This window comes from Paenibacillus sp. MZ03-122A (assembly GCF_024213325.1).
GTDB lineage: Bacteria > Bacillota > Bacilli > Paenibacillales > Paenibacillaceae > Paenibacillus > Paenibacillus polymyxa_B.
Map to the genome: position 1 here is coordinate 403700 of NZ_JANAVI010000003.1, position 115343 is coordinate 519042.

Annotated in this window: 100 protein-coding genes, 1 pseudogene and 1 riboswitch (2 of these 102 running past the window's edge); of the genes and pseudogenes, 81 read left to right on the plus strand and 20 right to left on the minus strand. The window is 44.7% G+C overall.

Going from position 1 to position 115343, the window contains the following annotated elements:
* The 5 genes from thiO to NLX74_RS09090 all read left to right on the plus strand — a co-directional run.
* Positions 1–285 carry the 3' portion of a glycine oxidase ThiO gene (gene thiO / locus NLX74_RS09070; RefSeq protein WP_254328491.1) on the plus strand. 864 nt of this gene lie to the left of the window's left edge, so 285 of the gene's 1149 nt are visible here — the last part of the coding sequence; its start codon lies beyond the left edge, outside the window; it ends in the stop codon at positions 283–285.
* Positions 282–485 carry a sulfur carrier protein ThiS gene (gene thiS / locus NLX74_RS09075; RefSeq protein ID WP_061831499.1) on the plus strand — a complete coding sequence of 68 codons (204 nt, stop codon included), beginning with the start codon at positions 282–284 and terminating at the stop codon, positions 483–485. Before thiO ends, thiS begins: the two co-directional genes overlap by 4 nt.
* A 2-nt stretch (positions 486–487) precedes the next feature.
* Positions 488–1255: a thiazole synthase gene (locus NLX74_RS09080; protein ID WP_254328492.1), complete on the plus strand. Its 768-nt coding sequence runs from the start codon at positions 488–490 to the stop codon at positions 1253–1255.
* Positions 1252–2313 (plus strand): ThiF family adenylyltransferase, encoded by a 1062-nt coding sequence (locus NLX74_RS09085; RefSeq protein WP_254328493.1) that lies wholly within the window; start codon positions 1252–1254, stop codon positions 2311–2313. The genes NLX74_RS09080 and NLX74_RS09085 overlap by 4 nt, the downstream gene beginning before the upstream one ends.
* Before the next feature lie 140 nt (positions 2314–2453).
* Entirely contained in the window at positions 2454–3146 is a 693-nt protein-coding gene (locus tag NLX74_RS09090) for a response regulator transcription factor (RefSeq protein WP_254328494.1), read from the plus strand.
* A 65-nt stretch (positions 3147–3211) separates the two neighbouring features.
* Here the strand turns inward: NLX74_RS09090 and NLX74_RS09095 are convergent, their stop codons facing one another.
* Both NLX74_RS09095 and NLX74_RS09100 read right to left on the minus strand, forming a co-directional pair.
* Positions 3212–3709, minus strand: a complete 498-nt coding sequence (locus NLX74_RS09095) for a C40 family peptidase (RefSeq protein ID WP_069011717.1) — start codon at positions 3707–3709, stop codon at positions 3212–3214.
* Between the two features lie 280 nt (positions 3710–3989).
* Positions 3990–4631 (minus strand): thiamine diphosphokinase, encoded by a 642-nt coding sequence (locus NLX74_RS09100; RefSeq protein ID WP_103049145.1) that lies wholly within the window; start codon positions 4629–4631, stop codon positions 3990–3992.
* A 149-nt stretch (positions 4632–4780) separates the two neighbouring features.
* Here NLX74_RS09100 and NLX74_RS09105 point away from each other — a divergent pair, with 149 nt between their 5' ends.
* Positions 4781–5245 carry a low molecular weight protein-tyrosine-phosphatase gene (locus NLX74_RS09105; RefSeq protein WP_254328495.1) on the plus strand — a complete coding sequence of 155 codons (465 nt, stop codon included), beginning with the start codon at positions 4781–4783 and terminating at the stop codon, positions 5243–5245.
* A 139-nt stretch (positions 5246–5384) separates the two neighbouring features.
* On the opposite strand, the gene NLX74_RS09110 is transcribed toward NLX74_RS09105, so the two are convergent.
* On the minus strand, positions 5385–6119 hold the full coding sequence (locus NLX74_RS09110; RefSeq protein WP_254328496.1) for an alpha/beta hydrolase: 735 nt from the start codon (positions 6117–6119) through the stop codon (positions 5385–5387).
* 255 nt (positions 6120–6374) lie between these two features.
* Here NLX74_RS09110 and pdhA point away from each other — a divergent pair, with 255 nt between their 5' ends.
* The 8 genes from pdhA to NLX74_RS09155 all read left to right on the plus strand — a co-directional run bounded on the left by pdhA (position 6375) and on the right by NLX74_RS09155 (position 17761).
* A complete protein-coding gene (gene pdhA, locus NLX74_RS09115; RefSeq protein WP_254328497.1) occupies positions 6375–7442 on the plus strand; it encodes a pyruvate dehydrogenase (acetyl-transferring) E1 component subunit alpha in 1068 nt (355 codons plus the stop codon).
* 100 nt (positions 7443–7542) lie between these two features.
* Positions 7543–8523 (plus strand): alpha-ketoacid dehydrogenase subunit beta, encoded by a 981-nt coding sequence (locus NLX74_RS09120; RefSeq protein WP_039271308.1) that lies wholly within the window; start codon positions 7543–7545, stop codon positions 8521–8523.
* Between the two features lie 34 nt (positions 8524–8557).
* The gene (locus tag NLX74_RS09130) at positions 8558–10171 is read left to right on the plus strand and encodes a 2-oxo acid dehydrogenase subunit E2 (RefSeq protein WP_367997026.1); all 1614 of its coding nucleotides are present in this window, start codon (positions 8558–8560) and stop codon (positions 10169–10171) included.
* Between the two features lie 3 nt (positions 10172–10174).
* Positions 10175–11596, plus strand: a complete 1422-nt coding sequence (gene lpdA, locus NLX74_RS09135; protein WP_061831492.1) for a dihydrolipoyl dehydrogenase — start codon at positions 10175–10177, stop codon at positions 11594–11596.
* A 254-nt stretch (positions 11597–11850) separates the two neighbouring features.
* Entirely contained in the window at positions 11851–12645 is a 795-nt protein-coding gene (gene thyA / locus NLX74_RS09140; protein WP_013310507.1) for a thymidylate synthase, read from the plus strand.
* 17 nt (positions 12646–12662) lie between these two features.
* Positions 12663–13151, plus strand: coding sequence for a dihydrofolate reductase (locus tag NLX74_RS09145; protein WP_254328498.1), 489 nt, complete (start codon positions 12663–12665; stop codon positions 13149–13151).
* Between the two features lie 236 nt (positions 13152–13387).
* Positions 13388–14875, plus strand: coding sequence for a glutamate synthase subunit beta (locus NLX74_RS09150; RefSeq protein WP_061831490.1), 1488 nt, complete (start codon positions 13388–13390; stop codon positions 14873–14875).
* Between the two features lie 528 nt (positions 14876–15403).
* Complete coding sequence (locus NLX74_RS09155; RefSeq protein ID WP_254328499.1) at positions 15404–17761, plus strand: type IA DNA topoisomerase; 2358 nt, start codon at positions 15404–15406, stop codon at positions 17759–17761.
* Between the two features lie 69 nt (positions 17762–17830).
* On the opposite strand, the gene NLX74_RS09160 is transcribed toward NLX74_RS09155, so the two are convergent.
* A complete protein-coding gene (locus tag NLX74_RS09160; RefSeq protein WP_254328500.1) occupies positions 17831–18595 on the minus strand; it encodes an HAD family hydrolase in 765 nt (254 codons plus the stop codon).
* Between the two features lie 66 nt (positions 18596–18661).
* Positions 18662–19579, minus strand: a complete 918-nt coding sequence (locus NLX74_RS09165; protein ID WP_061828235.1) for a hypothetical protein — start codon at positions 19577–19579, stop codon at positions 18662–18664.
* A gap of 436 nt (positions 19580–20015) precedes the next feature.
* Here NLX74_RS09165 and NLX74_RS09170 point away from each other — a divergent pair, with 436 nt between their 5' ends.
* From NLX74_RS09170 to NLX74_RS09190, 5 genes are all read left to right on the plus strand, one after another.
* Positions 20016–21173, plus strand: a complete 1158-nt coding sequence (locus tag NLX74_RS09170; RefSeq protein ID WP_254328501.1) for an MFS transporter — start codon at positions 20016–20018, stop codon at positions 21171–21173.
* Between the two features lie 82 nt (positions 21174–21255).
* Positions 21256–21981, plus strand: coding sequence for a phosphonate ABC transporter ATP-binding protein (locus tag NLX74_RS09175; RefSeq protein WP_235309689.1), 726 nt, complete (start codon positions 21256–21258; stop codon positions 21979–21981).
* Positions 21978–23312, plus strand: a complete 1335-nt coding sequence (locus NLX74_RS09180; RefSeq protein WP_322160862.1) for a hypothetical protein — start codon at positions 21978–21980, stop codon at positions 23310–23312. Before NLX74_RS09175 ends, NLX74_RS09180 begins: the two co-directional genes overlap by 4 nt.
* Position 23313: 1 nt before the next feature.
* Positions 23314–24012: a response regulator transcription factor gene (locus NLX74_RS09185; protein ID WP_023988960.1), complete on the plus strand. Its 699-nt coding sequence runs from the start codon at positions 23314–23316 to the stop codon at positions 24010–24012.
* The gene (locus tag NLX74_RS09190; protein ID WP_061828239.1) at positions 24009–25439 is read left to right on the plus strand and encodes a sensor histidine kinase; all 1431 of its coding nucleotides are present in this window, start codon (positions 24009–24011) and stop codon (positions 25437–25439) included. The genes NLX74_RS09185 and NLX74_RS09190 overlap by 4 nt, the downstream gene beginning before the upstream one ends.
* An 80-nt stretch (positions 25440–25519) precedes the next feature.
* On the opposite strand, the gene NLX74_RS09195 is transcribed toward NLX74_RS09190, so the two are convergent.
* Complete coding sequence (locus tag NLX74_RS09195) at positions 25520–26746, minus strand: glucose-1-phosphate adenylyltransferase (protein WP_254328502.1); 1227 nt, start codon at positions 26744–26746, stop codon at positions 25520–25522.
* 236 nt (positions 26747–26982) lie between these two features.
* Between NLX74_RS09195 and glgB the strand changes: the two genes are divergently transcribed.
* Together glgB and glgA are read left to right on the plus strand one after the other, a co-directional pair.
* The gene (glgB, locus tag NLX74_RS09200; protein ID WP_254328503.1) at positions 26983–28905 is read left to right on the plus strand and encodes a 1,4-alpha-glucan branching protein GlgB; all 1923 of its coding nucleotides are present in this window, start codon (positions 26983–26985) and stop codon (positions 28903–28905) included.
* Between the two features lie 21 nt (positions 28906–28926).
* Positions 28927–30369, plus strand: a complete 1443-nt coding sequence (gene glgA / locus NLX74_RS09205; RefSeq protein WP_254328504.1) for a glycogen synthase GlgA — start codon at positions 28927–28929, stop codon at positions 30367–30369.
* A gap of 86 nt (positions 30370–30455) precedes the next feature.
* Here glgA and NLX74_RS09210 read toward each other — a convergent pair whose 3' ends face one another.
* Together NLX74_RS09210 and NLX74_RS09215 are read right to left on the minus strand one after the other, a co-directional pair.
* The gene (locus NLX74_RS09210) at positions 30456–31526 is read right to left on the minus strand and encodes a glycine-rich domain-containing protein (RefSeq protein ID WP_254328505.1); all 1071 of its coding nucleotides are present in this window, start codon (positions 31524–31526) and stop codon (positions 30456–30458) included.
* 42 nt (positions 31527–31568) lie between these two features.
* A complete protein-coding gene (locus NLX74_RS09215) occupies positions 31569–32747 on the minus strand; it encodes a M20 family metallopeptidase (RefSeq protein ID WP_254328506.1) in 1179 nt (392 codons plus the stop codon).
* Between the two features lie 148 nt (positions 32748–32895).
* Here NLX74_RS09215 and NLX74_RS09220 point away from each other — a divergent pair, with 148 nt between their 5' ends.
* The 3 genes from NLX74_RS09220 to NLX74_RS09230 all read left to right on the plus strand — a co-directional run bounded on the left by NLX74_RS09220 (position 32896) and on the right by NLX74_RS09230 (position 36146).
* Positions 32896–34359 carry an ABC transporter substrate-binding protein/permease gene (locus tag NLX74_RS09220; protein WP_254328507.1) on the plus strand — a complete coding sequence of 488 codons (1464 nt, stop codon included), beginning with the start codon at positions 32896–32898 and terminating at the stop codon, positions 34357–34359.
* Positions 34346–35068: an amino acid ABC transporter ATP-binding protein gene (locus tag NLX74_RS09225; RefSeq protein ID WP_061828246.1), complete on the plus strand. Its 723-nt coding sequence runs from the start codon at positions 34346–34348 to the stop codon at positions 35066–35068. Before NLX74_RS09220 ends, NLX74_RS09225 begins: the two co-directional genes overlap by 14 nt.
* Positions 35069–35302: 234 nt before the next feature.
* Positions 35303–35471, plus strand: a riboswitch (cyclic di-AMP (ydaO/yuaA leader).
* Positions 35472–35477: 6 nt separating this feature from the next.
* Positions 35478–36146, plus strand: coding sequence for a 3D domain-containing protein (locus NLX74_RS09230; RefSeq protein ID WP_254328508.1), 669 nt, complete (start codon positions 35478–35480; stop codon positions 36144–36146).
* A gap of 199 nt (positions 36147–36345) precedes the next feature.
* Here the strand turns inward: NLX74_RS09230 and NLX74_RS09235 are convergent, their stop codons facing one another.
* A complete protein-coding gene (locus NLX74_RS09235; protein ID WP_254328509.1) occupies positions 36346–37152 on the minus strand; it encodes a polysaccharide deacetylase family protein in 807 nt (268 codons plus the stop codon).
* Between the two features lie 306 nt (positions 37153–37458).
* Here NLX74_RS09235 and NLX74_RS09240 point away from each other — a divergent pair, with 306 nt between their 5' ends.
* The 11 genes from NLX74_RS09240 to mobB all read left to right on the plus strand — a co-directional run bounded on the left by NLX74_RS09240 (position 37459) and on the right by mobB (position 45400).
* Positions 37459–38481 carry an NADH:flavin oxidoreductase/NADH oxidase gene (locus tag NLX74_RS09240; protein ID WP_235309882.1) on the plus strand — a complete coding sequence of 341 codons (1023 nt, stop codon included), beginning with the start codon at positions 37459–37461 and terminating at the stop codon, positions 38479–38481.
* 87 nt (positions 38482–38568) lie between these two features.
* A complete protein-coding gene (locus NLX74_RS09245) occupies positions 38569–39237 on the plus strand; it encodes a PspA/IM30 family protein (protein ID WP_254328510.1) in 669 nt (222 codons plus the stop codon).
* A gap of 127 nt (positions 39238–39364) precedes the next feature.
* Positions 39365–39772: a DUF350 domain-containing protein gene (locus tag NLX74_RS09250; protein WP_254328511.1), complete on the plus strand. Its 408-nt coding sequence runs from the start codon at positions 39365–39367 to the stop codon at positions 39770–39772.
* Between the two features lie 24 nt (positions 39773–39796).
* Positions 39797–40303, plus strand: a complete 507-nt coding sequence (locus NLX74_RS09255; RefSeq protein WP_007432513.1) for a DUF4178 domain-containing protein — start codon at positions 39797–39799, stop codon at positions 40301–40303.
* 13 nt (positions 40304–40316) lie between these two features.
* Positions 40317–41072, plus strand: coding sequence for a DUF4247 domain-containing protein (locus NLX74_RS09260; RefSeq protein ID WP_069289667.1), 756 nt, complete (start codon positions 40317–40319; stop codon positions 41070–41072).
* A 221-nt stretch (positions 41073–41293) separates the two neighbouring features.
* Positions 41294–41746, plus strand: a complete 453-nt coding sequence (locus NLX74_RS09265) for an SRPBCC family protein (RefSeq protein WP_254328512.1) — start codon at positions 41294–41296, stop codon at positions 41744–41746.
* 192 nt (positions 41747–41938) lie between these two features.
* The gene (locus NLX74_RS09270) at positions 41939–42652 is read left to right on the plus strand and encodes a hypothetical protein (protein WP_069289665.1); all 714 of its coding nucleotides are present in this window, start codon (positions 41939–41941) and stop codon (positions 42650–42652) included.
* A complete protein-coding gene (locus tag NLX74_RS09275) occupies positions 42603–43151 on the plus strand; it encodes an accessory gene regulator ArgB-like protein (protein WP_172828245.1) in 549 nt (182 codons plus the stop codon). The genes NLX74_RS09270 and NLX74_RS09275 overlap by 50 nt, the downstream gene beginning before the upstream one ends.
* Complete coding sequence (locus NLX74_RS25630; RefSeq protein ID WP_257785361.1) at positions 43124–43255, plus strand: hypothetical protein; 132 nt, start codon at positions 43124–43126, stop codon at positions 43253–43255. Before NLX74_RS09275 ends, NLX74_RS25630 begins: the two co-directional genes overlap by 28 nt.
* Positions 43256–43577: 322 nt before the next feature.
* Positions 43578–44855: a molybdopterin molybdotransferase MoeA gene (locus tag NLX74_RS09280; protein WP_254328513.1), complete on the plus strand. Its 1278-nt coding sequence runs from the start codon at positions 43578–43580 to the stop codon at positions 44853–44855.
* Entirely contained in the window at positions 44852–45400 is a 549-nt protein-coding gene (gene mobB / locus NLX74_RS09285) for a molybdopterin-guanine dinucleotide biosynthesis protein B (protein WP_254328514.1), read from the plus strand. The genes NLX74_RS09280 and mobB overlap by 4 nt, the downstream gene beginning before the upstream one ends.
* 4 nt (positions 45401–45404) lie before the next feature.
* On the opposite strand, the gene xerS is transcribed toward mobB, so the two are convergent.
* Positions 45405–46505, minus strand: a complete 1101-nt coding sequence (xerS, locus tag NLX74_RS09290) for a tyrosine recombinase XerS (protein ID WP_069289662.1) — start codon at positions 46503–46505, stop codon at positions 45405–45407.
* Between the two features lie 116 nt (positions 46506–46621).
* On the opposite strand from xerS, the gene NLX74_RS09295 reads away from it, so the two are divergent.
* From NLX74_RS09295 to NLX74_RS09315, 5 genes are all read left to right on the plus strand, one after another.
* Positions 46622–47131 carry a GNAT family N-acetyltransferase gene (locus NLX74_RS09295; RefSeq protein WP_254328515.1) on the plus strand — a complete coding sequence of 170 codons (510 nt, stop codon included), beginning with the start codon at positions 46622–46624 and terminating at the stop codon, positions 47129–47131.
* 270 nt (positions 47132–47401) lie between these two features.
* Positions 47402–47629 carry an ABC transporter ATP-binding protein gene (locus NLX74_RS09300; RefSeq protein WP_254328516.1) on the plus strand — a complete coding sequence of 76 codons (228 nt, stop codon included), beginning with the start codon at positions 47402–47404 and terminating at the stop codon, positions 47627–47629.
* A gap of 95 nt (positions 47630–47724) precedes the next feature.
* A complete protein-coding gene (locus NLX74_RS09305; protein ID WP_235309705.1) occupies positions 47725–48006 on the plus strand; it encodes an oligopeptide/dipeptide ABC transporter ATP-binding protein in 282 nt (93 codons plus the stop codon).
* 114 nt (positions 48007–48120) lie between these two features.
* A complete protein-coding gene (locus NLX74_RS09310) occupies positions 48121–49293 on the plus strand; it encodes a M20 metallopeptidase family protein (protein WP_254328517.1) in 1173 nt (390 codons plus the stop codon).
* A 479-nt stretch (positions 49294–49772) separates the two neighbouring features.
* Entirely contained in the window at positions 49773–52844 is a 3072-nt protein-coding gene (locus NLX74_RS09315) for a cellulose binding domain-containing protein (RefSeq protein WP_235309706.1), read from the plus strand.
* 343 nt (positions 52845–53187) lie between these two features.
* Here the strand turns inward: NLX74_RS09315 and NLX74_RS09320 are convergent, their stop codons facing one another.
* Entirely contained in the window at positions 53188–54105 is a 918-nt protein-coding gene (locus NLX74_RS09320) for an AEC family transporter (RefSeq protein ID WP_254328518.1), read from the minus strand.
* 251 nt (positions 54106–54356) lie between these two features.
* Here NLX74_RS09320 and NLX74_RS09325 point away from each other — a divergent pair, with 251 nt between their 5' ends.
* Positions 54357–55361 carry a copper amine oxidase N-terminal domain-containing protein gene (locus tag NLX74_RS09325; protein ID WP_250261233.1) on the plus strand — a complete coding sequence of 335 codons (1005 nt, stop codon included), beginning with the start codon at positions 54357–54359 and terminating at the stop codon, positions 55359–55361.
* Positions 55362–55538: 177 nt separating this feature from the next.
* Entirely contained in the window at positions 55539–56327 is a 789-nt protein-coding gene (locus NLX74_RS09330; RefSeq protein WP_235309710.1) for an SDR family oxidoreductase, read from the plus strand.
* A gap of 78 nt (positions 56328–56405) precedes the next feature.
* On the opposite strand, the gene NLX74_RS09335 is transcribed toward NLX74_RS09330, so the two are convergent.
* Positions 56406–57131: a DsbA family oxidoreductase gene (locus NLX74_RS09335; protein ID WP_254328519.1), complete on the minus strand. Its 726-nt coding sequence runs from the start codon at positions 57129–57131 to the stop codon at positions 56406–56408.
* A 212-nt stretch (positions 57132–57343) separates the two neighbouring features.
* On the opposite strand from NLX74_RS09335, the gene NLX74_RS09340 reads away from it, so the two are divergent.
* The 11 genes from NLX74_RS09340 to NLX74_RS09390 all read left to right on the plus strand — a co-directional run bounded on the left by NLX74_RS09340 (position 57344) and on the right by NLX74_RS09390 (position 69461).
* Positions 57344–58372: a LacI family DNA-binding transcriptional regulator gene (locus NLX74_RS09340; protein ID WP_254328520.1), complete on the plus strand. Its 1029-nt coding sequence runs from the start codon at positions 57344–57346 to the stop codon at positions 58370–58372.
* On the plus strand, positions 58365–59243 hold the full coding sequence (rbsK, locus tag NLX74_RS09345; protein WP_254328521.1) for a ribokinase: 879 nt from the start codon (positions 58365–58367) through the stop codon (positions 59241–59243). Before NLX74_RS09340 ends, rbsK begins: the two co-directional genes overlap by 8 nt.
* A gap of 1 nt (position 59244) precedes the next feature.
* Complete coding sequence (rbsD, locus tag NLX74_RS09350; protein ID WP_254328522.1) at positions 59245–59679, plus strand: D-ribose pyranase; 435 nt, start codon at positions 59245–59247, stop codon at positions 59677–59679.
* A gap of 30 nt (positions 59680–59709) precedes the next feature.
* A complete protein-coding gene (locus tag NLX74_RS09355; protein WP_029517485.1) occupies positions 59710–61191 on the plus strand; it encodes a sugar ABC transporter ATP-binding protein in 1482 nt (493 codons plus the stop codon).
* A 1-nt stretch (position 61192) separates the two neighbouring features.
* Positions 61193–62161, plus strand: a complete 969-nt coding sequence (locus NLX74_RS09360; RefSeq protein WP_013310465.1) for an ABC transporter permease subunit — start codon at positions 61193–61195, stop codon at positions 62159–62161.
* A gap of 34 nt (positions 62162–62195) precedes the next feature.
* Positions 62196–63116: a ribose ABC transporter substrate-binding protein RbsB gene (gene rbsB / locus NLX74_RS09365; RefSeq protein WP_025720638.1), complete on the plus strand. Its 921-nt coding sequence runs from the start codon at positions 62196–62198 to the stop codon at positions 63114–63116.
* 220 nt (positions 63117–63336) lie between these two features.
* Complete coding sequence (locus NLX74_RS09370; RefSeq protein WP_235309714.1) at positions 63337–64344, plus strand: ABC transporter substrate-binding protein; 1008 nt, start codon at positions 63337–63339, stop codon at positions 64342–64344.
* 37 nt (positions 64345–64381) lie between these two features.
* Positions 64382–66097, plus strand: a complete 1716-nt coding sequence (locus NLX74_RS09375; RefSeq protein WP_254328523.1) for an ABC transporter ATP-binding protein — start codon at positions 64382–64384, stop codon at positions 66095–66097.
* Between the two features lie 56 nt (positions 66098–66153).
* Complete coding sequence (locus NLX74_RS09380) at positions 66154–67116, plus strand: ABC transporter substrate-binding protein (protein WP_254328604.1); 963 nt, start codon at positions 66154–66156, stop codon at positions 67114–67116.
* A gap of 232 nt (positions 67117–67348) precedes the next feature.
* The gene (locus tag NLX74_RS09385; protein ID WP_254328524.1) at positions 67349–68413 is read left to right on the plus strand and encodes a FecCD family ABC transporter permease; all 1065 of its coding nucleotides are present in this window, start codon (positions 67349–67351) and stop codon (positions 68411–68413) included.
* Between the two features lies 1 nt (position 68414).
* Positions 68415–69461, plus strand: a complete 1047-nt coding sequence (locus tag NLX74_RS09390; RefSeq protein WP_061828269.1) for a FecCD family ABC transporter permease — start codon at positions 68415–68417, stop codon at positions 69459–69461.
* 116 nt (positions 69462–69577) lie between these two features.
* Here NLX74_RS09390 and NLX74_RS09395 read toward each other — a convergent pair whose 3' ends face one another.
* Entirely contained in the window at positions 69578–69745 is a 168-nt protein-coding gene (locus tag NLX74_RS09395) for a hypothetical protein (RefSeq protein WP_007432475.1), read from the minus strand.
* A 970-nt stretch (positions 69746–70715) separates the two neighbouring features.
* Positions 70716–71471: a quorum-quenching N-acyl homoserine lactonase AiiA gene (gene aiiA, locus NLX74_RS09400; RefSeq protein ID WP_235309717.1), complete on the minus strand. Its 756-nt coding sequence runs from the start codon at positions 71469–71471 to the stop codon at positions 70716–70718.
* 169 nt (positions 71472–71640) lie between these two features.
* Here aiiA and NLX74_RS09405 point away from each other — a divergent pair, with 169 nt between their 5' ends.
* The 4 genes and pseudogenes from NLX74_RS09405 (at position 71641) to NLX74_RS09415 (ending at position 75017) form a co-directional block, all read left to right on the plus strand.
* Positions 71641–71973 carry a hypothetical protein gene (locus NLX74_RS09405; RefSeq protein WP_254328525.1) on the plus strand — a complete coding sequence of 111 codons (333 nt, stop codon included), beginning with the start codon at positions 71641–71643 and terminating at the stop codon, positions 71971–71973.
* A 392-nt stretch (positions 71974–72365) separates the two neighbouring features.
* Positions 72366–73322 carry a tyrosine-type recombinase/integrase gene (locus NLX74_RS09410; RefSeq protein ID WP_061828272.1) on the plus strand — a complete coding sequence of 319 codons (957 nt, stop codon included), beginning with the start codon at positions 72366–72368 and terminating at the stop codon, positions 73320–73322.
* Positions 73323–73611: 289 nt separating this feature from the next.
* Positions 73612–74078: pseudogene (locus NLX74_RS25810) on the plus strand (HAD hydrolase family protein); the annotation flags it as partial.
* Between the two features lie 36 nt (positions 74079–74114).
* The gene (locus NLX74_RS09415) at positions 74115–75017 is read left to right on the plus strand and encodes an ROK family protein (protein WP_254328526.1); all 903 of its coding nucleotides are present in this window, start codon (positions 74115–74117) and stop codon (positions 75015–75017) included.
* Between the two features lie 198 nt (positions 75018–75215).
* Here NLX74_RS09415 and NLX74_RS09420 read toward each other — a convergent pair whose 3' ends face one another.
* Both NLX74_RS09420 and NLX74_RS09425 read right to left on the minus strand, forming a co-directional pair.
* Positions 75216–77177, minus strand: coding sequence for an endonuclease MutS2 (locus tag NLX74_RS09420; protein ID WP_254328527.1), 1962 nt, complete (start codon positions 77175–77177; stop codon positions 75216–75218).
* Positions 77178–77904: 727 nt separating this feature from the next.
* A complete protein-coding gene (locus NLX74_RS09425; RefSeq protein WP_254328605.1) occupies positions 77905–79122 on the minus strand; it encodes an MFS transporter in 1218 nt (405 codons plus the stop codon).
* 387 nt (positions 79123–79509) lie between these two features.
* On the opposite strand from NLX74_RS09425, the gene NLX74_RS09430 reads away from it, so the two are divergent.
* The gene (locus tag NLX74_RS09430; RefSeq protein WP_069289650.1) at positions 79510–80607 is read left to right on the plus strand and encodes a DUF3900 domain-containing protein; all 1098 of its coding nucleotides are present in this window, start codon (positions 79510–79512) and stop codon (positions 80605–80607) included.
* Positions 80608–80725: 118 nt separating this feature from the next.
* Here the strand turns inward: NLX74_RS09430 and NLX74_RS09435 are convergent, their stop codons facing one another.
* On the minus strand, positions 80726–81655 hold the full coding sequence (locus NLX74_RS09435) for an L-lactate dehydrogenase (RefSeq protein WP_013310450.1): 930 nt from the start codon (positions 81653–81655) through the stop codon (positions 80726–80728).
* 231 nt (positions 81656–81886) lie between these two features.
* Between NLX74_RS09435 and bcaP the strand changes: the two genes are divergently transcribed.
* The 11 genes from bcaP to NLX74_RS09490 all read left to right on the plus strand — a co-directional run bounded on the left by bcaP (position 81887) and on the right by NLX74_RS09490 (position 92270).
* Positions 81887–83278 (plus strand): branched-chain amino acid transporter BcaP, encoded by a 1392-nt coding sequence (gene bcaP, locus NLX74_RS09440; RefSeq protein WP_254328528.1) that lies wholly within the window; start codon positions 81887–81889, stop codon positions 83276–83278.
* Positions 83279–83441: 163 nt separating this feature from the next.
* A complete protein-coding gene (locus tag NLX74_RS09445) occupies positions 83442–84692 on the plus strand; it encodes a WD40/YVTN/BNR-like repeat-containing protein (RefSeq protein ID WP_254328529.1) in 1251 nt (416 codons plus the stop codon).
* Between the two features lie 153 nt (positions 84693–84845).
* On the plus strand, positions 84846–85028 hold the full coding sequence (locus tag NLX74_RS09450; protein ID WP_061828281.1) for a hypothetical protein: 183 nt from the start codon (positions 84846–84848) through the stop codon (positions 85026–85028).
* A 189-nt stretch (positions 85029–85217) separates the two neighbouring features.
* Positions 85218–85613, plus strand: coding sequence for a DUF2500 domain-containing protein (locus tag NLX74_RS09455; protein ID WP_013371386.1), 396 nt, complete (start codon positions 85218–85220; stop codon positions 85611–85613).
* Between the two features lie 136 nt (positions 85614–85749).
* Positions 85750–86499 (plus strand): SDR family NAD(P)-dependent oxidoreductase, encoded by a 750-nt coding sequence (locus NLX74_RS09460; RefSeq protein WP_061828282.1) that lies wholly within the window; start codon positions 85750–85752, stop codon positions 86497–86499.
* Between the two features lie 120 nt (positions 86500–86619).
* Positions 86620–87042: a cell wall hydrolase gene (locus NLX74_RS09465; protein ID WP_061828283.1), complete on the plus strand. Its 423-nt coding sequence runs from the start codon at positions 86620–86622 to the stop codon at positions 87040–87042.
* 56 nt (positions 87043–87098) lie between these two features.
* Positions 87099–87560: a spore coat protein GerQ gene (gene gerQ, locus NLX74_RS09470; RefSeq protein ID WP_235309726.1), complete on the plus strand. Its 462-nt coding sequence runs from the start codon at positions 87099–87101 to the stop codon at positions 87558–87560.
* 388 nt (positions 87561–87948) lie between these two features.
* Positions 87949–89250, plus strand: coding sequence for a hemolysin family protein (locus NLX74_RS09475; protein WP_254328606.1), 1302 nt, complete (start codon positions 87949–87951; stop codon positions 89248–89250).
* A 211-nt stretch (positions 89251–89461) separates the two neighbouring features.
* Complete coding sequence (gene bioB / locus NLX74_RS09480) at positions 89462–90469, plus strand: biotin synthase BioB (RefSeq protein WP_254328530.1); 1008 nt, start codon at positions 89462–89464, stop codon at positions 90467–90469.
* 36 nt (positions 90470–90505) lie between these two features.
* Positions 90506–91624: a glycerol dehydrogenase gene (locus NLX74_RS09485; protein WP_254328531.1), complete on the plus strand. Its 1119-nt coding sequence runs from the start codon at positions 90506–90508 to the stop codon at positions 91622–91624.
* A gap of 154 nt (positions 91625–91778) precedes the next feature.
* Positions 91779–92270 carry a hypothetical protein gene (locus tag NLX74_RS09490; RefSeq protein ID WP_254328532.1) on the plus strand — a complete coding sequence of 164 codons (492 nt, stop codon included), beginning with the start codon at positions 91779–91781 and terminating at the stop codon, positions 92268–92270.
* A 76-nt stretch (positions 92271–92346) separates the two neighbouring features.
* Here NLX74_RS09490 and NLX74_RS09495 read toward each other — a convergent pair whose 3' ends face one another.
* Positions 92347–93579, minus strand: a complete 1233-nt coding sequence (locus NLX74_RS09495; protein ID WP_069289646.1) for an aminopeptidase — start codon at positions 93577–93579, stop codon at positions 92347–92349.
* 162 nt (positions 93580–93741) lie between these two features.
* On the opposite strand from NLX74_RS09495, the gene NLX74_RS09500 reads away from it, so the two are divergent.
* The 8 genes from NLX74_RS09500 to NLX74_RS09535 all read left to right on the plus strand — a co-directional run bounded on the left by NLX74_RS09500 (position 93742) and on the right by NLX74_RS09535 (position 103186).
* The gene (locus NLX74_RS09500) at positions 93742–94038 is read left to right on the plus strand and encodes a hypothetical protein (protein WP_061828288.1); all 297 of its coding nucleotides are present in this window, start codon (positions 93742–93744) and stop codon (positions 94036–94038) included.
* Between the two features lie 126 nt (positions 94039–94164).
* Positions 94165–94968, plus strand: coding sequence for an MBL fold metallo-hydrolase (locus NLX74_RS09505; protein ID WP_069289645.1), 804 nt, complete (start codon positions 94165–94167; stop codon positions 94966–94968).
* A 137-nt stretch (positions 94969–95105) separates the two neighbouring features.
* Positions 95106–96125 (plus strand): aldose 1-epimerase, encoded by a 1020-nt coding sequence (locus tag NLX74_RS09510; protein WP_250261243.1) that lies wholly within the window; start codon positions 95106–95108, stop codon positions 96123–96125.
* A gap of 154 nt (positions 96126–96279) precedes the next feature.
* Entirely contained in the window at positions 96280–96981 is a 702-nt protein-coding gene (locus NLX74_RS09515; protein WP_254328533.1) for a FadR/GntR family transcriptional regulator, read from the plus strand.
* Between the two features lie 98 nt (positions 96982–97079).
* Complete coding sequence (locus NLX74_RS09520) at positions 97080–98624, plus strand: 2-isopropylmalate synthase (RefSeq protein WP_235309731.1); 1545 nt, start codon at positions 97080–97082, stop codon at positions 98622–98624.
* Positions 98625–98787: 163 nt separating this feature from the next.
* Entirely contained in the window at positions 98788–100176 is a 1389-nt protein-coding gene (gene fumC, locus NLX74_RS09525) for a class II fumarate hydratase (RefSeq protein WP_254328534.1), read from the plus strand.
* Positions 100177–100376: 200 nt separating this feature from the next.
* Positions 100377–101843 (plus strand): potassium/proton antiporter, encoded by a 1467-nt coding sequence (locus tag NLX74_RS09530; RefSeq protein ID WP_061828294.1) that lies wholly within the window; start codon positions 100377–100379, stop codon positions 101841–101843.
* 221 nt (positions 101844–102064) lie between these two features.
* Positions 102065–103186 carry a phosphodiester glycosidase family protein gene (locus tag NLX74_RS09535; RefSeq protein WP_250261247.1) on the plus strand — a complete coding sequence of 374 codons (1122 nt, stop codon included), beginning with the start codon at positions 102065–102067 and terminating at the stop codon, positions 103184–103186.
* A 220-nt stretch (positions 103187–103406) separates the two neighbouring features.
* Here NLX74_RS09535 and NLX74_RS09540 read toward each other — a convergent pair whose 3' ends face one another.
* The gene (locus tag NLX74_RS09540) at positions 103407–103946 is read right to left on the minus strand and encodes a helix-turn-helix domain-containing protein (RefSeq protein ID WP_061828296.1); all 540 of its coding nucleotides are present in this window, start codon (positions 103944–103946) and stop codon (positions 103407–103409) included.
* 269 nt (positions 103947–104215) lie between these two features.
* Here NLX74_RS09540 and NLX74_RS09545 point away from each other — a divergent pair, with 269 nt between their 5' ends.
* Positions 104216–104629, plus strand: a complete 414-nt coding sequence (locus NLX74_RS09545) for a DoxX family protein (RefSeq protein ID WP_061828297.1) — start codon at positions 104216–104218, stop codon at positions 104627–104629.
* Between the two features lie 47 nt (positions 104630–104676).
* Complete coding sequence (locus NLX74_RS09550) at positions 104677–105543, plus strand: VOC family protein (protein WP_254328535.1); 867 nt, start codon at positions 104677–104679, stop codon at positions 105541–105543.
* Positions 105544–105617: 74 nt separating this feature from the next.
* On the opposite strand, the gene glsA is transcribed toward NLX74_RS09550, so the two are convergent.
* Positions 105618–106556 carry a glutaminase A gene (gene glsA / locus NLX74_RS09555; RefSeq protein WP_061828299.1) on the minus strand — a complete coding sequence of 313 codons (939 nt, stop codon included), beginning with the start codon at positions 106554–106556 and terminating at the stop codon, positions 105618–105620.
* A gap of 296 nt (positions 106557–106852) precedes the next feature.
* Here glsA and NLX74_RS09560 point away from each other — a divergent pair, with 296 nt between their 5' ends.
* A complete protein-coding gene (locus tag NLX74_RS09560; RefSeq protein ID WP_254328536.1) occupies positions 106853–110293 on the plus strand; it encodes an amino acid adenylation domain-containing protein in 3441 nt (1146 codons plus the stop codon).
* Positions 110294–110296: 3 nt separating this feature from the next.
* Positions 110297–115343, plus strand: partial view of a non-ribosomal peptide synthetase gene (locus NLX74_RS09565; protein ID WP_254328537.1) — the 5' portion only. It continues 3542 nt past the right edge of the window; only the first 5047 of its 8589 coding nucleotides appear in the window; its start codon is at positions 110297–110299; the stop codon falls past the right edge of the window.

Consider the following 115343-nt stretch of genomic DNA (forward strand, 5'->3'; position numbering starts at 1 on the left):
GAGGGGTTGCTGGCACGTGCCTCTGCCTGGCTGCCGTGCGTCCGTGAAGCTTCTTTTATACGCGCTTGGGCGGGCTTACGTCCGCAGGCTGCATCAGGCCATCCTTTTATAGGTACTGTTCCTGGGGTCGAGGGCGTATTTGCTGCGGTTGGGCATTATCGCAACGGTGTCCTGCTGAGTGATGCTACCGGGCGTGCGATGGCAGCTATGCTTAATGGAGCTGGTGCAGCAGAACTTGGGATAAGTAGTTTTTCTTCGGAGCTCCTCAAGGAGAAAAGCTTATGAAGCTGACGATTAACGGCCAGAGCATGACCTTTTCTAATCGAATCACTCATGTGAATCAATTGCTACATGAGCTTGATGTAAAGGTGAAAACCGTAGTGGTGGAGCTGAATCGGCATATATTGAGCCGTGAAGATCATGATGAAGCGGTACTGAAGGATGGAGATTGCCTAGAAATTGTACATTTTGTGGGAGGCGGTTGATTATGTTAACCATTGGAAAAGCATCTTTTACCTCGAGGTTGTTGTTGGGAACAGGAAAATTCTCTGATCTGGATATCCAATCCCAAGCCGTAGAGGCTGCTGAGACGGAAATATTGACGTTTGCTGTACGGAGATTGAACTTGGAGGAACGGGATAAGCAGCATTTTCTCGATATGCTGGATTTGAGCCGGTATACACTTCTTCCCAACACAGCAGGGGCTACAACAGCAGAGGAGGCGATTCGTATTGCCCAATTGGCAAAAGCCTCCGGCCTGTGCGATATGATTAAGGTGGAAGTCATTGGGGATAGCAAGACACTGCTCCCTGACCCTTTTGAAACGTTGAAAGCTAGTGATAAGCTGTTAGAAGAAGGCTTTATCGTGCTGCCCTACATATCGGACGATGTGATTCTAGCAAAGAGGCTACAAGAGCTTGGAGTACACGCCGTTATGCCTGGAGCTTCACCGATTGGTACAGGACATGGTTTGCTCAATCCGTTTTCATTAGGGCTAATTATTGAACAGGCGGAGGTTCCGGTTATTGTCGATGCGGGTATTCGCTCACCCGGTGACGCGGCAATGGCGATGCAGTTAGGGGCAGATGCTGTTTTGTTGAACACAGCCGTATCAGGAGCGAAGGACCCAGTAAAAATGGCCGAGGCCATGAAACTGGCTGTTCGTGCTGGAAGATATGGTTTTGAGGCGGGGATGATTCCTGTAAAACGTTACGCTTCAGCAAGCAGTCCGACAGAAGGTATGGTTCAGGCATGAAGGTAACTGACAAATCCGATGCAGGAGAAACACATCCAAGTGACCGTTATTCCAGACAGGAAAGATTCGCGCCCTTTGGACCGACGGGACAACGCCGGCTTGCTTCTTCCCACGTACTAATCATAGGTGTCGGAGCGTTAGGTACAGGTATTGCGGAAACGCTCGTTCGCGGGGGCGTAGGTACAGTGAGCCTCGTAGACCGGGATTATGTGGAATGGAGCAATTTGCAGCGCCAGCAGCTTTTTCAGGAAAGTGATGCTGCGCAAAGATATCCCAAAGCAGTAGCTGCTCAGCGAAGATTAAAGGATATTAATTCGGAAACGGTTATACATGCACATGTACTGGATGTTGGGGTGGAAGAACTGGAAGAGTTGATCTTGGGGGTAGATCTCATGATGGATGCAACCGATAATTTCGATACCCGACTTCTTATGAACGACATGGCACTCAAGCATCGGATACCTTGGATTTATGGGGGATGTGTGGGCAGCTATGGTGTAACCTATACCATCTTACCGGGTCAAACGCCTTGTCTTCACTGTCTGCTGGAAACTGTACCGTTTGGTGGAGAAACCTGTGATACCGCCGGGATTATTCCGCAGGCCGTACAGATGGTCACGGCTAACCAAACTACGGAAGCTTTCAAACTTCTTGGTGGATATCCGGAAGATTTGAGAGGAAAGCTGCTTTCGTTTGATTTGTGGAAAAATGAGTATGTAGCAATAGCGGTAGATAGCGTTAAAAAGGAGAACTGTCCTTCTTGCGGCAGCCAACCGACGTATCCCTATTTGTCGGCCTCTCATCGGCAGAAGACAGATGTTTTGTGCGGTAGGGATACCGTTCAAATTAGACCAGCAAACCCAACACATCTGAATCTTGCAGAAACAGCAGATAGATTTGCTTCTTTGGGAGAAGGAAAAGTAGAGCGGAATCCGTTTTTGGTTTCCTTTAGTACAAGCGAGCATCGCTTGGTTGTTTTTGCAGATGGCAGAGCGTTGATTCATGGGACAAAGGACGTGGCAAAAGCAAGAAGTCTGTATCATCGCTATTTGGGTTAAACTATAAAAGCAGAAAGCCATTCTTTGGAGAATGATTTTCTGCTTTTTTGTTACAATAATATTAATATGCTTTAATGGCTTATAACAAACTTGTTCGTATCCAATATGTAATGCTATGTCCAAACCAGGTGGGTGAAAAGATGAGCCCGTTAATTTTACTTGTGGATGTAAATGAAGCGTCTCCCGTATTTGTTCATCCATTGGAGCAGGCAGGTTATCAGGTGGTTCATGTTAGCAATACGACAGATGCAAGCTCTTATGTAGCCCATAATCCTGTGGATTTGCTACTGCTCAATATAGAAGATGAACCGACGGATTCACATGGTTTGCTTCGCACATTGCAGCAATACCATCCTCATGTCCCGCTATTTGCAATGACTTCATCAGATGAGGAGGACCATATTGTTTCCTGCTTTGAACAAGGAGCACATGATGTGATCGTCCTGCCCTTTTATCCTAGAGTTTTTCAGGCTAGGGTGGCTAATTTATTGCGGATTTTTGGTATTGAACGTGATGTGAAAAGGGCAATCGAGGCGGGTGATTTACATATAGACAATGCAAGCAGAATGGTGAGCAGAGGGGGGCAAAAGCTGGAATTAACTCCGAAAGAATTTGATCTTTTGCTTCACCTGGCGATACATCTTAACCAAGTTTGTAGCAGACAGCAAATTCTGAAGGATGTTTGGAAACATGATTATATCGTTGATACGAACGTAGTAGACGTCTATATCAGACATTTGAGGGTTAAAGTAGATAAAGGATATAAGTTTAAAATGATCCGTACGGAACGAGGAATTGGCTATTCACTCAGAACACCAACCGTATCAGAATAGCATAAGGCATATAAAAAAAACCGGAACTTTCGTCCCGGCTCGCATATTTCATAATGAGTTTCAAACTACAGCACGCGGCGTGCTTTAATGTATGTTCTTTTCCAGTTGCCAGAGTTCAAATCGGAGATAGTCACGCCAGGTCCGCCGTAAGTGTGTAGAATTTTACCCCCGCCCATATAGACTGCTACGTGGGTAATGTTGCGACCCGTGGCACGGCTACCGCTTGAAAAGAACACTAAGTCCCCTTTTTTCAAATTGGACTTGGATACGGCATGTCCAACTTTGGACTGTTGAACAGAAGTACGCGGCAAATTCACTCCGTATTTCTTGAATATGTGCTTCATGAAAGAAGAACAGTCAAAATTGCGCGTCGTGCTTGTGGAAGCTCCAAACTTATAGGGTGTGCCCATATATTTTTCGCCGTAGTTAATTACTTTTTGGCCAACAGAAGTAGTAGTGGCAGCCTGTGCCGTATTTGTTCCCTCAATTGCAAAAGTACCAAAGCCGATCGTGGCTGCGACCCCTGCGATAATTACCTTTTTTATGATTTTCTGCATATTCATGTTGTAAGTACCTCCAGAAATTGATTTGTGCAATATTTTGCTGAGTTGCTAACTAACTGACAGCGTTGAGTATAACAGTTTTGAAGCCGCCTAATAGTTGGAAAAGAACTCTCAAATGCTTGAGGGACAAGACTTACACAGTGATTATTAAAAAACAATTAAAAATTACAATTTGTTAAAAATATATCGATTCATAGATCTCTACAAACGGAAAAACCCTTATTAATCAAAGGTTTTGAGTGAAAAAACAATTTAAACAATGGTTACAACAATGTCATAATTAATCCTTGCTTTGAATAACGAGTAGAAGACCGCTTTTGATGGAAATCGTACCTTTTGGAGCCGTTAGCTTATTACTGACAGCACGTGATTGTCCCATTTTGAGGGTGGCATTATGTAGCGGATACATAAATCCTTCCAGTTGTATGCCTGTTACTTCGGCAGTCATAGGAAGCAGCGATGTATATGTATAACCCATAGGCTGGATCTCAAGCGTTGATCCGGTGAGCTCAATATAATTATGTGCGTCCATAATAGCGCAACTAATATGATGCTGCATTGCACGTACCAATATTTGAACATTAGCCAATGTGTGGTCCATCCGGGTGCCAGTCACACCAAGTAGCAGTACATGATCTGCCTGTTCGTCCATAGCGATTTCCAAAGCAAGCTCGGTATCTGTTAAGTCTTTAAGTACTGGATCGCACGCAATCATACGTTGGCTTGCTGATTCTACCTTTTCTTTTTCCTCTGGTGTGATCGAATCAAAATCTCCTACAGAGATATGTGGTGTAATACCGTGCTCGATCAGGAAAAGAGCACCTTTATCTGCACCTATAATAAAATCATCGGGTTGTATTTGATGTAAATCTTCTTCATTAAGACGACCGCCTGAAAATACAATCGCTCGTTTTTTTGTCATAATCAACATCCTTTCTTTCTGATACGATCCTATATATACCATCGTTTTTAAGTATACCGCGTTAAATATGGCTTGCACAATTTTGGAGGACATGGCTACAATGAAACAGAAAAAAAGGAAGTGTAACGTGTAAATAGGAGGAGAACGAAATGATTAACGTTTTGTTTGTGTGTTTGGGCAATATTTGCCGCTCTCCGATGGGGGAGGCAATACTGAGGCATAAAGCGCAGGAACGGGGATTGGGAGCAGAAATCGGGGTGGACTCGGCCGGGACAGGCGACTGGCACATCGGAAATCCCCCGCATGAGGGAACATTAAAGCAACTTAAACTGCATGGAATCAGTGAACAAGGCATACAGGCGCGGCAAATAACGGGCCGTGATTTTGATGCGTTTGATTATATTGTGTGCATGGATGACTCTAATGAACAAAACATGCGAAAGATTGCAGGTGGAGCGGAGGCTGATATTCTAAAATTTATGGATTTGCTTCCTCAAGAAAAATTAAGAGAAGTACCCGATCCATATTTTACAGGAAATTTTGAAGAGACCTATCGATTAATGGACGCAGGCTGCGACGCCTTGCTGGACAAGATCGTAGAAGAAAAGCTATAATGTGAACGACAGATGACGGCGATAATTGCCGTTTTTCGTTATACTTTTTTGAAAGCGCAATCAAAATGCACTAAAAAATGAGGAAGGAGCTTAATGACCTAGTAGGTCAATGCTCCATTCCCTATAGAAGAATTTTTACTCAGGCGCGATCCAAAAAATACATTAGCGCGTCAGGCAACTCGTTTTGCCAAAAGCCCCACAAATGTTTGCCATCCTTTTCACGGTAAGAAACTTCAGCGTTCCGTTCGCGCAGCAAATCTGCACATTGACGGTTAAGTTCTACAAAGTTGTAAATGCCAGTATCACTCTCAAATGCATCTTCCTGAAGGCCAACCGTCATCCAGACCCGCAAATGAGAAAGATCTTTCTCACGGGCGATGATTTCCTGCGAAGCTTCATAGTAAGCACCTGAGAGGCTGATAATGCGGTTGAACAGCTGAGGATACATCAAAGCCAAATGCAGAGACACACTGCCTCCCAGTGAATCCCCCGCCAAAATGCGGGACGCTGCATCTTTTCTTATAGGATACTTTTGCTCCACATAGGGAATAATCTCTTCTGCAAAACAGGTGGTATACGCCTCAAAACGATTGCCAAAGGGAGCGTACTCCTGAGTTCTGATTTTGGTATTCACTTCCACACCTACAATAATGAAGGGTTCGACGCCCTCATCTAGAATGAGGCGGTTGGCGTGAGTTGCAATGCGGCCAAAATTGAAAAATTCTTCTCCGTCCTGACAGTATACGACCGGGTAGCTCAATATTTCATTATAGCCGGGCGGCAAATATATCCGGAGAGTTCTGATCTCGCTAAGAAAGCGGCTATTTACTTCGTCTTTAAGGATGGTTCGTTTTAAATACCGAGAATCCGTCATTTTTCGTCACCTTTCTTGGGTATTATTTTGCATTCGGGATCACAATAAGTTAAGATTACCCTGATTGCAATAGATGTTTAAAATTTCAATCATGTACTAAGCTGTTATAGTAAAAAACATGCCCTGTTACATACACAAAAATGTGGTAAACTCAAAAAAAATAACTAAATCTTTGACGCGAGCGATATAACAGGTGTATAATAATCCTATAACAGCGGAACTTGATATTCAAATTTTTTTGTTGAGGTGAAGAAAATGAGCAAGGTTCCTTATGAAGTTTACACAGAGGAAGTTGAGGCGCTGTCCGTACTTTCTCCGGATGGTGAAATTATCAATAAAGATATGTTGCCTAAACTTACAGATGATCAATTGAAAGAAATTATGTATCGAATGGTATTTACACGTACTTGGGATGACCGTGCCGTTAACTTAGGTCGTCAAGGACGTCTCGGTTTCTACGCTCCGGTATCCGGACAAGAAGCAACCATGATTGGTAGCGAATATGCGCTCCAAAAAGAAGACTTTATTGCTCCAGGCTACCGCGATATTCCGCAAATCGTTTGGCATGGCCTGCCATTATACCAAGCTTTCTTGTATTCCCGTGGTCATCAACACGGCGGCCAAGTGCCGGACGGTGTTAATGTACTGATGCCGCAAATCATCATTGGCGCGCAAATTTTGCATGCTATGGGTATTGCTATGGGTTACAAACTGAAAAAGCAAAAACAAGTCGCCATTACATATACAGGTGACGGCGGTTCTTCCGAAGGTGATTTCTACGAAGGCCTGAACTATGCTGGTGTATACAAGTTGCCAGTTATTTTCTTTGTGCAAAACAATGGTTACGCGATCACGACTCCATTTTCAAAACAAACGGCTGCTCTTTCGATCGCTCATAAAGCAGTAGCTGCTGGTATTAAAGGCGTGAAAATTGATGGCATGGACGTGCTTGCAGTTATTAAAGCCGTTCAAGAAGCTGCAGAGCGTGGACGTAATGGTGAAGGTGCTACTTTGATTGAAGCCGTAACGTACCGTTTCCGTCCGCATTCCCTTTCTGATGATGCAACAAAATATCGTTCTAAAGAAGAAGAAGGCGAATGGAATGCGAAAGATCCAATTGCCCGCTTTGCTAAATACCTTGAGAAAAAAGGCCTTTGGACTGAAGAAGATACAGCTCGCGTAAAAGAAGAAGCTAAGGCAAAAGTGAACGAAGAGATCAAAAAAGCCGAGAAAACAGAGAAAATGACAATTTCTGGCCTGATCGATAGCATGTTCGAAACAACGCCTAAGCACTTGGAAGAACAAAAAGCTGATTTTAAATAATTGAACTTGAAAGAGACCGGGCGGTAACCCGATCCGGTCTGCTTTTCGATTGACCTGAACTGAAATTGATCTGTCAATGTTTAAGGAGGAAATGAAGCAAATGGCACAAATGAACATGAAAGAAGCGATTCGTGACGCACTGCGCGTAGAGTTGAAACGCGACCCTAACGTCCTGCTTTTCGGTGAAGACGTAGGTCATGTAGGTGGCGTATTCCGCGCTACAGAAGGTCTGCAAAAAGAATTTGGCGAAGAACGTGTATTCGATACTCCGCTGGCGGAATCCGCAATCGGGGGTCTTGCTGTGGGTCTGGGTATCCAAGGCTTCCGCCCTGTAGCTGAAATCCAGTTCGTAGGCTTTATCTTTGAAGCACTCGATCAAATGGCAATTCAAGCATCCCGTATGCGCTACCGTTCCGGTGGACGTTACAATTCTCCAATCGTATTCCGTACACCTTTTGGTGGCGGTGTTAAGGCAGCCGAGCTGCATACAGATTCCTTGGAAGGTCTTCTGGCTCAAACACCTGGTATCAAGGTTGTTGTTCCTTCCAACCCTTACGATGCAAAAGGTCTTATGATCGCGTCTATTCGCGATAATGATCCAGTATTTTTCATGGAGCATTTGAACTTGTATCATGCATTCCGCGCTGAAGTTCCTGAGAATGATTACACAGTTGAACTGGGCAAAGCTAACGTAGTTCGTGAAGGTTCCGATGTGACGATCATTACTTACGGTATGATGGTGCACACTTCGGTTAAAGCTGCTGATGAGCTGGAAAAAACAAAAGGTATCAAAGTGGAAATCATTGATTTGCGTACCATTAGCCCGATTGACATTGATACCGTTGTTGCTTCTATTCAAAAAACCAACCGTGCTATCGTGGTTCAAGAAGCGCAAAAGAGCTCCGGTGTAGCTGCTGAAGTTATTGCACAAATTAACGAAAAAGCAATCCTGCATCTGGAAGCACCTGTTCTGCGTGTAGCAGGCCCGGATACCGTTTATCCTTTTGCTCAAATTGAAGATACTTGGTTGCCAACGCCAACACGTATCATTGATGCGGTTAATAAAGTATTGGAATTTTAATTAAAGCACACCGTAAATTTGGGAGGTTTTAAACGTGGCTAAATTTGAATATAAATTCCCGGAGCTAGGTGAAGGTCTTCACGAAGGCGAAATCATCAAGATGCACATCAAGCCCGGCGACAAAGTAACAGATGAAGATATCATCATGGAAGTACAAAACGATAAGGCTGTAGTTGAAGTTCCTTGTCCGGTTAATGGTACAGTACAAGAAGTATTTGCCAAAGACGGTGACATCTTTAACGTAGGTCAAGTCGTAGCTGTAATTGATGCAGAAGGTGAACTTCCTGAACAAGAAGAAGCACCAGAAGCACCAGCTGCTAGCCCTGAGCCAAGTGCTGCTGCACAAAGCGGAGCCGCAGGTACAGCTAGATTTGAATATAAATTCCCAGAGCTGGGTGAAGGTCTTCACGAAGGCGAAATCATCAAGATGCACATCAAGGCCGGCGACAAAGTAACAGATGAAGATATCATCATGGAAGTACAAAACGATAAGGCTGTAGTTGAAGTTCCTTGTCCGGTCAATGGCACAGTACAAGAGGTATTTGCCAAAGACGGCGACATCTTTAACGTAGGTCAAGTCGTAGCTGTAATCGCTGCAGAGGGTGAACTTCCTGAACAAGAAGAAGCACCAGCTGCTGCTAAACAAGAACAGGATGCTGCACAAGGCGGAGCTAACACTAAACCAGCTGCAACTCCTGCTGCTTCTAACAAAGATGTACTAGCTACACCTAGCGTCCGCAAATTTGCTCGTGAGCAAGGTGTAAACATCGCTCAAGTGAGTGGCTCCGGCAAAAATGGAAAAATCACCAAAGAAGATGTAGAAGCTTTCAAAAATGGTGGAGGCCAAGCGGCTGCACCAGTAACGAAAGAAGCTGCAAAAGCACAAGAGCCTGCTAAGAAAGAAGCGAAAGCTGCGGCAGCATCCGCACCAGCAGCAGATCCACGTGCTGAGGAAGAGCGCGTACCATTTAAAGGTATCCGCAAGGCTATTTCCAATGCTATGGTTAAATCGGCTTATACGGCTCCGCACGTTACGATTATGGATGAAGTAGATGTAACTGAACTGGTTGCTTTCCGTACTCGTATCAAACCAATTGCTGAGAAGAAAGGCACAAAAGTAACATACCTGCCATTCATCGTAAAAGCTTTGGTTGCTGCTTCCCGTCAATTCCCGGCTCTGAATGCCACAATCGACGAAGAAGCAAACGAAATTGTCTACAAAAAATACTACAACATCGGTATCGCTACAGATACAGACAACGGCTTGATCGTTCCTGTTATCAAAGATGCTGATCGTAAGAGTATCTGGATGATTGCTGATTCCATTCGTGATCTGGCTGTGCGCGGTCGTGATGGAAAATTGGCTGCGAACGAAATGAGAGGAAGTACAATTTCCATCACTAACATCGGTTCTGCAGGCGGTATGTTCTTTACTCCAATCATTAACTTCCCTGAAGTTGCGATTTTGGGTACTGGCCGCATCAGTGAAAAAGCAGTCGTGAAAAACGGTGAAATTGTAGCCGCTCCAGTAATGGCTCTTTCCTTGAGCTTTGACCACCGTATTATTGACGGTGCAACTGCTCAAAACTTCATGAACTATATCAAACAGCTGCTCGCTAACCCTGAGTTGCTTGTTATGGAGGTGTAATCAATGGTAGTAGGAGACGCTTCTCTGGATATTGACACATTGGTTATCGGTGCGGGTCCTGGCGGCTATGTAGCTGCCATCCGTGCCGCACAATTGGGACAAAGCGTATTGATCGTTGACAAATCTGAGCTGGGCGGTGTCTGTCTGAACCGTGGATGTATTCCATCCAAAGCTTTGATCTCTGCAGCTCATCAATACGAAGCAGCTAAACATGGCGAGTCCTTCGGTATTACGGCTGAAAATGTAAAAGTAGACTTTGCTAAAACACAAGAATTCAAAAACGGTGTTGTTAAAAAAATGACAGGCGGCGTAAGCGGCTTGCTCAAAGGCAACAAAGTTGAAGTCTTCAATGGCGAGTGCATGTTCATCAACGAAAACGAAGCGCGTGTATTCAACGAACATGAATCACCACGTTACCGTTTTAAAAATGCAATTATCGCAACAGGTTCCCGTCCAATCGAACTGAAACCATTCCCATTTGGCGGACGCATTCTGTCTTCTACAGAAGCATTGAACCTGCCTGAAATTCCAAAAAGCCTGATCGTAATCGGTGGTGGATACATTGGTGCAGAGCTTGGACAAATGTACTCCAAATTCGGTTCCAAAGTAACGATCATTGAAGGTATGGATACAGTGCTTCCTGGTTTCGACAAAGATATGACTTCGATCGTTGCGAAAAGCATGAAGAAAACTGGCATCGAAATCTTCACTGGCGCTAAAGCGGAAAGTGCAGAGCAAACAGATAAAGACGTAACGGTGAAATTCTCCGTTAACGGCGAAAGTAAAGAAGTAACTGCTGATTATCTGCTTGTAACTGTTGGACGTCGTCCAAACACAGACGGTGAACTGGGTCTGGATCTGATCGGCGTAGAACTGGATGAGCGCGGAATGGTGAAAGTTGATCACCAAGGACGTACTAGCATTCCTCACATCTTTGCAATCGGCGATATCGTAGCTGGTCTTGCTCTGGCACACAAAGCTTCTTACGAAGGTAAAGTGGCTGCTGAAGCAATCGCAGGCGAGCCGTCTGTAGTAGATTACAAATGTATGCCAGCTGTCGTTTTCACAGATCCAGAATGCTCCAGCGTAGGCTACACAGAGACAGAAGCCAAAGAAAAAGGCTACAATGTCAAAGTTGGCAAGTTCTCTTATGGAGCAAACGGTCGTGCGGTTTCCCTGAACGCTGCTGAAGGTTTTGTGAAAATCGTAGCTGACGCTGACACAGGTCTGGTACTGGGTACGCAAATCGTAGGTCTGGAAGCTTCCAACCTTATTGCTGAGCTGGGTCTGGCGATTGAAATGGGTGCTACACTCGAAGATATCTCCTTGACTATTCATGCTCACCCTACATTGGGCGAAATCGTTATGGAAGCAGCGGAAGTCGTGCTGGGTCATCCAATCCATGCATTGGCACCACGTCGCTAATACCATTTTTCATTATCTCGTTTTTGGTTTTCATACATGACAAAGAGAGGCAAGGAGCGCTATATCTGCGCTCTTTGTCTCTTTTTTTTCAAACTTTAGGATTTTCAGGACTACTATGAAAATTCACACAGTACATGGTCAACGAAGCACCGTACATGATAAACTAAATATAGATATTGGTGCAGAAAAAGAATTTTAAAGATTAGAATCTGGCGATGCCAGGTTTTTATTCATGCTCAAAGGAGAGGAATAACGTGCGCAACTATTTGGAACTGCTGGAGGATATTTTAGAGAATGGAGTAAAAAAAGAGGATCGTACAGGAACGGGTACACTATCTGTTTTCGGAAGACAACTCCGTTTTGATCTGGCCAAGGGCTTCCCCTTGGTGACCACCAAAAGAGTTCATTTGAAATCCGTTATTCATGAGCTGTTATGGTTTTTGCGGGGAGATACCAACATTTCTTATCTCAAGGAGAACGGAGTTACCATTTGGGATGAGTGGGCGGACGAGCAGGGGAATCTGGGGCCTGTATATGGATCGCAATGGCGCTCGTGGGAAACAACAGACGGGCAACATATTGATCAAATTGCGAATGTCATAGAGGCTATTAAAAACAATCCTGACTCACGTCGACACATCGTCAGTGCTTGGAATGTGGCAGAAATCGAATCCATGAAGTTGCCGCCATGTCACTTTGTATTTCAGTTCTATGTAGCTGGAGGAAAGCTTTCCTGTATGCTAACAATGCGTTCTGTGGATACCTTTCTAGGGCTGCCGTTCAATATCGCGAGTTATGCATTGCTTACGCATATGGTTGCACAGCAGTGTGGTTTGGAGCCCGGCGAATTTATTTGGTCAGGTGGCGATGTGCATATTTATTCAAATCATATGCAACAAGTGCATACACAGCTGGAACGTGATCCTTATCCGTTGCCTCAGTTAAAAATTCTGCGCAAACCGGATTCGATTTTTGATTATACCTATGACGATTTTGCTTTTGAAAATTACGAGTATCATCCAGGGATTAAGGCGCCTGTCGCCATCTGATTAGAGGAGGTGGAAAAATGGGCATTTCAATGATATGGGCTATGGCACAAAATGGTGTGATTGGCCGGGATAACAAACTTCCCTGGCGCCTCCCTAGAGACATGGCCTTTTTCAAAGAGCAGACGATTAATAAAACGGTACTCATGGGGCGCAAGACGTGGGAATCCTTTGGAGGAAAAAGCCTGCCAAACCGACGTAACGTCGTCTTAACTCGAGATCAGTGTTATCAGACGGAAGGTGCGGAAGTGATTCATTCACTGGAAGAAGGGCTCCAATTAGCAAAGCAGGAGGAGCTAATGGTCATTGGAGGAGCAGAAATTTATGCACTGTTTTGGCCACATGCCGATCGGCTGATTGTGACTCGGATTGAGGAGACTTTTGAAGGCGATACAACGTTCCCCGAGCTGGATTGGAACGGTTGGAATATAGTTAATGAGACTCCGGGTGTCAAGGATGACAGAAATCCATATGAGTACCGTTTTGTTGTTTACGAGAAAACGGAATAAGAATAGACTGTAGCCGACCCCACTCATTTGAAAAATTAATAAACCATATAAAAAATCCTTTTGGTGTTGATGCAAAAAGTTGCATAAGTTTTCATTACTTTTACGCTGTATTGTGATACAATAAATCAAATTCAACGAGAACAGACCCTTTCATAATACAACAGACAAATTCGAATTTGACTTAAATTCTGAATGGATGATCGGGGTTCATAAGCGAAGAGATGGGGGAACGTAACATGTCTACACCAACTGGATTTATGGAATACACACGACAGCTTCCTACAGACCGGGACCCGGCAGAGCGTATAAAGGATTGGGAAGAATTCCATAAGCATATGTCTGAAGAAGAGCTGCGTACCCAAGGGGCGCGTTGTATGGACTGCGGAACCCCTTATTGTCATACGGGGATGGATATCATGGGAGCAACTTTAGGCTGCCCGGTTCATAATCTCATTCCGGAATGGAACAATCTCGTATATCGTGGTTTGTGGAAGGAAGCGCTAGAGCGGCTGCACAAAACGAATAACTTCCCGGAATTTACAGGTCGTGTCTGTCCTGCGCCATGTGAAGGTTCGTGTACAGTCGGCCTGATCGGACAGTCTGTTACAATTAAAACCATTGAGGAAGCTATTATCGAAAAGGGTTTTGAGGAAGGCTGGGTTGTCCCTAATCCGCCAGAAAAGCGTACAGGCAAACGAGTGGCTGTTGTCGGTTCGGGTCCGGCAGGTTTGGCTGCGGCTGCACAGCTTAACAAAGCAGGGCACAGCGTGACTGTGTATGAGCGTGCAGATCGTGTGGGTGGATTATTGATGTATGGCATACCGTCCATGAAATTGGATAAGAAGGTTGTTCAGCGGCGTGTGGATTTGCTGGAGGCTGAAGGTATTCAATTCATCACAAATACGGAAATCGGCAAAGATATCCCTACCGATCAGTTGATTGCTGAATATGATGCTGTTGTCCTATGCGGTGGTTCTACTAAGCCAAGAGAATTCAACATTGAAGGTAGCGATTTGAAGGGTGTTCATTATGCGATGGATTATCTGAATGGTACCATCAAAAGTTACTTGGACTCCAATCTGGAAGATGGCAACTATTTGTCTTCCCAAGGTAAGGACGTTATTGTAATCGGTGGCGGTGATACGGGTTCGGACTGTGTAGCTACTTCTTTGCGTCATGGATGTCGGAGTGTCACTCAATTTGGCACACACACCAAAGCGCCTATGGAGCGTGACCCGATTGCCAATCCTTGGCCGCAATTTCCAAACGTGTATTCTCTCGATTATGCACAGGAAGAAGCTAAGGCGTTGTTCGGAGAAGATCCACGTGAGTTCTCCATCATGACGACCAAATTTGTAGGTGATGAGAACGGTAATCTGAAAGAGCTGCACACCATTCAAATTCAACGGATTGTTGATGAAACAGGGCGCAAAATCTATCAACCGATTCCAGGTACGGAGCGCGTATTCCCTGCACAAATTGCTCTTATTGCCATTGGATTTGATGGTCCTGAGCAAACGATTGTAGAGCAAATTGGTTTGGAGACGGACCGTCGTTCCAACGTTAAAGCACGTTATGGAAAATATGTTACTAATGTGGATAAGGTTTTTGCTGCAGGTGATATGCGTCGCGGACAAAGTCTTGTCGTGTGGGCTATTAATGAAGGTCGAGAAGCTGCACGAGAAGTTGATAAATACCTCATGGGCGCTACCGTTTTGGTGTAATTATAAATTTCATGTTACGGATCAGTCAAAGCTCCATCTTCGGATGGGGCTTTATTGTATTTCAAGCTGAGTCTGCCAGAAGCGAAAAATGAATAAATGATTATTGAGCTGTGAAACATTGTGAAATATATGTTATATAATATAACTTAAATTCAATCGTATCACCATATATTTCTTATCTAAATTGATCATAACATAAAAATGGGTGTTTAGTGTAGATTTTTTTATAGAAAAAAGGATTATTCCACAAGAAAATTAGATAAAAGCTGATTTTTATGTTATATAAATTAACATATACATAACTTTCGTTGACTGTATAAAATCATGACCTGAGAGAACCATGGTATCTATGGTATAATACACGTATATTGTTGAAGCGCTTGACTAAATGAATTTACAAAGGAGCTTTCGTCAGGAGAAGGCTCCTTTTGCATGAGGCCGGGATACCTGTGTTTTCATTAACATTCCATGTATATGTATGATTCATGGAGGAGAAACAGAAGGCCGTCAGGAAGGAATGGAGTATGAATGAAGACGTTGATTATTGCTGAGAAACCAGATATGGGACGGACGATTGCCGCCGTTATGGAGCCGCGGGCGAAAAATAACCGTACCTATTTGGAAGGGGAGAAATACATTGTAACCTGGGCGATCGGACATTTGCTGGGTTTGGCTGAGCCGGATGCATACGATGCTAAGTACAAACGATGGAATATTAAGGATCTTCCTATTATCCCTGAGCAGTTCAAAATTGTACCGAATCCGAAAACAAAGGATCAGCTGAAAATAATTGGTGAACTGGCTAAACGCTGCAACGCCATCGTAAATGCTTGTGATGCTGGACGGGAAGGGCAATATATTTTTGCGTTGATTCAACAGCAATTGAAGTTGCATCAGCCAGTTAAGCGACTGTGGATTTCAGATTTGACAGCGGAGAGTATTGCGACAGGCTTTGAACGATTGCGAGATGCTTCAGAGTTTGAATTTCTGACTCAAGCTGCAAGGGCACGAAGTGAAGCGGATTGGCTGATCGGAATGAATGCTTCCAGAGCGTTCACAACACGACATAATACACTACTGTCAGTAGGGCGGGTGCAGACTCCCGTGCTGGCATTGATTCATGACCGGGAAAAGGAAATTGAGGCATTTCAGTCTCAAACCTTCTATGATGTGTGGGCTGAATTCAAGCAAGATCAGATCAAGTACAAAGGTGCGTGGCAGGGGGATCGGCTGACGAAGCCGGAGGAAGCTGAGGCGATCGCTGCAACCGTTCGCGGAAAAACGGGTAAAATCACCAAATATGACACAAAGCAGACAAAAGAGTATCCTTTTAAATTGTACGATTTAACGTTGCTTCAACGCGAGGCGAATGCCAAGTACGGTTATTCGGCCAAAAAAACACTAGATGTGGCACAAGCGCTTTATGAGCGTCACAAGGTCATTTCTTATCCGCGTACCAATTCTAACTATGTGACAGAGCAAAATATAGACGGCATGCACAAGGCGCTACGGATGCTGGGGACAGGTCCTTATGCTGATCTGGTACAACAAGCCAACCCCAACTTGGTCCATAAACAGAATAAATCGGTCTGCAATCCATCTCGTGTTGAAGATCACCATGCTATTCTGCCAACGTTAAAAAGACCAGGTACGCTAAGCAAGGAGGAGCAAAATGTATATGACCTGGTTATTCGCAGGTTTTTGTCACATTTTTTTCCGCCTGCTGAATATAAAATGCATACCGTAATGACGCAGGTGGACAAGCATCTGTTTAAAACAAATATCAAAGAGCTTCTTTTCTTGGGATGGAAAGTGGTTTTAAGTAAGGTTGACCAGGATAAAGGTAAAAAGAGCAAATCATCGAAAAAAGAGGATGAAGAGGAAACGGACGAGTGGACGGACAAGAAGTTTGAGATTGATGCGGGACGTCCGGTGGAGTGTGTTCGCGCTGAGATGAAAGAAAAGGCGACTCAGCCCCCCAAAAGCTACACGGAGGGTACATTGCTTAAGGCGATGGAAAGCGCAGGCAAACAGATGGAGAATGAGGAATTACGTGAGGTCATGAAGGATGCCGGCTTAGGCACACCTGCCACACGGGCTGCCACAATTGAACGATTGAAAAAGGTTGGCTATATTGAAATGAAGGGCAAAAAGATTCTTATTACGGAAAAGGGAAAGATGGCTATTGATCTGATCCGTCATGCCGGGGTTGATCTATTAGCCTCACCGGAGATGACAGGTCAATGGGAACGTCGTCTACATCAAATTTCCAAGGGTGAGGCGGCTCAGGAGAAATTTATGGATAACGTTAAAAGATTTACGTTGTCCATCATTGACAAGGTGAGGCAGCAGCCACCAGCTCCGGCAGATGCCTTTGGCGAGGAAGCAAGGGGGAAGCGTGCGGCTGGAAAAGAAGGCGCACGTAGCGCACGTGCGAGTGGACGCACCGTCGCCAAGGGGGTGGGGCGTGCTACATCAGGACGCGGTGGTAACGCTGGAAGCGCAACGCTGGAGCAAGCACCACCACCAGCAAGTCGTGCTGCGGGAACAGCAGGTTCCGTTGCACGCAGCTCTTCCGACGGACCCTCAGGCATTTCAGTGAGCCAAAGGCAAGCTTTGGGTAGCTGCCCATGCTCTAATTGTGGCGGAAGCATTATTGAAGGGCGTAAAGGGTATGGGTGCAGCCACTACAAGCAGGGCTGTGGTTTTGTCGTCTGGAAGGAATATGCTGGCAAGCAGATTACCGAAACGATGCTCAAGTCTCTGTTGACAAAGGGACAGACGCAATTGTTGTCTTTTAAGCGTAAAGATGGATCGACCGTCAAAGCGCGAATTATTCTGAATGAACCAGGTACAGGACGACTTAGCGTTCGAGAGGAATCCTGAGACAGGGTTTAGACCACTATTTTGGCTGGATCAAAGGTTGAATAACAATTTAAATACAAAAAAGGGACCCTATCCGAGGGTCCTTTTTTGTTGATGTAATTGTATGCTTTCGTGGATAACCCGTGGTACTTCCGTCAGCTTCTGTATCGTATACATCACGGAGTTCACGTTTTTTTGCAATTCAACCATATTGTAAATCCATTCCTTAGGCTGCTTGAGATAGACAGCATGAATACCTGCGGCAAGGGCTGGAGATACATCAGTGCGCAGAGAATTCCCGATCATCCAGGTGATGCTTCGGTCCAAGCGATTCATCTGGATGATTTCTTCCAGTGCTTCAACATTTTTATGCTGACGAATGTAGATGCGGTCATCAAAGTAGGTAGCCAGTTTCATTTGTTCAATCTTTCTTTCTTGAATGATCTGCTCACCACCAGTATAAAGATGAAGGGAATGCCCTGCTTTTTGGAGGGAGTTCAGCGTTTCGACCATGCCTGGATACGGTTCGATTTCCTGTTCGTATACACTTCGGCCAAGAGAGCGAAGCTCCTGCTCTTCCCGTGAATCGAGACGGCGTCCGAATTGTTCCGAGAAAAATTGGTACGTATCTATCAGAGATTGTGGGAAATGCTCGCTGGCAAAGCCCACCTGATGAACTCCAGCCACATCAATTTCGATTTGTTTTTCACGAATCATGTTTTTCGTTAGGTTATGAGTTGCAAACCATTCCTGAAGCAAATCGAAAAAGTGGTTGAGGATAAGGTCAAAATACTTGTTGCAGTGGACTAAGGTGTCATCAAGATCAAATAAAATGTGCTGCTTCGGATACGACATGATGCATACTCCTTCCAAGCCAAAGCTTTAACGTTGCTTCGGTTATAACTAAAAGTACAATTCAAATTACAATCCAATATAGGATTCCAAAAATACCTGTAAATCAGCCGCGCCATCGGGACGGATGCTGAATTTTTCCTTATGATAACGTCCGATGTGAATACGGAGCAGACCAGCCACTCGTAAAATCATCATATCAGACATGAGTGTATCTTCCAAACGGCTCAAATCGTGGCGCATGTCTTCGAGAGACTTAGGACCTTGAGCTACATAACGTAGAATTCGCAGTCGCTGCGGATCATTGACCGCACGAGTTAGCCGTAGCAGAAGCGTAGGCGGTTCTTCCTCGCTCTCCTCGGGGATATCTACCGGATACTGGATCAGAAGTGTGCGGGTATAAAAACAGTATGAATTAATCGGGCGATTATGGACAACCGGAAATAGGACTACTGTATCCAGGTCTTCCACGTGTGGCACGACTAGTCCAGCTGTCGCATATTCAACCAATGCTTCCGGTTCCATCTTACTCAGCAGCATGCGTTTTTCCGCAGCGTCTTCTTCTGCCAACACACGTAGTTCGCCTTCCAAGGCCCGAAAATAATCACGATCCCACAATCTGAGGAGTGGTGCGTATACCTTGCGAATGCGTAAAGATTCTTCAAAGGTTAAAAAAGGGATATGCGGAACGAGCAACTCAAACATATCTTTATCCGGACCGTGGTCCAAATAAGAGATATAATCAGATATTTCATCCGATTCCGGTCGAAGTAACGCCCAGGCATAGAGTGCGTCATAATCGCTAAAAGGGCAATCCTGAGCTGTAGCAAGCTCAGTACGAACTTCATGTTGTAGTCGTGCATCTACCTTGTCGATCCATTCATGGCCCAAGTCCATATCTTGGACCCACTTTTTAGTCACATAGGCCATGAAGCTGCCGAGCAATTCATAAATTGGAGAAGTGTCTATTTTAATTTGATAACTCATGGAACTAATGCCTCCTATTCTGTCTTCTAGCCCAGAGCGGTGAACGTAATTAAGCCCGTCCATAAGCAAAACATGAGCATTTTAATAATTGCTCACTTATTTATTATGGCTTGTTCTGCCAGGGATTGTCCACTATAATATGAAATAGTGCGTTGTGACGTGAATGGGTTCGGATTGAACATACGAGGCTCCTTAACCGAAGGAGTCGGATACATACCAGACAAGCTCTTTCCGTAAAATCGTCATCTCAGATGGCGATTTTTTTCTTCTCTTTAATACACTAATTACACCTGAATTTGTATATGTGATTTGCCGGTTTTGCAGGACGGCATGAAATACATAGTGATAAGAATTATTATTGATTATGGAATCAAATGCAAATCATTTCTTAACATTGATTTTAATTATTTTATTTGTTCGATCAGGAGGAGCTAGGATGTCGTCGTCGTTACGGGTTCATTATTTTATTTTAATTGCTGTTATTATTGTTGCCGGATTATGCCAAGGTTTATTATTACCTATTCTGTCTATCTCGTTGGAACAAATGGGAGTTTCATCTTCACTAAACGGAATGAATGCGGCTGCCCTGTATATTGGTTCATTCGCAATGACGTTGGTGGCAGAACGGACATTGGGGTGGTTAGGGTTCAAAAAGCTGATGGCCGGAGGGCTTGTGCTAGTGCTCGTTACGCTGCTGCTATTCCCGCTAATCCCTGATATTCGGGTATGGTTCATACTGCGTCTGCTAGTAGGTATTGGTGACAGTGCATTGCACTACTCTGCGCAGCTATGGATATTGCTGGTGACTCCAGCAGAGAAGCGAGGCCGCAACATTTCCTTTTATGGTATGTCATACGGTCTGGGTTTTGCATTAGGACCATTGGGATTATGGCTACTCGATTATGGAATGCTGGTTCCATTCGCTGCGTTGGCCTTATTATGTTTGCTTGTTTTGTTATTGGTGTTAATAAAGCTGCCGGACTCCAGACCGGAGAAGCTGGAGTCCGAGGCGCGTCCCACTCAAAGATTTCGTCGCAGCTACAGCTGGGCATGGTACGCTCTTTTACCTGCATTTCTATACGGCTATATGGAAGCGAGCCTGAACAGTAACTTTCCAGTCTATGGCCTGCGTATTGGCTTTCATACCGATGAAATCGCCGCCTTGCTGCCGTTCGTCAGTTTGGGAGGGTTAGTGCTGCAGCTACCGCTAGGGATATTGAGTGACCGTTGGGGACGTAAAAAGGTGCTAATGAGCGTAGGTATAGCAGGGGGAATGACCTTTATGTTGCTACCTTGGAGCGGCAATCATTTTATGTTCACTTTGATATTGCTGACCCTAGCAGGTGGTTTAGTAGGCTCCTTTTTCTCCCTCGGTTTGGCCTACGCCGCTGATCTGTTGCCCAAATCATTTTTAGCAGCCGCGAATGTACTGGCATCCTTTCATTTTAATCTGGGAAGTGTGATCGGACCTAATATTAGCGGAGGGTTGCTGGACTTTGGAACTCAAGGCAGTATGTTTCTTGTCCTTGGAGGTAGTTACGTTGTTTTCGGATTGTTAGGTTTGTTTTCCAGAAAAAGAGTAACGGCGGTTTAAAACTGCGGTTTGCATGGTATTTGTTTCACATTTACTATAAAATATAAACAGTATTGATGGCGCGCAAAGGGGAATCACTTAGATGATTAAAATTCGGAAGCTGACCAAGCAAGTGGGGCCTGAACGGACCCAGCTACTTCGAGGAATTGATGCTGAAATTCATCAGGGCGAATTTATTGCCATAGTGGGGCCAAGTGGAAGCGGCAAAACAACGTTGCTTCGCTGTCTTGCTTTACAAGAGCCATGGGATGAAGGCAGTTTAATTGTAGGTGGCAATGATGTGCTGAAATCCGGGTGGACGGGCAAGAAGAAAATAAAGCGGGAATGGGCATACCTGGAGCAAAACCCGCATCTAAATATGAATCGAACCGCTCTTAAAAATGTGCTCATTGGCAGATCCGTTCAAACTCCGATGTGGAGAATGGTGACGGGGATGGTGCGTTCCGACGATTATATGGGAGCGATGGACGTACTGGAGGATCTGGGTCTGCTGGATAAGGCGCATGATAAATGTGACAAGCTCAGCGGTGGCGAGCGGCAGCGGGTAGCGACTGCGCGTGCTCTCGTGCACGGAGCTAAAGTTATTTTAGCTGATGAGCCTGTAAATGGACTTGATCCAACTTCGGCAGCGCATGTATTGGAGACCTTTCGCAAGCTGTGTTCTGACGAGCGGGTGACGATCATGACTGTATTGCCGCTGGAAATGGCTGAACGCTTTGCTTCCCGTATATGGGGGTTGAATGATGGTGAATTGGTGTTTGATATTCAGGGAAGACGATTGACACAAGCAGAAAAGAACAAATTGTGAAGGGGACGGCAAGAGAAGTGAATATAATGCTGTTGAGAATGGTGGCTGGCTGCTGTTCCTTGCTGCTCCTTGCTGGATTTTTAAGCGGCTGTAATGTTATTAGCGATCCCATTTCGCTGATGGAGACACCGACGATGTCTGACGAGAAACAGCAGTTGAATGGTGCAGTGAATACGCAACTAGGGGCGGTACAGCCTTTAAGGCCGAATGACCCAGATGACCCGACGCCAATTCGGACGGGTGATCTGAACAATGATGGCACAGACGAAGCAGTGCTCTTTTATGAAACGCCAGATGAGAGCGTAAAAATACATGGTGCCTTGTTTGAAGATCAGGGCGGAACTTGGGTAAAGAAGCTGACGTTTGATGGGGAAGGCACTGTGCTGGAGTCATTTAAGCTCGTGGATTTAACGAATGATGGAACACTCGATATTGTAGCGGGTTTTTCCAGCGGAGATAGTGGCGATGGCGGGGATCAGAAGGGACTCATCGTGTATTCCTATACCGGAGGAACGCTGGAGAAAATATATGCTACAGGTTATACAGACTTCGTCGTAGATGATTTTAACCATAACAAGATGGACTTGAACGGGGATAATTTGAATGATTTGACGATTATTACGCTGCGACGTAATGAATTCTTTACTGTTAAAACGTTTCAATTCAGTGGGGGAACCTTTAAGGAAATCGGATCGTTGGATTTGGACAGTCAGGTCTTAGGTGTCTATAATGTCGTTGCTGGCAAGGTAGCCGAGGGTAGGCAGGGGATTATTATAGACACCAAAATTGCCCAGACCACTACCGTGTCCAATGTTATTGTGATGGATCACGGCAAGCTCAGGAAGCTTAATCTTATGGATGTCACCTTCAAGGATGCGACCATCGCCAGTGGTGATGTGGATGGTGACGGCATTCTGGAATTTGGTAATTTGGAGAAGCCTAAAGGTTGGAGTAACAAGCCGCTGGATGAGGTTCCATATTTTGTGTCGTTCTATCAGTGGGACGGGGCGAAAGGAACGATTTTTAAGCAGCAGCAGTATCGTGATTCTAATGAACAGGTCTACTTCAGATTACCGAAAGAGCTGCATGGCAAGGTGACTATTGATCCGAAAGTTTCGAAGAAGGACAGCTATTTGCGCTTCATTTTGGATGATACAGACAAAACGATAGCGGAAATTAAATTTTTCTCGTTGTCACAATGGGAGCGAAACAACGAAGGTTATAGCCAACTGTGGAGAACGAATGCGCAGGTCATTGGCATTAAGCGATCCAGTGAGCTGGAACCGCGTAAAACCATTAAAAACAAGATGGGGGAAAGGCAGGTAGAGTAGAGTGAGTAAAGTTTTAATCATGGAAGACGAGGAATCCATTCGCAGCTTTATCGTCATTAACTTGAAGCGTAACGGTTTTGAGGTGTTGGAGGCGTCGGAAGGGCATGAGGCTCTGAATATTTTGAACACGGTGCGGGATATTGATATTGCACTGCTCGACGTAATGGTACCCGGTATGGATGGTTTTGAGGTCTGTCGGAGAATCCGGGAAACGAATGAGCGCATCGGCATTATTTTTCTCACAGCGAAAGTACAGGAGCAGGATAAGGTGTATGCCTTGTCTGTAGGGGCCGATGATCATGTGAGCAAGCCTTTTAGCCCGACGGAGCTGATTGCACGTATTCAATCGTTATTGCGTCGGGTGAATGTACATCGTGAAACAGCAGCCAAAGTATCCTTCCAATCCGGACCGTTCACGCTAGATTTGATTGCTAAGCAATTTAAGAAGAGCGGGCAGCTGATCGAGTTGACACCGACTGAGTTTTCCCTGATTCAATTTTTTCTCGAAAAAGAAAACACGCCGCTCAGCCGAGATGTTCTACTTGACCACGTATGGGGCAAGGAATATATGGGCGATCCGAAAATTGTGGATGTGAACATCCGACGTCTGCGGCAGAAAATTGAAAACAATCCATCCGAGCCAGCTTTTTTACAAACAGTCTGGGGACATGGATATAAATGGAAAGGTCAGTCTCAATGATCAAAAAGGGGATTCGCCGACAGATTGTGCTTCACTATTTTTTCGTAGTGTTCTTGGCGCTTCTGTTAGTAGAAGTCATTTTTATGTTTGCACTCCGGTCGTACTATTATGACTCCATTTACAAACATATCGAAAGCCGTATCGAATCGGTAAGTGAATTTGCACCCAAATTCAAAGAGCCGGAACAGTCTTTGCAATCGTATTTGTTAAATACATTTTCTCTACCCTTCACTGAACTGCAATTGCTCGATGAACAGGGAAATGTAATTGATAACTCGACGAATTTTGCAGCAGATCTAAGTGTGCAAACAAGTGATGTTACACAAGCATTAGCTGGAGATACAGGCAAATGGATCGGAAAGCAACCGAGTACGGGGCAGCAGGTGATGGCGGTATCTCAAAAACTTGACAATATCGTCGGAGACCAGGTGTATGTTATTCGGTATACGACTTCGCTGGAATTGGTAAATGATAAGCTGTTTACGATTACGCTGTTTTCTCTTGGCATCATGGCAGCTGTACTGGTTATTGTATTTGTAGTCAGCACAGGGCTCGCGAATTCTATTGTTAGACCGATTAATAATATCCGCGATGTATCTGCTCAGATGGCTCAGGGGAGGTTTGATGCACGCATTGAAGGCGATTATCGTTATGAGTTGGGTGAACTGGCTTCGACTCTGAACTATATGGCACAGGAAATTGTCAGAACAAATCAAATCAAGGATGATTTTATTTCATCCATATCTCATGAATTGCGTACTCCACTTACATCTATTAAGGGTTGGAGTGAAACGTTAAATTCTGGCGGATATGACCCGGAAGAGACGAAAATCGGGATGAAGATTATTTCTAAGGAGACCGATCGGCTGATTGGCTTGGTAGAGGAAATTCTCGATTTTTCCAAGCTGGAGCAAAATGCCATGAAGCTTGTGATGGGAACGGTGGATCTACGGGAGCTTTTACAGGAAATTATGCTGAACGTATGGGCCAAAGCAGAAATGAAGCAGATAAAACTTCAGCTGGATTCGGAGGAAACGGCATATCTCGTCCATGGAGACGGTAACCGTCTAAAACAGGTGTTTTTGAACATTGTGGATAATGCTATCAAGTTTTCGCATGAAAGTTCGATTATTTTTCTGTCTCTACAACGGATGGATGGCAATATCGAGATATCCGTACAAGATACAGGGATTGGAATTAGTGCTGAAAACCTTGCCAGAGTCAGAGATCGCTTTTTCCAGGTAGACCACCAAAACGGTGGTACTGGACTGGGATTGGCCATCTCGCAACAGTTTATCGAGCGCCATCATGGTCAGATGCTCATCAGAAGTGAACTGGGGGCTGGAACTACCATTACGGTTTCATTACCTGCTCTGCAAGCAGAGCAATCCGTGGAACCATCACAACTTACTGAAGGACAGATTTAAAGCCTACTTATAGGTGTAATTAGAAAAACAGCCAGTCCTCTCAAATCGGGAGGGCTGGCTGTTTTTAATTTGGGGTAACGTTATGAAGTAAAACCTTCGGCACGTAAGCGTGTATTGCGCTCGTAAGCTTCTTTCAGCATACGTGTAGTTTGCGGTCGTACCGCCATTTTACCAAATACCGTTTCATTGGGTCCGATGACCATAATTTCGCCCGGTTTACCTTTAATGACAGCACCATCGCGAATCACAGCACCTTCACCAATAATCGCATGTTCAATATGGACGTTACGTCCAATGCGTGTGTCAGGCATAACGATACTTTCTTTAATGGCTGAACCTTTACCTACCTCGACACCACTAAATACAACGGAGCGTTCTATTCGACCCTCTACTTGGCAGGAATCATGCAACAAGCTGCCCAATGGTTGTGTTTGACGGTTAGGTACCTTTTGTGCGCTCAACCTTGTGCGGCGTTCACGTGTATACATCGGCCAGTCCTTGCGTTGAAGGTCGATCGCACAATCTTCGTGTAACAAATCCATGTGTGAATCCCATAGGCTTTTAACGGTACCTACGTCCTTCCAGTAGCCCTGGAATTCATAAACGTACAAGGATTCTTGGTCCGCCAACATTTTAGGTATGATATCTTTACCAAAATCATGACTGGATTGAGCATCCTGTGCGTCTTCTAATAGGTAATTTCTCAAGTAATCCCATTTGAAAAGGTAAATCCCCATGGAGGCCAAATTACTTTCCGGTTTCTCCGGCTTCTCTGCAAATTCTGTGACACGCAGATCTTCATCGGCACTCATAACACCAAAACGGTGTGCTTCATCCCAAGGTACCTCCATGACAGAAATGGTAGCCGCAGCTCCTTTTTCCTTATGGTAGTTCAGCATTTCACGATAATTCATATAGTAGATATGATCACCGGATAAAATAAGCACATGCTCCGGATTTTGGCTGTCAATATATTCGATATTCTTATGAATAGCATCTGCCGTTCCTAAGTATTCAGCGTTACCTGTGTTATAAGATGGAAGCAGGGTAATTCCCTTGTAATCTGTTTTTGTAAGACCCCATGGTGTTCCATCCCCGATATGTTCGTGCAAGGATTCTGCCTCATATTGCGTCAAGACACCTACAGTATCAATGTCCGAATTTACGCAGTTACTGAGAGGAAAATCGATGATCCGGTAATGACCGCCAAAAGGTACGGCGGGTTTTGCAATCGTTGAAGTAAGGGGAGCAAGACGGCGTCCCTCTCCGCCTGCCAGCAGCATGGCAATGCATTCTTTATTAAACATTTCGTTTCCCTCCCGGTTTAGTTGTCAGTGTAGTACATACATAAACGGTATGGGGTACTCTTGAAACCATAAGGTATATAAGATTCCCCCAAAACTAAGGTTTATTTTTTTCCTAGTCATTTTTCTGTTCAATGTGGCTAGAATGGGGTAATAACTCAAGTCAGCTTTGACCCAAAAGCGAATGCATTACCGATTCATACATTTTTACTTACAAAACATATAAGGGTGGTGACGTGATGACAGACCAAACTCTTCCGCAACAGGCTATTTCATCGGAAGATATTTATTTGTTTCATGAAGGAACGCTTTATCACAGCTACCGATCTTTGGGTTCCCACCTTACTGTGGAGAACGGAGAACAGGGCGTCCGCTTTACGGTCTGGGCTCCTCATGCTCTCCATGTCGGGCTTGCTACAGATCGCAACAACTGGAATGGGGAACAGGATTCCTTATATAGGGTTCCCAAATCCGGTTTTTGGAGTCGTTTTTTTTCGGGGATATCCCAAGGAACTTTTTACAAATACGACATTACGGGTGCAAACGGTGAACGATTTCTGAAAGCAGACCCTTACGCGGTACGTGCTGAAGTGAGGCCAGCAACGGCTTCTGTGGTAGCTTCTATAGATGGTTATGCTTGGAACGATGCGATTTGGCGCCGAAAACGTAGAGCACCTTATGGAAAGCCTCTGCACATATACGAGCTTCATCTGGGCACTTGGAAGCAAAAAGAAGATGGTACGTTTTATACATACAGGGAAATAGCCGAGCTTCTTGTGCCTTATGTGACCGATATGGGGTATACACATATTGAGCTGATGCCGCTGAGTGAGCATCCGTATGATCTTTCCTGGGGCTACCAGCTTACCGGATATTTTGCACTCACAAGCCGTTATGGAGAGCCGCATGATTTTATGTATTTGGTGGATCGTTGCCATCAGGCGGGAATCGGAGTGCTGATGGATTGGGTGCCAGCCCATTTTGCAAAAGATGCTCATGGATTAAGGCTGTTTGACGGATCGCCCCTGTTCGAATACGCGGATCCGCTGATTGCGGAAAAGCCCGGCTGGGGAACGCTGACGTTTGATTACAGCAAGCCGGAGGTGCGTTCTTTCCTGATATCTAATGCGCTATTCTGGATGGATGTGTACCATATTGACGGCCTGCGCGTAGATGCTGTGACAAGTATGCTACGGCTGGATTTTGAAAAGCAGGACGGTCAATATCGTTTTAACTCTAAAGGAGGCATTGAAAATGAGGAGGCTATTGCCTTCCTTCAACAACTGAATGAAACAGTATTCCGCTATTATCCGTATGCTCTGATGATGGCAGAGGAGTCCAGTGCCTGGCCGATGGTGACTTCCCCGGTAAGCGATGGAGGACTCGGTTTTAATTACAAGTGGAATATGGGCTGGATGAACGATACGCTTGATTATATCGAAACGGATTTCGATCAAAGGCCAGAGCGCCATAATTTGCTGACATTCCCCATAGCTTATGCGTACAGCGAGAATTTTACACTGCCGTTGTCGCACGATGAGGTTGTTCATGGGAAGAAGTCGCTGCTTGATAAAATGCCAGGTAGCTATGAGCAAAAATTTGCCGGGCTTCGAGCGCTTCTCGGTTACCAAATCACCTCACCGGGCAAAAAGCTCTTATTTATGGGAGGGGAATTCGGCCAATTCATCGAATGGAAGGATGAAGAGCAGCTTGACTGGTTTCTGCTGGATTATGACAGTCACCGTTCGCTGCACACTTATACGAAAGCGCTGAATCATTTGTATATTCAGGAAAAGGCGTTATGGGAACTGGATCATTCGTGGGATGGATATCAGTGGATTGAAGCGGAGGACCGTGGGCAGAGCGTAATTACGTATTTACGTAAAGGTAAAAAGCCGGGAGATACACTGGTCGTGCTAATTAACTTTCAGCCCGTGCCCAGAGAGAACTATCGAATTGGGCTGGAAAAGGCCGGGGGTTATATCGAACTGCTGAACAGTGATCATAAGGACTTTGGGGGAAATGGCCAGCTAAATACCGGAGTGATACGGACCGCCTCCATTCCTTGCCACGGACAGCTTCACAGCTTGGAGGTGACCATACCACCCTTAAGCATCGTTATACTCAAGAAAGCGCCTCGGAGGCCTAGAAAAGCAGATTAAACACATAAGGAGGAAGCACATATGAACATTTTGTTTGCGGCAGCAGAAGCACATCCATTTATTAAAACAGGCGGGTTGGCTGATGTCATTGGCGCACTGCCGAAGGCACTTCGTCAGGCGGGGTGCGACGTCCGAATCATTTTACCTAAATATGCGGGGATTCCCGATACTTATAAAAAGTCTCTGCGTCCGGTAGCGGTGAAGCTAGTAGCCGTAGGCTGGCGTAATCAATATTGCGGAATAGAGGAACTGACATTAGACGGAATCAAGGTTTATTTTATAGACAATGAGTATTACTTCGGTCGTGACGGTATTTACGGTTATATGGATGATGGCGAACGTTTTTCCTTTTTTAACCGGGCGATTTTAGAAATGCTGCCTGAACTGAACTTTCGGCCGGATATTTTGCATTGTCATGATTGGCATACGGCAATGGTTCCGCTGCTTCTGAATGCCGATTATCGACATTTGCCCTTCTACAGCGATATTCGCACGGTGTTTACGATACATAATCTGCTGTATCAAGGGGATTTTCCGTATGAGGTCTTAACTGAGCTGCTCAACCTGGATGGAAGCTATTTCACCCCCGAGGGTGTGGAGTATCATGGCAGACTGAATTTTATGAAAGGTGGGCTTACGTACTCGGATCATGTCACGACCGTGAGTCCAACCTATGCAGAGGAGATTCAAACCGAATTTTACGGATACGGGCTGGAGGGTCTGCTTCGTAAATTGGGAGATCAGGGTCGCTTAACAGGGATTGTGAACGGAATTGACACCAAAAGCTACAATCCTGCCACGGACAATCGTATTTATACGAAGTACCGCACGAGTCTGACAAAGAAAAAGGAAAACAAAATTGGCCTGCAAAAAGAGTTGGGTCTGCCGGTGCGGCCAGACGTACCTATGATTGCCATGGTAACCCGGCTTGTAGATATGAAGGGGCTAGATCTGGTAACGAGAGTGCTTGACGAAATCCTGTATTATGATGATATCCAGTTTGTCGTGCTGGGAACAGGGGATCCGGCTTTTGAGCATTGGTTTCGTGAGGCAGCGGGACGCTATCCACTGAAAATGTCGACGCAGCTCGCTTTTAGCGAACCTCTGTCACGAAAAATATATGCGGCAAGTGATATGTATCTTATGCCATCAAGGTTTGAGCCTTGCGGGATCAGCCAACTGCTGGCGCTTCGTTATGGAAGTATCCCTATTGTGCGAGAAACAGGGGGTCTTAACGATACTGTGCAGGCTTACAATGAGTCCACAGGGGAAGGAAACGGATTTAGTTTCACGAACTACAATGCACATGATATGCTGAACACTATTCGTCGTGCTGTTCATTTTTATCGCCAATCTGAGCATTGGTCGAAACTTACACAGACGGCTTTTGCAGGAGAATATAGTTGGGATGTTTCAGCTAAAGCGTATATGGATATTTACCATTTGCTAACAAAGACGGACTGAACAGAGTAGGAACACCATAGTCATGTTAATGAAAAAGGGAATCCCTTTAGCCAGTGTTTGGCTGAGGAATTCCCTTTTTGCTATGATCAGTCTCCCCCGCCACCACAGCTGCTTCCACATGAAGAGCCGCTGCTACACGAAGAATGACTACCAGAATCGCCTGAATCATGGTGAGAAGAGCCTCCATGATGAGAACTGTCATGGGAGGAATGATGGTGCGAGTGATGTGTATCCCAGTTCGAGCATCCGCTTGCCGAGCTACAGCCGGATGAGCTAGCTAATACGGCATTACCTGTAGCATCCGGGTGCATGTGTATGGCAAATTGTTCAGGTTGATACCATGAATACCACACAACAGCTAATAATAAATAGTCGACCTGTAAATAGTTGACCTTAGGCAATTGCTTCCCCTCAGGATCATCCACCGCTTTATTCACCCGCTCGCGCAGACGTTGTACAATCTTATGAACCGCTTGTTGGGCCTGATGTGAAATGGCTGTATTCTCCTGTGTATTCCAGCGGTCACCTGCTGGCTGCGCCGAAGTTGCGAGTTTATAATAGCGCGAAAGCTCGTCGTTCGGTAATGGATGATTAAAAAAAGTACCCCACAAACTGGCGCTATAGCGGTTCCAGCCAAAGCATTCCACATACAACCAGTCAAACCACGCCCGCTCCTCAGGCATCGGCTTAGAGCCGCCAGAATGGGGCGCATGGTGAAGCATACGACCAAAAAAAGCTTCCGAGAATTGCTGATATTCGCGGGTAAACATCAACATTTCGTGCCATAATTCATCCACACCACTACTGAACATAGGCACTCTATTCATAATCGCGCATAGCATAAAATATCGTTTTAGCTCATGCCAGCGCCAATCATATTCTTGGTCCGTCAGCTCTGGGTGGGCTTCCATTACACGACGCCTTACGCTTTGAGCATAGGAGGCGGGTATGGATTGCTCCAGTAGCTGCATCAGCTCTGTAATCTCTGGATGACGCTCCTGTGTAAGGGACGAAGGAGAAGGGGAACTGAGGAAAAAAGCATTCCGGCGCCGTGTTTTTCTGTTTCCCCGGTTCCTGCGTATTGAACGGAATATAAACCAAACAATGATGAGGTCCACCACAATAAACAACGTCCAAAAGCTGCTCATACTATCCATGATGGCTGGCTGCTCCTTTCTGAAAGAACACGGAATTAAGATTTAGCTTTCGTTATTCAGCAGAGAGAATTCTTTTTTTATTTGGGCTAGCAGTTCAGGATTCGTGATTACATCGCAAGCAGTCCATGCCAAGGTTCTTGCAGCCAGCAGCATTCCTTCCATGGCCCGGTCCTGCATCGCCAAATCGCGGAATTCTGGTGTATGCAAGGCATGCTTCTCGTCAATAACTTGAATGTACGGATGGATAGCAGGGCAATGAAGCGATACATTTCCGATATCCATGGAGCCGTGATCTTCACCTTCCGTTATATCTTCTTGCGAAATGCCAGCCTGCACCAAATTTGCGGTAAAGGCATCGGAAAGTACGCGGTTTGTGACCATTTCATCATAAGATGTCTCATAATTGGAGGTCTCCAAACGACATCCGGCCTGTAAAGCAGCTCCTTCAGCAATTTGAATAACACGGCGAGTCAGCGGGTTCAGTTCTTGACGTGTAGCGGCCCTCACATAAAATTGGGCTGAGGCGTAATCAGGAATAATATTGGCTGCTTGCCCACCCTGATTAATGATCCCATGGATACGCACTGTACTTTTTACTTGTTGACGGAACGCATTGATGCCATTGAACGTTTGAATCACAGCGTCCAGCGCGTTAATGCCCTCGTGCGGACTGGCAGCCGCGTGGGCGGATTGACCAAAAAATTCGAATTGTACAGCATCAATCGCCAGTGATTTGCCTGATTTTTCGTAATGGTCATAAGGATGCGTCATAAGTGCTATGTCGCAATCATCAAACAAACCGGCAGCGGCCATCGGGACCTTTGCACCGCGTGTTTCTTCGGCAGGTGTGCCATATACCCGTACTTCTCCACCAGTTTCGTCGATGATCGACTTGAGGCCGACGGCAGCACCTGTACTCATCATACATATCAAATGGTGCCCACAGGCGTGTCCTAGACCTTTCAGAGCGTCATATTCTGCCAGAAAAGCGACAACCGGTCCGGGTTTTGCAGATTTGTAAGTTGCAATAAAGGCTGTTTCTATGCCCAATACGGGTGTCTGGATCTCAAAACCGTGAAAAACCAGTTCTTCTTTTAAACGGGCAGCGGCCAGAAATTCCTCGTTTCCAAGTTCAGGATTTGCGCCAATATATAACGAAATGTCCTTAAACCGTGGGGCATGCTGCTCAATTGTCTTTTGAATGGTCTGCTTAAAATCCATGCTGAAAACTCCTTTATATAAACTGTAATGTAGGTACTGCGTTAGGTATGCTGAAATTGTACTATAACATTCATTGCATAATCATGCATATTCATTTATAATGACACAATCTTATTTATTATAAAGAATTTAAGGAGAGAAAAAAAGATTGAAAAAGGCATATCGTTTTACCGCCCTGGTTTTGTCGGCGGTTATCTTGCTGTTGACTGGTCTTCCCATGCTCACTGCATACGGAACGGAAGCAAAGCCACAGAAAAAACTTGTAGTGGGCATGAGTGCCGACTTTCCGCCGTATGAGTTTCATAAAGTCATTAACGGTAAGGATACCATTGTTGGGTTCGATGTGGATATCGCCAAGGAAATCGCCAAAGATTTGGATGCGGAGATGGTCCCTGAGGACATGAGTTTTGACTCTTTGCTGCCTGCTTTGCAAAGTGGTCGTGTAGACTTGGTACTGTCCGGTATGACACCGACGGATGAGCGGAGAAAGAGCATTGATTTTTCAGATGTATATTATCGCTCCAAGCAAGTCATTATGGTACGCCCAGAGGATAAAGACAAATATCCTACGATGGATGCTTTGAAAGGCGAGAAGATTGGCGCGCAAAAAGGGAGTATTCAGGAAGAAATTGCTCAAAAAGTGCCCAATGCCACTGTAACCTCACTGGACAAAATATCCGATCTGGTACTCCAGCTGCGGACCCAGCGTATCAACGCTGTTGTGATCGAAGATACGGTTGCTAAAGGATACACGTTAGATGGTACCGTAACACTTGCCAAGGCCGTGCCTGAGGATGCCGGAGCAGAAACAGCTGTAGGTATACGCAAGGGGAACGCAGAATTGCTTGCCTCTGTAAATAAAACGTTGGCTCGCCTGAAAGCGGACGGGTCGATTGAGAAGTTTTCCACAGAAGCGAGCGCGCTCTCTGCAGATCGACAGGTTTCTTCTAATAACATCGTAGATATTTTTTGGAAATACCGCAGTTTTTACGCTACGGGTATCGGCTACACTCTGTTGCTGTCTGCACTCGGAGTCCTGTTTGGATTTATCATTGGTCTGATCGTATCCTTGCTGCGGATGAGCGGTATACGCATCATTGAGTGGTTAGGTACCACTTATGTGGAAATCCTGCGTGGCACACCTATGCTGGTGCAACTCATGATCATTCACTACGGGGTTGCTTTGACGCTGGGTGTCAATTTTACCCCACTCCAGTCTGGTATAATCACATTGTCTCTGAATAGTTCAGCATATCTGGCTGAAATTTTCCGTGCAGGTATCCAGGCAGTGGACCGTGGACAGATGGAAGCTGCCCGCTCGCTCGGGATGGGGAGAGGCAAAGCTATGCGTCACGTCATTTTACCGCAAGCGTTTAAATCTATTTTACCTGCTATCGGTAATGAGTTTATTACGATCATTAAAGAATCCTCCATTATTTCGACCATTGGGATGGTGGATATTATGTATCAGGCCCAGGTCATTAAGAACATTACCTACGAAGGATTAAGTCCGTTCATAATCGCAGCCGCTATTTATTTTGTAATGACATTCAGCTTGTCTAAGCTGCTGGGTTTATGGGAAAGGAAGTTGAGAGCCAGTGATCACCGTTAAACAACTGCGTAAATCGTTCGGTAAGAATGAAATTTTAAAAGGCATTGATATAGATATCGCCAAAGGTGAAGTCGTCGTCATCATCGGCCCCAGTGGTTCAGGGAAGAGTACGTTTTTGCGTTGTATGAATCTGTTGGAACAGCCTACGGACGGGGAGATTTTATTTGAGGGCGAGCCGATTACAGCTCGTGGCCATAATATTAATGTAACCCGGGAGAAGATGGGGATGGTGTTCCAGCATTTTAATCTTTTCCCGCATAAAACAGTGTTGCAGAACCTGACACTTGCCCCAACACAGGTTAGAAGACAGTCAGGGAAGGAAGCGGAAAAAATTTCGCTAGAACTCTTGCGTACCGTAGGGCTTGAGGATAAGAAGAATACCTATCCGAACCAGCTATCCGGAGGACAGAAGCAACGTATTGCGATTGCACGTGCTTTGGCCATGCAGCCGCATGTAATGCTGTTCGATGAGCCGACTTCTGCATTGGACCCTGAAATGGTTGGAGAGGTTCTGGATGTAATGAAGAAGCTCGCCGAAGGCGGCATGACAATGGTAATCGTGACGCATGAAATGGGCTTTGCCCGCGAGGTAGGCGATCGAATTATCTTTATGGATAACGGTCAAATTGTGGAGCAAGGTACACCAGAGCAGGTATTTGGCACTCCAAGCCATGATCGCACCCGTGATTTTCTTGCCAAAGTATTGTAAGAAAGTGTTGATATAATCTATAAAAAAGGCCCTCCGTTTGACGGAGAGCCTTTTTTCTTTTTGTCACCATTTCCCCATACTTTCGTAACAAATATCGATTTCTTGATGACAAAATTGTAATGAGTGTAGTATGATGTTCGAGGTTCCCAACATTTTCATGCGGATAAGGTTACAAAATTGTGATATTATGCAGTAAGCCAAAACTTACCGGGACAGCATGTGGTTATGACAACCGCTGAAGCTGGGCCCAAACTATGGGAAGTGCGGGGGACGTAACAACGGCAGTCATTCCGATACGTCATAAGACGATGTGGAATATGCCTAGGGGTGAATTGCACAAGCATAGGGCTTCTCCTGAGTCCGAATCCGACAGCTAACTTCGCAGGCATAACAGAGGAGGTACATATCTTTGAAACATCTAAAACATATTGGTAAAACGATGAAATTTGCGGTGCTTGCCGCAGCTATTGCAGGGCTGACACAGACAGCTGGAGTAGCGGATGCTGCTTCGCTTCACACTGCCAAAGAGGGCGATACCTTCTTTTTGCTTGCTCAACGTTATGGGGTATCGGTAGACGAGCTAACGAAGGCGAACCCAAACATTGCTTCCAACAATATATATGCAGGTCTGCAAATTAAGGTGCCTGGCGAAAAAAGTGTGAAGGCAGCTTCGGATTCGAAGCCGCAGCTTCTTACGGAGAAAGCACCAGCGAATGAGGGGCCAACGATTGAAGCGTGGGGCAAAACATTCAACTATAGCAAAATAGTTGACGTTAAGGCTTCAGCGTATTCTGCCGCAGCCGACGAGAATGGTAAATGGGGAGCAGTGGACTACTACGGCAATCCGCTTAAACTAGGTACAATTGCGGTAGACCCGAACGTCATTCCGATGGGCACGAAAGTGCTGGTTACAGGCTATTCCCACCCAGGTTTGCCGGATCATTCTTTTGTAGCTGTCGCTCGCGATCAGGGCAGCGCCATTACAGGAAAGCGGATTGATATCTTTATTCCAGGCAACAAATCATTTGTGAACGACTTTGGATTTCAAAATGTAAAGCTGTACGTTATTGGTAAATAGCATTGTACGTATATACGGTTTAATTAAACATAATATATATTATGTAAACTTAATGCCTGTATCCTACCGCATACAACTAGGTCGGACTCTTATCAGGTCTTATCCATAAAAAAAGGCTGTCTTGACGAGCAGAAAACTTCTGCTGGTAAGACAGCCTTTTTACGTTGCTTTAGCTTGTAGCTCAATCATAAACATATGGTTATTTCCGTTCCGATGTGTGGAGTAGCCGGGGAACTGTCACAAATTTGTAACCCTTAGCTTTTAGAGAGTGAATTAGACCCGGCAGAGCTTGGACAGTGCCTCGCAAGTTGGAACTTTGGCCTCCACCTGCGTGCATTAAAATAATAGAGCCAGGCCCGGTAGCTGGGATCACATTGCGCTGAATTTGTGTTTTACTTAATCCCTTCCAATCGAGAGAGTCTACATTCCAATTGACAATCATATAGCCATGACGACGTGCCCATTGGATTTGAGGCTCCGTGATTTCGCCGTAGGGTGGACGGATCAACTTGGGGCGAAAACCTGCGCTGGCCTGTAAAATACGTTCTGTTTTTGTAATCTGGTTGCGAAAGCGTTCGGGTGTGGCCTTCCTAAAATCCGGATGAGTATAGGAATGGTTTCCTATAGCATGGCCTTCACGAATAATACGGCGTATGATCCCCGGATGCTTTTCCGCACGGTGACCGACGATGAAAAAGGTGGCTTTGATGCCATTGGCGTGTAATACGTCCAAAACCTGCGGCGTATACCTAGAATCGGGCACATCATCAAAGGTTAGGGCAATTTGGCGGGTGTGTGGGCCGCACATTTTAAAAATGTCCGCATGTTTTTTTCGCAGCATTGCTAATGTAGGAGTTGCTCGATCTGTGCTCTGATGTACAGAAGAAGCAACAGCTGTTTCCTTGGGATGGGGCGTTCCGGTGTTGGGAGGCGCATCCGCGTGAACGGGTAAACTTGAGAATGCTAGTAACAGTGCCAAGCATGGCAACACTCCCCTGTACGGCATATGTATCCCCCCTTTCCGTGCAGTGGTACCTAGTGGTGCTCTCGACTATTATGTACCTGTCCTATTAAAAATATGCTGTTAACCAAGTTCGGCTCATAAACGAATGGAAAGAAGCCCACGATGAAACGATTATCAATGAAGATGATGGAGCTAAACGTACATATTCTCTTAAACATGACCGATAACAGGAGCATTTTCGCAAGTTTTAGCCTTACAACGAATTCGGTATACTAGTGACAGCTGGTGTATAATGGGGATGCAATTCATAATTATACAGACATGGAATTGAAGGAAGGATGGATAAAAGTGACCGACTTGTTTACTCCTTATCAATTAAAGGGGCTTTCTTTAAAAAATCGGATTGTCATGCCCCCGATGTGCCAATACAGCGTGGAGGCCAAGGACGGAAATCCAACGGATTGGCATCATGTCCATTATGTGAGCCGGGCAGTAGGAGGCACTGGACTTATTATTGTGGAAATGACAGCGGTCCATCCAGATGGACGTATTACGGATCGTGATTTGGGTATTTGGAGTGACGAACATATTTCTGCATATCGTAAGATTGTAGAGGAAGTCCACAAGTATGGTGCCAAGATTGGTATTCAACTAGGCCACGCTGGACGCAAGGCTGAAGATGCTGAGCAACCTGTGGGTCCGTCCACGATTCCTTTTAGCGAACGCTTTAAAAAGCCGCACGCCTTAAAGACAGTTGAAGTCAGGGAACTGGTTCAGGCATACAAAGAAGGCGCACGCCGCGCGATGGAAGCCGGTTTTGATACGGTTGAGATACATGGCGCTCACGGCTATCTGATCCATCAATTTCATTCGCCTTTAACAAATACCAGAGAAGATGAATATGGACAGGATTTGTCACTGTTCGGTGTTGAGGTCATACATGCTGTTAAAGAGGTTCTGCCTGCTGACATGCCTGTGCTTATGCGGATATCTGCCAAAGAATACGTCGAAGATGGATATAACGTGGAATACATAACAGGCGTAGGGGAACGATATCGTGATGCAGGTGTGGATATTTTCCATATCTCTTCTGGTGGTGAGGGTCCGATTGGTTCTGGCGGAGGCCCGTCTGCGCGTGCCGGCTATCAGGTGGATTTGGCTCATACCATCCGTGAAAAGCTGAATGTACCTGTGATTGCTGTTGGCTTACTGGATGATTATGAGGACGCTCGCCGGGTTGTTCAGCAAAAAGAAGCTGATCTGGTAGCAATAGGCCGTGCCATGCTGCGTGATCCCTATTGGGCGCTGCATGCATCGCGGGAGCTAAAAGTACAGGCCGACATCCCAGAGCCTTACTTGCGCGGTTTTTAGATATTTTTGAAACCCTCTTTGCAAAGCTTGCGTAAACATGTGTACAGAGCTTAAAATTTAAGCATTCAACTCTAGGAGGAACTTCACATGTCTATTTTCAAACGATTAAGAGATCTTACGATGTCCAACATTAACGCCATTATCGACAAGGCAGAAGATCCAATTAAAATGACGGATCAATACATTCGTGATATGCAAGAGGACCTGGAAGATGCAGAGAAAGCGGTAGCCGCTCAAATTGCTATTGAAAAGAGGTTCAAACAGCAATACGAAGAACAGGCTGCTTTGGTAAAGAAACGTGAAGAACAGGCACATACCGCTGCAAAAGCACAAAATGTAGATCTGGCCCGTCGTGCGCTGGAAGAAAAGAAATCTGCTGAACAAAAAATGAACGAGTTCAAAGCTGGTTACGAACAGAACAAAGCTGCAGCCGATAATCTACGTGGCAAGCTGGATGAAATGCGCAGACAGCTGACAGAAATGAAAAACAAGCGCGAAACACTGGTTGCCCGTTATAATGCAGCTAAAGCGCAAACCGAAATTAACAAAGCTATGAACGGTTTTAGCTCTGATACGGCAACTGCCGGATTGAAGCGTATGGAAGAAAAAATGCTGCAAGCAGAAGCACGTGCCGAAGCGAGCAACGAAATGTCCTCTAAGGAAAGATCGTTGGATGAGGAGTTCAAAGAGCTGGATAAGAAAAGCGCCGTGGACGATGAGCTTGCCGCTTTGTTAAAGCAATACGAAAATAAATAAGAACATTTAGCAATGCCACCAGTGGATTGCTCAGGAAGCGAAGGAGAAACGTTTCTCCTTCGCTTTTCCCTGCCTGGAGGCGCAAAACATTATATGAAGGTCAAGAAGATGTGGAGGATGGTATGAAATGCATTTTTTAGAAACGATGAAAGCAATGCTTGTATGGACTGGTGCGGGGGCTATTTTGATTTTCGCATTAATGTATATCGACTCTTTATTTACGAAGTATAAGGATTTTGCCGAAGTGAAAGCTGGAAATATGGCCGTAACGGTACGAATGATTATGAAGCTGGTTGCACAAGGCTATATTTTGTCGGGCTCTATCGCTACAGCTAATAATTTGCTCGAAGCGCTTGTGTATTCTGTGATCGCCTTTGTCATCCTGCTTGTTTTGGAAGTTATTGTACGTCTGCTGTTGCGGTACTGGGCTCAGTTTGATCTGGATAAAGGTACACAGGAAGGTAAAATTGGTTTCGGTCTGTTTTCAGGAGCGCTTCATCTGGTTGGCGCCTTGATCATTACAGCATGCTTCTAGGCTAAGAAAGGCAGGAATATAACCATGGGTGTGTGGAAACGAATTTCAAATCTATTTGCTAAGCCGGAGCCGCCAAAAGCAGAGAAAAGCATGCTTCACTTAAATCCAGGTGATATCTGTGAAGTGTCGCTTGTTACCTATGAAGTGGTAGGTCGTGTACATAATCGTGCCCGGAATGCCGTTGTTTTGACGCTTCAGGATGGTAATCAAGTCAGTTATCTTCATATTGAGGAACGGGAAACACTGCAATTCGGACTATATCAGGCCATCGACGGCAGACTTGACAACCCCGAGGAAGTGCCGACCATTTTAGAGCTGGATGATACAACGTATCATTTGGAGGAGCAGTATTCTGGGCATGTTACCGTCATGGGCCGTGCTCCTTTCCGACAGGGTGGAGAGCAGCATGTTTGGCAGTACCAGTCTGATGATTATCATCTGTTGCGGGTAGAGTGGCAGGACGGTCGCTTTATGCTTTATGAAGGAGAAGAAGTGATTACCGGAGACGTTAAGGTTATTCGGGCAAGCTAGGAGAGGGTTACACATGAGCAAACGCACCTGGCAGTATGCATTAAAGATCATGGTGGCGCTGAGCTTGTTCGTATCCGTGTTAAGCGGCTGCGGCGCGCCAAGTGTAAAAGATACGTATCCGCTGGAATCGGTTAGTGGCAGCGGAAACTCAACCTCGTATGTATACCGGGCAGCTGGCAAGACAGTTCCGGAAGTAGCGGAGGAATTGAAAGAACAGCGTACACCGGAACAAATGTCACCGCAAAGCAATGAGCGGATGTTTCTGGTATATAGCGATGAGTGGTACCATTTGCAGCAAGATCCAGCTAAGAAGGAAGATACACTCATTGAAATTGACAGTAAAAAGTATGTCGAACAAAATTACAGTTCAAGCTTTCTAAAAGGATACTTAACCGCAACTGTGCTGGATGCTCTGTTTGATTCGTTGCGTGGTTCAGGCTCCTATCGGGGCTACTCCAGCAGAGATGTATACCGACCTTCTCAGGGCCAATATCGTGCCCCTACGGTGCAGGAGAAAAAAGCGATCCCGCCGATTACGGTGGAGCGGAAAGGCTCGGTTACCCGTAGAGGAAAGAACTCGGATTCTAGCGTTGGGTCAAGCGGAAGTTTGTTCGACAGAGGGTCCAGCAGTTCACCGAGCAGAGGCTCGATTTCACGTGACCGGAGCGACAGCGGCGGTTCCAGCATATTTGATTCGCCGCGTAGATCTTATAGTAAGCCCAAAACACGTAGCGGTTCAGGTAAAATCAGCCGACGAAGTCGACGATGATGGGTATCGTCAATTTATTTGAAAACAAAAGATTCGCGGAACTGTGGTACTGATGCACAGTTCCTTTTTTATTTTTAGAGATGACGTTGGTGATCATCTAGCGGCACAGCCATCAAGTAGAAGTGGACAGATAAGGGAAAGCAGCCGCAACCTACACCTTTATAGATATAATAATGTAGAGATAATCAAAACTCTGTTTGATTGAAGGGATTGAAAATTAAATGGTACTATCTATTTCTTGGCCAGATCTTTCACAAAGACCATTTAATCTAATGGTGGAACGAAAAATGGAGTGTTCTCCGAATGTCCTGTATCAGGCGTGGACGAAGCAGTTTGACAGTTGGTTTGCAGCCCCAGGATCAGTATTAATGGAGGCTGAAGTGAACACGACCTTCTTTTTCGAAACGCATTTTGAGGGAAAGCGTCATCCACATTACGGAAGATTTCTAAGACTTGAGCAAAACAGACTTATCGAGCTGACTTGGGTTACTGGCGAAGGCGGCACCAAGGGAGCTGAAACAGTGGTCACCGTTGAGCTTAAACCTCGCGGTAATGGTACGCATCTTTACTTAACGCATGCAGGTTTTCCAGATGAGAATTCAAGGAACCAACATGAGCAGGCTTGGCCGCTTGTAATTGAGCTGCTCGACGAAAGGATGATGCCAGATAGATAATTCAGAAGGTTACAGGCTAAAATTGCAACAAGAGGGCGATTTTAAAATCGTTCTTTCCATATTTTTTGACGACAAAAATAAATATTTACCTTACATAAAAACAAATATTACCAGTTTACTAGATTATTTCATTGCCACATCTATTAGTAAAATATACAATTACAACAGGCGAAATAAGAGGATGGTGTATCTGTGTTATCTGCTTTTTTATATATATTACTTGGTGTATTCGATGCTTTGGCCGCTGTTATTTTGGTCTTAAAGCTTTATATGCTTCCCGTGAGGGAATATCGCACAAAAATATTATTCTATGCAATGGGCATAGCTTTGTTTTCCTTTCTAATGAGGGAAGTTATAGGCTTGCCTAAATTAGATTTGCCGCTTCAGTATTTGTTAATGGTTATCTTTTTTAGATTCGGTTTAGGGATCAAAACCCATCTAGCAGCTTTTTCTGCTGGTTCTGGTCTAACAGCCTACATTAACCTACAACTTTTTGTATTTCTGTTTGCAAATTTTTTCGGAGTAGCAGAACCAGGTGTTATTAATGATACTTCTGGCTCTTCTATTTACGTTATTCAGTTATCTTCTATTATTATTGCGTACTTTATTTCTTTTGTGATGGGAAAATATAACTTTGGATTCTCGTTTATAATTCAGCCTCCACATGATTTTTTAAGAGCTGAAAATTACTTATCGTCTCTAAATAAGCTGTTGATTCTAGGTGCTCTAATATCAGCTGCCACCATTTTTATTACTTTGTATATGCTCTATAGCTCAAATACCATAGGATTACTATCCATTTCATTGCTTACTTTCGGTTTGTCGTATTTCTTTTCAGAGAGAGGAGATTACGAGGGTGCTAGAAGCGCTATCAAGGTACATCGCAACGGAAATAAAAAAAGCTGATCCTGATGGCCCAACAAGTGTAGAAGTGATGGAGTATGCGCTTGGTATAAAAATTACCGAAGTATCGTCGATACTAATGGTTGCGGTTATCGCTTGGATGACCGGGCATTTTTGGGGGGCGTTATTAGCTCTAGTAACTATCATGTTTGTAAGAAAATTTTCAGGAGGGGCACACTTCAGTAATCTTACATTTTGTGTCTGTTTTACAACGGCAATATGTGTAACTATACCCTTCGTCTCTTTAAATTTATCAACAATTTCGATTATTAATGCTTGTTCAATATTAGTGTTTTTAGTTTATGCACCCAATCATTTTATTTATATTCATAAGACCAATAACCACAAATATTATAAAACTGTATGTGTTTTGGTATGCGCAGTGAATTTTTTTATACAGTCCCACATAATATGTTTAGCTTTAGCTATTCAAGCATTCAGCATTCTTCCTTTATGGAAAGGAGGTGAACGAAAATGGATAAAAGATTGGCGAGAGCTTTAAATATAAGACTGGGAAAATACGCTAACGAATCTACCAAAAATGAAAAAACAGTATTTGGTGCTAAACCGATACCGGCTGAGCTTAAGAAAAAAGAAAAGAACTGATGAAGTACCGCGTTTTCAATTTGGGGCATTGCTTTTATACGATCGGGCTAACCGCACAGACTTGCAAGGAAGCTTTTCAGCTATCACGACTTGGTTTTGTGAGATCGAGTCTAACGCATTTGGAGGTACGATTCGAAGAATCTGACTTCACTTGCTCTATGTCTCATAATAAGCTTAAAGCACTTAAAAAGTTATAGAAATGACCCGTAGAATTCACGGGTTATTTTTATTGCCATACATACTTAGACACCCCCCGATTTGCCAGATAACGGTTTTAGCGTTATAACAGAAAGAGGGCATTTTAGAAGAACGGAGTGAGATTATGAATCATATATCATTAAACGCAGAAAAATTCCAGCGTAAAGCATTTCAGGTGGAAGAGGCGCAAAGCAGGATAGCTAGCCATGTTAAACAGGGTGAAAGGGAAGACGTAGAGCTGGAGCAGGCGCATGGACGCTATTTGGCGGTGGATTTGACCGCACCACACCCGTATCCCCGTTTTCGTCGCTCAGGTATGGACGGTTATGCGATCCTTGGCTCGGACACCGAAGTCTGCTCGTCCGGTCAGGAAATCTGGTTACATGTGATTGATGAAATTCCATGTGGCACCGTATCGGACAAGCGGGTGGAGACTGGAATGGCTGCCCGTATCATGACAGGAGCGCAATTACCTGAAGGAGCGGACACAGTTGTCATGCTGGAAGCAACACAGCTGCGTGAGGAAAACGGACAGACATATGTCGGCTTGAAGAAGCGTATGGAGATTGGCAAAAATGTGACACAGATTGGTCATGAGATTCAGGAAGGTCAGCTTTTGCTTAGTAAGGGAACCTGCCTGGGAGCAGGGCACATCTCGGTACTGGCTACGTTTGGAGTACATCAGGTACCTGTTTACAGGAAGCCAAGGGTGGCCGTTTTTTCTACAGGATCGGAATTACTTGCAGTGGATGAGCCGTTACAACCAGGGAAAATTCGAAACAGTAATACATATATGCTGGCTTCTCAAATTAGAGAGGCAGGAGGCGAGCCGTTCATTTTACAAGCCATTCATGATGATTTGAGCCTTGCCCGTACCTCTGTACGTGAAGCCATAGCTGCCTATGATATCGTGGTCACGAGTGGAGGAGTATCGGTGGGGGATTTTGATATTATGGGTGACCTGGTACGACAGGAAGATGTGAATATGCTGTTCAACAAGGTTACGATGCGTCCAGGAAGTGTGACCACAGCCGCAGTGATTGACGGCAAGCTGTTATTTGCGCTTTCAGGCAACCCCGGTGCGTGCTTTGTAGGCTGTGAGCTGTTTGTACGGCCGACGATCCAAATGATGTTATCTTCGGCACATCCATATTTACAAACCTGGACGGCGAAGTTAGGCGCAGATTATACGAAGGTAAACAACTATACACGCTTTGTACGCAGCTCTCTGGAGATACGTGGTGGGCAAGTATACGCGATTCCTGCGCGAGTAGATGAATCCAGTGTCATGGTGACCATTAAGGACAGCGACTGTCTGATCGTAATTCCTCCTACAACAGAAGGATTACGCGAAGGTGAAGAGGTGCGAGTACTGGTATTACAAGGTGGACAGGTAACGTGAATACGAAACATCCATTTGTATGTCAAATCGTCGGATTCAAAAATACGGGGAAAACGACCTTTCTCGGAGGGTTGATTCGTTATGTGCAGAAGTCAGGTCTACGCGTAGCAGTGATCAAGCATGATGGACATGAATTTGAAATGGATCATGAGGGTACAGATACGTACAAGCACCGACAGGCGGGTGCTGAAGGCGTAGCTATTGTTTCGGCTGGAAGAACAGCCATTTTAGAGGAGCATAGTCAGCCTGTCACCAGTCTGATCCGGCATTTTCAGGCCTATGATTGTGTGTTGCTGGAAGGCTTCAAGCAGGAGGATTATCCAAAGCTGGTCATGGTGCGGGAACAATCGGATGCTCAGCTTACCGATAAGCTGACAAATGTGCAGGGGATAGCGGTTTGGGAGCATCAAATGGATTGGGCTCAAGGTCACTACTCAGATGAAATGATACAGATATTTCCTGCCGAGGCCAACGGACCCGCAGGCCGCTGGCTACTCGAACAGATTCAAAAGCAGATAGAAGGAATGAGGAATAAGCAGGGGTGAGACATCAATCGGCTGAGTCGGTTAGAGTCTCTACCCGCCGTTCGATCGCCTGGGACATGGTTTTGTCAGTCAGGTGGGCATACACTTCTGTTGTTTCTGTCGAAGCGTGCCCCAGTTGTTCCTTTGTTTTGTAAATATCATTTTGTAAATAATAATCAGTAGCAAAGGAATGACGAAGCTTATGCACGGTAAGGTAAGGCTTGCCGAAACGCTTGGCGTACTTGATGATCATTGCCTGAATCGCTCTTTTGGTCATCCGTTTGCCTTCTGTACTGCCGTTAGGACGTGCGACAAAGAGAGCTTTTTCTTTTTTTGGGGCGCGGTAACGGGTATGTCTCAGGGACAAATAAAGTATGAGATCATCTTTGGATTGCTCGCGGAAATACACCGGCGTTTTAAAGGTTTCGTCGTTATTGCCTTTGCGGTACACATATAATAATTTATTGTTTATGTCTAAATCATCTAGATTCAGATTGACGATTTCAGATACGCGCAGGCCTGAGTTCAAAATGAGGCTGGCGATGCAGGCATCCCGTTCCTTATTTAGTTCATAGGAGTATAACGCCTGCTTGTTATCGGCCAAATCCTGACCATAGCCTTCATAAATATAACCGATGAATTCAAGCAGTTCTTCCTCTTCCAGTATTTTACCTTTAAGCTTGGCCGCCGTATCCTTGGGTTTATGTATGCGCTTGATTTCGACCTTGGCCATAATGTTGCGTTTGAGCAATGGATAAAAATTTTCATCCTCAGCGATCTGACTCAAATAATGAAAAAGCGAACGCAGGGACGACAGCTTACGTGAAATGGTAATACGGGAGTTGGAGCCTTCGCGCTTCGTAGACAGGAATAATCGAAAGCCTGTAATACTGTCCATATGAAGTGTCTCCAATTCTTCCAGTGTAACTTGGGCATTTGTTTCTCCAGTAGACAAGCCTTCCGAGCGAAGCCATGAAAAGAAAGCTTCGTAATCCCGCACATATTCTAGTAACGTGGAAGGGGACAGGTCGGGCAGCTTGTAATCCATAAATTGTTGCACGTACCATGGTAATCCCGGCATTTTTTCATCTAGTTTGCGCCGGTCGATGATCTTTTGTATATTCATTGGGTTCCACCTCGTCCGGTCATAATATATATGTATTTTAGCATATTTTGAACAGCACTGGATGGGATGTAATTCGAAGTTAAAGAACAGATTGAACCGCCAAGAGAGGTGAATGTATGGGGTATAATATCAAATCGGAACTGAAGCTGTCTATTAAGAGTGTACCGGAGTCGCAAAAGGACATTATTGTACAGCTCATGCAATTTTATTTATACGATTTTACAGCCTATCTTCGAATTGATGTCACTGAGAAGGGGACATTCCCGGCTTATCCAGACTTGTATCAATATTGGACGAGCGGTGAACAGAAGCTGCCTTTTCTAATTTGGAGACAGGATAGTCCTGTAGGCTTTGCACTCGTTGACCGAATGTCCAGCAATCGAGAAGCTGACTACTACATGGCTGAGTTCTTTGTACTTCGTCCTTATCGGCATAATGGGGTTGGGACTTGGGCGGCTCATGAGCTGTTTGGACGTTTTAACGGACGTTGGAAGGTGACCCAAATGAGCACCAATAGGCCGGCACAATCTTTTTGGCGAAAGGTGATTGGAAGTTATACGAAAGGCGAGTACAAGGAACAGACACATCCGGTAAGAGGGAATATAAGTCAGTTTTTCAATACCTGAAAAATTCGAAATAGAAAATCAGTAATGAAAAAGAGTCGGGGAGAGTATCCTGTCGGCTCTTTTTTGTTGTCAATTCATGTCTTCTAAGAGACCAGTTGGACCCGAAAAGAAATGCAAATTAGCAACAAAAAGCCTATTCTTAAATGCTATAGAAGGAGGGAGTCCGTTTGTCATCATTGCTGTAGATTGAACATTTATACGGTCGAATTTCACACTAAAGGTTTACTGCAAGCACTCGACAACGTATCACTAACGATCAGGACGGGAGAAATGGTCTGCCCCAACGGTGAATCCGGCAGCGGAAAAACGATTACCCCCAAGTCGATTATGCGGCTAATGTATTATGAAAACGGACGAATTGCCCAAGGACAAATACTGTTGCAGTACATAGATTTGACCGTTTTGTCGCAGCAGGAATTAAGCTCACTTCGCGGCAAAAAGATGGCGATGGTATTTCAGGAGCCGATGTCGGCGTTTGATCTGGTGATGTGGTCCTGATCTGCTATGGTTCGCGATTTCCGTATGAGTTTTTGGGAGGACGCGCCAACGAATCGGGATAGCCCGTGCCATTGCTCTGTATAGTGGTTATGTACTTGGGGGAACTTGTAGAATTGCTCCAAGTGACGAGTTGTTTCAGGCATCCTGCCTATCCGTATACCCGAGGGCTTGTTGCCTCGATACCTAATCCAAATCCGAAAAACCGCCGGGAGCTAATTACGATACAAGGTGAGATTCCTTCGCCTGCGAAGCCTCCATCCGGCTGTCGTTTTCATACCCGCTGTCCACTAGCGACCTCGCGTTGCCGTGAGGAAGAAGTGCCAGGACTGACAGCGATTAGCACAGGACATTATGCCGCTTGTCATTACCCGTCCTAGGTTCAAGACACCCCTTTGATCTACTATCAGCATGATTAAAGAACTACATTCTACAGGCCGTTCATGGTAAGATAAGGATAGAAGCATATAAATTCAATAGGAAAAGAGGGTATTATGCTAGAAAAATGGGTTCAGGAATTAAAAGATGGTGAACAAGAGCTGATTGCATGGAGAAGACATCTACATCAGCATCCCGAGCTTTCTTTTGAAGAAACGAATACGTCTGCATTTATCGCCGATCAATTGCGCTCTTTTGGCATTGAGGTAAGAACGAATGTGGGTGGAAACGGTGTGCTCGGGTTTTTAGAAGGCGGTCAGCCAGGTAGAACGATTGCATTTCGTGCTGATTTTGATGCGCTTCCCATTCAGGATGAAAAGGATGTGCCTTATAAATCGACCGTTCCGGGTGTTATGCATGCCTGCGGACATGATGGTCACACGGCTGCGTTACTTGGAGTGGCACGCGTATTGAGCCATAACCGTGAGGCGTTGAAGGGAAAGCTTGTGTTTATTTTTCAACATGCAGAAGAACAACCGCCTGGTGGAGCCAAGTTTATGATTGAGGATGGCTGTCTGGATGGGGTAGAGGCGGTATACGGTATTCACCTCGCCTCTGAAATTCCACTTGGTAAAATTGGATTAAAGAGTGGGCCTGCGATGGCGGCTGTCGACGCGTTTACGATCCAGATCAACGGTAAAGGCGGGCATGGTGCACGACCGCATCAGACGGTGGACTCTATTGTTATCGGTAGTCAAATTGTGAACGGGTTGCAGCAGGTGGTTAGTCGCAGGGTGGACCCTATTGAATCAGCAGTGTTAACGATTGGGGTATTTCAAGCTGGAACTGCCTTTAATGTGATTGCAGATAAGGCCAAAATTGAAGGGACTGTACGTACGTTCAATAAGGAAGTGCGTAAGGAAGTCGAGAATGAAATTCGCAGTATCGTCAAGGGGTTGACTGAGGCTTATCATGCCGGATACGAAATTGACTATTTGAATGGCTATCCTTCTTTGGTGAATGCCGAAGCCGAAACGGAACGTGTACGCGAGCTCATTGGCAGACTGTATGGAGCAGACGCTTTTTTGAATTTGAAGCCGGTCATGGGAGCAGAGGATTTTGCTTATTATTTGGAGCAGCGACCGGGAGCATTCATTCATGTGGGTGCACGCAATGAGGATGAACGAACGCATTTTGCTCATCACCATCCTCACTTTGATTTTGATGAGCGAGCATTGCTCGTCTCAGGACATATTTTTTTAGCTCTGGCGCTTGAATACTTGCAATAATATGCATATGTTTATGACTGACGACAGTATTAACGGAAGCAATGTAAGCTGGAACCGCGCATAGCGCGGTTTTTTGTTGAATCAAAGTATTTTGACATCCATAAAGAATGAAAATTAAGTAATTAATTCATTATATGAAAAATTCATAATAGAATTAAATAAAAGGTGTTAACTCTGAAGGAAGTCCAAACCTCATATTATAAGCTGAGGAGCACGAGATAATATTGCATTATCTTGATTTTTCGCACAAGGAAATGAGAAAAAGATGACGAATCTATTGAGCAAGACACCGATGTAAGCGCTAACAAAACGAGTATCGCACCGTATATATTGGTTGAATGGAGGTGAGCCTGAGAAAACATTTGTCAGATTTGTGAGAAGCAACGATAACGATAGGAACGTATTCAGAATCGGCTGATTACTTTGATCTCAGAATGACTCGCATATTCAAATGATAATGAAGAAGGAGGTTGAATTCATTGACTAAGGCAAAAAACAGGTTGAGAATTGCTTGTTTGGCGCTTGTGGTAGCGGGTGCTTCCTGGACAGGAATGATAGCACCGGCTCATGCTGCTCCAAGTGACGATTACAGTTGGAAAAGTGTCGTAACAGGTGGAGGTGGTGGTTTTGTACCTGGCATTATTTTTAATGAAACGGAAAAAGACCTAATCTATGCCCGTACAGATATTGGAGGAGCTTACCGCTGGAATGCTGCCAATGAGAGCTGGGTTCCGCTGACGGATTCTGTGGGCTGGGAGGATTGGAACAAAAATGGAGTCGATGCACTGGCGACTGATCCTATTGATCCGAATCGCGTATATATAGCTACAGGCACGTATACTAATTCATGGGATAAAGAAAACGGGCAGATTATGCGTTCCACCGACAGGGGCAATACGTGGCAGACAACCAAGCTTCCTTTTAAGGTGGGGGGCAATATGCCGGGGCGTTCAATGGGTGAACGTCTGACGATTGATCCAAATAAGAATAATATTTTGTTCTTTGGAGCTCGAAGTGGTAATGGACTATGGAAAAGCTCTGACTTCGGAGCAACTTGGAGCAAGGTGAGCAGTTTCCCGAATCCAGGGACGTATGTACAGGACCCTTCCAATGAATATACCAGCGACATTGTCGGTTTGGCCTGGATTACCTTTGACAAAAAAACAGGCTCTTCCAGTAAAGCAACGCAGACGATCTATGTAGGTGTTGCAGATAAAAAGCAAAGTGTCTATCGCAGTACAGATGGCGGAACAACCTGGTCTGCTATAGCGGGACAGCCTACGGGCTATTTGCCACATCACGGTGTGTTATCAGCGGACGGCAACTTGTATATTTCTTATAGCGATGGAGCTGGTCCATATGACGGAACAAAGGGTGAACTGTGGAAATTGAATACAGCAAGCGGGCAGTGGACTAACATTAGCCCTATTGGTAGCAGCAGCGCGGACAATCATTTTGGATATGGTGGACTGACGGTGGATGCCCAGAAGCCAGGTACACTTATGGTTGCTACCTTGAATGCCTGGTGGCCGGATGAAACGATTTACCGCAGCACGGATAGTGGGGCAACCTGGAGTCCTATTTGGGAATTCGATGGTTATCCGTCTCGCAAGCTGAAATACAATCTGGATATAAGCGGTGCGCCTTGGCTGACTTTCAATGCCAACCCTGCTCCACCGGAAGCATCGCCCAAGCTGGGCTGGATGATCGGAGATCTGGAGATAGATCCGTTTAATTCAGACCATATGCTGTATGGCACCGGAGCTACGATTTATGGCTCTAAAAACCTGACCAATTGGGATAAAGGAGGAAAGCTAGATATTTCGGTAGCCGCTAAAGGGGTAGAGGAAACAGCGATTTTGGATTTGGTGAGCCCTCCAGTTGGCGCGCCTTTGGTGAGCGCAGTAGGTGATGTCTCTGGTTTCAAGCATGACGATCTGTTCAAGGCTCCAGCTAAAATGCTGGATAATCCGACCTTTACAAGCAGCGAAAGCATCGATTATGCCGAGTTGAATCCTTCTTTTATGGCCCGGGTAGGTAAAGCGGATTATAAAAAAGATCCAAATGCCAAATCCATCGGTTTTTCCAATGATGGCGGAGCCAACTGGTATAAGGCAAATAGCGAGCCTTCCGGTACAACAGGAGGAGGGAGCATCGCCGTAGCGGCAGATGGGAATGGCTTGCTGTGGAGTACATCGGACAAAGGTGTGTTCTACTCCAAAACTGGCGGCAACGCATGGACAGCAAGCACAGGGATTCCAGCGAATGCAAAGATCGTCTCTGATCGAGTGAACCCTAATAAATATTACGCATTTGCCTCCGGGAAAATATATGTGAGCACCAATGGAGGCGTATCCTTTACGCCATCAGCGGTAACTGGCTTACCGACAGCAGGCAATGCTGATATTGACGCTGTACGAGGAGCAGAAGGAGATGTATGGTTCGCCGGAGGCTCCGAGGATGGAGGGCCATATGGCTTATGGCATTCCAAGGATTCTGGCGCTACGTTCACCAAGCTCTCTAATGTGCAGGAAGCGGATTTTGTAGGCTTTGGTAAGGCAGCGCCGAACCGTACGAATGCAGCGGTATTTATCGTTGGTAAAATTGATGGTACACGTGGATTTTACCGTTCGGACGATGCTGGCGCAAACTGGGCGCGCATTAATGATGACAAGCATCAATATGCTCGAGTGACCAAAATTATTGGGGACCCTCGGGTTTACGGACGTGCTTATCTGGGAACGAATGGCCGCGGCATTCTGGTGGCAGATCGTGTGGGTGGTGATCAGCCATCTACCGGGCAAGCAAGTATTACACCAACGACTGCAACCTATGGAGTAGATAACAGCAATACCGATATTACTGTCAAGCTTACACTTAACGGTAATACGCTAGAAGCGATCAAGCAGGGAAGCGTGGTGCTGAACAAGAGTGAAGATTATACGGTTAGTGAAGAAACGGTCGTTCTTACTAACAAGTATTTATCGAAACTTCCTAAAGGAGAGACCACGCTCAACTTCCATTTTAGTACAGGCACTGATGCGTTGTTCACGATTACGGTGAAAGGAGATACGCCAAGTGAGCCGGGAACAGGCGAGGGCGTTCTGAAGGTGCAAGCCTTCAATGGGAATGTATCCGCCACAAGCAATACAATCAGTTCCAAATTTAAAATAACCAATACGGGAACCTCATCAATTTCCCTAGCAGACGTGACATTGCGTTATTATTACACCATTAACGGGGAGAAAGCACAAAATTTCTTCACAGATTGGTCGAGCGTCGGTACAGGGAATGTGATTGCTAGCTTCAAAACATTATCCAATGCGAAGCCAGGGGCAGATTCTTATGTAGAAATCGGCTTTAACTCGGCTGCGGGTTCTTTAGAGCCCGGTCAAAGTGTGGAGTTGCAAACCCGGATATCAAAAGAGGACTGGAGCAGTTACACACAAACCGATGATTATTCATTTAATCCCACAGCAAACAGTTTACAAGATTCTTCTAAAATAACCGCTTACCTGTCTGGAAGCAAGCAATGGGGAATTGAGCCCTAACCTTAATAAGGATAATCCTAAGTCAGCCACTCTAATGAGTGAGCTGGCTTTATTTTTGATGACCTTGTTGTCCTGCATTCTTTTTTTGGGGAAAATGCAACGACAAGTTGAAAACAGTAACTAATAGAGATTCAAATTAAATTATATAATTATTTCACTATATGAAAAATTCATAATAGAAAAAAACTATTTCTCGCATACAATCTCCACAAAACAAACACACCACTTTAAGTAGAAAAAGAAACACTGACGGGAACATATGTTCTTTTATCTCGAAAAAGGAAACGCTCCTGTCCTTAGACAAAAAGCGTCTCTAATCCATTTTTTATATTGATCATACACCTCAAACAAGATGCCGGGATGCTGAAATTAATAGGGTCATCGTAATGACATTCACAATCGTGGAAAGTAATACTGTTTGTGCGGCAAAATCGGGTTCGTTTTTATATTCTTCCGCCAAAATACTGGTATTAACGCCGGTAGGCATACCCGATGCAATGAGCAAGGCTTGAGCGGGAATTCCCTTAAGACCCAGCAGCAAGACGAGCATAAAACCGACCATTGGACCAACAATCAGGCGTAGTACCATACTGATGTACACGGCAGTCCGGCGCAAACGAAAGGGATATTGCACAATTTGTGCTCCCAAAGTAAGCAGAGCCACGGCAACCATCGACTGACTAATATAATTCAAAGGTTCAGCTAGTAAATTAGGAAATGGACTATGCAGCAGATTTAGGAGCAAACCTAGCGCAAGCGCATAGGGAACAGGCATTTTTAAAAAATTAATTAATATTTTTCGAGTATTGGCCTTGCCGTTTTGCACAACAAAAGTGCCGTATGTAAATGTGACAAAGCTTTGAAAGGTCATAATCAGAGCTTGAACGGAAATGGCCAAAGGGTCACCTTTGAACACCAACTGATTGATTGGCAGACCATAATTTCCTGAATTATCTAGCATTACACTATTTGTAAAAGCTCCACGCATTCCGGGACTGTATTTCAGAGATCTGGCGACGGTAGTGCTGATTACGTACAGAATAGCTATGTACAAGGCATAAAAAAGTGAAACCTCACCCATGAGCATTAAAGAAATTTCCGAGTTATAAAGACCCGTAAACACAACTGCGGGGGTGATATAGTAAAAATTGATTTTAGCTAAGGTATACAAATCCAGTCGAAAATAATATTGCATGATACAACCAAAACCGATAAGTACAAAAATAGGTAAAACAACGTCCAAAAGAATGGTGCCGAACATGTCTGTTTCATCTTCTTTCTATTATGCGAATGTAAAGGCTGATACTTAAAAATGCATGTGTAATTCTCATTATACTGTGTAAATAGGTTAGGCGTATAATAAAATTTTATAGTGGTTTTGGCAATCTGGACTGCGGCTATATTGGTGTCCCACACATTAGTTAAAGAAAAGATAAAAAATCAGCTTAGAGAAGCCGTTAATACATCTAGGGACATTTGAGCCCGGTCTTTACTATAAGGAGGAATCGCATCATGAGAAACACTTGGACAGCTTTATTAGCGTGTATACTGGTCTTGGGATTGGCAGCAGGAACCGCTGAGGCCAAGCAGGGACGCGGAAATGATCATGAGAACAAACAGGAAGCAAAGACGTCTGTTAAAGACGGGAATGAAAAGAGTGGGGAAGAGCTAATCAATCCCCATGACTCAGACAATGATCAGTCCAAAAAACAAAAGGACAAAGCATCCGGTAAAAAGGATGAAAACAGTAAAAAAGAAAAACTCGCAGAAATCAGAAAAACCGAACCTGTTGCAGTAACGGATGATACGTACGAAGAGTCCAAAGACCATAATGGTCACAAGGGACGCAACGGTTACAAGGGTCTGCTTCACGCGGTAGAAAATACGAAGGATAAGCCGGCAGGAGCGGTTATTGCGAATCTGCTGCTTACGAAATACCCGGACCGTTTGACTCCAGAGCAGGTTGCTGAACTTGAATTGATCCGGAATTCTGGTAAAGCACTGACTGAGGCAGCTGAGCTACTGGCTGAAAACGGAAATGTGACAGATGCCGTTTACATGCAGGAGGAGGCGGTACTGGCTAATGTGTCCGACCTGGACAGCTACAAAAAGCTCGGTGAATTCTCGAAGAAGGCTGGACGGCCGTCGGGTATGAAGCTGTTCGTGAATGGTGAAGAATACGATGCCAAACCGATTAACCGCAATGGGACCACACTTGTTCCGTTTAGAACAGCTTCCGAAGCTTTGGATGCAAAGGTTTCCTGGGATCCGAAAGAAAAGGCTGTTACAGTCACCCGTAACGGCGTGTCCGTCAAATTATTTGTTAACAGTCCGAAAGCATATATTAACGGTCAGCCATATTCTATCGAGCAGCCAGCATCCATAGTGGATGGGACGACAATGGTACCTGTAAGGGTAATCGGAGAGGCCTTGGGGACAAATGTTAAATGGGAGCCTGAAAGCCAGTCCGTTGTTGTATACGAGCAGCCAACAACAACTACTACATCAACATCATAACGTGTTGTAAACAAACAAAATTTTGAAAGCAAAAAGGGCCCCTGACTAAATGTCATGCCTTTTTATTTTACCTTGCAATTAATGATTTCGTATTCATGATACTACCAAGCTATTCGCATTATGTGCTGGTCATGTGTACAATTAAATAGAGAACACTGAGAAAAGGGAGTGTTATAGATGGATTTAGGATTAACGGGAAAAACAGCCTTTGTTGCAGGTTCCAGTAAAGGACTCGGCAAAGCAAGCGCACGGGAGCTGGCACGCGAGGGTGCGAATGTCGTCATTTCAGGACGGAACGAAGCAGAGCTTCAGCGGACGCAGGCGGAATTACTGGAAACAGCGAGTGGCCGCGTTGAATATGTAGTTTGCGATGTAACAAAACCAGAACATATCTCCCAGGCCATCCGCCGTACAGCTGATTTGTTTGGCACCGTTGATATTTTGGTTAACAATGCGGGTGGGCCTCCTGCCGGTACCTTTGATGATTTTACAGATGAAGTGTGGATGCAGGCCTTTGAACAAAATTTACTTAGTCATATCCGGTTGATCCGTGAGGTGTTACCTTATATGAAAAAACAACAAAACGGTAGGATTTTAAATATTGCTTCTTCCTCAGTTAAACAGCCAATTCCGGGGTTAATCATTTCAAATACGCTACGTACTGGAGTCGCTGGATTGGCGAAAACATTGTCTCTGGAATTAGCTCCTCATAATATTCTGGTACATACTGTAGCACCAGGGAGAATTGCAACCGATCGCGTGCGTAGCTTGGACGAGCATCGAGCTGAGAAAACTCAGCAAACCACGGATCAGGTTCGTAAACAAGCAGAAGAGGGCATTCCATTGGGGCGGTATGGAGAGCCTGAAGAGTTCGGTAAAGTTGTTGCTTTTCTGGCGTCTTCAGCTTCATCCTATTTGACAGGGAGCACCATCCTTGTGGATGGCGGAATGATTAAATCGTTATAAAATAAAGATGCGTGCCAGCTCAGGTTTAATTGGGTGCTGGCACGCTTTTTTAAAATTTATTTAGGGAATAGATAATCTTCATTCACGTCCTGGAAGCTCACAACCCTTATCGGTACATATACCACCTGCATCTTGTTTGGACGAGCTGCCGCTTATCATGGTGAAAGGTGAACGTTCATCCCATGCTTTTTGAAGCGCATCATGGAATACTTCCTCCGGCTGGGCACCAGAAACAGCAAATTTTCGATCAAATACAAAGAATGGCACACCCTGAACACCCAACTCAGCGCCTTCGGCTTCATCAGCTCTAACTTCGTCGGTAAAGCGGTCACTGGCTAATATAGCAGCCGCTTCCTTTTGATCCAAACCAACCTCAGTAGCCAGCGCTACCAGCACTTCATGATCCCCTGTATGCTTGCCTTCGATGAATACAGCCTGGAATAAACGCTCGCTCAGCTCCAGCATTTTGCCTTGTGTTTGAGCCCAAAATGTTAAGCGGTGAGCATCAAGAGAGTTCGTCGGCACCATGGCATGAATATTATAATCAAGACCCGCAGAGCGTGCGTTTTCGTTCATTCGATCATTCATAGCCTGAGCCTCTTGCAGACTGACCCCATATTTAGCGGATAGTTCTTCATTGATCGTTTTACCGCTATCTCTCACAGCATCCGGGTTCAATTCGAAACTCTTGAATGTCAATTGCACCTCATTGCGATGTGGAAATTGCTGTAATACTTGCTCCAAACGGCGTTTGCCAATATAACAGAATGGGCACATATAATCAGACCATACTTCAATATTCATCAGGAAAAAGCCTCCATGTATACGTATTTTATTGAGTAACCGGGAGTAGTGCTCCCCACTTTAGAATGTGCATAAAGGTGGAACTTCATTAGTTACAACAAGAATTATAAAGCTAAAGCATTCAACGTGCAAATAATTAATGCTTGTCAAAAAATTAATGCTATGATATTTTATATGTGTAACCGGTTACACATTGGAGTTGAACCTACACTATGACAACAATTAAAGAAGTCGCCAGCTTTGCAGGTGTTTCCGTAGCGACCGTATCCAGAGTTATTAATGAAACTGGATATGTACATGAGGATACACGGCGAAAGGTAGAGGCTGCTGTGAGGCAGTTAAATTACAAGCCCAATGAAGTTGCACGTTCTTTGTATAAAAAGAAATCCAGATTAATCGGCCTGCTGCTGCCGGATATTACGAACCCTTACTTTCCCTTGTTAGCTCGTGGGGTGGAGGATCGAATGCAGGAAAATGATTTTCGGATTATTTTCGGTAATAGTGATGAAGATCGCCAAAAAGAATTAGATTACATGGATACTTTTGTTCAAAATAATGTCGTTGGTGTTATTTCTTCTACCAATGATCCCGATGCCGACTGTTACGCTAAACTGAAGATCCCGGTCGTTTTTCTCGATCGAACTTCCAGTGACAGCCTCTCCGTATTTGCGGATGGAGCCCATGGCGGTTGCTTGGCTGCTCAAGAAATGGTTGCCCGCGGCAGCAAACAAATTACAGTCATGCAGGGCCCTGCACATATTCGTCCAGCACAAGACCGTTTTCGCGGGGCGGTTGAAGAGCTTCAGCAATCCGGAATTGCTTACCATGTGGTCGAGACAACTTCCTTTTCATTCAAGGAGGCCGAGTCGTGGGCCAAAGAGCTGTTTAGCAAGTACCCGGATACGGACGGAGTTATCGCAAGTAACGATATCGTGGCTACAGCGGTGATGCATGAGGCACATAGATTAGGAAAGAAAATCCCAGATGATGTTCAAATTATCGGGTTTGATGATATACCATTAAGCAGTTTGTTATTCCCGCCTTTGTCAACGATCCGACAGCCTGCTTATGAAATGGGCTGGGAAGCAGCAGGACTACTCATTCAGTTGATTGAGCAGTCGCAAGTAACGAAGTCAAGCGTACCTAATCTTCATTCGAAAGTACTTACGTATTCAAGCATACAATTGCCCGTCAAATTTATAGAACGGGAAACGACAAGAAAGGTGGATTATGATGGCTAAAATTTCGATTATCGGAAGCAGTTCTATGGATCTCGTAGTTACTTCGTCCAAACGTCCCGGTGCTGGTGAAACGGTATTGGGTGAAAGCTTTACAACCGTACCTGGAGGTAAAGGAGCCAATCAGGCAGTAGCCGCAGCACGACTCGGAGCAGACGTTACGATGATTGGACGTGTAGGGGATGACCATTTTGGAGAACAGATTTTAAGAAATTTTGAAGAAAATTATGTTCATACTGGCTATGTGAAACCGGTTACACATATGGAAAGCGGTACAGCGCATATTGTACTAGCTGAAGGTGATAACAGTATTGTCGTGGTAAAAGCAGCAAATAATGAAGTGACACCCGCCTATGTGGAAGAAGCGCTTGACGTCATCCGAAGTTCGGGTATTGTGCTAATTCAACAGGAAATACCGTCGGAAACGGTTGTTTATGTAAGCGAAATTTGTGCGAAGTACCAGATACCCTTGTTGCTGAATCCAGCCCCGGCTCGTGAAGTGGAAGAAAGCGTAATTGCGAATGCGACCTACATTACGCCAAACGAGCATGAAGCTGCCATTATGTTTAAGGATATGAGCCTGCAAGAAGCGTTGCGTAAATATCCCAACAAGCTGTTTGTGACTGAGGGCAGCAACGGTGTACGATTTTTCGACGGAGAACAGGAAGTCGTGGTTCCTACTTATAAAGTAGAGGCCGTTGATACAACAGGTGCAGGAGATACGTTTAACGCTGCTTTTGCAGTGGCACTGGCCGAAGGAAAATCGCTGGCCGACAGTGTGAAATTTGCTAATCGTGCTGCGTCATTGTCCGTAACCAAATTTGGAGCCCAAGGTGGAATGCCAACCCGTCATGAAGTGGAGGAGCAAATATAATATGAAGAAACATGGAATCCTAAACAGTCATATATCCAAAATACTGGCGGATCTCGGCCACACAGACTATATTGTCGTGGCTGATGCCGGCTTACCTATTCCTGAAGGCGTTACCAAAATTGATTTGGCCCTTAAACTGGGTGTTCCATCCTTTCAGGACGTTGTTGATGTCATTGCAGCAGATATGGTGATCGAAAAAGTAACGCTGGCCGAAGAAATCAAACAAGAAAATGAACAAGCATTACAGTATATTATGCGCACCTTTGCAGGGGAGCAATTAGAACATCCACAGATTAATACGCAAGCTGCTGTCATTGAGTTTTGCTCTCATGAACAATTCAAGGAGCTGACCCGTTATGCGAAGGCGGTCATTCGTACAGGAGAGGCTAAGCCATTTGCCAATTGTATTTTACAGGCAGGAGTTCATTTTGGATAAATCAATGTTGAATAAAAAGGAGGGTACAGTATGCAGATTCAAATGAAAGGAATTCACAAAGCTTTTGGAACCAATCAGGTACTGAGTGGTGTTGACTTTGATCTTCGTGAAGGAGAAGTACATGCCCTCATGGGTGAAAATGGTGCAGGAAAATCAACGCTGATGAATATTTTAATCGGACTGCATCGGCGAGATGAGGGAACGATCATCATTGACGGCCAGGAAACCTATTTTGCCGACCCCAAAGAAGCGGAGCAAAAAGGAATTGCTTTTATTCACCAGGAACTGAATGTGTGGCCGGAGATGACCGTGCTGGAAAATCTGTTTATCGGCAAGGAAATGACATCCAAGTGGGGCTTACTAGACAGCTCTAAAATGAAAGCGTTAGCAAATGAGCAATTCAGCAAGCTTTCGGTAAACCTTCCATTGAACGGTGAAGCAGGCGAGTGTTCAGTGGGTCAACAGCAGATGATTGAAATAGCCAAAGCACTCATGACGGATGCTAAAGTTATCGTGATGGATGAGCCGACAGCCGCCTTAACCGAACGGGAAATTCAGAAGCTGTTCGAGGTTATTACTTCTTTGAAAAAAGATGGTGTTTCGATCGTGTATATTTCACATCGGATGGAGGAGATATTCGCGATCTGTGATCGGATTACCATCATGCGTGACGGAAAAACGGTGGATACTCAGGCGATTCCCGATACGAATTTTGATGAAGTTGTACGGAAAATGGTAGGTAGAGAGCTGACTGAACGCTATCCGGTAAGAACGCCCGCTTTGGGAGAAGTGGTGCTGGAGGTCAAAAATGCCACGCATAAAGGCTTGTTTGAAAATGTGAATTTTACTGTGCGGTCTGGTGAAATTGTAGGTTTTTCAGGCTTGATGGGCTCGGGACGAACCGAGATCATGCGGGCGTTATTTGGACTGGATGCTTTGGATCGTGGTGAGATCCATGTACGTGGAAAAAAGGTGACTATTCGCAAGCCGGATGACGCGGTGAAACTAGGGATTGGCTTCATTACAGAAGACCGAAAAGATGAGGGCTTGGTTCTGGATTTTTCCATTCGGGAAAATATGGTGCTGCCAAATCTCTTCAGCTTTACCTCAAAAGGATTTATTTCAGGTAAAAAAGAGTTGGATTTTGTTAACACTTTAATTAAACGCTTACAAATTAAAACCCAATCGGGTGAAACAACGGTTCGCAGTTTGTCAGGTGGTAATCAGCAAAAGGTGGTTATTGCCAAATGGGTAGGTATTGGTCCAAATGTACTCATTCTTGACGAACCGACGAGAGGTGTGGATGTGGGAGCCAAGCGGGAAATCTACCAGTTGATGAACGAGCTGACCGAACGTGGAGTCGCGATTATCATGGTATCCTCGGAACTCCCTGAGGTACTCGGCATGAGCGATCGTATTGTCGTGGTGCACGAGGGAAAGATCAGCGGAGAGCTGAGCAGGGAAGAAGCCACACAAGAAAATATTATGACGCTAGCTACAGGAGGACAGTAATATGACAACTATGAATGAATCAAAAAGCAGCAAAGGCTTTCAAATGTCACAAATCACACAGAAGCTTGGCCCGTTGTTGGGACTCATTATTTTGGTGATTATCGTATCGGTCTTAAATCCCAGCTTTTTGGAACCGCTTAATATTTTGAATTTATTGCGCCAGGTATCCATTAATGCGTTGATTGCGTTCGGTATGACCTTCGTTATTCTCACAGGCGGAATAGATTTGTCAGTCGGCTCCATATTAGCACTATCCAGTGCGTTTGTCGCAAATATGATGCTGGCTGGGTTCGATCCTATTTTGGCGATTATCATCGGCTGTGCATTGGGTGGCGTGATGGGGATGGTCAACGGCTTGATGATTACGAAGGGTAAAATGGCTCCATTCATCGCTACACTAGCAACCATGACCATTTTCAGAGGATTGACACTCGTTTATACCAATGGTAACCCTATTACAGGACTCGGGGACAGTCTGGTATTTCAATTGTTCGGTCGTGGCTATCAGTTCGGTATTCCGGTTCCAGCGATTACGATGCTCATTACCTTTGCTGTCCTATGGATCATTTTGCATAAAACACCATTCGGACGTAAAACGTATGCCATTGGTGGTAACGAGAAGGCTTCGATTGTATCTGGTATTAAAGTACCGCGTGTAAAAATTTGGATTTACTCTCTGGCTGGAATGCTCTCCGCATTGGCGGGAGCTATCTTGACTTCACGTTTGAACTCGGCGCAACCGACAGCAGGTACTTCTTATGAGTTGGACGCCATTGCGGCTGTCGTATTAGGTGGAACAAGTCTCTCGGGAGGACGCGGACGAATCGTAGGTACGTTAATTGGTGTGCTTATCATCGGTACACTAAACAATGGCTTGAACTTGCTGGGGGTTAACTCTTTTTATCAAATGGTAGTAAAAGGGATAGTCATCGCTATTGCTGTATTGATTGACCGTAAAAAATCCGCATAATACACCTAATCTGCGTAGAAGGAGACACATAAATATGAAAAAGCTTACATTAATCATGACTGCATTGCTGCTCCTGCTCATGACAGGGTGTTCCTTGGAACCGCCCGAATGGGCGAAACCTAAAGCGGCCGCGAACCTGAAGGACATCAAAATCGGCTTGTCGATCTCAACACTGAATAATCCATTCTTCGTATCTCTCAAAGACGGAGTTGTGGCAGAGGCCAAAAAACAAGGAATGCAGGTCATTGTTGTGGATGCACAAAATGATTCGGCGAAACAAAGTAATGACGTGGATGATCTGATTCAACAGGGAGTAAACGCGTTACTTATTAATCCGACAGATTCGTCGGCCATCTCCACTGTGGTACAATCAGCGAATGCATTGAACATCCCGGTTATTACACTGGATCGTTCTGCTGACAAAGGCGATGTAAAAGCACTCGTCGCTTCAGACAACGTAGAGGGAGGACGAATGGCTGCCAGATATGTGATTGATCAAGTTGGAAAAGGTGCCAAGGTGATTGAGCTGGAAGGTGTTCCAGGAGCATCCGCTACCCGTGAACGCGGAAAAGGATTTCATGAAGTAGCAGATAAGGATCTGAAAGTCATTGCCAAACAATCGGCCGATTTTGATCGGACCAAAGGTTTGAACGTGATGGAAAATCTGCTGCAAGGCAACCCGGACGTTCAGGCAGTATTTGCCCACAATGATGAAATGGCTTTGGGTGCGATCGAAGCAATCCAAAGCTCAGGTAAGAACATTCCAGTCATCGGTTTTGACGGTAACGAGGATGCGCTTAAATCAATTAAGGAAGGGAAACTGACAGCCACCGTAGCTCAGCAACCCGAGCTTATTGGTCAATTGGCGGTACAGGCAGCCAAGGATGTACTTCAAGGTAAAACCGTGAAAACATCAATTCCCGCTAAGCTGGAGTTAGTGGATCAATCGAAATAAAAAGGGCGCTTGACCCAACATATTAAGCTATTCGGACTGATGCTGTAATGCGCATCAGTTCTTTTTTTTGGCTATTCTACGATGACGATACATACACATAAATGGAAGTTTTTTATTTTTGTATTGTAAGAAGAGACGGTAAAAGATAGAATAACAATTATATGATAATGAGAATCACTATCATATAATGAATTGTATATATCTAAGGAGGACGTATATTGTGCAACAAAGGTACAGATTAAAATGGGAATCCACGCTTTGTCTTGTGGTTCTTTTGATGGTTGTATTGAGTGCATGTGGAAACGCAGCTAGCAACAACCAGACAAACGACAAGACCAGTACTAATGATCCTTCCGGGCAATCCAAGACGGTTGTCATGCGCGAATATACTGATGCCACTGGCAATAAGATCAGTATCCCTGCCAATCCACAGCGAGTTGTCACAACACAATATTTGGATGCTATGCTGGCCTTGGGAGTTAAGCCTGCAGGTGCTGCTTCCCATTTGTTGGAAGGCAACTATTTAAAAGGTAAGATTGACGGAGTTGCGGATATTGGGAACCCGACAAATGTAGAAAAGGTGCTGGAGTTACAACCGGACCTGATCATCACAACAGAATATACCACGCCCGAAGTGAAGGAGCAGCTAGAGAAAATTGCTCCAACCGTAGTCGTTTCGTTTGGAGAAGGCGATGTATTTGAGCAACTGCGGAGTGTCGCAGCCGTGCTGGGTAAGGACAAGGAAGCCAAGCAGTGGATCGCTAGTTTCAACAAAAAGGCTGAGGAAGGTCGAAAGAAGTTGGTTGGAAAATTCAAAAAAGATGAAACGGTTACGATTTATATGGCCTACGATAAGAATGTGTTAAGGGTATACGGAGCGCGGAATGTAGGACATGTTATTTACCGTTCACTGGAATTGAATCCTCCTGAGTACATACGCCAGAAGCTGGCGAAGGACCCGAGATTTAATTATGTCTATGATGTTATTTCAATGGAAAAGTTACCTGAACTATCAGGAGACCGAATTATTATGCTGGTTTATGATGAAGCGAGCAAGGACGGAATGCTTAAGCAAATTGAGCAAAGTGCATTGTGGAGAAATCTCCCGGCTGTCAAAAACCACAAAGTGTATTTCATTAAAGCCGATCCGTGGTTTACCTACTCACCGCTAGCCGTTGACCAATCACTCGATGAGGCTGTTAAAATGTTTTCCGTTGATCCGAAGTGATCAGTTCAATTGAAATAAGAAAGGAGAAGTCATAACCATGCTTAGACGATTTTTTGAATACTATCGTCCTTACCGGACTTTGTTCATCATTGATTTCTCTTGTGCCTTGCTGGCTGCACTGCTGGAGTTGGCTTTTCCGCTTGCAGTCAACCGGGTGGTCGATGATTTGCTGCCCAGCGGGAACTGGAAATGGATTTTATATGCCTGTCTGGCTCTACTCGGTATTTATGTCATAAGTGCTGCACTGAATTACGTGGTCACCTATTGGGGACACAAGCTGGGCATTAACATCGAATCGGACATGCGTAAAAAGCTGTTTGATCGGGTACAAAAGCAATCGTTTCGGTTTTTTGACAATAACAAAACAGGGCATCTCGTTTCACGTATGACCAACGATCTGATGGATATTGGGGAAATTGCCCACCACGGACCCGAAGATTTGTTCATCGCGTTGATGACACTGGGGGGAGCCTTTGGTATCATGCTCGGTATTAACTGGAAGCTGGCTGTACTGACTTTCATCATTGTACCCCTCATGATTTACTTGTCTCTTTATTTCAGCCGTAAAATGTCTGCTGCTTTCCATCGTATGTTTTCTGATATTGCGGATTATAACGCTCGTATTGAAAATAATGTAAGCGGGATTCGCGTTGTTCAAGCGTTCTCCAACGAAGCACATGAAATGGAACGGTTTGCTGAAAATAATGGTCGTTTCCGTAAAACGAAGCTGATCGCGTACCGGATTATGGCCTGGAATTCCTCGATTAGTTTTATACTAATGAAGCTGGTTTCATTGTTTGTGCTAGTATGTGGAACATGGTTTGTCATTGAAGGACAGATGACCTACGGGGAATTTATCGCATTTGTGATGCTGTCTAATGTATTCTTGGGGCCGATTAAACAAATTAATTCTGTCATCGAAACGTATCCGAAAGGGATTGCTGGCTTCCGACGGTACCTGGATTTGCTGGAAAGTGAATCGGATGTAGAAGATCTGCCTGGGGCCAAGGCGGTTAGCCATCTTAATGGAGATATTCAATTTGCAGGTGTAACGTTTGGTTACGAAAACAAAGATAAGGTATTACGCAAAGTGGACCTATCTATCCATGCGGGTGAAACCGTAGCACTTGTGGGTCCTTCAGGAGCAGGTAAAACGACACTTTGCAGTTTGTTGCCTCGCTTCTACGATGTCGAGGAAGGTATCATTACTATTGATGGAATGGATATCCGTGAAATGAAGCTGGAATCGCTGCGATCCATGATTGGTATCGTACAGCAGGATGTATTCCTCTTTGATGGAACGATTCGTGAAAATATTGCTTACGGTAAGCTGGATGCTTCGGAAGAAGAAATCTGGGATGCTGCTCGTCGAGCTCAGATTGAAGACCTTGTTCGCTCATATCCGGATGGTCTGGATACAATGATCGGTGAGCGAGGTGTGAAGCTCTCTGGTGGTCAAAAGCAACGTTTGTCTATTGCACGGATGTTCCTTAAAAATCCGCCAATTCTCATTTTAGATGAAGCAACATCAGCATTGGATACAGAGACAGAAGCCGCGATTCAGCAAGCGCTGACAGAGCTATCCCAAGGCCGTACGACACTCGTTATCGCGCATCGTCTGGCAACGATCAAAAATGCTGACCGGATTATCGTAGTTGCAGATCAAGGGATTGCCGAGCAAGGCAGACATGAAGAGTTATTGGCAGTAAAAGGGGCATATAGCCGCCTGCACCAAGCTCAATATGGAACGTAAATAGGCCAATATGACACCGTAAATAGAGAGAGGAATGAACAGGTTTGACAAAGAAAATGTGGATTGTAATGATGCTTCTGTCAGTCATTTTAGCTCTTACCGCCTGTGGTGGAAATGTAAAGCAACCGGATGAAAAGCAGAATCAAACATCTAGCGAACAAAAGTCAGAGGAAACGAAAACAGTCAAAACGATTCATGGAGATATTAAGATTCCGGTTCACCCTCAGCGGATTGTAGTAGATATGTACCAGAATGATTTATTAGCACTAGGAATTAAACCTGTAGGAAGTGTTAAATATTATCTGGATAATCCGTTTTCAAAGGAGCTTGTGCAGGGCATTGCAAGCATTGGAGACCGCAGCAGCGTATCCATTGAGAAAGTATTGGCTCTGGAGCCTGATTTGATTCTGATTGGTTCCAAAGATGCTTCTGATTATGAAAAATATAGTAAAGTTGCTCCGACCATCGTTATTCCATATGGAACGTACAAGAATGTGCATGAGGAACTGACAGCTTTTGGTGAGCTGCTTGGAAAAGAACAGGAAGCCAAAACATGGCTTGCGCAATACGATCAGCGAATGCAGGCTGCACGTGACAAGCTAAAGGGAATTGTTCAGCCTGGAGATACTTTCACCGTAATGGAAGCTTCGGATAAAGAATACTATGTATATGGCGATAATTTTGGCAGAGGAGGACAGGCGGTATACAAAGGACTGAATTTGTCCCCTCCGCCGCTTGTCCAAAAAGAATTATTTGGTGAGACTCAATGGAAATCGGTGTCAAAAGAAGTCATTAATCAATATGCTGGCTCTTATATCTTTCTGACGGTTAACAAGGATTTGAGCGGTTACGAAGGAGACAGCATATGGAAATCACTGAATGCAGTCCGGCAAGGTAAGGTTTTTGAGCTCCAGGAGGATCGATATTGGTACTTCGATCCCATTGCCATTGTAGGGCAAGCTGAAGAAATCGCAGATTTGATCGTCCAGCGGAATAAAGAGAACGCCACACAGAAGTAGTCAAGTAGTCGCTTCGGTGTTGTTGGCAGCCCTTTGGTATTTATGCCGAAGGGCTTTATTTGTTCACAATAGGGCAGAGTATTAGGCATTACTCGAAATTTGCTATTGATGCCGTTGCCACATTAATTTACAATAGTAAAGATTGCATGATAATAATTCTCATTATCAACATCATCTTCAACACAGTTCGTGATAGCTACATACTATTCAACAGTAAGGGTGAACAATAGTTATGAAATTATCAGAATCATCGGATAGCCCCGCTCAAAGTAATCATAACCAGTCGCCGACTCAATTCCACTCGCGACCTTGGGCGGCTTCGCTTATCCTGACAGTTGGGCTTGGACTTTTAGCGTTCGGTATCGCGCTATCCCTATCTTTTGGTGCAGCCTCAATTAGGCTGGAAGAGGTATGGAACGCTGTTTTCCATTTTAATCCTGAATTGCAAAATCATCAAATTATTTGGGAAATCCGTCTACCTCGGATTCTGGGTGGGGTTTTAATCGGAATTTGCTTTGCTGTTGCAGGTGCAATTATGCAAGGAATGACCCGAAATCCGCTTGCTGACTCGGGCTTGCTTGGACTGAACTCGGGAGCCAGCTTGGCGATGGCGATTTGCTTTGCCCTTTTTCCTGGCTCTTCCTTTTTACAGTTAATGTTGTATTCCTTTGTTGGTGCAGCTCTGGCTGTTGTGATGGTATATGGTACAAGCTCCATATCCAAATCAGGTCTTACGCCAGTTCGTCTTGTATTGGCGGGTGCAGCTGTCACGGCATTGCTGTCTGCCTTAGGAGATGCGATCAGTTTGTACTTTGATGTTGGACAGGATTTGGCCTTTTGGTATGCCGGAGGGCTTAGTGGAACCAAGTGGGTTCAGCTCGGTATAGTTTTGCCTTGGGTTGTGGCAGCTTTTATCGGTGCTCTCATGTTGTCGCGCTCCATTACGCTGCTCAGTTTGGGAGACGAAATTGCGTCGAGCCTTGGTCAGCGAACTGGGGTGGTAAAGGTAGTTGGAATGATTCTTGTTCTGATTTTGGCGGGTGCAGCGGTGTCGTTGGTGGGTTCTATAGGTTTCGTGGGATTGATTATTCCCCATATAACCCGCAAGCTGGTTGGCGTCGATTATCGCTGGATTATTCCATGCTCGGCCATTATGGGGGCTTTACTCATTGTGTTTGCCGATCTGGCAGCCCGTATGATTAACGCACCTGAGGAAACACCGGTGGGCGTACTTATTGCCTTAATTGGGGTTCCGTTCTTCCTTTATCTGGCACGTAAAGAAAGGAGGGCACTGTAAGATGAATAACGTTACGAATGGGGCTATTGCCAAAGCTAGTCATCGTAAAAAAATACATGATTGGATGGTTGTAGTCATTCTGCTCGTATTGCTCATTGCTGCGTTCACCATAAGTGCGAATACGGGAACCATCCGGCTTTCGCCAATGGAGCTATTTAGAACCTTGTTTGGACAAGGGACTCCACAGCAGGAATTAATCCTATTTGAATTCCGATTGCCACGAATGGTTATTTCCCTTCTTATCGGTGCAGGTCTCGCTGTTTCTGGCTGCATCATGCAGGGAGTTTCGCGTAACGGCCTAGCGGACCCTGGTATTCTAGGCATTAATGCAGGCGCCGGGTTGATGGTCATGCTGTTTGTATTGCTTTTTCCATCTATGCAAACTACGAATTCATTGTTTTTACTTCCCGCTCTTGCACTGATTGGATCAGGAGCAGCTGCTATTCTCATCTACGCGCTTTCTTACAAGAAAGGTGAAGGAATTTCTCCGACAAGGCTACTGCTGAGCGGAATTGGCGTAGCGGCGGGTATCAGTGCTGCGATGATCATTATGACTCTTAAGCTGACACCCGAAAGTTACACGTTTGTAGCTAATTGGTTAGCAGGAAGCATCTGGGGCTCAAACTGGAAATTCGTGATGGCTCTGTTGCCTTGGCTGATTGTATTGCTTCCTTTCGCATACTACAAAGCAAATGTGATGAATGTGCTTAATCTGGGAGATCAGACGGCATCGGGGTTGGGTACAGCTATCGAAAAGGAACGTATTCTCCTTCTCGCTGCTGCGGTTGGATTGGCCAGTTCTAGTGTTTCGGTTAGTGGCGGTATCGGCTTTGTCGGTTTGGTGGCTCCACATTTGGCGAGAAAGCTGGTGGGGCCGAAGCATAAAATGCTGCTGGTAACCTGTGCTTTAGTCGGAGCACTCCTGGTACTTGTAGCGGATACGATCACACGATCCTTACCTTTACAGAAAGAAATCCCGACAGGTTTAATTGTAGCCATCATTGGTGCGCCATACTTCTTATACCTGTTGAGTCGCTCCAAAGGGTAACGTCACGAAAGAGTACCACCTGTCAATTAAAGGCTACGCAAACAAATAACCTTCAACACCACTAAGGAAGTGGGGCTGAAGGTTATTTGTTTCATTTAATTTAGCAGCCTTTCATCTCAACGGGAAGTATTCAAGGCATGAGAGGTTTGATGCAGCTCTCTGATCATTTTATGCAACGTGTAATTTTCCTGACGTGTCACGCCGTGTTGATTTTCCTGAACCAGCAACTGATGGATGTTTCGTTTTAGAATTTCACTTCGACGTTCCAGCATTTCGGTACTCATAAATAATGAACACTCCCTTTGTCATGAATAAACCTACATTTTTGAAATGAGCATAGGCTGAATTTAAGTTTGCCTTTCGACTTCTTTAAGTATATCGTGCTGGATGATCAAGGGAAAACGGAGCGAGACAGCAAATTGCTTTTTCTCATCATCCATGCCGTGTCGACAGCGACTCACCCCATGAGTTCTTAGATATACTTCCTGATGCTAGCGATAACAGGGGATTAGGCGTAATTAACTTCATGTATATAATTGTTTTTTTGATATAAACGGATTAAGTGTATTAATCCATTTGAAATATTTGTCCGTAAGGAGCGTATTGGATATTGCTCAGGCTGTTCTGAACAAGCAGGGGCTTAATAGCGAGTTAATACAAAGGATCACATTGTGTATTTGCAGAAAATCAACTTGTGCGCTTAAAAGTTAGCTAGGTTTCTGAAGATCAGCATTTTACATACAGAATTTATAGATGAACCCGACCAGTTAAAGCGAATGTATATGGAATCACTTATCAGTTTGCTAAAAGCTATGGAGGGGAGCAACTAGAACTGCAAAGTTGTATTCAATGCAATCATTGGTTTATTCCATATTAGCGAGCTCAGTTAACCAAATTTTGCAGTTCTAAATGTCGGAGTCATTACAACTACCTAATGAAAAGAAAAGAATAAGAGGCTATAACATTTTGGAAGTGAGGAGATACAATAATGATTATTTAAAAATCGGATGAAGAAATTGAGATCATGAGGGGAGCTAGCCGAATTACGACTATTCTGCCAGTCCGCACCGCTTGCCTTTGAGGCCGAACTTTTCAAGTCCTGTGTTGTACGGCCATAGACGTATACTGGAAGCCATGATCCGAATGAAGTACGGCTCCGGATACGTCTATTTTGTGTGCATTCATAATACCATTTTCATCATACCCCGGACCGAAAAGATCCGGAATGGTGGAGAAATAGCTGCTTTATCAACATTATTTGTATTGTGGATATACCGGCTGAACGACTACCTGCTCAGGATCATGACCGAAGAACAACAGATTCGGCTTAACCTCCTGCACAATCTGCTGAATGCGGGCGATTGACTGACGTGCCTGTTCACGGTCAAAGCCGTCAAACGGCACGTCGTTTGCGTAATTCTCCTGCGTGTAGGCAACATCAATCGTCAGCATGACCGGACCCGATTCCTTTGTTGTGACCAACGCGGACTGATGACCCGGCGAATGCCCCGGAGTATAGAACAGTTGCAAACCTGGAACCAGCTCATGATCCCCTTGAAGCAGTCGGTAATTCAAGTCCGCCTGCACGCATTCCGGTGGCGCATACTCCAGATTACCGATCGCAGCGTCTGCTTCGGTCTGCTGCACATAAATCGGTGTATTTGGAAAATGCGGATTGCCTCCGGCATGATCCATATGCATATGAGAGATTACGATGGCATGGATATCGTCCGGTTGATAGCCGATCCGATCCAGTACAGCCACGATACTATCATCGGCTGACATATGGGGAATGAAGCGCCCTTCAAACGGTGTACTTTTAAAATAATTTGGATTGTCGATAAACGAATCCGGCATACCGGTATCAATGAGAATCGGACCGTGATCTGTCTCCAGCAGATACGACCAGATTTGCAGGCGCACCAGTTCACCGGGCTGTGCATGATGGTTGAGTGAGGAACGATCAATATCAAGCTGACCGATCGGTAACCAGTACAATCTGTTAATCATACAATCATCCTCCAATCGTAGTTTACATAATAATTATTATGTAGTTATTAATCAGGGTTTGGCTGACGGAAAGTGATGTTTGTATTTTCGTTTGTAAGATCCGGGTGCTGGAGCCTCGTGCTGTCGTTGTAATCTCACTCTTTAGAAAATTAATTTTTTAATAGTTTAAATGAAAAGGCATTTAGGCGTCCAGCAGAAATTTGCCGTCAGGCAGGCCAGTTCATGCTTTTCCTGTGAACAAGACTGTTTCTACGCTCTGCTCGAAATTTGCCCAGAAGCTGGATCACACGGTCATCATCTCGAAATCGGTGAAATTCTTGGTGATCCACTGCTGCTAGTGGGTGAAAATTACAATCAGCTAGCAGGCTATCATATGGAGATGGTGCACACGCCGGAAGGTGATCCGGATAGCGAGTTGGAAGCTGCACATGATATTCATGTTTTGGCCACTATGGCGATTTTGACTGCTACCGATCGAGAGCAGCGCCCCCCAGCTTGCTGATGAAGTAGAGAAGTGGTGCCGCATGCAAGACTATTGGCTATTTAGTTTTGTTTTGGATATGAATGAATTACATTAGGTGAACTTTTCTTGAGCGTGTTTTAATTTGTCTACATTGTGGGATCGCCCCCCTCTGACCCTATGTCACGCCGTTAAGTGATTTGAAATGTCTGCTTGAAGGCGATACTAGGCTGGACAAGAGGAAAAACGCTCTATTTGCCCTTGAAAAGCACTAAAAAAACAGCGTATAATATAAATTATACGCTGTTTAGGTTTAAAACGACTTTTAGAATCCCTCCTGCATAAGATGTCGATTGGATTGTCGATAAAAATCAGACGAAAATGATCGTTTTACAGTATATTTCGGAATATGAACTGAATTGGAGGCGAGCGAGATGAAAAAAGAGATGCGACATGTGGAACTCGATACAACTGAAGAAATTGATGAAATATATACTGAGGAGCTGGAAGCTTTTTTGATCTGGATGAAGGATGCAGGATATACGATACATACGCAAAAAAATTATATGGGGGATGTGAAGCAGTTTTTACGGACGTTGCGTGAAAAACCACTCGATCAGGTGAAGAAGATTCATGTTATGTCGTATTTGTCTAAAGCGCGGGAGGGAGGCGCCGGAGATAGTACGCGGAACCGGAAGCATGCAGCGGTGAACAGTTTCTTTAAAGCGCTACAGGAATTTGAGTTATGCAGCACAAATCCGGCAGCGGGAATTAAAAAAGCAAAGACTGAAAAGAATCGTATGCCCGTCTATCTGGATGAAAAGGATATTCATCCGTTTTTGCTCGCGGTGGAGGGGAAATATGCAAATCGCAATATGGCTATTTTTCTGCTGATGGTCTACATGGGATTGCGGGTGGGGGAGGTTCATTCATTGAATGTCTCAGATTATAGCCGAGAAAGACGTACCTTAGATGTGTTCGGTAAAGGACGGAAGTGGCGTACTCTCCCGGTACCAGAAGCCGTGTGTGATTTTGTAGAGCATGCGTTGGAGGAAAGATTGACGCCGTGGAGAGGTAAAGAGGATGCGATGTTCGTATCCCAAAAAGGCCGCCGTCTGGCAGTGCGCACCATTCAACAGATCGCTACAGAAACGTTCGAACGATTCCAGCAAGATAAGAGTATGGAACGCCGGGAGGCTTATTCCAGCCATAAGTTGAGACATACATTTGCGACAATGCTATTACGTAAGGGAGCAGATCTGCGTACCGTGCAGGAGCTACTGGGGCATTCATCCATTCAGACAACCACAGTATATACACATGTCACTGATCGGGAAAAAGAAAAAGCAATGGATAAGCTGGATATTCAGATACCAATATCAGGATTGTGAGTATATGTTGGAAAATTGAGATTAAACAAAAAAAGAGTTTACATAATTATTATTATGTAAACTCTTGATGGGGAGTCATATCCCGACTCGCAAATAAAATCAACGACTTTGTCTCATCAATATTGTGAACGTTGTAAACTTGTGAGAGAACCCCACATTAGAACTTGACCTGGAACGCGTTTCATAAGCTAGGTTAAATGTATAAGCTTTTAATCCACTCTTGTTAGAAAATAAACTCAGATTCTAGTGTATATTGGAGGATTTTATATATGTTTAAACTGGTAGTAAGTTTGGCGAGCACGGAAAAGGGATCTGGATCTTAGGGGACAGTGCTACGCGGATTAAAAGGATGGAGTCGTCGTCAAAGAGTTTACGATTGGACACAATCTAGCATTACAAGCGATAAGAGATATCGAATGTTTTTCCAATGATTTTAATATCATAGCATGTACAACGGAAGCAGCATTTGTTCATTCTCATATTCAAGACGAATACTATAAAATTGTGAAAGGCTCGTATAAAGAAGTGGTTAAGATTGATTCATTTGATCAAATCAAAATTAGCTTTCTTAAAATAACTGTATATGATCCAGCTGGAAGAAGTCCCTTATTAAGAAAACATGTTGAAAAGACTCTACTGGGTCAAATTTATATCGTTGATTCTGAAGCAAATTGACTGGATATTACAGCACTTCATACCCATAAAGGGGAGACGGTAAGAAAACTCCAAGAGATATTAGGGATTACTGAGGATGAGAACCCCAAATTGCATCATGAAAGGACTATACGTAGCATGAAAAATAAAATACTGGTTTTTGATATTGGTGGCTCTTTTATTAAATTTAGTTTGTATTTTCAAGGTGAGTTTATGTGTAAGGGGAAAGTTAAAACTCCATTGGACTCACTTGAGAATCTACTTGTAGCTTTGAAGCAAATTCATAATCAGTTTATAGATGAATGTGAAGGTATAGCTGTCAGCATGCCAGGTATTGTGGATTCGGAAAGCGGTCACATGGTGCATGGCGGTTCATTAAGATATATAAATGATATAAATATGATCGAAGTTTTTAAGAAAGCGTTTCATTTACCCGTAGCAATTGAAAATGATGGAAAATGCGCTTCTCTGGGAGAAGCATGGTGTGGTTCATTACAGGGAATCGCTGATGGTGTTGTTCTGGTCGTTGGAACCGGAATGGGCGGTGGAATCATCTCTCAAGGTAAATTGCTAAAAGGCCATCATTTATCGGCTGGGGAATTCTCCTTCATCAGAACTAACAATGAGTATGCAGACAATGTTGATTATTTGCTTGGTATGCAAGGGAGTAGTTCTGTATTATCTAAAACCGTTGCCAAAGCTAAAGGGCTTCCTGCAGATTCTATGACAGGTGAAAAAGTATTCAAGCTCATTGAAGAAGGTGATCACACGGTCCAAACGATTTTTCAAGAATACTGTAGGAACATCGCAACACAAATTATTAATTTGCAAACGATTCTTGATCCTGAAAAGTTTGTAATTGGGGGAGGCATATCTGCAAATCCTTTACTGGTTATTACTATTAAAGAAGAACTAGAGAAACTTTATCTAGATTCGATCTTAAATTTTGTGCGTGCAGATATTGAGCAGAGTAAATTAGGCAATGAAGCGAATTTGCTAGGTGCTATATATAACTACAAACAAACCTATCATCTTGAATGATAACAAAAGTTATATTTCGATGTTTGATTTATCTTGTCCTGTCTAATAAGGAAGCATAAAGTTTACATAATATATATTATGTTTTTAGTGAGGTGAAATCTGCAAGTGAATCACTCTTATCAAGTGTCCACTTGCAGATTCAAGTTTCACTGACAATGCAAAATAGCTTATTTTTCAGTTGAGAATATACGCATGCGTCTATATTTCATTTTCCGGGGGAGATTCAATCATCAGTCCTTCGACATGCTTACGTCCCAGCAGTTTTCGTTTTTTGCGGTTTTCCTTGGTTTCTAAAACAATATCCAGATCATAGTCGTCAGGATACAATTCAGTAGCAGCGATGTGAAGGACGAGCCTCTTTTTGTTCATGGTTAGCTTCTGTCCTTGGATCAAAATCCCGACATTACCCCGTTCATCCTCGGTTTTGTATACAATTCCAGTTCGATCCAGATAGCCTACATAAACACTATCGCCAAGGGCAAAAGGCTTGGTTTTGAGAGGAATTTCTTGTTTACCCCGTTTTGTGACTGTCTGGTCTAAAGCCTCTTTTTTAGAAAAAAGATTATTTGCATCATCAGACTTTTCATCATCCACAGAAGGGGGAATAACAAACGATTCCTGTGTATTCCGAGACGCTCTGCCTGCAGAAATGGCCTCAGAACGTTCGATAATACGTGTCCACATGCCCAGCTTCAAGGCAATTGCATATGCATAGCTTTCTCCGGCCTCTCCAATGCGAAGTCGGTACAAAGGTTGTAGCGTTTCGGTATCAAACTCCATACGAGCATTCTGAAATCCCGGTGTGTTTTCAGCAAAATGCTTGATTTCGCTAAAGTGCGTTGTAGCCACTACTGTCGCTCGGCGGCGATGGAATTCTTCTAGCAACGCGATAGAAAGGCCTACTCCTTCTCCTGGATCGGTGCCGGATGCCATTTCATCAATCAGAATCAGAGTAGAGTTGCCTGTTGTTTCTAAAATGCTAATCATGTTGCGAATGTGTGCAGAAAAGGTGCTCAAAGCATGTTCAATGCTTTGTCCATCCCCGATATCTACCACAATTTCCTCGAATACAGCCATTCGGCTACCATGCAAAACAGGTACCAGTAGCCCAGATTGCACCATTAGTGTTAATAGACCGACGCTTTTAAGGGCCATCGTTTTTCCGCCTGTGTTCGGTCCAGTGATGATGAGTGAGGAATATCCTTCACCAATTGAGAAATCAAGCGGCACCATGGTATTGGACATCAATGGGTGACGTGCACCTTGGATGTCTATAATCCCGTCAAGGTTAAGTTCGACAGGGACAGCATCCAGAGTCATGGCGTATTTGGCTTTTGCCAATAAAAAATCCAGTACACCTACAGTCTCTGTATTGATGCTTAGTTCCCGGTTGTATGACTCGGCCATTGCCGTCAGGTCTCCCAGCACTTTCATTTCTTCTTTAGATTCTTCTGCCATGTTTGCGCTCTGATCGAATTGCAGATTCGTGATTTCGGCAGGTTCAACGTAAACCGTCTGACCACTTCCCGATTCATCCAGTACATTGCCTTTCACTTGTTTACGGAATTCTTTTTTGATAGGAAGCACGTAACGGCCATTGCGCTGACTAATCATATTTTCCTGCATAATGGATCGGTGACGGCTTGTGAGAGAGTCAAGTTTTCTCTTGATGCGTTCTTCAGTAACCGCAATTTTTTTGCGAATTTTAGCTAGTTCTTTACTGGCGATATCCGTCACACGTCCCGAATGAATACATCTTTCGATTTCGGATAGAAGTGGCTCCATGCTATACATGGAAGATGCATAAGCGCTGACGGTTGGAGCAGCGTCCGCCTTGGAATGCATATATTTTATGAGTTGAATGCAGCTTCGAATGAATTGAGCCATATGAGAAAAATCACGCTCGCTGAACATATACCCGGTTCCGAGCAGTTGAAGAATGTGCTCCATTCCTTCCAACGAAGGAACAGGGACGCTTGCTCCGTGGCGAATGATCTGTAACGCTTCGTTGGTTTCGTCAAGACGAATCTTAATGGTACGGACATCAGTAATTGGGCACATAGAAGCAGCGTGATGCTTACCCAGATAAGAAAAAGCACATTCGGAAACTCTTGTTTTAATTTGATCATATTCCAAACGCAGCATTGTAGTTTCGTTCATGAATAAATCTCTCCTTTAATTGTGTAGTGTCAGGATTTTGGAAAACTTGCTATTAAAATAAAAAAGGGCGGAGAATGAACAAAACGTTCATTCTCCGCCCTTAAGGAAAGAGGGAATTTATCAACAAATAAGCCTGTTATACAGCTTTTGTAGTTCCGAGTTCCGTGTTTCCAATTCATTCACGCAACAGCTCTTTGCTAAGCTATTTGGATCGAATGGAAAAGGGAAGTTACAAAATCTGAAAACAAAAAACCGCGCTGAACACAGCACGGAATAAGGCCTGGATGAAGATAATCCCGAAGGCGATTTATGATATCCGCATGTTCTTAACTAATATCAGGATAACAACACAGCAAGAAACAAACCTGCCCCCGAAGGGTACAAGCGCCTGGTGTTACTCCCTGAATATGCAATTGCTTAGTTAAGAACGTTCACCGACATCAAAATCTCTCCCTTAATTGAAGATATAACCATACTATACGATTGGACGGGCGTTGAAGTCAAGGCCGACTTCTTTAATTCGATACAATAGGGATCATTTTGTTAACATAATATATATTATGTTAACAAAATATAATGTCTTTTAAATGAGAATGATGATCATTATAATTGTAATCAAGAGCATGAAGAAAGAGAGTCATAATCCGTATGAAATCATGATACAAACATTAAGAAACCGCCCCCGGAGAATGCCATATCATATCTCCAGGGGCGGTTTCTTGTGCTGTTATTCAGAATCATCGGCTATGACAGCTTGTACAGGCTGCCTGTCACGAAGCAATGGTAACAACAGCATCGCTCCGACCAAAAACAAACCGGCGCTCACGGTATATACAGTATTCAGGGAGGATTCGTGTTTGAGTGTTCCGCCGATACTCATACCGACGACCATCATCCCGGAGAACAGGGGAGAGAGGGCACCACCGACGCGGCCGATAAATGCAGCTTCGGCATTTTTCATCATCATCGTGTTGATACCGATATGAATGCAAGGATAAAATAGGCCGCTGAAAACTTGTAGTGCCATAGTCAACACAATATTGTGCGACCATCCGACACCACAGGTTGTCAGTGTGCTGACCAAGAGTCCGGCTACCAGGAGCAATTGCGGCTGTACTTTTTTGGCAACCCCCATAATCAGGCCGCCTCCCACCAGCATAGCCGCTCCGTTCGCCATTAATGGCCATTGCAGGAATTCCTTGTTTTGTCCAAGGTTCTCAATGGCGACAAAAATCATTAATGGTTGAATAAGTCCAACCGCCAGTCCAATTACAGTAAATGTTCCCCCAAGCGTGCGAAGTGTGCGGTTATTCCATACATAACGTATTCCTTCTTTAAGCTCTTGAATGAAATGAGTGGGTTGATCATCTATCTCAAGTGCTTGTTCATCTTGGGGAATACGAGTCAAGACAAGTGCCGAAATGAGAAACAATATTCCGGTTATAGACATTGAAAAGAAAATTCCAAAGTGTTGATAAATAAATGTACCGATAACAGGACCGATAACCATAAATAATGCCATGAGAGATTGAAAAAGGGCCATCACTCCCTGAAGCTGGTCTGGTGCTACATGCTGCTTAAATATCTTCATTGCAGACGGCTGAGAAAATTGAGATAGAATGGCCGAAAAGAAAGTAGACAGCAAAAGCATCTGCCATGACCCGTACCATAATGCCAACAAGACAATAAAAATAGAGGCCGCGGATAGCAAATCGCAACTAATCATAGTCCGTTTGGGCCGCCAGCGGTCCGCAAATGTTCCTCCAATGATAGCGAACAGAAAAATAGGCATGAATTCAGCAACCGAAATGAGCGATACGTAGACGGGATCATTATGAGTCAAATCTGTTACATACAACAGTATGGCAAAATTGCGCACCCAAATGCCCAAATTTAACAGCGCATTGGAGGCGATAATGGTTCTTATATATGGATTTTTAAACAACAACAAACTCTCCTTTCCTGTTTTCAAGGTGCGAACCCCTTGTAATATCGTTTTATATAAACAAAAATTATTTTTGTCTATATAATAATAGATAATATAATAAATTAACTATTGTTTAGTCAAATGTTTTTTTGAAACCAAGAAGAAAGTAGAGCATGGAAATAAAGAGGTCAATGATCCTTAAGGACGTGAATTAGAATAGTGATAAAGTACTCACTTTAAACTTGTGAGTTGGTAATAATATCTAATCAAAAAAAAGTTAATATAATATATATTGTGTTAACTAAATTGCTTGTCTAATAATAGGGCTTTGAATCCGATGTACCTTTTAAAATCATAGTGATATAATTACGCGTACATGCCTGAAAAGGAGCGAATGGAACATAAATGAACTTTCAAGTGGATTTTTTATCTTTTTTTGTAATTCAGGTAGATGGAAAAGAAGGACAGGGTGGTAAGTCCTATAAGCATTACGCTACAATGGACGACTACGATTATGACGAAAGCGATGTTAAAAAATTTCTGGACGGGGAATTTACTCGTATTAGCAAGCGGAAGGTTGAAAAAAATCCCAGCACAGAGCAGGCACCGACCAAAATCGGCCGCTTTATCGTCGAACCGGAGCATGAATTGAGCAGTAATCCGAATTTCAATATGTTCGCCCGACTGCGGGCAGCAGAGGATAAGGAAGATTTTAAAAATGCTTGTGACGATCTGGTGCGGATGTATCTGGATACGAGCGCAGTACGCGGCGGAGCGCTGATCATTGTACAGGCTACCTTGAATACACACTCGGATGATCCGTTTATTTTTGTGCTTAAATGTGATTTTGAACCTAAAATTGCCAGAATTACTGAAAGCAGTCTGGTGAGTGAGGTCGAAATGGCTATTTCTGCCCGTAATATGAAATCCATCATGTATCCTTACATGCTTGAGGAGGGGATGAACGATGAGTGGGAGCTTAAAATTCACCAGTCTTCGCATGCCCGGTATTTTGAAGATTTTTTGAAATTCGTGACCTATGAGCAATCCATGCCCGAAATTGTCAATGAGCATGTCATGGGCTTCGTTCAGAACTATGTAGAAACCAAATGGCCGGATGCATCTAATGAGGAAAGACAGCAGGAAGAGCGTGATCTGGAATTGTGGGCGGCTAGCGAAAAACGGGATTTGCAAGGGAAATGGGAACCCCTTCAGGTCGTAGAGGCTGCACAGCATATTGTCGAGCTGAAACCAGAAATTGAAGTTCGTTTTAAACTAGATGATACGGCCGTGCGTGGGCTACTGTCCGACTTTGGCGCCAAGCTGCACATCACGAAACTTCATGATAGATATGCACTTATTATTGAAGGCGATGCATTTACGTTTGAAAAGGGATTTTCACCGATTGAGTTGCTCCAACCTGAATCGTTTGAAACGGTGGCTGAGCGGCTAAAAGAGAAACGCCAGCATGAAAATGAGGATGGCGATACGCCGCCTTGGTAATTCGAATGCAAAACAAGACGACAAACTGAACTTTTACATTATAATGACTAAAAAACTGGCCTCTCAACGGATATTACCGCTGTGGAGGCCAGTTTTGTTTAGCTTTTATGTTCCTGATCTACATATGAACTTTGCTAATTTGATCTTTCAGCTTGTCCGCAGATTGAAGCAACCTGGCACGTTCCTCGTCATTGAGCGGAAGATCCAAAATTTCACGTACCCCATTGTGATCTACGATACTTGGAACACCTAAATATACGTCAGATACTCCGTTATAATCTTCCAGCAAGGTGGACACATTAAGTACCGACCCCTCGTCACCGAGAATGGCGGCTACGATTCGGTCGAGAGCCAGCCCTATAGCATAAGAAGTTGCGCCTTTAGCATCTATAATTTCATAGGCAGCATTCTTGGTATTTTCAAAAATTTCATTTTTCGTTTCTTCACCCAGTTCCAGCGGAGTTCCAGCTACGTTGGCTGTGCTCCATACAGGTAACTCAGAGTCACCATGTTCTCCAATAATATGGGCGTGGATGCTTCGTGGATCGATGCCCTTTTGCTTTCCAATCAGATAGCGGAAGCGTGCGCTGTCCAGCAACGTTCCTGATCCAATGACTCTGCTTGAAGGCCAACCACTGCGTTTCCAAGAGATGTAGGAGAGAATGTCCACTGGATTGGTTGCGATCAGCAAAATGCCATGTGTATTGACCTTGACGATATTATCAATAATACTTTCAAAAATTTCGGCATTACGCTTCAGTAAATCAATGCGCGTTTCTCCCGGCTTTTGTGAAGCGCCCGCTGTAACAATAATGATATCTGCATCACGGCAGTCTTCATAATCACCTGCCCACACTTTGACACCACCGAGAAAGGGAAGCCCATGATTCATATCGAGCATTTCCCCCTTCGCCTTTTTGACGTTGACATCAATAAAGACAAGTTCTGACATGCGTTGGCGCAGCAGTAGGGTATAGCCGGTTGTTGTGCCAACCGCCCCCATGCCGACAATGGCCACTCTACTTCGTTTGTAAGGTTTTAAGCTCATAAAATCTCATCTCCTTCTCGGGTTGAATACCTTTTCATTTTGGGCTATTTCTTAAAATTTTATCTTTCCAACTTAGTGTACCGTATATATTTACCCACCGCAAAGAAATATGACATTTTTCCTTGACTTCAAAGGCGAGCTCGCTAATAATTAATCGAATGATAAGAACACGCACTAAAGCGTTGCAGCATCGATATTGACGCATGAAATTATGGAAAGAGGATTCGGCATATGGACTTATTTCGAAAAAAAACAGGACTGTTCCCGCATGAGGAAAGCGGATCTACAGGTCGCTTAAAGAGAACAATGGGTGCCTTTGATCTCACCATGCTAGGTGTAGGATGTATTATCGGTACCGGGATTTTTGTTATTACTGGCAAGGCAGCAGCAGAAAATGCAGGTCCTGGATTGATGCTCTCTTTTGTTATTGCAGGTATTGCCTGCGTACTAGCAGCCTTGTGCTATGCGGAGCTTTCATCTACAGTTCCCGCAGCTGGGAGCGCTTATGCGTATAGTTATATTGTATTTGGAGAAATTTTGGCTTGGGTACTGGGGTGGGACCTAATTCTGGAATATGGAGTGGCGGCCGCCTCTGTGAGTAGTGGATGGTCTGCATACTTTCAAGGCTTGCTGGCTGGATTTGATGTACATTTACCGCTGGCTTTAACCGCAGCCTTCGATTCGACCAAGGGAACCATTATTGATCTACCAGCCGTGTGTATCATTATGCTCATCACATTGTTACTGAGTCTCGGAGCCAAGGAGACGGTCCGATTCAATTTAATAATGGTTTGTGTTAAAGTCGGAGTTGTATTGCTATTTATTGGGATCGGTATCTTTTATGTTAAGCCTGACAACTGGACACCATTTTTGCCTTATGGATTTTCTGGTGTTTTGAGTGCTGCGGCAATCGTATTTTTTGCTTATCTGGGTTTCGATGCCATCTCAACTGCAGCCGAAGAGGTTCGCAATCCGCAACGGAATATGCCCATCGGCATTATTTCTTCTCTAGCGATCTGCACAGTACTGTATATTGCGGTTTCAGTTGTACTAACGGGAATGGTACCTTATACGCAGCTGGGGGTAAGTGATCCTGTTGCGTTTGCTCTCCGCTTTATTCATCAGGATTTCGTAGCCGGATTGATTTCAGTCGGTGCGATTGCGGGGATGACGACCGTTTTATTGGTGCTCTTGTATGGTCAAACGCGGTTAATTTTCTCCATGTCACGTGATGGCCTTTTACCCGTTTTTTTATCTAAAATAAATGCTAAAACTCAAACGCCAATTCGAAGCACTTGGTTGGTGGGCAGCATTATCGCATTGGCTAGTGGATTGTTCCCGTTACATGCACTGACCAATCTGACGAGTATTGGAACCCTATTCGCTTTTGCTGTGGTATCGGTAGGAGTTATCGTTCTGCGCAAGAAACGCCCTGATTTGAAAAGAGGCTTTACCGTGCCGTGGGTTCCGTTGCTCCCACTTTTAAGTGCTTTGGTTTGCATCGGTCTGATGCTTCAGCTTCATATTAGCACCTGGATTGGATTCATTGTGTGGCTCCTGCTTGGATTGTTGATCTATTTCTTCTATGGATACCACAAAAGTTTGTTGAACCGTAAATCTTAATAAATTCTAGTATAAAAAAAGCCGGCATCCTGCACTCTTGTGAAGGGTCCGGTTTTTTTGCCATTACGCGAAAAGTGTCACATAGAGGCGTTTATGGTATAATTCTGTTTCAGATACGCTTTTGGCACGTGATTACAGCATGCCATCGAGGGAGGATTTTTATATGAAACTGCGCTGGCGTGCGCTCTTGGGGGGAGTACTGCTGCTGACGGGCATTCTACTGACTGCCTGTTCTGCTGAAGCCCCAGATACGTTAACTAAACCTCCGATTGAGGAACCGGATGACCAGGGTCAGACGATTACAATTAATCCACCAGTGACTCCAAAGGTGGGCGATCCCAACGCCAAATATGTAGTACAGACGCGAATAGCGGATTTTCATTTAATTGATACCAATAAAGGGTTAGTTTGGGGAGTTACCCATAATGAGCTCCGGCTTTATGATACTCATGATGGCGGAAAGACATGGAATAATATTTCCCCCTCCGAAAACGTCCAATTTCAAGACAAGCTTGAATATGGAAAGGACATCAGTTTCACTGATTCTCGTCACGGTTGGGTTGTCCGTCAAAATTTGGACAAAACAGCAACCGTCATTCTGAGAACAGCAGATGGAGGACAGAGCTGGGATGTTTCAGCGCTTCCAAGTGGGGACCATGTGAACTCGATTCAATATGTAAATCCAACTACTGGCTGGATCATGGCATATGTAAATCTGAATGAGCAGGATCAACAAAAACTGTTGTATCACACCACTGACGGGGGAGCCACATGGAATAAAGTTGCGCAAAGTTCGGGTATGACATCCAACAAATCAGGCTCAGGTTTACCCGATCGGGGCAGCCTGGCGGGGATGAGCTTTTCTTCCAACAATCAGGGGTTTGTAGCGATCAATCTGGATAACAGTGTTAAGTTGTACAAGACTTTGAATCAAGGGAAAACCTGGACTCCGGTAGCTAACAGAATACAGGGCTGTCCTCAGGCAAAAGCAGAAGCCCAGCAGTCTCTGAAAGGGAGCAGTGCCTCGTACTGGATTCCGGTTCTTTGCTATGGGGATAAGGCCATAAAATATAACGGACTGTTTACAAACGATACAGGGACACAATGGAACGGTGTGCCTTTGGGTCTGAGTAGCAACATTAATTCTATTATCCCTGGCCGTACGTTTCTAAATGAAAAGGAAGGGTGGATCATAACCGAGACCGGAATGAGCCGTACAATGGATGGGGGGAAGACGTGGACAAGTCTCACAGGCAACAAAGTGCTACCTTTGAAGCTAAAAGACTACCCACGATCGGTTAAGCTCCGTTTCGCTTCTTCTTCGGTGGGTTGGCTTCTTTTGGAACGCCTTGATGACAAAAAGTCACTGCTGCTGAAAACGACGGACGGCGGTGCGAACTGGAGAATTTTATAATCGCTATAAAGGTGATTGCCCTGGGGTGTTTTTCCCAGGGCGTTTTATTTTTAAAAAATTTAAATTTTATATGACTATATGTGAAAAAAATCACAAACTAACAAATAAGCCGCTGTTATACTAAACCTGTAAACAACGATAGGAGTGATAATCATGAGAGCGAATCAGGATCATATGTTAACCCAATACTACCTTCAATTTTGTTATACTTGCCAGGATGCCTATGGTTGCACGACTGAAGAGGACTGCAAGCAGTGTGCAGAGCGTTACGCTGAAGACGAAAATCATGAAGTTCTGGATGAAACACAACGTTATCTCCAGCTTGTACATGTGTAAATCGATGCATCATTCTGATATCGCCATATCTTGAGCCCTCCCGGATAATTCCGTGGGGGCTCTTGGCGTTCTTGAGGGTTGCTATCAAATTTGGGCAGGAACATACATATACTGTTATAGAAAGCTTAGGTCAGGTCAGGATGCCCGGTAGTTTCCCTGTGAAATGCCTGGCGGAGAGGAGTGCGGTGCATGGGTTTTGAGTCATTATGGATGTTCGATTGGCTGGGCACGGTACTGCCCGTATTTTTCGTTGTCGTGTTGGGTATTGTCGTGTTGTCTGCAGGCAGGGAAGTCATGGAATGGAGTCGGAATAAAAGGCAGCCTGTATTGACGGTCGGTTCCCGAATTACAGCCAGAAGGACACATCTCCAACAGAGGCGGCAGGAGGAACAAGGGACTCGTACCTATACTTTCTATTACGTAACCTTCGAGGTGGAAAGTGGCGACCGGATGGAGTTTAAGGTATCTGGGGAAGAATATGGTCAATGCGCTGAAGGGGATGAGGGACGGCTTACTTTTCAGGGTACAAGGTATATCGGGTTTCAGCGTCTTAATCGCTATAGCTTGGAACAGGTTAAAATGTAGAATTCAGTCTAATTATTTTTTGGATTCATTTACAGCCTTCTGCGAGATGCCAGGGTAGAGGGCTGTAGATGTTTCTTGTACAGCACATTTTGGTACATATATACTAGAACAGTGTAGTTCAGAGGAGGAATGATTTGTGTCATTTGAGGGACAAGTTGTTATTGTAACAGGAGCGGCGCATGGCATCGGGAAAGAAGTCGCTTTTGCCTACGCTGCTCAGGGTGCCCATGTTGTATTTGCCGACCACAATGAGGAGGAGGGTGCAGCAGCCGCTGCAGCGGCCCGGAACGAGGGCTATCAGGCCATTTTTATTCCTTGTGATGTTCGGAAGGAAGAAGATATTGTAGCGCTAATCCGTGCCACGGAAGAAGAATACGGTACGATTCATACGCTAATTAACAACGCTGGCGTGTCCAAATGGAAATCTCCTTATGAGTTAACGATAGCAGAATGGGATGACATTCTGAATACAAACGTACGCAGCTGTTTTATTGCCACTAGGGAAGCAGCTAAGGTGATGAAACGAAACGCAGAAGGTGGCTCTGTGGTCAATATGACCTCTACACGAGCTTTCATGTCAGAGCCGGATACAGAAGCCTACGCGGCATCCAAAGGAGCGATTGCGGCCCTTACACACGCGATGGCCATATCGCTAGGAAAGGACGGGATTCAGGTCAATTGCATCAGTCCAGGGTGGATTGAAGCCGGCGATTATGAGAAACTGCGTGCAGAAGACCATCAACAGCATCCGTCTGGGCGAGTAGGAACCCCTAAGGACATCGCACGGGCCTGTCTGTATTTGACACAACCTGGCAATGATTTTGTAACAGGCACGAATCTGGTAGTAGATGGTGGCATGACGCGTAAAATGATTTATGAGCCATAATAAAAGCCTGAATGAGTAGTCCCAGTCTTGGGGCTATTTTTTTATTTTTCTGGACTGTCACCCATTGGGCATTTGTACCATACGATAGGGTATGTGATGGAGAAGCGAGGAGGGGACGCGGTGGCTGTAATCAAGACCAACTCAGAAGATGTAAGGACCCTCGCCCGGCTGATGCGGGCTGAGGCTGAAGGTGAAGGCGAGATGGGGATGCTCATGGTTGGGAATGTCGGTGTGAACCGAATTTTATCCAATTGCCTAGATTTCCGGGGGATACGTCTCATGAATGACATGGTGTTTCAAAGCCCCGGAGGTTTTGAAGCCACTCAGAAGGGGTATTTTTATCAGAAAGCCCGTGATCGGGACATTCGACTTGCCCAGCGTGTAATCAATGGAGAAAAGCTACATCCGGCATCCAATGCATTATGGTTTTTCAGACCAGCAGGAAACTGTCCGGGCACTTGGTATGACCAGACCAATACCGGGCGTTTTAAAGCCCACTGCTTTTTTAGCCCGTCTGTACAGGATTGTCCTAATGTATATTAGACACTTTACAGAATGGCTTGAAGAATTAAATTAAAACCATTTTAGGAGGAATTTACATGATTTCACAGCAAGCTTACCGTCCCGTATCTTATGCTTCCGGCAACGGATATCCCGAATGGCCAAGAGGGATGGCTCCAATGGGAACCATGCAGCCGCAGCCTATGACTGGCTTTCCACCTCAAGTAAGTAGTGGCAGCCCTATGACACCAACGGGTACCGTAGTGCAGGTTCAGACTCCGCAATACGAGCAATCATACATCGAAAATATTTTACGCTTGAACTTAGGCAAAACGGGAACCTTTTATATGACCTATGAAAATAACCGGGAATGGAATGCGAAAATATTCAAAGGCATTCTGGAAGCAGCAGGTCGGGATCACATTATTATTAGTGATCCGGCGACAGGCAAACGGACCATTCTGCTGATGCTAAACCTGGACTATGCAACGTTTGATGAGCCATTGTTGTACCAATATCCCGGCGTCATCGGAAATCCGGGTGCATCCCCGGTTCGCTGATGCCTTCATATATATGAGTCTACATCCTCTGCCAGACGGCAGGGGATGTATTTTGTTTATAATCTTTCTCAAATATAGTAGCTTTCTTGATGGTAAGCGGCGAAAACGAGAGCTTTATGACCTAAATGATAGGGGGGCTGTTTTTTCTGACATTGCTTGTGGTTTGACTGTATAGAGTATAGTTATATAATTAAATATAAGCTGATGAATGATCTAATCATTTATGCGGAATATGGCTTTGGAAGCCGGAGGGAGTGAATGTGTTGGGAAGTTGACGCTGCTTATGATGTGTTATCGTTCTGTCTATGATGAAACTATCCGAAGGAGGTGCGCCTGTCTGCCGTAATGACGGCTGATGGGGAGCATATTGAGTGACCCTTTACCGAGTATGTTTAACTTATTTATTGTTTTTGCATTAGTACTATTGAATGGTTTTTTTGTATCTGCGGAATTTGCCATGGTGAAGGTCAGAGGCAGCCGTATTGAAACATTGGTGGAAGCGGGCAATAAAAAGGCCGTGTACGCCGCCAATATGTTACACAACTTGGACGCTTATTTGTCTGCCTGCCAGTTGGGTATTACACTAGCATCGTTGGGACTAGGATGGATCGGAGAGCCGGTCATCGCACATTTGATCGAACCTGTATTTACAGCCGCTGGATTAGGAGCGGTATATGTGCACGGTACTGCCGTGGTTATTGCATTTATTGTTATTACGATTCTGCATATTGTGTTGGGTGAATTGGCGCCCAAAACGATAGCTATTCGTAAATCTGAGACCATTACGCTGTATTCAGCCATGCTGATGACTTGGTTTTACAAGTTGATGTATCCATTCATATGGGCGTTAAATGGAATGGCGAACAGCCTACTGCGTTTATTCCGTCTGGAGCCGGTATCTGAAAATGACGATTCCGCGCATACCGGAGATGAAATACGCATTCTGATGAAAGAAAGCAATAAGAGCGGACTAATTGATAATACGGAATTGGCGCTTGTTGATAATATATTTGATTTTACCGACACGACCGCCAGGGAAATCATGATTCCGCGAACTGAGATGATCTGCTTATACAGTAATGAGTCCACAGAAGAAAATCTCGCGATTGCGACGGAAAGCATGAGAACCCGTTATCCAATCTGCGCCGAAGATAAGGACCATATTATCGGCTTTATCCATATTAAGGACCTTCTACGGGCGAACACACTGGATACCCGTACGATGATTCGACCGATTCTTGCTGTCCCGGAATCTACGCAAATTAGTGATCTGCTCAAACGCATGCAGCGCAGCAAGACGCAAATCGCCATTTTGATTGATGAATATGGCGGGACATCGGGTATGGTAACACTGGAAGATATTATGGAAGAAATCGTTGGTGAAATTCAGGATGAGTTCGATCAGGAACGTCCGAGTTGTGAGCAGATTAATGACGAGGAATTTTCCATTGACGGCATGTTATTAATTGATGAAGTGAACGATCGCTTTGGACTGGATCTTGATCATGAGGATTATGATACGGTAGGGGGCTGGCTATACTCACATGTCGAGGTTATTCCTCCACAGCCTGGCCAGTCTGTATTGTTTGAGGGATGTATGTTCACGGTAGAAGAAGTTGAAAATAAGCGGATTTCACGTATTCGGCTGATAAAACAGCCTATTATCGTGGAAAAAGCAGGAGTCTCATAACGGAATACGGAATAAATCTTGAGAGCGACCTTGAACGATGTGGGGTCGCTTTTTAATTTGCCTCCTTTACAGAAAGGACATGAATTGATATGATGTTCGTGTTATTGTCAACCTAATTACAATCGACTGGGTTGACAATAACAAAGAAACTTCCTCTACGTTGAAAATCTTATCCATTTACATGATCATTAAATTTTGGGAGGCAAGAAGTATGAATTTACTAAACGAGGTTATAGATTGGGGCTTGTTGGCTGAAAAAGCGATCCAAGGCAGCCGTATATCGCTGGAAGAAGGTATGGAGATACTGGAAGCCGACGATGAGGAATTATTACCAATTATGCAAGCTGCATTTCAGGTGCGACATCACTTTTATGAAAAAAAAGTAAAGCTCAACATGATCATCAATGCCAAAAGTGGCCTGTGCCCGGAGGATTGCGGTTATTGCTCACAATCTATCGTATCCACGGCGCCTGTGAGCAAGTACAGTATGCTGGACAAGGAATCACTGTTGGCTGGAGCTAGGGAAGCAGTAGCGCGGAGAGCAGGGACGTATTGTATCGTAGCTTCCGGCAAAGGTCCAACAGATCGAGAGCTGGATCAGGTGATTGAGGCAGTACAAGAAATTAATCGCACGATGCCGCTCAAAATTTGCGCCTGCTTAGGGATTCTCAAGGGAGATCAGGCACGGCGGTTGGCAGAGGCTGGGGTACATCGATACAATCATAATTTAAATACAAGTAAGGCCAACTATCCTTCGATTACAACCACACATACATACGATCAACGCGTCGAAACTGTGAAAATGGCTCAATCTCACGGAATGTCTCCATGCTCTGGCGTTATTATCGGGATGGGGGAAACGAATGAGGAAATCGTACAAATGGCTTATGCCTTACGGGAGTTAGATGCTGACTCTATTCCGGTTAACTTTTTGAATCCAGTCCCTGGAACCCCGTTGGAAGGAGCAAAGCGAATATCACCTATCCAAGCTTTGAAGGTGCTGGCACTGTTCCGCTTCATCTGTCCATCCAAAGAAATACGCGTTGCAGGTGGACGAGAGTTGAATTTACGCTCGTTACAACCGCTATGCCTGTATGCAGCGAATTCAATTTTTGTAGGAGATTATTTAACGACAGAAGGCCAAGAGGTCACATTTGATCATCAAATGATTGAAGATCTTGGTTTCGAAATTGAGATGTGTGCCCTTTCAACCGTATAATAGAAATTGTACAAACTTGGAAGGGAGAGTTAAACGATGAGCGAAAAAGTATTTATTAGTCCAGGTAAATATGTGCAAGGGAAAAATGTGATTGATAAAACAGGTGAGTATGTTAAGCCATTAGGTCATACCGCCTTGGTTATTGCGGACAAGCTGGTTTGGGAGATCGCAGCCGACCGCGTAGTAAAAAGTCTGGAACAGGCTGATATTACGGCGGTTAAAATTGAGTTTCAAGGGGAAGCATCGAAAAATGAAGTCAACCGTATTGCGGATCAGGGACGAAGCGCCCAGGTCGATATTGTCATTGGTGTAGGTGGTGGTAAAACGCTGGATACGGCCAAAGCCGTTAATGAACTACTCGGTTCCTCAGTTGTGATTATTCCAACGACTGCTTCTACAGATGCTCCTACTAGTGCACTATCTGTTTTGTACACCGATGAGGGTGCATTTGATACGTATACCTTTTTCAGTAAGAATCCGAGCCTGATCCTGGTGGATACGAAAGTCATTTCTCAAGCGCCGCCCTTGTTCCTCTCTTCAGGCATTGCAGATGCCATGGCAACGTGGATTGAGGTCCGTGCGGTCATTGAAGCTCGCGCAACGACAATGGCTGGTGGTTTGCCAACCTTAGCGGCAGAAGCCATTGCGTCCAAGTGTGAGGAAGTTCTTTTCGATTACGGTCTGCAGGCTTATGAATCCGTGAAACGTAAAGTCGTCACGCCTGCGCTTGAAGCGGTAGTCGAAGCCAATACGTTGCTAAGTGGTTTGGGCTTTGAAAGCGGCGGTTTGGCAGGCGCACATGCGATTCACAATGGTTTTACCGTTCTGGAAGGGGATATTCATCACCTGACACATGGTCAGAAGGTAGCCTTTGGCACCTTAGTCCAGCTTGCCTTGGAAAAAAGACCTTTGTCCGAGGTGGAGCGGTATATTGACTTTTATCTAAAACTCGATCTGCCTGTCACGCTGGAAGACATTAAGCTACAGGAGGCTTCCCGAGAGGATTTGTACAGGGTAGCCCAGGCTGCTACCAAAGAAGGCGAAACTGCTCACAATCTACCATTTACTGTCACAGCGGATGATGTGCTTGATGCGATTTTAGCGGCTGACCAGTATTCACTTGCCTACAAGGCTAAAATTGGACATAATAGCTAATCTCATACGAAATAAAGTAGATTCAAAGGTCGCTGATCAGCGACCTTTTTTCCATTTTTTAACTTGCAACTTATGTTATAATTTTCATGGTACATAATCAGGAAATACCAGCAGTATATTTATGACTTCCCTAAAATTTGAGAGGAGTTTAGCGATGGCAAAATGGAATGTAGAAGATCAAGGTACTCAATATAGTATTGAGTACAAGCGTAGCTTAACTGGCGGAAAAATTATTGTGAATGGAAGCGAACAGAAGGTTAAAAGCCAGAACGCATTTTTGAACTTGATTGATTTTCCAATTAGATTGAATGAAAAAGCTGTAAATGTTGTTGTCATTGGCAACAAAGCAGATTTAGCCGTGGACGGTGTATATCTTGGGTCCAATCAACCTTATGTTCCTGTGAGTAAAGTTCCGGGCTGGAGTTGGGCTTTTGTCGTGGTCAGCTTGGTTATAGGATTGCTATTTTCGGGGATTTTCGGTGTGTGTATAGGAATATTGGGCAGCATGTTTTACGTGAAATCATCTTTATCCATGCATCAAACCACCAATCGAAGAGTTGTAAATTGTCTTATTATCTTTTTCATCATCAGCGTGATACAAATTGTTTTTGGAATTGCAGCGAATTCTTGGATTAACACGTTGTAAAATAGATCTAACATAGCCTATAGGAAGAAGCAAGAAGGCTCTCACGCATAAAGCGGTGGGAGCCTTTTTTGCCGTGTTAGATCGCCCAATTTCCTTTACGGAAGATAGGTTCCTCAGTACCGTCCTCGGTAACGCCGTTAATGTCCATTTCAGCTGAACCGATCATAAAGTCGACGTGAGTCAGGCTGGAATTCAGGCCGTTGGCAGCCAACTGCTCTTGAGTCATATCCTTGCCGCCTTTAAGGTTAAATGCATAAGCATTACCGATGGCCAAGTGGTTAGAGGCATTTTCATCAAACAACGTATTATAAAATAAAATATTTTTATCAGAGATAGGTGACTTGTGAGGTACGAGAGCAACCTCCCCCAGATAGTGTGAACCTTCATCCATTTCTACTAGATGCTGAAGAGTTTCCAAACCGGTTTCTGCCTGTACATCGACAATACGTCCATTTTCAAAAGTCAATGAAAAGTTGTCGATGATATTTCCGCTGTAGCTAAGTGGCTTGGTGCTGCTGACCTTACCGTTCACTCCCGTTTTGAGCGGAGCTGTAAACACTTCCTCGGTAGGCATATTGGCTACAAAAGTATGTCCCTGTTGGTTGACGCTTTCGGCTGCTACCCACAGATGATCTTTTGCCAATTCGATGGTGAGGTCTGTGCCTGGAGCCAGATAATGCAGCTTTTTATAGCGTTTGGCATTTAAAATATCAGCTTTGCTGGAAAGGGTTTTCAAATGCTCTTTCCACGCCTCCACAGGGTTATCCAGATCCACACGCACGGTGCTGAAAATGGCATCCCACAGTTTATCCATTTGCTCTGAAGCTGGCAGATCAGGGAATACTTTGGCAGCCCACTCTGCTGAAGGATAAGCAATCAGAGACCAACTGAATTTGTCGGCCATTTGATACTCACGATATTGACGTAATTCATGTGACCGCACACGCTGGGCAGCAGTAATTCGGCTGGACGGAATTCCCTGAAGCAAATCCGGATTTTCTGCAATGACATGCAGTACTGCTGCGCCATTTTCGACCTCTTCAGTCATTTCGGCTGCGTACCATTTGGGAGCAATATTAAAAGTTTCATCAGGAGCTAGTTCATACTGTAATCGAGTAATAGTCTCATCACTCCATTTTACTGTAACTAGCTTGGCCCCAGCAGTATACGCTGATTTGACGATAAGTCTCACGAGTTCGGCGGACAAAATTGGTGCATGAACGATGAGTGTCTGCCCAGGATGGACATTGGCGCCGACCCGAACGGCTAACTCGGCATATTTTTGCAATTTTTGTTGAAAATCTGACATGTAACTTTCCTCCATTTCACGAAAAGCCTTAAACAAGGCTTGGGTAACTTGCACAGTTTTTTTGCAAATTCCACACATAGCTTATATATTGTACAATGTAACGAAAAGGTTCACAAATCAGTTTTGGTACTATTTAGTGAAAATGAAAGGGCGGATAGATGAATGACAGAGCAAAATTCACCTCAGGAAGTGAAAGAAGTACATATTCAACAGGCACAAATGACAAAAGATGAGAATGGTGCTTATCTGGGCCAAGTGGTATTTAAAGTAGAGGGACAGAGTTCTGTATATGAAATCACATTCCACAGCAAAAGGGGAAAGGAATGGGATTACAGTCTCCATTTTGCGGGAGAGCCACGGGTGGAGGAAGAGATGCTGCAAATGGATAGCTGGATTGAAGAGAACGATGATTTGTTCGACTATTTGCTAGATACGGCATGGAGCAAATTACCCGAGTAATGTAAACATGGTCTATTTTCGTGACAAGCGGATTATATTTAGCAGTGTCCGCATAATCTGCTGACATGGGGGAAGCCTAAAGGTCGATGTTAACAGGAAATTCCATGTGAATAGGAGGGTGAAGCTTTGGCAAATCATCTGTTCACCGAAGGAATGACGGCAAATGAAGAGGCTGCTCCCGATCTCCTGAGCTTACGGACGCTGTTTGTAAATATGTGTTTTATTGGGGAGCCGGGAAGCCGTTCCTGGGTGCTGGTGGATACGGGGATGACAGGATTTACAGACTCGATTATACGCCTGGCAGAGGAACGGTTCACTGGCCCTCCGATCGCTATTGTGCTTACACATGGTCATTTTGATCATGTAGGTTCGGTTATTGAGTTGGTACAGCATTGGGGTACACCTGTTTATGCACATCCTTTGGAATTACCTTATTTGACGGGAATGAAGGATTATCAAAAACCTGACCCTAGTGTAGGGGGAGGTTTAATGTCGAGCATTTCCTTCTTATACCCTAATGATGCTATAGATCTCGATGATCGCATCACATCACTGCCCCTAGATGGCAGTGTCCCCGGTGCCCCTGGTTGGAAGTGGCTGCATACGCCAGGACATACACCTGGTCATGTATCGCTTTTTCATGAGCGAAGAAGGTTAATGGTGGCCGGTGACGCTTTTATTACGGTGAAACAGGAATCGGCACTGGCCGTTATTTTACAGGAAAAAGAAATACATGGGCCTCCTGCGTATTTTACGACAGATTGGCAAGCTGCGCAGCGTTCGGTGGAAATGCTGGCCAAGTTAAAGCCTGAGATTGCAGTCACAGGACATGGTCATTATATGCATGGTGCTGAGCTGACAGATCAGCTGGAGCGACTGGCGGGAGATTTTGAGCACATGGCTGTACCCAAACAGGGCCGTTATGTGTAGTGATGTGTGAAGGACGATGCCTTGCGGGGCATCGTTTTTTGTGTGGACGTGGAATTTTTTTGCTCAGCATGGTATAGTCAAGCCAAAAGCTAAACGCTTTCATTAAACATCGTCATTTCATCAAGGAGGATTTTTTGATGACACAACAACATGCTGCAATTGGTGATCTTTATTATGGAATACCGGCGATTCGTCTTAAATTTGGACGATATGAAGCAGTTGCCCTGCCGGGAAACGGTGCAAATCTGATTTCTTTTCGTGACAATGAAACGGGATATTCTTTTCTGCGTGAGCCAGATGCTGAGAGCATAGAGGCTTTTAAGCAAAGCCCGTCCGTTTACGGAATTCCTTTCCTGTTCCCTCCGAATCGGTATGAGGATGGAAAATTCCTGTGGAATGGCGTTACATATGAGCTGCCGATAAATGAAGAGGCGACCCACAACCATCTGCACGGCTTTTTACACACTGTTCGGTGGGAGGTTGAGGACTACGGTTCTGGGGAGCAAGGTAGCTATGTGGTAATGAATCAGCATGTAAGGGAAGGACATCCCATGTTCCGCTATTTACCCTTCACCTTTACCATGAAGTTAACGTACAGCCTGGACGAATTTGGCCTGCATCAGCGTTATGTGATCCACAACGAGGGCAATCAACCGATCCCCAACTTATTTGCCTTTCACACAGCGATTCGCGTTCCGTTCGTACCCGATAGCTCGCCTGAGGATTACAAGATTAAGGTCACAATCGGTGAGCGTCGTGAGCTGACGGAACGGTTGTTGGCCACAGGTCAGTTCCAGCCTTTATCTCCGGAAGAAGAACTGCTGAAGACGACGGGAGTTAGTCCTTATTTTGCCTCTATGGATAATCATTACACGGCAGCTCCGCAAAATGGGCGCAACTACATGGAACTGACACACAGTAAGACAGGTGCTACCCTCGTATACGATGTAGGCACAGCTTATAAGCATTGGATGATCTGGAATAACAAAGCGAACAAGGAATTCATCTGTCCTGAGCCGCAAATGAACATGATCAATGCACCGAATCGTCCGGACCTGCCAGCAGAGGAGATCGGATTGATTGCACTGGCTCCAGGCCATATTTTTGAAGCAACCAGCCGTTTGTATTGTATTACACCTAATAAATCGAAATCCTAACATTTAAATTTATCCTTATAGGCCTGTATCGTGTCCAACGGTGCAGGCTTTATTTGGGTATATAAGCATAGGTAAGGACCAATGGGGAAGGAGGACGAAAAAGGTTGCAGAATGACAAGCAGTCGTAGTATGATACGAAACAGGAGATGATCAGATGAATTTTCCTTTTCAAGCCGTCAAACGCAAGCAAATCGCCGATGAAGTGGCTGAACAGCTGCAACGAAAAATTGCTGCTGGTGAATGGAATGTGGGCACTAAGATTCCAACCGAGCCTGAGCTCATGAAGCTATTCGGAGTCGGGCGATCTACAGTACGTGAAGCGGTTAGCGTTCTGGTGCATGCCGGTCTATTAGAGAAAAAGCAAGGACACGGAACTTTTGTCTGCCAACCGACGACTTCTCAAGAGCCATTGGATTACCGTCTAAGCCGTGCTGAAATTATTGAGGTTTATGAAGTGCGGAGTGTGTTGGAACTAGAGATTGCCAGATTGGCTGCATTACGTCGTAATGAAGAGGATTTACGCTTAATGCGTGCGGCGTTGGACCGTCGTGCTGCAACTTTGGCCGCTGGAGATTTGACTGGGTACCTAGATGCGGATATCACTTTTCACTTGGCTGTTGCCGGAGCTACACGCAATAAGGTGCTTACAGACGTATATGGCAGCTTTGTAGAGGCCATTCGCAAGGCATTGAACAATCTCATTACCGATCCAGCGATGCAAAATCATTTTACTCTGCAGCATGAAAAAATATATGAAGCAATCCGTGATCAGGATGGCAAGGCTGCCGAACTTTATAGCATTCAACATTTGGATGGCACCAAGCTGGAGCTGCAAAAGCATATGGGAAGTTCATAATTTTTTTATCCTTAAACATCAGATGATCAGATGAATATAATGATCTTTGAGCCTTTTACTTGAGCATCTCCTAAAATCAAACCAAAGGTGGTATCTGCATGCGCAAAATATGGGTGTTGGACACAACGTTAAGAGATGGAGAGCAATCACCAGGAGTTAGCTTAACCAGCACAGAAAAGGTGGAGATTGCGCTTCAGCTTCAAAAATTAGGCGTAGATCGGATTGAGACTGGCTTTCCAGCAACCTCGCCTGGTGAGATTATCAGCATGCAGGAGATTGCCAAACAGGTTACCCAAGCAACACTGGTTGGTTTTGCACGCTCGAAAGAACAGGATATTGATGCAGTCAGAGAGGCGCTACGAGGAGCTGAGGATGCCTGTCTTCATTTGTTCCTGGCTACCTCACCCATTCACCGCCAACATAAGCTGCGAATGGATAAAGCGAAAGTATTAGAGACCGCTGCTGCTGCCATTCGTTATGGACGCAAGTATTTCAGCAAGGTAGAATTTTCAGCAGAGGACGCCAGCCGTACCGAGCTGGACTTTATTTGTGAAGTCGTGGATATGGCGATTCGTGCTGGAGCGACAGTCGTCAATTTACCGGATACGGTGGGATATGCCTCGCCGGATCAGTTCGGTGAAATGTTTAGAATTGTAAAGCAACAAGTGCCCGGTATCGAAAAAATACAACTTAGCACACATTGTCATGATGATCTTGGCATGGCAACAGCTAACACGCTGGCGGCCATCCGTAATGGTGTAGATCAATTTGAAGGTACCATCAATGGAATCGGTGAGCGAGCCGGAAATACACCTATCGAGGAAGTTGCACTGGCCCTTGATACCAGAACCGAGCTTTATAGTGCACAAACGAGTCTGGTTTTGGAGGAGCTGTATGCCACCAGTCGTCTGGTGAGCAAACGTACGGGGATGTCGGTACCGGGAAACAAGGCCATTGTTGGAGCCAATGCGTTTGCTCACGAGTCCGGTATACACCAGGACGGAATGCTCAAAGAGCGTACAACGTATGAAATCGTGTCCCCTGAACGTATTGGTCTGAAGACGAGTAAACTTGTGTTGGGCAAGCACTCGGGTCGACATGCATTTAAAGAAAAACTGGCGGACATGGGGTTTGATGCTTTGACGGAGGAACAGCTGCAAGAGGCGTTCCGCAAATTCAAGGCCTTGACGGATAAGAAAAAACAGGTGCTAGATGAAGATTTGCACGTCCTGATGGACGAAAGCCGCAATGCCTCACCTCAAATGTACACACTGGATTCCATTCAGGTGTCTTATGGCAATCAGTCGGTTCCAGTCGCATCCATTCGGCTGAGTAAACAAGATGGGACAGCAATTGATGAAGTAGCAATGGGTAACGGTTCTGTAGATGCGATTTTCCATGCTATAGACAAGGCCAGTGGTGAAGAGGTGGAGTTAGAGGATTATTCGATCCAATCTGTAACATATGGCAAAGATGCGTTGGGGGAAGTACACGCTAGTTTGAGGCAAGGTGAGTACACAGCTCTGGGAAGAGGCACAAGTACTGATATTTTGGAAGCTAGCGCCAAAGCTTACATCGATGCGCTGAACAAGCTACTGGGCAGAAAAGAAGTCCATGGCAAAAGCAATATCACCATTAGCTGAACTTTGTGACCCAGGATAGTAGCCGAAATCTCCTTTTGCCTCCTCTGACCTCATTGTAAAAAAGCGCTTGCAAAATAAATGATAACATTTGAAATTTAATGTATAATAGGCAAGAGAGCACCATATTTTGTCTAAATTACATAGGCCAAGAGGAGGAAATGAGTTGAACTACCGCATCGAAAAGGATACGTTGGGTGAAATCAAGGTACCGGCAGACCGTCTGTGGGGAGCGCAAACACAGCGCAGCAAGGAAAATTTTCCGATTGGCTCGGAGAAAATGCCATTAGGGGTCATACAGGCGTTCGCGGTGCTTAAAAAAAGCGCGGCGATCAGTAACTATAAGCTGGGTAAGCTATCACAGGAGAAGCAGGACGCCATTATTTATGCAGCGGACGAAATTCTCGCAGGGCGGGTTGATGACCATTTCCCGTTGGTTGTATGGCAGACAGGAAGCGGTACGCAGTCCAATATGAATGTAAATGAAGTGATTGCTCATCTGGGAAGCCAATGGTTACAAGAGCAAGGAAAAGATACGAAGCTGCATCCCAATGACGATGTAAACATGTCGCAAAGCTCAAATGATACGTTTCCTACGGCGCTTCATGTAGCGGGTGTCATTGCAGTGGAGGACCGTTTGTTGCCTGCCATTGATAGGCTGAAAGAAACTTTTCAACAGAAGTCAGAGCAATTCAAGGATATTATAAAAATTGGGCGAACCCATTTACAAGATGCGACACCGCTTACGCTGGGTCAGGAAATAAGCGGCTGGTATGCTATGCTGGACAAGAGCAAGCGAATTATCATCGACACGGTGCAATACATGAAGGAGCTGGCGATTGGCGGAACCGCGGTGGGGACAGGAATTAACGCTCATCCAGAGTTCGGCTCCCGAACCTCTGCGGAAATTTCTAGTTTCACTGGCAAAACGTTCACTTCCGCACCCAATAAATTTCATGCACTGACCAGCCACGATGAAGTGGTGGCCGTACATGGAGCAGTCAAAGCGCTTGCGGCCGATTTGATGAAAATCGCCAATGATGTTCGCTGGCTGGCAAGTGGTCCGCGTAGCGGCTTGGGCGAAATCACGATTCCTGCTAACGAGCCAGGTAGCTCCATTATGCCAGGTAAGGTGAATCCGACTCAGAGTGAAGCACTGACGATGGTCGTTACGCAAGTAATGGGTAATGATGCAGCTATCGGCTTTGCTGCGAGTCAGGGTAATTTTGAACTTAATGTGTTTAAGCCAGTAATCATCTACAATTTTTTGCAATCTGTTCATCTGCTGGCCGATTCCATGATTGCTTTTAACGACAACTGTGCGATTGGCATCGAGCCTGATCTCGCTAAAATTGAGCACAATTTAAATAATTCGCTGATGCTGGTGACGGCATTGAATCCACATATCGGATATGAAAATGCCGCTAAAATCGCCAAACTTGCACATGCAGAAGGGCTGTCCCTAAAAGAAGCGGCACTCGGCAGCGGACTGTTGACTGGAGAACAGTTCGATCAATATGTTGTACCTGCGCATATGATTCATCCTAAAGCCTAAAGCACGACGATAGTCTCTGCTTAAGCCTTATAAAAAATATACAAACCAGCTCATGGAGTGCGATTTAGCGCAAACCATGAGCTGGATTTTTTGATTTTATTATATAATTTTTTATTTAGGATTAGTATTCTGTGTGATTTGAGGGTATATAGATAGAAGGCGAAAAATTGAACATCTATTTTCAAGATAGGAGAAGCCGTATGGAACAGACAACCGTTATTAATTTGATTGTACTTTTGCTGTCCGGCTTGCTGCTGGTCGGCGTGCTGACTACCAAATTTTCCAGCCGTTTCGGTATGCCTGCGCTCGTTTTGTTTATTGCCGTAGGTATGGTGCTCAGTCAGTTTATTTATTTTGATAATGCCTTTATCACACAGCTAGTTGGCATTCTCGCGCTCATTGTAATCTTGTTTGAAGGCGGGATGCAGACAAAGTTTGCAGATGTTAAGCCGGTTATTCGACCTGCAATGTCATTATCAACGTTAGGGGTCATCATTACGACCGTAGTCATTGGCGTATGCGCCAAGTTTATTTTAGGCGTAAGCTGGATGGAATCCATGCTGTTTGGCGCTATTGTCGGATCGACCGATGCGGCGGCCGTGTTTTCCGTTCTAGGAGGTAAAAACATCAAAAAACGAATTACCTCTACGCTCGAAGCGGAATCCGGCAGTAATGACCCGATGGCTGTATTTCTCACGGTAACATTGATTGAGCTGATACATCACCCTGAGCAATCCATTTGGATACATATCTTGTTATTTTTATGGGAAATGGGTTTCGGTTTAGTCGTTGGTTTTGTACTCGGACGCATAGGTGTATATGCGATTAATAAAATGAATTTTGATTCATCCGGTTTGTATCCTGTGATGGCGCTGGCATTTGCGGTCTTGACGTATGCGGCGGCATCGTTACTGGAGGCAAGCGGATTGCTGGCGGTTTATGTCATGGCCATTGTCTTGGGAAATTCCGACTTGACCTACAAGCGATCCATTATCCATTTTAACAATGGTTTCGCCTGGATGGTGCAGATTATGATGTTTGTCCTGCTCGGGCTATTGGTCTTTCCCGATCAATTGCTGGGCATTGCGTGGCAAAGCTTGGCGCTCTCCTTCATCCTCATGCTCGTGGCTCGTCCAATAGGCGTATTCCTAAGCTTACTTTTTTCCAGGTACTCTGTGCGCGAGAAGACACTGTTATCCTGGGCAGGACTGCGGGGGGCGGTACCTATTGTACTAGCAACCTATCCTTTACTGGATGAGATGGATGTAGGACCCTTGTTTTTTAATGTTGTATTTTTCGTCGTGCTCACTTCTGCGATTATTCAAGGTACCACTATTTCGTGGCTAGCGGTGAAGCTTGGCTTGATGGACCCTAACGAGACGTCATCTCCTTCACTGCTGGAATTAGTTTCTCTGGGAAAAACCACTTCGGAAATCAACCACATTCAGGTACAAAAAGGAATGTCGATTGCGGGCAAAGCGATTCAGGATATACAGTTGCCTGAAGACATTTTATTCACAGCCATAATTCGGAACGAGCAAATTATTGCCCCGAGAGGCACGACGGTGATTGAACCGGGCGATACATTGTATGTGCTTAGTCCCAAACTCAAGCGACAGCAGATGAAAGAACTGTTCATGCTGCTCGAACCAGAGGCTGCTCCGTAAAAAGCGTAGAGTACCCTTAATTAAAGTCCTTCACATTCATGTGGAGGACTTTTTCCTGTGTTTTTTTCAGAGTGGATGAATCTGTTAAAAAATTGACACTATCATTCTACAAAATTAGTTTATGATATTGTCGTTAGATGTCGCTGCCTATCGTTACGGATCATTTGATGGGCCATAGTGATGAATAAGATAGAAGTCACCAATAACAGGAGAGATGATGAATGAAACCGGAAGTCTTGCCAAAGCGTGCAGTAGCTCGCAGGCAGAAAAATAGAAAAAAGAAACGAAAAGGAAAATTCGGTCGTTTTATACTGCGACTGTTTATTGTATTCCTGGTAGCAGGAATAGGGGGGGGTGCGTGGTTGTTCTTAACGTCATCTGGCAAGGACATGCGCTATTTGGCTGCGGATACGCTGATCACGACCCAACATCGTCACTGGGCGAAGTACTTTATCGGTGAAGCAGAGGCGAAAAAACGTGTAGCTGAATATTCGGCCCGTTTTGAAGCGATGGGGGAGGAGAAGGACAGACATACAATCAATCTGCCTGATCTGATACCGACCAAAGTACAACAAACGCCGCTGGTTGAAGTGGAAGAGGTATCGGGCCGTAACTATCATGGCTATGTTATGACGGTGCATGACCCTACTAAAATTCGGCTCGGGGTTCCTGCCAAGGTCGGCCGGGGAGAAAGGGTATCTAGTATGGTCGAGCGTTTAGGGGCTGTTGCTGGCGTAAATGGCGGTGGCTTTGCCGATCCCAACTGGAATGGGAATGGTTTTAAACCGATTGGCGTTGTCATTTCCCAGGGAGAGATATACTACAATGATATGGGCAAAAATGCCTCTGTTCAAATCGTAGGTATTGATAAACAGGGGAAAATGATAGCCGGTCACTATTCGTTGTCCGAGTTGTCCAAAATGAATGTGCAAGAAGCGGTTACTTTTCAACCACGCCTAATCGTAAATGGGAAAGGTCTGATTCGCAATGCAAGCGAGGGGTGGGGAATCGCTCCCCGTACCGCAATGGGGCAAAGAGCAGACGGAGCCATTATATTTGTGACCATCGACGGTCGCCAGCCTGGGTACAGCATAGGTGCCAACTTGTATGATATGCAAAATATTTTGCTTAAACATGGAGCGGTTATCGGTGCTAATCTGGATGGAGGTTCTTCAACGGTGCTCGTCAAGGATAATGCCATTGTAAACAAGCCTTCTTCTGAATACGGAGAGCGGTATTTGCCGACTGCGTTTCTCGTATTTGAGCATCCAGAGACCGTTAGTATCCCGAACATATGGGAAGGTCTGAATCCTGGAGACATTGATGCAGCCAAAAAGAGATAGATCAGGAATGATTCCCGGCCGATACCAAACAAATTATGAAAACCTTCAAGCTACCGTGGGAATCGCGTACAGATGCCCAGCAGGCGATGAAATAAGTTAAGAGCAGCAATAGCAAATGAAAATATAAGAAGCGCGGATCGTTGAAGTAAAGATACTTCCGGTACGCGCTTTTTTTGATGGAATTTGTACTTTTGTTGCTTCGTGCTTGCGTAAATATCGATTAAGCGTCATTATCTGCTTCGAGAAACACGGAGATCAGAATTCGTGCGTTGTTATCTCCCACATTTTTGGCATAGTGGGGGATAGCTGCTCTCCAGCTAAAGGAATCCCCTGCTTCCAGAGTAGCCGAATCCTCGCCTTGCTCCACGTATACCGTGCCCTCCAAGATAAAATGAATCTCATCTCCCCCATGAGCATGCTCCTCTTCTGTAGACGAGCCTGGCGGCATGTCCACCAGCATCATTTTAACGTTTCCTTGCCCACCCAAATGATCAACCTGGAGGTTGTTTTTACCATATAAGGTTTTACGGCGCTCGTCCTTGCGAATTACTTGCATCCGTTCCTCATCTTTAAGAAGCAGAAAAGCGAGAGGGACCTTAAGCGCATTAGCGATACTGTCCAATGTAGCGATGGAAGGAGAGGTTTTATTATTTTCTACTTGACTCATAAACCCTTGCGATAGTCCGGTTCGTTCGCATATTTGCTGGATGGATAAATTTTTACGTTTACGAGCAGCGCGTATGTTGCATCCTATACTCATAGAACGTTCCTCCTTTAAGGAAATATAATGTATACTAATTTAATATTTATCATACCAAATAATTTGTTGACAGACTACAGTTTCTTATGATAAATTCACATTACAAAATAATTATTTCTATTACTAATAATTCGAGTTTGATTCACACTAATGTGTTGCGGCATAGATTCAGACAGGATTATTTTTTTAACCAAATTATTAGTAATATAAATTAATTATTCATATGCACTTGTATGAGTGTAATAAACAAACAGAATGGAGAGATAAACATGAGTTCAGCAAGCAGAAACATTTCTACAATTATGCGGGTGGCACTGGGAATTTTGTTTTTGGCACACGGAATTGCTAAATTCCAAATGGGGTTGGGTAATGTAGCAGGCTGGTTTGCCAGCATTGGCGTTCCAGGATTTCTAGGTTATGTCGTTGCGGTGATTGAGTTAGTCGGTGGGATTGCATTGATTCTTGGATTGCTTACTCGTTATGTATCTGGGCTTTTGGTTATTGTTTTGATCGGCGCCATTTTTACAGCAAAACTGTCCGGCGGGTTGATGGGGAATGGTCAAGGCGCTGGCTATGAGCTGGATATTGCTTTTATTCTGGTAGCTCTTCATCTGGTATTTGCACCAACGACTCGCTTGTCTCTGGACTCTTTGTTCGGGCGTCGTGAGTCAACAGAAAAGTGATTTTGGTTGCTTTAGTCCTCCAATCCATGTAGAAAGAGGGAAATCTCATGACAGCACATATACATGACAACACCAAAATTGGGCAGGTTTCATTAAAAGTTAGTAACTTGGAGCGTTCTATTCAATTTTATACAGAGGTGGTTGGTTTTCAGCTACTGCGTCAAACGGCGAATACCGCCGAATTGACTGTCGATGGGAAGCATGCGCTACTGATCCTTAACTATATTGAAAATGCAGTTATTCTGCCGCGTCAATCTGCTGCCGGGTTATATCATTTTGCTATTCTTTTACCAAACCGTGTAGCTCTGGGCCTGTCCTTACGTAATCTGCTGGCTCATGAGATTGAAATCGGACAGGGAGATCATGATGTAAGTGAAGCCCTTTATATCCATGATCCCGATAATAACGGAATTGAAATCTATGCAGATCGTCCCCGTGATCAATGGAAAAAGGATGCTAATGGATTTTACATGATGGGAACAGATCCCGTGGATGCAGAAAACTTGGTTGCGATTTCCGAAAATCTACTTTGGCAGGGACTACCTCAGGGAACGATAATCGGGCACGTCCACTTCCATGTGTCTAATTTGCTCAAAGCACAGCAATTTTATTGCGATGTGCTTGGCTTTGACATTACGTGCCGATATGGCTCTTCAGCCTTGTTCGTTTCCGCAGGTGGCTACCACCACCATATGGGCTTGAATATATGGGCAGGTGAAGGAGCCCCACCAGCTCCTGAGCACGCTGCCGGATTGGATTATTTTGAATTGATCGTACCAGATCAGAAGGAATTGGATGCCATTGTTGCTCGTTTAGAGGCAGCAGGCTATGGAGTGCAAGAACGCGAGGGCGCCAAGTATGTAGCTGATCCGTTCCGCATTCAAATTAAACTGATTAACGGTCAAATCTCGTAACAAAGAAGGCGCGTAACAAAAAAAAGGGGATTCCTATTAAGCCGTAAAGGCTGGGAATACCCTTTTTCGTATACTTAGAACAAGCTCCAGTCCAAATCCCGAGACATCTTCTCTAGCAAGTGTACACCAGCTGTACTGTTGCCCATACGGTTCAGAGAAGGTCCAACCAGCCCAATGCCATATCGTCCGGGTACCATCGTCATAATACTGCCTGATACGCCGCTTTTGGCAGGTAGTCCGACTTGAATGGCGAATTCCCCTGAGGCGTCATACATGCCGCATGTCGTCATAAATGTTTTGGCGATCTGTACATAGCGGCGGGGAATCAGCGGTATACCTGTCACTGGATCTCGACCATTGTAAGCTAATACAAGTCCCATACGAGCTAAATCAGTACAGTTCAATTTGACAGCACAATGTCTGAAATAAACTTCAAGCACATCCTCCACATGACCTCTTAAAATTCCTTTTTCCATTAGAAAATAAGCAAGGGAACGGTTCAAATGGCCTGTAGCTGATTCTGAATCGTAGACATCCTGATCATATTCCAATGTGTCATTGTGGGTAAGCAGGCGGAAAAATTGGAGAACACGCGCAAATCTCTCTTCTGGACTGTTCCCGCGAATCAGAGAGGAGACTGCGATTGCTCCGGCGTTAATCAGTGGGTTAAACGGAATGCCCGGTTCAACTAGTTCTAGCTTTAGCATGGAATTAAAACGGTCTCCGGTAGGCTCCATACCCACTTTAGAGAAGACAACGTCCTCTCCATTATCCATCAAGGCCAGAATGAGCGTAAATACCTTTGAGATACTTTGCATCGTAAATTGGATTTCCGTATCTCCGGCTACCACAGTTTCACCCGCACCGTTCATTACAACAACACCCAGCGCGTCGGCCGGGGCTTTGGACAGCTCAGGAATATATGCTGCTACCTTGCCATGAATATACTCATGACGGCTTTGTTCTACCCATTCCGGCAGTTTGGTCTGTAATCTCTGCCACTCCGATGTCATTTCTTTTCCTCCAGTCGAGTAACCAATCTGTGGTATTTTATTGTAGAGCAAAAAGTAGCTATATACTTATTTTAAAGAAATTTTCAGTTGAAAAACAAGCTCTGATGTCATTTCTTTTTCTCCAGTTAAATACCCAACCTAATGTAATATCGGTATTATGGTTTATCCTCTGTAGTCTTCATTCACTTCATCCAACTGCCTATCCGAAATCACTTCTAAGTGCCACACATACTCTTTTTTAGCGTTGGCTCATAAGAAAGATTCCCATTTTTAAAAAAAGTTAATAGGAGAAGGAGATGAAGTGGAACATGTTACACGGTATGTTAGCGGATTACCCGCGGGAGAAAACGATTCATCAATTGTTTGAAGAGCAGGTTGAGCGCACACCGGATCACATAGCGGTTGTATTTGGGGACAAGCACTTGACGTATGCTGATCTGAACAAACAGGCTAATCAACTAGCACATGTTTTGCGGGCTAAAGGTTTAGATAATGACGAGGCTGTCGGAATTATGGTCGAATGTTCATTGGAAATGATCATCGGAATTTTCGGGATTTTAAAAGCTGGGGGAGCCTATGTGCCGATTGATCCTGAATACCCGAAGGAACGTATACGCTATATGCTGACGGATTCTGGTGCAAATCTCCTGCTGACCCAGCTTCCAATCCACCAACAAACAGAGCTCGCCAGTGTTGTACTGGATTTGTTGGACAAGCGGAACTATGGGAAAGAAACAGGGAATCTCACATCTAATCAAGGTTCCGATACTCTTGCTTGCATTATGTATACGTCTGGCTCTACCGGCGAACCTAAGGGCGCCCTGACGATGCACTACAATATTATACGTGTTGTTAAAAAGACAAATTACATCCAATTCTCGTCAAAAGATAGGATATTACAAGTGGCCAGTTTTTCGTTCGATGGTTCTACATTTGGTATTTATGGGGCTTTGCTTAACGGAGGCACTCTCGTATTGAACTCACAAGATCAAACCATGAATGCACGTGAGCTATCAAGCGTCCTACGGACACAACAGATCACGAAATGCTTCGTCACGACAGCACTTTTTAATGCATTGGTGGATGTGGATCCCGATTGCTTTGCAACTATTGAAACCTTGCTATTCGGTGGTGAGAAGGTTTCAGTCAGCCATGTGCGTAAAGCGTTTGCCCGTCTAGGTCCGGGCCGTTTAATTCATGTCTATGGACCGACAGAGAGTACGGTATTTGCTACTTATTACCCGATTGATCATTTGGACGAAAATGCAAATACCGTACCGATCGGCAAACCAATCAGCAGCACGAAGGTTTACATCTTGGATCAAGAGCAGCATCCTCTGCCGCAGGGAGTTGCAGGTGAACTGTACATCGCTGGCGATGGATTAGTTAAAGGTTATTTGAATCGTCCAGAGCTGACAGAAGAGAGGTTTATTCAGTCATCATGGGTACCTGGAGGCAGGTTGTATCGAACTGGAGATTGGGTGCAAGAGCAAGCGGACGGAAACATCGAATATATCAGCCGGATCGACGATCAAGTGAAAATAAGGGGTTTTCGAATTGAGCCTGGGGAAATAGAGTCGCATTTATTAAAAGTAGATGATATACAAGAAGCGGCAGTTATCGCCCGTGAAAAGGAGGACGGTCAAAAGCAGCTGGAAGCATACTTTACGGCGACCAAAAAACTGACAGCAGATGAAGTTAAAACCGCTCTCTCTATAAAGCTGCCAAATTACATGATTCCATCTTTTTATATACAACTAGAGCAAATGCCATTGACACTGAATGGTAAGCTGGACCGCAAGGCACTGTTGGCCCTTGAAGAGAATATACATGGTGGTGCAGAATATGTGTCTCCGAAGCCGGGACTGGAAACGAAGCTGATGGACATCTGGCAGGATGTATTGGGGGTGCAGCAGTTCAGTGTTTTAGATAGCTTCTTCGACCTCGGTGGGCATTCTATTCATGCGCTTACATTAATGTCGAGAATGGAGCGTGCAGGATATCACGCCACTTTAACAGACATTTACCACTATAAAACGATTCGGGCACTCGCTGATTATCTTCGTTCAACTCAGAATAGTGTTATAGGGTCCCAAAAGCAGCAGGACATCATAGAAACAACACAAGAGTTGATGTCTTGGCTTCACCAAGAAACAGATGGTATTTACGAGCAAGTGAAATACCAAGTAAGGGATTTTATTCACGAAGTTAGAGATATTCAGGTGCTTTACTACGACACGGCGGCCGACGTAAACCATATCATGCGGATCATGGATGGGAAAATAGCTCAAGAGCTACTGCCTCACTACATTGTACCACTGCATCAAAAAGCTAAAATGGCTGATCCATACTGGACCATGGATGAAGAGGAGTTTTTCCAGCGTCTGGGCTTAAAAAGCATGGATCTGGATCAGGCGGCAAGTTTACGCAAGCGGCTGGAAGACGATTATTTGAGAAAAGATCAGTGGATTAAAACAGGGCAAGTGGCACAAGAATATCCGCTAAGTGGAATTCAACAAATGCAAATCTCGTTTCATACACCTCCAAGCTTAGGTATATTTAGGCTAGATGAGTGTGTGAATTACGATTTTTTGGATCAGGCTTACGCTCTTTTTATACAAAGTCAAGGATTACTGAGAAGCGTCCCGGTCCAAAGAGATGGATGGACTTATTGGAGGGAATACGTACTTTCTAGCGATGGTTTGCCAAAGCTCAACATCATTGACGTGTCGGATTACAATCCATGTGGTCCTATTACGGACATGATAAATGATTATGTAACGAACACCCGATTCGCCGGAGAACATACTTTGTTCCACATGTTTGTGCTGAAACGAAACCTGCGTGAACATTATGTCATTACTATTTATCATCATGCGATATGCGATCGGGTGACCTCGGAAGTAGCCGAACGACAGTTGATTGCTTACTACAGGAGTCTGCTTCAAAATCGACCCCTTCCTAAGGATGAAGTGAAGCCCTATGTGGAGTATGTTAAACAAATCCAAAGTGGACCGAAAGGGATCACGGAACAAGAATTGATATCAGCCTTTAATTTGGAAGCGTTCCAAAAAAGCAAGCAAAACGTCTTCCAAGCTCCGAAGCTTCGAACGAGCACAGAAGCCTACCTGTTTAACGTAAGTATCCCTGCTGAAGATCCTTCTTTGGAGTTTGCGCTTTCTGTCTATACAAAGGGCTTGCAAACTTATTTAGGTATGGATAAGCTACCATTGTTATTTTTATATGATGGAAGAAGGTACGACGAGGCGGCTTATTATAACACGGCCGGTGAATTTATCGATTTTGTGCCTATGCTGATGGAACTGAAGCAGAATCCAGATGAAATGATGCAGTCTGTCAGAAGCAGACTAGACTTATTAAAGCACCACACGATTAATTTTATGCATCTTTTTACGAGTCCTGATTACAAAGACAAGTGGAAACGTGCCAGAACACTTGCACAGTTTGGGAAGCAGTACGAGCAACTAGACTTATTCATGTTTAACTATTTAGGAAACAGTGCCAAAGCAGGCTCAAAATACAGCAATTATTATGATGATACTGTCATAAAGCAACCAAATCCGCTGCCGATCTATTCACTGTTCAATTGCATTGCTTCTTCCTACACGGACGGCCTTATTTTTTCTATACGATGCAGTTACGAGATAGAGGTTAAGGAAGTCAGGGCTGCTTTTTATCAAGCTGCAGGTATGGCATCCCGGATAGGGGAGGTTTAATAAGTGAAGGAATCAGCCAATACATCTAATCAGAGTTGTTCTGATAGACCGCGACGTTACTTGCCTTTATTTTCTCACCATAGTGGAAATGCCGGACAGCCCGAAGGCCATGATCAAGCGCTTTACAAGATTCGTTTGGGGACAAGACAGGTCAAAACGATTATGGGTTTTGTACAGCATCATCAGCTGGGTATGCCTTCTTTTATAACAGCCATATGGTCCGTACTGTTATCCCATTACGCCAATCAATATGCTCTGCCTGTTTTATATTCCGTGGTATCAGACAAAGAAGGGAAAGGATGTCGTCTGGATTATCCACTACTCATTCATATACAGAAGGAAGATCATCTTCTCTCTTTGATACAAAGGATACAAATGGAATGGAACAGACAACTTAGTAGCGACGAGTGGAGAGAGGATTCTTCGCAGCAAACTAAAGTCGATCCTCTATTAGGGGGGAAGAAGGATTTCTTCAATGTGGGTATCTCAGAAATTTATGATGACTTTCCTTCTCCAAGTTTAAATGCGGAAAAGTCCCCTCCCCTTTATGGTATAGATCAGCCAGAAATCGCGCTCTGCTACCGTTATGGCCCGGATGTATTGGAGTGCGCAATACAGTATGATGGCAGTCGTTTTGGAAAAAGGCAAATCGCTAGATTCGCAGGCCATTTCAAAACACTGCTGGCAAATGCACTCCTTCTTCCGGAGAAGACGGTACTATTTCACCCCATGCTGACCACAAGAGAACGCAGACAGATGCAACAATGGAATGATACGGAACAGTCCTACCCTTTGGATAAAACTGTGGTTCATTTGATCGAGGAGCAGGCTGGCCGAACACCCAATGCAATCGCTTTAGAGTTTGGAGAGCAGAAGCTGACCTACTATGAGTTAAATCACCAGGCAAATCAAATCAGCCGCATGATTTTGGAGTCGTATTCGATACAGGGACATGGCGTTCTGCCGACCGGCACGCTGATTGCCATCGTCTTGGATAGAAGCGCAGATGTGATCCCGTCGATGCTTGGAGTTATGAAAGCGGGCGCTGCTTATCTTCCGGTCGATCCCCAATATCCTGGGGAACGGCTGCGATTTATTTTAGAAGATGCACAGGCCCAAATGATTATAACGCACAGCCAATTAGTAAGTAGGCTGAATCCATATATTTCTCAAATGGGTATGGGAGCACATTCGCTGATTTGTGTGGATAAATGCTTGGTACGGCAGGGCTACTATCCCTACGAAAACTTGAAGATCAAGGTTAAACATAATGATCTGGCTTATGTCATCTACACATCCGGTTCTACTGGAAGACCAAAGGGCACGCTTATTGAACACGCTGGTCTGGTTACGTTGATCCCTTATCTTGTTGAAAAGTTTGGTATCACCTCAGATTCAAGAGTCATGCAATTCGCCTCCATTAGTTTCGACGCTTCGGTCTACGAATGGATCGGCACGCTATCAGTAGGCGGAACAGTGGTTGTTCTGTCAGACGAGGAACTGCCTCCTTATGCAGACATTTCAGATATTCTTGAAGAGAAAAATATCCACATTGCCATGCTGACACCATCTGTGCTGCGAACGATGAAACATAGGGAACTGCCAAGGTTACGGACAATTGTATCTGCTGGAGAACCCTGTACGTCTGATATTGTAGACTATTGGGGAAGAGGAAGACGATTCGTGAACGCTTACGGGCCGACCGAAGTGACGATTATTTGTTCTACTTCTGTCTGCAGACCAGGGAAAGAAATTACGATCGGCAAACCCGTCTATAACAAACGTTTATTCGTTTTGAATCCATTCGGCAGTCCTGTGCCTGTCGGCGTTCCCGGCGAACTATGGGTGGGTGGTATAGGGCTTGCCAGAGGATATTTGAATCGTGAAGAACTGACTCAGGAACGGTTCGTTCACAAAGAGGTTGTAATCAGCAGTGAAAATCCACCACACAGTGAGCGGTTATATAAAACCGGGGACATTGTGAAATGGACGCCGGGTGGTAAATTGGTATTTATCGGCCGTAGTGATGAACAAATTAAAATTAGAGGGTATCGTATCGAACTGGGTGAAATAGAACATCAGCTCTGCCAACATCCCGACATCGGTCAATGTATCGTTCAAGCCTGGAAAGACGGGTCCTACCATAAACTGGTGGCCTATTATACTGCCGTAGAAGAACTGAAAGAGGCCGATCTGACACAGCACTTAAACTCTGTATTACCAGCTTATATGGTTCCTTCATATTTTTGTTATCTGGAGTCATTTCCAGTAAATACAAACGGAAAAGTCGAACGTGGAGCTCTCCCCGATCCGAGGGGTAACTTATTTATTCAAGCTGATGAAGTAGTGGAAGCAGACGAGTACGGTTTCGAAAAGCGCTTGCTTTGGATTTGGCGGCAGATTTTAAAAAGAGGAGATATCGGGGTTAACGACCATTTTTACGCGGTTGGGGGAGACTCAATTCTTGCCATTCAGGTCGTATCTATGGCCAGGGATCATGGTATCATGCTTACTCCAAGACAAGTTGGGGAGTATCCAACCATTCAGAAATTAGCTGCTGTGGTGACTTGGACAGACAATGATCAAAAGGAAGATCTCAGCGTTGACTTGACAGGCGAATTTGGTTTGACACCGATCCAGCACTGGTTTTTCGAGCAACAGTTTGTAGAGCCGCATTATTTCAACCAATCTCAGCTGTTTGTACTCAGTGATTGTGATGCTGTGAAGCTGGAAACTGCCATTAATCAATTGATTCGATTACATCCAGAGCTTTCAATGGAGATCGTAGTCAAGGAACATGTGTATTCGCAGCGCTACCGAAAGGATGCTTCCATTCAACTGGCTAGCTACACCCTTCAACAAGTCGATTATCCCGAATCCGAAATTTCAAGCATATGTGATACGTGGAACAGACAATTGAATTATGAGACGGGCGCCATGATGTATGCAGGAGTAATTCAAGGTCACCCTGACGGTAAAACCCGTCTGTTTATGACTATACATCATCTAGTCATTGATGGAGTGTCTTGGAGAATATTGGTCCAGGAATTGTATCAATTGTATCAGGGTATAGCGCTGCCTACTGTTTTAAATCCATACAAAAAATGGCATTCTGTATTGATGAGTTATTCTAAACATAAAGATACTTTACGTCATATTGAATATTGGAAAAAGGTGCAGCATCAAACTGCAGCATTTGTGCTGCCAGTGGACCATTCACCGGCTCGTAAAAAGAGCAGTGAATCTTCGGAATGGGTTACGATGCTTACTCCAGACGATACGGAACTGCTTTTGCACCATTGCTCCCAAGCTTACCATACCGAGATTAACGACCTGCTACTTACAGCCTGGTCCCTGGCGCTCTCCGCTTGGTCTGGGCAGAAGACGATTGCGTTTCGCTTAGAAGGTCATGGACGTGAGCACTTTGTATCCGATATAGATCTGACAAGAAGCATCGGTTGGTTTACCTCCATGTTTCCGGTATGCATTCAGATTACGGACAGTTCCCCCTTGGGGGCGACGATTAAATCTGTCAAAGAGCAGTTGCGTTGTATTCCTCACCGCGGCATGTCATATGGCGCTTTGAGATACTGCCATCCGAATACAGAAGTCCGTTCCGAGTTATCAGCTTCTGAACCTCAGGTTCTTTTCAATTACTTGGGCCAGTTTGATCAGGGGAATGCGAGCGAATTAAACCAGTGGTTAGGGTTTACAAGTGACGCTGCACAGGATTATAGCTCGCCGCTTAATCATGGAACAAGCCTATTGGAACTCAACTGTTCCGTTGTTAATGGCAAGCTGCATTTGTTTATGAAATATAGCAAACGTCACTATGAAGAAGCCACCATTACTCAGTTGTTAGATACATTTATAACACGTTTGCTTGCTATTATCGAACATTGCAGCCGGACTGAACACCAAGAATTCACACCTAGTGATTTTCCATCAGTGTCACTGAAACAGCATTCGCTCGACCAGATCGTAAAGACATATCATTGGCAATTTGGTTTGGATAAAATGATGTACCTAAGTCCCTTACAAGAAGGACTGCTGTTCCATTATTTAGATCATCCTAGTTCCGATCAATACTTTGTGCAGGTTAGTTGGAAATATCATGGCAGGCTAGAGGTAGACCGTTACCGAGAAGCCTGGAACAGCATCATTTCTGAAAATGATAGCTTGCGGACTTGCTACATTTGGGAGGCTTTGGACAAGCCCATACAATGTATTGTCCGAAATGTAGAATGGGATTGGACATTTTTGGATTTTGAAGCAGAGCAACCAGAGCAGCAACAGGAGTGTATCGAACGCTGGATGACAATGGATCGTAATCGCCGTTTTGATCTGAGTCAGCCTGCGTTCCGCATAACACTGATTCAGACCGCTTCGAATGAATGGACGATGATCTGGAGTTACCATCATATTTTGCTGGACGGTTGGAGCCTGCCGCTACTACTGAGTCGGGTTCATGAACTCTATGCTTGTAGCCTGCAAAACCGGATGCCACAGCGCAGCTTGACCCGTTCTTTTGAAACTTATATTCGTTGGTTAAACAATAAGGATCGCACGGAGGCCGAGTCATTCTGGAAGGCATATTTGGCTGACGTAACGGAGCCGACCCATCTGCCGATAGAGAAGGGCATACTTCCCGATGTACATCAACCGATTGAGAACCAGCAGATCGAGACTTTTTGTATCGATTCGAGACGAACCAAGCGGATCACTGATTTTGTACAGCAAGCACAAGTTTCGCTAAATACGTTGGTGCAGTTCGCCTGGGGCAAAGTGCTACAAGTCTATCAAGATGCGGATACAACCGTATTTGGCATGGTCGTGTCCGGGAGGGGATCGGATCTTGCACAATCGGATCGGATCACGGGTATGCTGATTAATACGTTACCTTTGGTCATGCACTGGAATGTGGAGCAAACCATCACTGAATATGTACAAAAGCTGCACCAAACCATTCAGAAACTAAACGACTACAGCTATGTGAGCCTGAACGAACTGAATAGCTGGTCTGGTATTCAAGGACATGTCATGTTTTACA

What these genes read in the sequence shown, in the direction of transcription:
- thiS (WP_061831499.1), top strand. Translation starts at nt 282, where the DNA reads ATGAAGCTGACGATTAACGGCCAGAGCATGACCTTTTCTAATCGAATC.
- NLX74_RS09080 (WP_254328492.1), top strand. Translation starts at nt 488, where the DNA reads ATGTTAACCATTGGAAAAGCATCTTTTACCTCGAGGTTGTTGTTGGGA.
- NLX74_RS09085 (WP_254328493.1), top strand. Translation starts at nt 1,252, where the DNA reads ATGAAGGTAACTGACAAATCCGATGCAGGAGAAACACATCCAAGTGAC.
- NLX74_RS09090 (WP_254328494.1), top strand. Translation starts at nt 2,454, where the DNA reads ATGAGCCCGTTAATTTTACTTGTGGATGTAAATGAAGCGTCTCCCGTA.
- NLX74_RS09095 (WP_069011717.1), bottom strand. Translation starts at nt 3,709, where the DNA reads ATGAATATGCAGAAAATCATAAAAAAGGTAATTATCGCAGGGGTCGCA.
- NLX74_RS09100 (WP_103049145.1), bottom strand. Translation starts at nt 4,631, where the DNA reads ATGACAAAAAAACGAGCGATTGTATTTTCAGGCGGTCGTCTTAATGAA.
- NLX74_RS09105 (WP_254328495.1), top strand. Translation starts at nt 4,781, where the DNA reads ATGATTAACGTTTTGTTTGTGTGTTTGGGCAATATTTGCCGCTCTCCG.
- NLX74_RS09110 (WP_254328496.1), bottom strand. Translation starts at nt 6,119, where the DNA reads ATGACGGATTCTCGGTATTTAAAACGAACCATCCTTAAAGACGAAGTA.
- pdhA (WP_254328497.1), top strand. Translation starts at nt 6,375, where the DNA reads ATGAGCAAGGTTCCTTATGAAGTTTACACAGAGGAAGTTGAGGCGCTG.
- NLX74_RS09120 (WP_039271308.1), top strand. Translation starts at nt 7,543, where the DNA reads ATGGCACAAATGAACATGAAAGAAGCGATTCGTGACGCACTGCGCGTA.
- lpdA (WP_061831492.1), top strand. Translation starts at nt 10,175, where the DNA reads ATGGTAGTAGGAGACGCTTCTCTGGATATTGACACATTGGTTATCGGT.
- NLX74_RS09145 (WP_254328498.1), top strand. Translation starts at nt 12,663, where the DNA reads ATGGGCATTTCAATGATATGGGCTATGGCACAAAATGGTGTGATTGGC.
- NLX74_RS09150 (WP_061831490.1), top strand. Translation starts at nt 13,388, where the DNA reads ATGTCTACACCAACTGGATTTATGGAATACACACGACAGCTTCCTACA.
- NLX74_RS09155 (WP_254328499.1), top strand. Translation starts at nt 15,404, where the DNA reads ATGAAGACGTTGATTATTGCTGAGAAACCAGATATGGGACGGACGATT.
- NLX74_RS09160 (WP_254328500.1), bottom strand. Translation starts at nt 18,595, where the DNA reads ATGTCGTATCCGAAGCAGCACATTTTATTTGATCTTGATGACACCTTA.
- NLX74_RS09165 (WP_061828235.1), bottom strand. Translation starts at nt 19,579, where the DNA reads ATGAGTTATCAAATTAAAATAGACACTTCTCCAATTTATGAATTGCTC.
- NLX74_RS09170 (WP_254328501.1), top strand. Translation starts at nt 20,016, where the DNA reads ATGTCGTCGTCGTTACGGGTTCATTATTTTATTTTAATTGCTGTTATT.
- NLX74_RS09175 (WP_235309689.1), top strand. Translation starts at nt 21,256, where the DNA reads ATGATTAAAATTCGGAAGCTGACCAAGCAAGTGGGGCCTGAACGGACC.
- NLX74_RS09190 (WP_061828239.1), top strand. Translation starts at nt 24,009, where the DNA reads ATGATCAAAAAGGGGATTCGCCGACAGATTGTGCTTCACTATTTTTTC.
- NLX74_RS09195 (WP_254328502.1), bottom strand. Translation starts at nt 26,746, where the DNA reads ATGTTTAATAAAGAATGCATTGCCATGCTGCTGGCAGGCGGAGAGGGA.
- glgB (WP_254328503.1), top strand. Translation starts at nt 26,983, where the DNA reads ATGACAGACCAAACTCTTCCGCAACAGGCTATTTCATCGGAAGATATT.
- glgA (WP_254328504.1), top strand. Translation starts at nt 28,927, where the DNA reads ATGAACATTTTGTTTGCGGCAGCAGAAGCACATCCATTTATTAAAACA.
- NLX74_RS09210 (WP_254328505.1), bottom strand. Translation starts at nt 31,526, where the DNA reads ATGGATAGTATGAGCAGCTTTTGGACGTTGTTTATTGTGGTGGACCTC.
- NLX74_RS09215 (WP_254328506.1), bottom strand. Translation starts at nt 32,747, where the DNA reads ATGGATTTTAAGCAGACCATTCAAAAGACAATTGAGCAGCATGCCCCA.
- NLX74_RS09235 (WP_254328509.1), bottom strand. Translation starts at nt 37,152, where the DNA reads ATGCCGTACAGGGGAGTGTTGCCATGCTTGGCACTGTTACTAGCATTC.
- NLX74_RS09245 (WP_254328510.1), top strand. Translation starts at nt 38,569, where the DNA reads ATGTCTATTTTCAAACGATTAAGAGATCTTACGATGTCCAACATTAAC.
- NLX74_RS09250 (WP_254328511.1), top strand. Translation starts at nt 39,365, where the DNA reads ATGCATTTTTTAGAAACGATGAAAGCAATGCTTGTATGGACTGGTGCG.
- NLX74_RS09255 (WP_007432513.1), top strand. Translation starts at nt 39,797, where the DNA reads ATGGGTGTGTGGAAACGAATTTCAAATCTATTTGCTAAGCCGGAGCCG.
- NLX74_RS09260 (WP_069289667.1), top strand. Translation starts at nt 40,317, where the DNA reads ATGAGCAAACGCACCTGGCAGTATGCATTAAAGATCATGGTGGCGCTG.
- NLX74_RS09265 (WP_254328512.1), top strand. Translation starts at nt 41,294, where the DNA reads ATGGTACTATCTATTTCTTGGCCAGATCTTTCACAAAGACCATTTAAT.
- NLX74_RS25630 (WP_257785361.1), top strand. Translation starts at nt 43,124, where the DNA reads ATGGATAAAAGATTGGCGAGAGCTTTAAATATAAGACTGGGAAAATAC.
- NLX74_RS09280 (WP_254328513.1), top strand. Translation starts at nt 43,578, where the DNA reads ATGAATCATATATCATTAAACGCAGAAAAATTCCAGCGTAAAGCATTT.
- xerS (WP_069289662.1), bottom strand. Translation starts at nt 46,505, where the DNA reads ATGAATATACAAAAGATCATCGACCGGCGCAAACTAGATGAAAAAATG.
- NLX74_RS09295 (WP_254328515.1), top strand. Translation starts at nt 46,622, where the DNA reads ATGGGGTATAATATCAAATCGGAACTGAAGCTGTCTATTAAGAGTGTA.
- NLX74_RS09300 (WP_254328516.1), top strand. Translation starts at nt 47,402, where the DNA reads ATGGTCTGCCCCAACGGTGAATCCGGCAGCGGAAAAACGATTACCCCC.
- NLX74_RS09310 (WP_254328517.1), top strand. Translation starts at nt 48,121, where the DNA reads ATGCTAGAAAAATGGGTTCAGGAATTAAAAGATGGTGAACAAGAGCTG.
- NLX74_RS09320 (WP_254328518.1), bottom strand. Translation starts at nt 54,105, where the DNA reads ATGTTCGGCACCATTCTTTTGGACGTTGTTTTACCTATTTTTGTACTT.
- NLX74_RS09325 (WP_250261233.1), top strand. Translation starts at nt 54,357, where the DNA reads ATGAGAAACACTTGGACAGCTTTATTAGCGTGTATACTGGTCTTGGGA.
- NLX74_RS09330 (WP_235309710.1), top strand. Translation starts at nt 55,539, where the DNA reads ATGGATTTAGGATTAACGGGAAAAACAGCCTTTGTTGCAGGTTCCAGT.
- NLX74_RS09335 (WP_254328519.1), bottom strand. Translation starts at nt 57,131, where the DNA reads ATGAATATTGAAGTATGGTCTGATTATATGTGCCCATTCTGTTATATT.
- NLX74_RS09340 (WP_254328520.1), top strand. Translation starts at nt 57,344, where the DNA reads ATGACAACAATTAAAGAAGTCGCCAGCTTTGCAGGTGTTTCCGTAGCG.
- rbsK (WP_254328521.1), top strand. Translation starts at nt 58,365, where the DNA reads ATGGCTAAAATTTCGATTATCGGAAGCAGTTCTATGGATCTCGTAGTT.
- rbsD (WP_254328522.1), top strand. Translation starts at nt 59,245, where the DNA reads ATGAAGAAACATGGAATCCTAAACAGTCATATATCCAAAATACTGGCG.
- NLX74_RS09355 (WP_029517485.1), top strand. Translation starts at nt 59,710, where the DNA reads ATGCAGATTCAAATGAAAGGAATTCACAAAGCTTTTGGAACCAATCAG.
- NLX74_RS09360 (WP_013310465.1), top strand. Translation starts at nt 61,193, where the DNA reads ATGACAACTATGAATGAATCAAAAAGCAGCAAAGGCTTTCAAATGTCA.
- rbsB (WP_025720638.1), top strand. Translation starts at nt 62,196, where the DNA reads ATGAAAAAGCTTACATTAATCATGACTGCATTGCTGCTCCTGCTCATG.
- NLX74_RS09375 (WP_254328523.1), top strand. Translation starts at nt 64,382, where the DNA reads ATGCTTAGACGATTTTTTGAATACTATCGTCCTTACCGGACTTTGTTC.
- NLX74_RS09380 (WP_254328604.1), top strand. Translation starts at nt 66,154, where the DNA reads ATGTGGATTGTAATGATGCTTCTGTCAGTCATTTTAGCTCTTACCGCC.
- NLX74_RS09385 (WP_254328524.1), top strand. Translation starts at nt 67,349, where the DNA reads ATGAAATTATCAGAATCATCGGATAGCCCCGCTCAAAGTAATCATAAC.
- NLX74_RS09390 (WP_061828269.1), top strand. Translation starts at nt 68,415, where the DNA reads ATGAATAACGTTACGAATGGGGCTATTGCCAAAGCTAGTCATCGTAAA.
- NLX74_RS09395 (WP_007432475.1), bottom strand. Translation starts at nt 69,745, where the DNA reads ATGAGTACCGAAATGCTGGAACGTCGAAGTGAAATTCTAAAACGAAAC.
- aiiA (WP_235309717.1), bottom strand. Translation starts at nt 71,471, where the DNA reads ATGATTAACAGATTGTACTGGTTACCGATCGGTCAGCTTGATATTGAT.
- NLX74_RS09405 (WP_254328525.1), top strand. Translation starts at nt 71,641, where the DNA reads ATGAAAAGGCATTTAGGCGTCCAGCAGAAATTTGCCGTCAGGCAGGCC.
- NLX74_RS09410 (WP_061828272.1), top strand. Translation starts at nt 72,366, where the DNA reads ATGAAAAAAGAGATGCGACATGTGGAACTCGATACAACTGAAGAAATT.
- NLX74_RS09415 (WP_254328526.1), top strand. Translation starts at nt 74,115, where the DNA reads ATGAAAAATAAAATACTGGTTTTTGATATTGGTGGCTCTTTTATTAAA.
- NLX74_RS09420 (WP_254328527.1), bottom strand. Translation starts at nt 77,177, where the DNA reads ATGAACGAAACTACAATGCTGCGTTTGGAATATGATCAAATTAAAACA.
- NLX74_RS09430 (WP_069289650.1), top strand. Translation starts at nt 79,510, where the DNA reads ATGAACTTTCAAGTGGATTTTTTATCTTTTTTTGTAATTCAGGTAGAT.
- NLX74_RS09435 (WP_013310450.1), bottom strand. Translation starts at nt 81,655, where the DNA reads ATGAGCTTAAAACCTTACAAACGAAGTAGAGTGGCCATTGTCGGCATG.
- bcaP (WP_254328528.1), top strand. Translation starts at nt 81,887, where the DNA reads ATGGACTTATTTCGAAAAAAAACAGGACTGTTCCCGCATGAGGAAAGC.
- NLX74_RS09445 (WP_254328529.1), top strand. Translation starts at nt 83,442, where the DNA reads ATGAAACTGCGCTGGCGTGCGCTCTTGGGGGGAGTACTGCTGCTGACG.
- NLX74_RS09450 (WP_061828281.1), top strand. Translation starts at nt 84,846, where the DNA reads ATGAGAGCGAATCAGGATCATATGTTAACCCAATACTACCTTCAATTT.
- NLX74_RS09455 (WP_013371386.1), top strand. Translation starts at nt 85,218, where the DNA reads ATGGGTTTTGAGTCATTATGGATGTTCGATTGGCTGGGCACGGTACTG.
- gerQ (WP_235309726.1), top strand. Translation starts at nt 87,099, where the DNA reads ATGATTTCACAGCAAGCTTACCGTCCCGTATCTTATGCTTCCGGCAAC.
- NLX74_RS09475 (WP_254328606.1), top strand. Translation starts at nt 87,949, where the DNA reads ATGTTTAACTTATTTATTGTTTTTGCATTAGTACTATTGAATGGTTTT.
- bioB (WP_254328530.1), top strand. Translation starts at nt 89,462, where the DNA reads ATGAATTTACTAAACGAGGTTATAGATTGGGGCTTGTTGGCTGAAAAA.
- NLX74_RS09485 (WP_254328531.1), top strand. Translation starts at nt 90,506, where the DNA reads ATGAGCGAAAAAGTATTTATTAGTCCAGGTAAATATGTGCAAGGGAAA.
- NLX74_RS09490 (WP_254328532.1), top strand. Translation starts at nt 91,779, where the DNA reads ATGGCAAAATGGAATGTAGAAGATCAAGGTACTCAATATAGTATTGAG.
- NLX74_RS09495 (WP_069289646.1), bottom strand. Translation starts at nt 93,579, where the DNA reads ATGTCAGATTTTCAACAAAAATTGCAAAAATATGCCGAGTTAGCCGTT.
- NLX74_RS09500 (WP_061828288.1), top strand. Translation starts at nt 93,742, where the DNA reads ATGACAGAGCAAAATTCACCTCAGGAAGTGAAAGAAGTACATATTCAA.
- NLX74_RS09510 (WP_250261243.1), top strand. Translation starts at nt 95,106, where the DNA reads ATGACACAACAACATGCTGCAATTGGTGATCTTTATTATGGAATACCG.
- NLX74_RS09515 (WP_254328533.1), top strand. Translation starts at nt 96,280, where the DNA reads ATGAATTTTCCTTTTCAAGCCGTCAAACGCAAGCAAATCGCCGATGAA.
- NLX74_RS09520 (WP_235309731.1), top strand. Translation starts at nt 97,080, where the DNA reads ATGCGCAAAATATGGGTGTTGGACACAACGTTAAGAGATGGAGAGCAA.
- NLX74_RS09530 (WP_061828294.1), top strand. Translation starts at nt 100,377, where the DNA reads ATGGAACAGACAACCGTTATTAATTTGATTGTACTTTTGCTGTCCGGC.
- NLX74_RS09535 (WP_250261247.1), top strand. Translation starts at nt 102,065, where the DNA reads ATGAAACCGGAAGTCTTGCCAAAGCGTGCAGTAGCTCGCAGGCAGAAA.
- NLX74_RS09540 (WP_061828296.1), bottom strand. Translation starts at nt 103,946, where the DNA reads ATGAGTATAGGATGCAACATACGCGCTGCTCGTAAACGTAAAAATTTA.
- NLX74_RS09545 (WP_061828297.1), top strand. Translation starts at nt 104,216, where the DNA reads ATGAGTTCAGCAAGCAGAAACATTTCTACAATTATGCGGGTGGCACTG.
- NLX74_RS09550 (WP_254328535.1), top strand. Translation starts at nt 104,677, where the DNA reads ATGACAGCACATATACATGACAACACCAAAATTGGGCAGGTTTCATTA.
- glsA (WP_061828299.1), bottom strand. Translation starts at nt 106,556, where the DNA reads ATGACATCGGAGTGGCAGAGATTACAGACCAAACTGCCGGAATGGGTA.
- NLX74_RS09560 (WP_254328536.1), top strand. Translation starts at nt 106,853, where the DNA reads ATGAAGTGGAACATGTTACACGGTATGTTAGCGGATTACCCGCGGGAG.